Raw genomic sequence first — 96,148 nt, 5'->3', positions numbered from 1 at the left:
GAACTGCTCTGAATACTTACCCATTTGAACACCCCCATGAGGTCGGATTGGTGTCCAACTTCTTGGGGGCAGTTCACCGCGTGGGAATGCCTGGCGTGACGCTCTGCGTCACAAATCATTCAAGACCGGACGCAGAGCGTCCAGAACGTCATGCGACGCGGAGCGACGTACGAGAGTTGAGACGTGCGTGGTCTCACCCCCAACGCTTGAATATCAATGACGTATTCACCCCGCCAAAGGCAAAGTTGTTGTTCATCACATATTCGTTACTCATCCGCCGGGGTTCGCCGACGATGTAGTCCAGTTCGCCGCACTGGGTATCGATGTCGACCAGGTTCAGCGTATGAATGTAGCGGTCGCTGTTGAGCATTTCGATGCTGAACCATGACTCCAGCGCGCCGCAGGCTCCCAGCGTGTGGCCGAGGAAGCTTTTCTGCGAGCTCAGTGGCATGCGTGAGCCGAACAGGCTGCTGGTGGCCAGGGTTTCGGCGATGTCGCCCTGTTCGGTGGCGGTGCCATGGCCATTGACGTAGCCGATGGCTTCGGGAGGCAGGTTGGCATCTTCCAGGGCCAGTTCCATGGCGCGACGCATGGTGGCCTGCTCGGGACGAGTGCTGTGGGCGCCGTCGGCATTGCTGCCGAAGCCGACAATTTCGGCATAGATGTGCGCGCCACGTGCCTGAGCGTGCTCAAGTTCTTCGAGCACCAGCATGCCGCCGCCTTCACCGATCACCAGGCCGTCTCGCCCGCTGTCGTAGGGGCGTGGTGTGCTGTGTGGCGCGTCATTCTTGAGGCTGGTGGCGTACAGCGCGTCGAACACCATGGCCTCGGTCGGGCACAGCTCTTCGGCCCCGCCGGCCAGCATCAGCGGCAGACGGCCGAACTTGATCGCCTCGTAGGCATAGCCGATGCCCTGGCTGCCACTGGTACAGGCGCTGGAGGTCGGAATCAGGCGTCCGGTCAGGCCGAAGAAAATGCTGATGTTGGCAGCGGTGGTGTGCGGCATCATCCGCACGTAGGAGTTGGCGTTCAGGCCCACAGCCACCGAGTTGATCAACATGTTGCCGAAAGCCTTGATCTCGTCGGTGCTGCCGGTGGACGAGCCGCAGGCCGTGCCCATGCGGCCGTCGCGAATGAGCGGATCATTCAGCAGCCCGGCGTCGATCAGCGCTTGCTCCGCAGCAGCCACCGCCAGTCGCGACACGCGGCCCATGCTGCGCAGTTGCTTGCGTGTCCAGTGTGCGGGCACCGCGAAATCGTCGATGGGGCCAGCCAGTCGGGTATTCAGTTCGGCGAAACGGTTCCACTCGTCCATTCTGCGGATGCCGCTGCGATTGGCGGTGAAGCTCGCATCGATTGTCGGCCAGTCGCTGCCCACCGAGGTAATGCCGGACATCCCGGTGACGACCACACGCTTCATCAACACAGCCCTCCGTTGACGGCCAGCACCTGACGGGTGATGTAGCTTGCTTCGGCCGACATCAGGAAATTCACGGCACCCGCCACTTCCTCGGGCGTGCCCATGCGTTGCGCCGGGATCATCTTCATCAGTTCGTCGACTGGCACGTTCTCGTCCAGCATTGCGGTGTCGATCAGCCCCGGCGCGACGCAGTTGACGGTGATCTTGCGTTTGCCCAGTTCGATGGCCAGCGCCTTGGCGGCACCGATAAGCCCTGCCTTGGATGCGCTGTAATTGACCTGGCCGCGATTGCCGATCAGCCCGGAAACCGAGGTGATGCAGACAATACGGCCCGCCGCGCGACGGCGAATCATCGGCATGGTCAGCGGGTGCAGCACGTTATAGAAACCGTCCAGGTTGGTACGCAGCACCTGATCCCAGTCATCATCGCTGAGTGCCGGAAAAGCGCCGTCGCGGGTCAGCCCGGCGTTGAGCACCACGCCGTAATAAGCGCCGTGGGTCTCCACATCAGCTTCCAGAATCGCCTTGCAGGCGGCCCGGTCCGAGACATCGAATTGCAGCACGCGCGCCTGACGGCCCAGCGCAACGATTTCGGCCTGTACGGCTTCGGCCTCGCTGCGACCTGTGCGGCAATGCAGGATCAGGTCGTATCCGGCCTGGGCCAGACGCAGGGCGATGGCGCGGCCGATGCCACGGCTGGAGCCGGTGACCAGTATCGATTCAGTCATGCCGGGGCTCCTTCAGCCAGATAGTCAGCAGTGTTGGGCGGGCAATATACATTGAGTCGGGCAAAAGCCTTGATATCCGGTCCGGTCAGGGTGCATTCGAACACGCCCATGCCGCTGTCGTCCTGCAAGGAGCGCACGGCATGGATATGCAGCTCGCTGCCCAGCGGGAAGCGCGTTACGTTGCATTCGAACTTGCGGCTGCCGAGCAGAAACCCCAGCTTGACCGCTTCACCCTTGGTGCGCGCCTGGCAACCGGCATAGGCCGCGACGCTCTGGGCCATCAGCTCTACGCCAAGCCAGGCGGGCAGGCTGCCGTCCGGCTGGTTGAACAGACCATCGGCGCGCACGGTCAGGCGGGTTTTAATCTGCTCTTGGTCAAAACTCAGCACCTGATCGATGAGAATCATGTCGCCAGCATGGGGGATGAGTTCGGCGAGCGGCCACTCGGTCATGGGGCATCTCCGATAATCAGGCTGATGTTGTTGCCACCGAAGGCAAACGAGTTGCTCATCATGTAACGAGCATTTGCAGGTGCCAGGCGCGAACCTGGCAGTGTCCATTGCAGTGCAGGCAATAGCGGGTCAGCTTCGCCATCCCACAAGTGCGGGGGCAGTGCCTGTTCGCTGTTGTCCGGTGCCAGGCTCAACCAGCAAAACGCGACTTCCAGCGCACCCGCCGCGCCCAGCGTGTGGCCGCTGAGCGGCTTTGTCGACGAGCAGGGCACACCGTTCGGGAATACCGCCTGCACGGCCAGGCTTTCCATCGCATCGTTATGCGGCGTAGCGGTGCCATGCAGGTTCAGATAGCCGATCTGTGCGGCATCGAGTCGGGCATTGCCCAACGCTTGCAGCATGGCATCCCGCGCACCCCGCCCGGTAGGTTCGGGGGCCGAGATGTGGTGGGCGTCGCAACTGGCACCCGCGCCCAGCAGGGCAATCGAGTGGCTGTTGGCAGCTTCGCGGGTCATCAGAAACAGCGCTGCCGCCTCGCCGATGTTTATCCCGTTGCGGTGCGTGGAAAACGGATTGCACAGTTGTGGCGACATGGCTTCAAGCGCCGAGAACCCATTGAGGGTCAACCTGCACAGGCTGTCGACTCCGCCGCACAGCACCGCATCGCACAGGCCCATGTCCAGCGCCCGGCGTGCGCTGAGCAGCGCCCGCGCGCTGGACGTGCAGGCTGTGGAAATCACATAGGCCGGGCCGCTCAATTGCAGCCAGCTGGCCAGGAAGTTCGCCGGTGCGCCCAGTTCCTGTTGGCGATAATCGTAATCGTCGGGGAAGGTCTTATCACGCAGCCAGCTTGCCATGCTCTCGCTTGCTTCATCGATACCCGAGGTGCTGGTGCCGACGATCACGCCAATCCGCCCGGCTCCGTAGCGCGCGATAGCCTGACGAATGTCATCTTCGATCTGCAAGGCCGCGGCCAGCAGCAACTGGTTGTTGCGGCTACGCTGCGATTGCATGGCGGGCGGAATGGGCGGCAATGCGGATTTGACCGCGCCGACCGGCAACGCGCGTTCCGGCACCCAGCCGCTTTCGAACACCATGCCCGAGCTGTCGCCTGCGAACAGTCTGCGCGACACCTCTTCACGGCTGTCGCCCAGCGAGCAGATCAGGCCCAGCGCATTGAGATAGGCAGTCATGGCATGCTCTCGTCGTTCAGCGGTGTAACCCTGTAGCTCAACCCGTCCTTGAGACGGATGGTGTAGGCGTTGGCTGACTGATATTCGACCAGCCAGCGATCATCCAGACGCCGCTGCATACCCTGGCGGTATGCCGTGGGGTAGCGGCCATGCATTTCCAGATCCGAGGTCATGGCGAACATTATTGCCGCAAACAGCTCGCGTGCTTCGGGGTTGGGGGGCAGCAGACCGTCGGCTTGCCATTGTCCGTTGATCAGCAACTGGCGAGCCTGGGGGATACCCAGCGGGTCCATCATCGACCAGCGCAACCCGGCGTTTTCGCGCTGGATGACCAGCATCCAGTCTTGCCGCTGATCAGCCTGTCGGCGTTCGATGTGCAGCTGCATCGGCAATTGCATCGTCGGTGCGGTAGTCGGCAGCGGTGCCTGTGCAGCACAGCCGCCCAGCAGCAGAAAGGCCAGAAATAATACCCGGATCATGATGCGCCACCTTGTAGCGGTTTGCGGGCCACGACATTGACCAGCGTTTCCTCACGTTGCCCGAACGGCCTGGGCTTTTGCAGTTTCAAGACTTCGAGCAGGCCGAAGTCCCTGGCGCGGCTCCACCACAGGTAAGGGTACGAAACATGCTGTGCATCGAACTCGAAACCCTGGTCGCGGATCATCTGCAGATACTGCGCCGCGCTTTTCTGAACGTGCATGGGGTGACGGAACAGCCAGCGAATTACCCAGGTGTCGATGTACGCCTCGGTGGACTCGGCGAACAGCAGGTAACCGCCTGGCTTGAGTACACGATAAAACTCGGCCAGCGCCTGCTCTTGCTCGACCAGATGATGAAAGGTCTGGTGACAGAACAGCAGATCGACGCTGGCGTCCGGCACTTGCAGCGCCGCGCAGTCACTGCCGATCAGCTCGACCTCTATGCCTTTGGCGCGCGCCTCCTGACGGCTCATCTCCAGGCTGTGCAGGTCGGCATCGACACCAATCAGCCTTGAAGGCTGAAAAACCCTGCTCAGGTGCTGAAACGACTTGCCCTGCCCGCAACCGGCGTCGAGTAAAACCGGTGCGGCCGGAAGCGCGCTATCGAACAGGCTGCGCAAGTCGTCTATCGCCACGCGCAGCACGCGGTACTGCCAGATGTTGCTGCGCAGAAACCACAGGCCGAAGCGGGTTTCCTCAACATAGCTGTCACTCAGGAACGGTCGATTCATGAGTCACCGTCCGCGCAGATTTCCGAGAGCGTGCGCAAGCGGCGTTTAGGCTCGCTGACAAACGGGTTGCGCTCATCCCAGGCATAACCGGCCAGAATCGAGCTGATCATGCGGCGGATGTCCGGAGCGCTGCCGGGGTAGAAAATCACGCTCTGGAACGTACCGTCGTACCAGCCCTCGACATAGGCGCGAAAGGTGTCGACGCCACGTTTCAGCGGAACGGCGAACTCGCTTTCCCAGTCCACGCTCTCACCCTGCAATTGTCGATTCAGCACGCCAGCGGCCATGCTCGCCGAACGCATGGCGATGGTCACGCCAGATGAAAACACCGGGTCGAGGAATTCCGCCGCATTGCCCAACAGCGCAAAGCCTTTGCCATGAAGGGTTTTGACGTTGGCCGAGTAACCGCCGATGGTCCTTGCCGGTGTATCCCAGACCGCATTTTTCAGCACGCTGGCCAGTTGCGGTGTTTCATCGATAAAGGCGCGCAGGCAGGCATCCAGATCCTCGGGCTTGTCTTTGAAGCGCTCGGCCGAGGCCACGACGCCTATCGAACAGCGACCTTCGCTGAACGGGATCGACCAGAACCACACATCGCTGTGCTGCGGATGGATGCTGACCAGGATCTTCTGACGGTCGAAGGGCGGGCTTTCGATATGGTCTTCGATATGGGTAAACACCGCCTGACGCACCGGAAAGCCCGACGGCGCTTCCAGGTCCAGCAGGCGCGGCAGTACGCGGCCATAGCCGCTGGCGTCGAGTACGAAGCTGGCCTGCACGCTGTATTCGCTGCCGTCCTCACGCCTCACACGCAAAACCGGCTGCGGGCCATCGAAGTCGGCGCTGATGATCTCTTCCTGATAGCGGATGTCCACGCCTTGCAGCGCAGCCTGATCGGCGAGCAGTTTGTCGAACTCGCTGCGCTGCACCTGAAAGGTCGTCGGCTTGCCGTTGCTGAAGGTATCGCCAAAATCGAAATCGCTGTACTGCTCGCCGCGCGCAAAGGCAGCACCGTTCTTGAGCTGGAAACCGGCGGCCTGCACGGCGTCGAGCATCCCGGCTTCTTCGACGAAGTCCAGGCAATGGCACAGCAGGCTTTCGCCGATGGAGAAGCGCGGGAACAGCTGGCGCTCGATGATCAGCACGTCATGGCCCTGGCGTTTGAGCAGGGCAGCCGCTATTGAACCGGCCGGGCCGGCACCGATGATGACGACCTGACGAATTTCCCTATCAGTGATGGGCACAGGTATTCCTTTTCGGTTGGGCGGTGGCTGGGAGTGACGACAACGCTGCAAGACTCATGCGTGTGGCCCTTCAGCATTGGCTGGCGAATGAAGCCCTTTACGCGGGCTGGCCCAGGGCGCCAGGAGGAAGCTGAACGCCAGCCCCAGACTGACCGACAGGCCGAAGTTGCTGATCGCCGGGGTGCCGGAAACAGCCAGCAGGCCGAACGACAGCCAGGTGGTGACCGCTGCCAGCAGCGTGCCCAGCAGGCTGACCGCCGCGCCGCCTATCTGCTCGCGCATCAGAATGGCGTAATCGACGCTGATCGCCGTGACCAGCAGCAGGCCGAACAGGCTGAACAGAGTCAGCGGCTGACCGAGCCAGCCCAGGCTGGCGAGGCTGCACAGGGCCGCCAGCAGGGGCAGGGCGACAATGCGCAACGCACCGCCGAAGCCAAACGGAGCGATCAGCAGCAGGACGATCAGTACGCACGATGCCAGCTTCAATTCCGCTGCGCTGATCTGCGTGTGGGCGAACACCTCGTTGAGCTCACCCAGACGGTCGACCAGTTGCACGCCCTCCAGGCCGATGGCCTGCACGCGCAGCAACGCCATGCTGTTCATGCCACGCAGGCTGACGATGCTGGCTACCTGAGCGTCGCCTTCGGCATCTTCGCTGGCGCCCAGCCAGAGCGTGCGCCACGGTTCGCTGAGCGGGCCTTGAAGCGCCTGATCAATGTCTTGCGTTGGCAGTGCCTGCAATTGCGCGAGTTCGGTTTTCAGTGCGTTGGCCGGAACGCCAAGCTGTACCAGTGGCGCCCAGTGTTGCGGCAATTTGCCCAGTGCATCACGGGTCAGTTGCTGCTCGGCAGGCGAATCCAGCAACTGGTTGAGCGCCATGTAACCCTGCAGCTTGTCCATGCTGACCAGTTGATCGAGCCGCTGAGTCAGTGCCGACTGCCGATCCAGCAACTGCTGTTGATCCTTGCCGCGCACCAGAAAGAACTGGCTGGTGGGCTGATAACCGGTAATCCGCGCGATAGCCTGGGCTTCGTCGGTCAATGCCTGAGGTGCCGAGACCCATTGGCGAATATCGTTCTTGGTAGCCAGATGCCAGAGCCCGCCACCGCAGAAGGCCAACAGCAGCACCAGCAGAATCGGCGTGCTGATGCGCTGCAACAGCGCAGCGCGGCAATCGAGCATCAGTTGCGCCAGTTTCAGCGGCCATTGCGCGGGGCTGATTTCGACTTTTGCAAGCAGTGCAGGCAGCAGACACACCGCGGTCAGGTAAGCGCCGATCAGGCCAGCGGCGGAGAACACGGCAATTTGTGTCAGTGCCGGGAACGGCGTCCAGGCCAGGGCGAGATAGCCGATACAACTGGTGATCAGGCTCAGCGTCAGGCCCGGCAGGGTCAGGCGCAAGGCGGGCCAGCTGCGCCAGGGTTTCAGGCTCCAGCTCTTGGACAGATAATGCAGCGGGTAATCCACCGCCACACCAATCAGGCTGGAGCCCAGCACCAGCGTCATGACGTGCATGCTGCCAAACAGCGCCACGCAAGCCACTGCGCCGAAGAGCATGCCGACCACCACCGGTACGAACGCCAGCAGCACGCTCCAGCGGCGGAATGCGAGCAACAGCAGCAACAGGATGCCGAGCGTTGCGCCGCCGCCCACCCAGGTGATTTCCCGGCTGGCCTGCTTCTGCCCGTCGGCGGCGTACAGCAGGCCGCTGGCGGCGAGCAATTGACCACCGGCCTGCTGTGCCTGCACCCGCGCTTGCGCCAGCAGGTCCGCGACCTGACCGGGCAGGTGCAGATCGAAAGCATCGGTTCGAGTTCGCGAACGCAGCAGTACCCAGCTTTTGCCCTCGGCGCTGGCAATCAGCGCGCCACTGGCCAGATCCGCCTCGACCGAGCCCTGTTTCGGCAAGCCGTTCTGGATACGCCCGGTCAGCCCCAGCCAGTCATCCTGACCCGGCACCAGGCTGAACCCGGCAAACGGGTCGAAGAGTGTTTGTACGCGCTGCTCGATGAAAGTCTTCGGCTCATCGATCAACAGAGCGCGATCGGCTGCCGGCAACATCGCGATTCGCCCTTGCAGCAACTGGGTGCGCAACGCAGGCAGATCAGCTTGCAGCGACCACTGAACCTTCTCGAACAGGCCGCTCGATTGCCATTGCTCCGCCAGCGTGCGAGCCAGTTCCACAGCCTGCTGGCGGTCGGTGTGTCCCACCAGCACGAGCATTTCGCGATTGAGCGGCTCCTGCATGCGCTTTTCGGCGCTCACCACCAGTTCGTCGTTGTCAGTGCCCGGCACCAGTTCCATGAGGTTGGCCGACAGCGGTGAGCGGTCGTGCCACTGCCAGCCGGCCAGCGCCAGCACGCTTGCCAGAATCAGCAGGAACAGTCGCGGCAATAGCCGCTCAGTCTTTGAAGTCATTGCGCTGCGCATCGGTCAGGGTGGGGGCACTGCTGCTGTCGATCATTTTCAGGACGGTACTGTCGCCCTGGGTTTCCAGCAACTCGATACGCTGGACCAGTTCGCCGCCATCGATGTTGATCTGTTTGAACACTTGTTGCAGCAGCACCGAGCGCGGCGTGAGCGTGAGTCGCCAGGCGTTTGCGTCGCCCTTGAGCTGCAAGTCGAAATCCCGTTGCAGGCCGCTGCTGTCGCCCTGCAGTACAGCAAGGAACAAGCGGTTCTGCTCGGCCCCGGCGTTCTTGTTCGGTACGGGCTTCCAGGTGCTGACGTCGCCCACGCTTTCGCGGCGGGAAATGCCGCTGGCATTGATGCGGTAATCCTGTTTCAGCGGTGTTTCCAGCAGCCAGAGCAGCCCGAAATCCCTGGCGAGCACGAAGCGGCCCTTGCTGAGCAGCGGTTGCGGCAGGGCGCGCAGGTGTTTTTCCTGAATGAAGCGCCCTTGCACCACCGCAGGTTTAGCCAGCTGGTCACTCAGTTGTTGCAGATCGAAAGCCTGCGCCAGTGAAGACAGGCACAGCAACCCCAGTAGCAGCAAGGCGCGAAACGGACGGTTCATGGCAAGGCTCTCTTCACTGCATCGATAAAGACCTGGGGCGAAGCCAGTTGCATTTCCCGGCTCTGGCTGTCGACCGCAACCTGCACGGTGCTGGCGCGGGTCAGGCGTTCGCCGGTGTGTGCGTCGGTGATCAGGTAGTTGATCTTCAGACGGTTCTCCCACTCCACCAGACTGGCGCGTACGTTCAGTGTCTGGCCGAACACCGCGCTGCGCACATAGCGCAATTGCAGGTCGATCACCGGCCAACCATAACCGGATTCGAGCATCTGCATGTAGTTATGACCGATGTGGTCGAGCAATGCGCAGCGGGCGACTTCCAGGTATTTGACGTAATGCCCGTGCCAGACGATGTTCATCATGTCGACGTCGAAAAACGGCACCACGATTTCGGTGTCGACGTGCAGAAAACCCTTACTGCGCATGCAACCTCCAGCGGCGGTTGGCAATATGTTTCAGGCACAGGCGCAGTTCATTCTCCAGCGCCCGGTCTTCGATGACAGGGGCAAAGTCCTCGCCCAGTTGTTGGTGCATGGCCGCCAGTGCCGGTGGCAGCGGGCGCGCATCGGCGGCCTTGCTGCGCAGCCATATACCCTGGTTGGCGGCGATAAGCGTGGCGGCGGCAACCTGCTCGGTCAGCTCCAGCACTCGAATGGCGTCACGCGCAGCGATGGTGCCCATGCTCACCTTGTCCTGATTGTGGCATTCGGTGGAGCGCGAGAACACGCTGGCCGGCATTGTGTTTTTCAATGCTTCGGCGGTCCATGCGCTGGTGCCTATCTGCACCGCCTTGAAACCGTGATTGAGCATGGCCCGCTCGGCGCTGGCCCCCGACAGATTGCTCGGCAAGCCGTGGTTGTAACGTTCGTCGACCAGCAGCGCCAGTTGCCGGTCGAGCAGGTCTGCGACATTGGCCACCAGCGTTTTCAGGCTGTCCATGGCAAACGCAATGTGCCCGCCGTAGAAATGCCCGCCGTGCAACACGCGCTCTGCTTCGGCATCGATGATCGGGTTGTCGTTGGCGCTGTTCAGCTCGATCTCGATGAACGAGCGCAGCCAGTTCAGGCTGTCGGCCAGCACGCCCAGCACATGCGGTGCGCAGCGCAGCGAATAGCGGTCCTGCAAGCGATGCAGCGGTGCGGTTGGCGCGTCGATGGCCAGGTCCTGACGCAACCATGCGGCTACCTGCATCTGACCCGGATGCGGCTTGGCGGCGAACAGGCGCTCGTCGAAGTGCTCCGGGTTGCCTTGCAGCGCCACCACGTTCATGGCGGTGATACGGGTCGCCAGTTGCAGCAGGTAATCGGCGCGGGCGAACGCCAGGCACGCGATGCCGGTCATGACCGCGGTACCGTTCATCAGCGCCAGCGCTTCCTTGGGGCGCAGCACCAGCGGCGTCCAGCCCAGTTCGCGGTGCACATCGCTGGCCGGACGGCGCTCGCCACGGAACATCACGTCGCGCTCGCCGGACAGGGTCGCGGCCACGTAAGACAGCGGGGTCAGATCACCGCTGGCACCCACCGAGCCCTCTTCCGGGATCAGCGGCAGCACGTCGTGATCGATAAACGCCTGCAAACGCTCAAGCAGTTCGACACGCACCCCGGAAACGCGTTGGCACAGTGACTGCAAACGCGCCGCCAGCACTGCCCGGGTGGCCTGGGCGTCCAGCAGCTTGCCCAGCCCGCAGCCGTGAAACGTGTACAAATGTTGCGGCAGCGCCTCGACATGCTCCAGCGGCACGGCCACCACGCAGGAGTCGCCGTAGCCGGTGGTGACGCCGTAGATCACGCCTTCCTTGTTCAGTAACGAATCGAGAAACTGCGCGCCCCTGGCGATGCGTGCGCGAAATTCAGCGTCGCCTTGCAACGCACTCGGCGCCTGACGATTGGCCAGGGCCAGTACGTCTTCGATACACAAGGCGCGCTCACCGAAAATGATCGGGTCAGGAGCTTGAATCATCATCGGACTTCCAGAATGGGTAGAAATTGAACCACTGCTGCGGGGCTTCCAGGCAGTAGTGCCCAAGACGCTCGGCATAACGTGTGGCCCAGTGGGCGATGACCTGGGCGCGGTCGCTGCGCCGCCATTCGATGGCGTCGGCGAACGGTTCGAGAATCACCCGATAGCCCTTCGGGCCTTTAAGGCAGAAAAACAGATTGACCTGGCATTTGAGCAGACCGGCCAGCAGCCACGGGCCTTGCGGGAACGTCGCGGGCTGGCCCAGAAAGTCGACCCGCACATTGCGCCCGCCGTGCAGGGCAACGCGGTCACCGGCGATGGCCAGCCACTCGCCTTCGTCCAGACGCTGGCTGAGTTGCAGCATGATCGCCGGGTCCAGTTCGCTGACCTGAATCAGCCGCAGGTTAGTCGCTCCGGCTTCACCGAGCAGGCGATTGAAGCGTTCGGCGTGCTTGGTGTGCACCAGCACGTTCATGGTGACTTTTTCGCCGAGTTCGGCCAGTGCGCGGCACACCTCAAGGTTGCCCAGATGTGCCCCGACCAGCATTTGTCCGCGCTCGCCGCGCAGGTTGTGACGCAGCAGGGCAGGGTCGATGATCTCGATCTGCTCGATGCCCAGCCTGCCGTTCCACACGTCAAGCTTGTCGAGCAGTGCCTCGGCGAAGGCCATGAACTGGCCAAACACGCTCCGCTGGCTGGGGCGCAGTTCGGGTCTGGCGCTCCAGTCCGCCAGGCGCTGCTGGTATTCCCAGATGCTGTGTCGGGCACGGCGGCCGAAGGCGAAGAAATATAGAACGATGCCATACAGCACCGGGCTGAGCAGGCGACGACCGAGCACGCGCATGCCCCAGGCGGTAAGCTTCATGAGCAGGAAACTGCCACGCTCTTCGTGACTGGCCCAATGTTCCTTGGGCGATTTTTCAATGGTCATGAGCGCCACCGTCGCCAGAGGATCACCGGCAGACGCATCAGCATGCCGAAGAACAGCTTGGCGTGCATTTTCGAGATCAGGGCGTTGTCGTGAAACAGGCGGAAATGCGACAGGCCGTCCTGCGGATAGTGAACGCGGGTCGGCAGCCAGCGCATCGCCTGGCCGCGCCATGACAGGCGCACGAGAATTTCCGAGTCGAAGTCCATGCGCCTGCCGATCTGCACGCTGTCGATCAGCGCCAGAACCGGGGCCAGCGGGTAGAGCCGAAAGCCGCACATGGAATCGCGAATGTGCAGCGACAGGGTGTTGATCCATACCCAGACGTGGGTGAGATAACGGGCGTACAGGCGGCCTTTGGGCACGCTTTCGTCGTACTGCGGATAGCCACAGATCAACGCTTGCGGGTACTGGCGTGACTGCTCCAGAAACACCGGAATATCGCTCAGGTCATGCTGACCGTCGGCATCGACCTGCAGCGCATGGCTGAAACCCAGGCGTGCCGCTTCGCGAAACCCGGCCATGACCGCGCCGCCCTTGCCTTGATTGACCGGCAGGCACAACAGGTAGATATCCTCACCCTGCGCCAGTTGCTGTAACACTGCGGCGCAAGCCGGGCTGCTGGCATCGTCCACCAGTATGCAGGGCAAGCCTGCATTGCGGACGGCCTTGACCACGTTGGGCACGGCCAGCTCGTGGTCGAACACCGGAATGATCACGCAAGGCTTATGCATGGCCGCCCTCCAGCACAATCCGGCCACTGGAGCAGGGTGCGTTTTCGCTGTTGTGAAAGGCGAAATGCAGCTTTGAGCGTGCGGCATCGAAGCGCAGGGTCAATTTCAGGCGGTCGCCGGGGCGCACCAGTTGCTGAAACTTGAGCACTTCCATGCCGGCAAAGTCGGGTGGCAGATTCAACAGGCGCTGCCCCAGACTGATCGCCCATTCGACCTGAACCACGCCGGGCAAGACCGGTGCCTTGGGAAAGTGGCCGCTGAAAAATGCCAGATCTGGCGGGACGCTCAATTGCAGGTGCAGCTCGCCTTCGACGTTCTGTTGCTCAAGCACTTCTGGCTGTTTCGAGCGTGGCGCCAGCAGCAGCGCCTCGACCTCTGCCTGAGGCAGCTTGCCCTGGGCGTTGAGCGGCATCTGCCGCAGCAGACGCCAGCGACGCGGCAGAGCGATGGTTTCGCAATGCGGTTGCAGGTACTGTCGCAAGGCTTCGGTGAGCGCCCGACGGCCCTGATTGCGCAGGGCCAGCAAGCCCGCGTCGCTCAGCACCAGCAGCGCGCCCAGCGAGGCACGGTTTGCCTGCACCACGCCAAGGCGCGCTTCACTCACCCACGAGTGAGCCGCGAGGGCCTGCTCGATCAGCGGCAAGGACACGCGTTTCTCTTCGAGTTTGACGATGCGGTCGAGCCTGCCGAGCAGTTCGAAGCGCCCGTCTGCACCGATCAGCGCCGCATCGGCGGTCTGCTCGACATGACCGGGCGGCAGATAGGGCGAGCTGATGCGCAGCGCACCCTCGTTGTCCTGACTCAGCTCTACGCCATCGAAGGCTTGCCAGCGTTGTTCGCCCTGCCGCCAGGCGATGCCACCGGTTTCCGAACTGCCGAGAATTTCCGTCGGCCACTGGCCAAGACGTTGTTGCAGGCTTTGCGCCGCTTCGGCTGGCAATGCGCCGCCGGATGAAAACACCCGGCGCACGGCGCTGAGGCTGCTCCAGTCGAGGTTGTCGCCCATGCGCTTGAGCAGTGCCGGGCTGGCGACCCAGGCAAAGGACGGGTATTCGCGGCTGGCGCGTTGCAGGTCTTCGGCAAACGGCAACTGGCGGCGCACGAACGGGCGTGCGGCGCACAGCGGCCATAACAAACGGAACAGCAGCCCATAAATATGTTGCGTCGCAACGCTGCCGATCATGCATGCCGAACCAAGCTGCGCGCCCCACAACTGTTCCAGCCCGCAGACTTCGTTGGCCAGCTGGCGCAGGCGTTTTTCAATCAGTTTGGGCTCGCCACTGGAACCCGAGGTGCACAGGCTCAACCGGCACTGGTCAAGGTCGAGCGCTGCTGGAGCCAGTTGCACGGCGTGCAGATCGCTTAAATGCGTGTCGTGCGCCAGATCGGTCAGCCACAGGTCGACCTGATTGGCCCAGCGCTCGCGGGTCTGGCCTTGCAAGTCCGCGGGCAGCAACACATGCACACCGGCGCGCCAGGCGCCGAACAAGGCGACGGCCAGGTCAGCGGCATCTTCCAGGTGTACCGCAAGGTTTTTGATACCGCGGGCTTGCAGTCCTGCGGCCACGCTCAGTGCCTGATCACGAAATTGCGCGTGGTCCAGGGTCGGGGCCAGCGTCAGCAGCCGGTCGGGCAGGGCGTCGAGCAGCAAGTGTTCAAGGTTCAACCAGTTCATGCGATCCATTTCATTTGCCGCCCGCAGCGGGTGGGCGGACTATCCATTCAACAGCGAACAACAGGCCCATCAACCCGTAGGAAACCAGGCCGGTGTACAGCGTCCACCAGGACAACGGTGCCCAGAGCGTCAGTATGGCTGCCGTGAGGCCATTGGCGAGGAAGAACAGGCACCAGATCTGCGTGACTTTACGGGTGTAGCGGATGCCGGACTCGGGCAGTTCAGGGCGGTTTATGCGCGCCATTCTTTCCACGATCGGCGGGCCGTAGACCAGGCTTGAACCGAACAGGCCGAGCATGAACGCGCTGACCAGTACCGGATACCAGCGCAGCATCAGGTGGCTGTCGAGTACGCCCAGCGCCACGCAAAAAACCAGGGCGACAATCGCCATCGCCAGGCTGCCTGGCTTGCGCTCGCCGGTCAGTGCGCGCGCCAGCCACAGGCTGCCCAGCAGCAGCGCGAACTGCCACGGGGCGAAGTGTTCGGTTCCCCAGTAGACGGCAAACGGATACAGCACACCGGCCAGTACCAGAATCAGGCCAATCAGCCGCTTCATTCGGCCGTATTGACCAGTTTGTAGACGGCCTCTACCACGTCGTTCACGGTTCTGACTGATTTGAACTCTTCAGCGGCAATCTTCTTGCCGGTCTTGCGTTTGATGTGGTCGATCAGGTCCACGGCATCGATGCTGTCGATTTCCAGATCCTGATACAGGTTGGCTTCAAGTGTGACCCTCTCAGGCTCCAGTTCGAACAGTTCCACCATTGCGGCGCGCAGGATTTCGAAGATGTCTTCACGGGTTTGCATGTTCAATTCTCAGGCCGGTTGTCTGGCGCTGACGAAGGCCGCAAGGCTGTCGACGCTGGCGAAATGGTTACGGGTGTCCTTTGCATCGGCATCGATCTTGATGCCATAGCGTTTCTGGATGGCCAGGCCCAGTTCGAGCGCATCCACCGAGTCCAGTCCCAGTCCTTCGCCGAATAGCGTCATATCGTTGCCGATATCTTCCGGGGTGATGTCTTCGAGGCCCAGGGCATCGATGATCAACAATTTAATGTCCTGGTGCAGATCGCTCATCTGAGGCGAGCTCCTTGGTGAAATAGTCATGCAGGTAATCGTTGAGCTTGCGGGACGCCACGGGCGGCGGACCCAGCGAACTGAAGGCGGTGGGGTCTATATCGGCACCGACGCGCAAACTGAAGTGCACGCGGCGTTGTGCAATGCGATACCAGGGCTCGGCCTTGGTCAGAGTGGTCGGCTGGACCTTGATGGTCACCGGGGTGATCATGCTCGCGCCACGCAGTGCAATGGCGGCCGCGCCCCGGTGAAAGACCGGCGGCTGACCCGGCTGGGTGCGGGTGCCTTCGGGGAAAATAATCAGTGTCTGGCCGCTTTGCAGGCGCTCCACGGCGGCATCGAGCATGTCCATGCTGCCGTCGTTGCTGATGTAACCGGTGGAGCGCACCGGGCCGCGGGTGAACGGGTTTTCCCACAGGCTGCGCTTGACCACGCAATTGGCGTCACGCACCAGCCCGATCAGGAACACCACGTCGATCAGTGACGGGTGGTTGGCAATGATCATCTGCCCGGGGCGGCCGAGCTTTTCGGCTCCCTGCACCTCGTAGGTCAACACGCCCATGCGCGCCATGATGCGGATGAACAGCCAGAACAGGCGGCTGATGGTCCGCCTGGCGCGGCGCTGATGACTGGCTACACTGCCGGGCAGGCAACTCAGTATCGGAAAAACGAACAAGCGCAGACACAGGCCGCTGAACCCGAACAGGGCAAAGCTGAAGGCGGTTGCCAGCAAACGCCAGTAATAAGCATCCTGACGTTTTTTCAGTTCTTGCGTTGCCAGTTCCATAACCGGTTATTCCAGGGGTGCAGGCAGACGGATTGATCAGTGTGCAAGGCTTGCAGCAGATTCAATGCGTGGGGCCATCGAGTCTGCGGGTTCCCTTGTGTGTCGCTGTGCAAAGACAATTCCCACTCGTTGCCGGGCGTCAGCAGCAAGCCGACCGCGTAGGGAAAGGGCACGTCATCAATCCATTGTGCATAAGCGTGTGGTGGCTGCTCTTCAGTCACCACAAGCAATACTGCTTCTGCACCCTCGGCCAGCAACGCTGCGGCCTCGAACGCTCCATACTCCAGCCCGTCGCCTGCGGCGGCCAGGGCTGTCATCTCACTTGTTTCACCGCGCATGATCGACCACAGACCAATCACTGCGTTATGCACTGAAAGGCTGAACTGGGTCGGTGAAACCGGCTCGTTCGCGGCCAGATCGCGCAGAATTTCAAACGTTCTCGGGGTTTCTCCGTGGCGCGAGACAAACACCAGCGGTACGCGTCCCAAGCCTTCAGTCAATGGCCAGCCGACGGCAAATGCCATTCTGGCCATGCGGCCCAGGCGGCGGCGTTGCATGGCAGGCAGGAAAGACACGTCTGGCGCGGCGTCACTGGTTTCCAGCAACGTCGGATTGCGGCTCCATTGCAACCAGTCGTCAGCGCTCGCCAGGCCCGGAGCCCAGGCATGCCATCGTGCAATGTTGAAGGTGATCAAGACTTCTCTTCCCGCCCCTGCGGGCTTGTTTCTCGCTACATCGATATCAGGTAGATATCAGCCTGGGTGCGGTAATTTGACCGAGTGCGCGCATTATCCCGATGGGGGTCATTACTAGCAAATTTGTTACATAAAAACCGTTTACAGACGTGTATTTTAAAGTTCAAGTCTGGTTTCAGGATGACAGGCAGGTACGTGCCGTTTTGCGATAAGCTCGCTGTTGTCATATGCACTGCCTAGACTCTACACCTCTTAAGGTCGTTATCGGCCACACCTGCTGTTTCTTCATCTTTCAAGGAACCCAAAGCATGCGTCGCGTGGTATTCAATCAGAAGGGCGGTGTAGGCAAATCGAGCATCGCCTGCAATCTGGCTGCAGTCAGCGCTCACGAAGGCTATCGGACGTTGTTGATCGATCTCGATGCCCAGGCCAACTCGACTCAGTACCTCACCGGGCTTACCGGTCAGGATATTCCGATGGGTATTGCCGAGTTCTTCAAGAACACGCTGTCAGCAGCACCGTTCGCCAAGAAAAACCACGTCGATATCTATGAAACACCGTTCGATAACCTGCATGTGGTCACGGCCACTGCCGAGCTTGCCGACTTGCAGCCCAAACTTGAGGCGAAACACAAGATCAACAAGCTGCGCAAACTGCTCGACGAATTGAGTGAGGATTACGAGCGGATTTATCTGGATACGCCGCCAGCACTGAACTTTTATGCGGTTTCGGCGCTTATTGCGTCTGATCGTGTGTTGATCCCGTTCGACTGCGACAGTTTTTCCCGACAAGCTCTGTACGGGCTGATGCGCGAGATCGAGGAGCTGAAAGAGGATCACAACGAAGATCTTCAGGTTGAAGGCATCATCGTCAACCAGTTCCAGCCCCGAGCCAGCCTGCCGCAGCAGATGCTCGACGAGCTGATCGCCGAGGGTCTGCCGGTGTTGCCGGTCTACCTGGGCGCATCGGTGAAAATGCGCGAGTCTCATCAGGCCAACCTGCCGCTGATCCACCTGGACCCACGGCACAAACTGACGCAGCAGTTCATGGAACTGCATCACTTGCTCGAGACCAACGCCCATCCGTGATGGGCATACCTATACGGAGCCTTGGCGCTATAGTTGAAACGCAAGTCATGTGGGAGCGAGCTTGCTCGCGAAGGGGCCGGTACAGACCCCGAAAGCAGGGCGTTTAAACCACCGCATTCGTGAGCAAGCTCACTCCCACAAAGCATGTGTATGCTGACTACGGAGCATGGGCACGAGATTCGCAACTCAACATGGCTGCGAAAGAGGCCTTAGTACTTCGGGCGTATAGCTGCCGTCTCTCAATGAGCGCGCCAGATGTTCGGCATAGAGTCGCGCTGTCGAGGCCAGTTCTCCGGGGATGTCGACGGTCGCGTCCATGTCGGCCCGGACGTGCTCCTGCGAGGTGGTCAGCGTATTGCTGCCGGGTGCGCAGCCACACTGCACCTCATGACCCTGAGTAGCGACCGCCACCAGATCGTCGACATACGTAGGGTTGCCCTGGGCGATGAAGCCAATCTCCCCGCATGCCGGGCACCACACCGGGTCGCCCATGCGGGCCACGCGACGCAGGTCGATGACCTCGCTTGCCGATGCGCTCAGTACAAAACCGCCGGTGGTGGTGAGATCGCCTTCCCTGACTATGAACGACATGGCAGTGCTTCCTTTGAGGTCTGGAAGCCTGAAGGCTAGGCGTAAAACCGCTACTCAGGTGCGCAGAAGTTCTGTTAAAGACCGGTCCTACACAAAGATCAGCAGGGCGTTTCGCGGATGTTACGGGCACCAATAAAGGTGATCAAAAAATGATCACTTTTACTATCGTTACTCCAGCCGTAACGATTCGCCTCGCTGCTTGATTGATGCCTGCCCCTATCGCTCCTAAGGTGGCCCACGACAGCAAAATCGTGGAGCGATCATGACAACAACTTCCCCCGACGCACGCTGGACACGTCGTCGCACCGAGAAGCAGCGGCGTCTGGAGCAGGTGCGGGCGCTGGCCGATGGCGTAGTGCTGCCGACCGACAAGATTGTCTCGGCGCTGGAGGCCTTGCTGGTTTCCGGTGATCGGGTGGTGCTTGAGGGCAACAACCAGAAGCAGGCGGACTTCCTGTCCCGCGCGCTGGCCAAAGTCGATCCGGGCAAGGTGCATGACCTGCACATGATCATGCCAAGCGTTGGCCGCGCCGAGCATCTGGACCTTTTCGAGCAAGGCATCGCACGCAAACTGGACTTCTCGTTTGCCGGCACACAAAGCCTGCGCATCAGCCAACTGCTGGAAGACGGCCTGCTGGAAATCGGTGCGATCCACACCTACATCGAACTGTATTCGCGGCTGGTGGTGGACCTGATTCCCAACGTGGTGCTGGCCGCAGGCTTCATGGCCGACCGGGCAGGCAACATCTACACCGGCCCGAGCACCGAGGACACCCCGGCGCTGATCGAGCCGGCCGCATTCAGCGATGGCATCGTCATCGTTCAGGTCAATCAATTGGTGGATGATGTCAGCGAACTGCCTCGCGTGGACATTCCGGCCTCGTGGGTCGATTTTGTGGTGGTGGCCGACAAGCCGTTCTACATCGAGCCGCTGTTCACCCGCGACCCGCGGCACATCAAGCCAGTGCACGTATTGATGGCGATGATGGCGATTCGCGGCATCTACGAAAAACACAACGTTCAGTCGCTGAACCACGGCATTGGCTTCAATACCGCAGCCATTGAACTGATTCTGCCGACTTACGGCGAGTCGCTGGGCCTCAAGGGCAAGATCTGCCGTAACTGGACGCTTAACCCGCATCCGACGCTGATCCCGGCCATCGAAAGCGGCTGGGTCGAGAGCGTGCATTGTTTCGGCACCGAACTGGGCATGGAAAACTACATCGCTGCGCGCCCGGATGTGTTCTTCACCGGACGCGACGGCTCGCTGCGTTCCAATCGCCAACTCTGTCAGCTGGCTGGCCAATATGCCGTTGACCTGTTCATCGGCGCGACCCTGCAGGTGGATGGCGACGGGCATTCCTCGACCGTCACCCGTGGCAGGCTGGCAGGTTTTGGCGGCGCGCCGAACATGGGCCATGATCCGCGCGGCCGACGTCATGCCACTCCGGCCTGGCTGGACATGCGCCAACAGAACGAGAGCGGCCCGGATGCCTATCTGGAACGCGGCAAAAAGCTCGTGGTGCAGATGGTCGAGACGTTTCAGGAAGGCGGTAAACCCACCTTCGTTGAAACCCTCGATGCGGTCGAGGTGGCAAAGAAAAGCGGCATGCCGCTGGCACCGATCATGATTTACGGCGACGACGTCACCCACTTGTTGACCGAAGAAGGCATCGCCTACCTCTACAAGGCCCGCAGCCTGGAAGAGCGTCAGGCGATGATCGCCGCCGTGGCGGGCGTGACCGTGATCGGCTTGCGCCATAACCCGAAAGACACTGCACGTATGCGTCGTGAAGGGCTGATCGCGCTTCCGGAAGACCTGGGTATCCGGCGTACCGATGCCAGCCGTGAACTGCTGGCGGCCAAGAGCATTGCCGATCTGGTTCAGTGGTCCGGTGGCCTGTACAGCCCGCCTGCCAAATTCAGGAGTTGGTGATGAGCGCACTTCAATTGACACCGCAAGCTGCTTCGCTTGCCGAGCGACTGGCCGATCTGGCCGTCGATGCCCTGATCGCCGAAGCCGACCTGTCGCCCAAGCCTGCACTGGTGGACCGGCGTGGCAGCGGCGCACACACCGACCTGCATCTGGGCCTGATGCATTCCTCGGCGCTGTCACTGTGGCCGACCTTCAAGTTAATGGCTGACGCCGCCGGGCAATTCAACACGGTGGGCCAGCCATTACGTGAGGCGCTCGGTCGTCTCGGTCGCGATGGCGAAGCCACGATGCTGCGCACCACCCAGGGTGTGAATACTCATCGAGGTGCGATCTGGGCACTGGGCCTGCTGGTGACGGCTGCCGCGCTGGACGCCCGCAACTGCGCACCCGAAGCCGTGCTCGCGCGGGCTGCCAGCCTGGCGCAGATCAAGGATCGCCAAGTGCTCGTGCAAGGCAGTCACGGTAATGAAGTGGTTCGCCGTTACGGTGTAATGGGCGCCCGAGAACAGGCGCAGCAAGGTTTCCCGGCAGTCAGGGATTTCGCCTTGCCGCAACTGCAACGCAGTCGCGCGGCGGGCAGTGGCGAGCAGAACGCCCGACTGGATGCGCTGCTGGCGATCATGACCACCCTGTCCGACACCTGCGTGCTGCATCGTGCCGGTATCGAAGGCTTGCACACCATGCAGCGCGGCGCTCAGCACGTGCTGGACGTTGGCGGCAGTGCCAGCCTTGCCGGGCGTCGCGCACTGAACCAACTGGATCAGCAACTGCTGGCGCTGAATGCTTCGCCTGGCGGCGCGGCTGATCTGCTGGCTGCCTGCCTGTTTATCGACGGCCTGGAGCCTGCGCTCGGCCGTGTTTCGAGGAGTGCCTGAAATGGAAACCCTGTCTTTTGAATTTCCTGCCGGACAGCCGCCCAAAGGCCGCGCGCTGGTGGGCGTGGTTGGCTCGGGTGATCTGGAAGTACTGCTGGAGCCCGGTTCGCCCGGCAAGTTGTCGATTCAGGTGGTGACCTCGGTCAACGGTGCCTCGCTGCGCTGGAAGCATCTTTTCGAGCGCATGTTCGACGGCCAGACCCCGCCTGCGCTGAGCATCGACATCCATGACTTCGGGGCAACGCCCGGCGTGGTGCGCTTGCGCCTGGAGCAGGGCTTTGAGGAGATCGGTCATGACTGATAATGCACGCTTGTTGAGCCAGCACAGTTTCATCGAACTCGGTGCCCGACAGCGCGCCCGCGCTCTGCTGGATGCCGACAGCTTCCGCGAATTGCTTGGCCCGTTTGATCGCGTCATGTCGCCCTGGCTTGCCAGGCAAGGCGTTGTCCCTCAAGCCGACGATGGCGTGGTGGTCGCCAAGGGGACTGTTGATGGACGGCCGGTAGTCATTGCGGCCATCGAAGGCTCGTTTCAGGGCGGCAGCATGGGCGAAGTCGGCGGCGCAAAAATGGCCGGTGCGCTTGAGCTGGCCGCCGAAGACAACCGCAACGGTATTCCCACCGCAGCCATCGTGCTGCTGGAAACCGGTGGCGTGCGTTTGCAGGAAGCCAATCTGGGTCTGGCGGCGATTGCCGAGATTCATGCCGCGATGGTCGATTTGCGTCAGTACCAGCCGGTAATCGGCGTAGTGGCGGGCAGCGTCGGCTGTTTTGGCGGGATGTCCATCGCTGCTGGCTTGTGCAGTTATCTGTTGGTGACCCAGGAAGCTCGCCTGGGCCTGAACGGCCCGCAGGTGATCGAGCAGGAAGCCGGCATCGAAGAATACGACTCCCGTGACCGCCCGTTCATCTGGAGCCTGACCGGTGGCGAGCAGCGGTTTGCCAGTGATCTGGTGGACGGTTTTGCCGCAGACGATGTGGCCGATGTCCGGCAGCAGGTCAGCGGCTGGCTCAAGCAGGGCGTACCGGCAGCGCATCGCAGTAGCCAGTACGAACTGTTTCTGCAGCGCCTCACCAGCCTCGACACCGACGCGCAAATCGATCCGCAACGTGTACGCACCCTTTATCAAGGAGCCCGGTCATGAGCTATTCACAACGGGGTTTGCACTGGTTCAACGCGTTGAGCGCAGGTGCTACGCAAGTTGACGGTCTGCCTGCCTCGCTCAAGGTCGCCGATGGCTTGCTGGGCGACCAGCCAGTGCGCTTTGTGGCGGTAGTTGCCGATACCGGCAATCGTTTCCCTCGGGCGCGTCAGGGCGAGGTCGGTCTGCTGGAAGGCTGGGGCCTGGCCAAAGCTGTGGATGATGCCATCGAGCAGGACCGCGACCGCGCCGAAAAACGTGCACTGATTGCGATTGTCGATGTGCCGAGCCAGGCCTATGGCCGCCGCGAAGAAGCGCTGGGCATTCATCAGGCGCTGGCCGGTGCGGTGGACAGCTATGCGCGGGCACGTCTTGCCGGGCATGCGGTGATTGGTCTGCTGGTCGGCAAGGCTATGTCCGGCGCGTTTCTGGCCCACGGGTATCAGGCCAATCGGTTGATCGCACTGCGTGATCCCGGCGTGATGGTGCATGCGATGGGCAAGGCTTCCGCCGCTCGGGTAACGCTGCGCAGTGTCGAAGACCTGGAAAAGCTCGCCGCCAGCATCCCGCCAATGGCCTACGACATCGACAGCTATGCCAGCCTTGGTCTGCTGTGGGAAACCCTTTCGGTCAGCCAGATCGAGCAGCCCACTGCGAACGACCTGACTCAGGTCCGCAATGTTCTGAGCAGCGCGATCAAAGACGTGCAGGCCAGCGGGGTCGACCTGAGCAGCCGTCTGGGCGCGAGCAATCGTGCGGCATCGGCTACCGTGCGCCAGTTGCTGCGGGCGCAATGGTGATCGACAGCGCTTGCGCAGTACTGCCCCATGATTTGCTGTGGGGCATGCCACTGTCTGCCTTGCCGGACGATGCGCCCAAATGGGCGGTTGAAACGGTGCTGGCCGGGCAGCCGGTCGTGGTGCGTCGGCAGGCCATGCCAGCCGGTCAGGTGGCCGTGGGGTTGCGCGGCTACGGTCGTGAGCAGCGCTATGCCGCGAGCATGCTGTTGACGGATGTCTATCGGCGGGTAACCCCCGAACAACTGGTCTTGTGCCCGACCGAGAATACTCAGGGCTGGCCCGCGTTGCGTGCCTTGCGCCAGGTCCGCCCGGTGATGGATGCGCTGGAACTGGTCTGGGGTGTCGGTGGCAGCGCCGGGTTCGAATTGGCCAGTGGTATTGCGGCGTTGAATCAGGACAGCGATCTGGACCTGATTTTGCGTACGCCTGAGCCGTTAAGTCGCAGTTGCGCAGCCGAATTGGTCGAGGCGCTGGAAACATCGGTCTGCCGGGTCGATGTCCAGCTGCAACTCGATCATGGCGCTGTGGCGCTGCGTGAATGGGCGCGGCCAGCGGGGCGGGTGTTGCTCAAGACCGCAGCAGGGGCGCGGCTGGTTGCAGATCCGTGGCATCTGATCGAGGCGTGCGCATGAGCAGCCTGTGGGTGTTCCCCGGTCAGGGCGCGCAGCAGGCCGGCATGCTGCATCAGTTGCCTGACGACCCTGTCGTCCACGATTGCCTGCAGCAAGCTGCCGATGCTCTGGGCGAAGACGTACTGGCGCTGGACAGCACTCAGGCGCTGCAAGCGACCCGCGCCGTCCAGCTTTGCCTGTTGATCGCCGGTGTCGCCTGCGCCCGCCTGTTGCAGGCGCGCGACTGTGTGCCGGACTACGTTGCAGGGCTGTCCATCGGCGCTTATCCGGCAGCGGTGATTTCGGGGGCGTTGGCCTTTGACGATGCCGTGCGCCTGGTCGCGTTGCGCGGCGAGTTGATGCAGAACGCCTGGCCCGAAGGTTATGGCATGACTGCGGTGATCGGTCTGGACCAGACACAGGTCGAGGCGCTGATCAGGCAAGTACACAGCCCGCAAATGCCGGTGTTTCTCGCCAATATCAACGCCGACAACCAGATGGTGATCTCGGGCAGCGCCGAGGCGATGCAGCAGGTCGGTCATTTGGCCAAGGCGTCGGGGGCCGCGGCGGTCAAGCGTCTTGCGGTCAGCGTGCCGTCGCATTGCGCCTTGCTGGAAGCTCCCGCGCAGCAACTGGCAGAAGCCTTTTCAAGGATTGCGTTGCAGGCACCGAAGATACGTTACCTCAGCGGCAGTACGGCGCGTCCGCTGCTGAATGCCGAAAAACTGCGCGACGACCTGGCCTTCAACATGTGCCGGGTCATCGATTGGCGCAGCACCGTGGAAACTGCCTGGGAGCGAGGCGTGCGCCTGCACATCGAATTGCCGCCCGGTGCCGTGTTGACCGGGCTGGCGCGCAAAGTCTTCCAGCAAGGAACAGCGCTGGCCTTTCAGGCTGCGCGTCTGGACAGCCTGATCGCGCTGTCGCGCGAGGAGGGTCGCCGCACTCCATAGAGCCGCCGTGCAGCTGCTACGAAGGACAAAAACAACAACTTCAGCAATGCAAACAGAGGAATAACAACAATGATTATCTATGGTGTTGCACTACTAGCTATCTGCACGCTCGCGGGCGTGATTCTCGGTGACATGCTCGGCGTTCTGCTGGGCGTGAAATCCAATGTGGGCGGGGTCGGGATCGCCATGATCCTGTTGATCTGCGCACGTCTGTGGATGCAGAAACACGGCGGCATGACCAAGGACTGCGAAATGGGCGTGGGTTTCTGGGGCGCGCTGTACATACCGGTCGTGGTGGCGATGGCCGCTCAACAAAACGTTGTGACCGCACTCAAGGGCGGGCCGGTGGCGGTGTTGGCCGCTGTGGGTTCGGTGGTGCTGTGTGCCTGCACCATCGCAGTGATCAGTCGTACCAATCGCGGCGAGCCGTTACCCAAGGAAGAGCCGCTGCTGACGCCTGTGATCAAGCCTGAAATAGCCCCGGCTGGAGGTCGCTGATATGTGGGACCTCATCGAGAAAGGACTTGAACACAACGGGCTGATCACCGCATTTGCCTTCGTCGGTATCATCATGTGGGTCTCGGTGGTGCTTTCAAAGCGCCTGACCTTCGGCCGGGTGCATGGCTCGGCCATCGCGATTGTCATCGGGCTGATTCTGGCCTGGGTCGGCGGCACGTTGACCGGCGGCCAGAAGGGGCTTGCCGATATGGCGCTGTTCTCAGGCATCGGCCTGATGGGCGGGGCGATGTTGCGTGACTTCGCCATCGTGGCGACTGCCTTTGAAGTGCAGGCAACCGAGGCACGCAAGGCCGGGCTGATCGGAGCAATTGCCTTGCTGTTGGGCACGATTCTGCCGTTTATCGTGGGCGCGAGCATTGCCTGGGTGTTTGGCTACCGCGATGCAATCAGCATGACCACCATTGGCGCGGGTGCTGTGACCTACATCGTCGGCCCGGTGACCGGTGCTGCGTTGGGTGCGACCTCCGACGTGATGGCCCTGTCGATTGCCACCGGCCTGATCAAGGCGATTCTGGTGATGGTCGGTACGCCCATGGCGGCGCGCTGGATGGGGCTGGACAACCCGCGTTCGGCGATGGTTTTCGGTGGTCTGGCGGGTACTGTCAGCGGCGTTACCGCAGGGCTGGCGGCAACGGATCGGCGTCTGGTGCCTTATGGCGCGCTGACCGCCACTTTTCATACAGGACTGGGCTGTCTGCTGGGGCCGTCGGTGCTGTATTTCATCGTGCGCGCAATCGTCGGTTAGATCCCTTCGATCAGGTCGCCTGCTCCAGCAGGCGATTCGCATACATCCGACACTCGGCCAGCAGCGCCAGCAGGTTAGGGTCTCGCTCTCTGGACTTGAGAAAGACCATGCCGATGTGTTGCTGCATCCGGTAGCGGCTCTGCAATGGAATCAGCCGCACACGGTTTTCATACACTGCGGCTATGCGCCCCGGCAGCAGCGCATAGCCGACGCCGGAACTGACCATGCTCAGCAGGGTGAAGATGTCATTGACCTGCATCGCCACTTTGGGCTCGAACCCGGCCTGCTGAAACACCCGTATGCCATCGCGATGAGTGGCAAAGCCTTGGGTGAGGGTGATAAATGTCGCTTCACGCAGGTCGCTGAGATCCACCTCGCTGTGCTCGGCAAACGGCGAGTCGGTGGGCACAGCCAGGAAGATATCGTCGGAAAACAACGCCAGCTGCTCGCAGTCCGGGTCATGGGTGCTTTCATCCAGCGACACCAGCATGGCGTCGACTTCCATGTTCTTGAGCTTGTACAGCAGGTCCATGTTCGAACCCAGAATCAGATCGATATTCAGCTCGCTGCGGCGGATTTTAAGGCCCATGATCAGCTGCGGCACCGTCTTGACGGTCAGTGAATACAAAGCCCCAAGGCGGAAGCGTGCCGCCGAAAAGCCTGCCGCCTGACGGGTCAGCTCTACGGTGGCGAGCACATCCTGCACCAGTTTCTGCGCACGCTCTTCCAGCACATACGCGCTTTCCAGCGGCGTAAGGTTGCGGCCTTCGTGTTTGAACAGCGGGCAACGCAGGGCGCTTTCCAGCGAGTGAATGGCGCGGTGCACGCTGACGTTGCTGGTCTGCAACTCCTCCGCCGCCCGCGCCAGATTGCCGGTGCGCATGAAGGCCAGGAATATTTCCAGTTTTTTGAGCGTCAGTTCGTCATCGATCTGCATGTCGTGGCGCTGGTTATTGATGTGCGCTGATTGTGCACAAGTCGTGCGCCGATAGCTGCTTAAAATATCCGTCACTGAAACAGGGTGTTGCGATTTGTTTCAATAACCGCGAGCCTCTCTCCCAGTGTTTTGCCACAAGAGGGTATTGAGCGGATGTATTACGGAGAAAAATTCAACGCCTGGTCCCACCTGGTGGGCGCAGTACTGGCCGGTGTCGGCGCAATCTGGCTATTGGTGATGGCGAGTCTGCACGGCGATGTCTGGAAGGTGGTCAGTATTGCGATCTATGGCGCCTGTCTGGTCACGCTGTACAGCGTTTCGACGATCTACCACAGCGTCAAGGGCCGTTCGAAATCGATCATGCAGAAGGTCGATCACTTTTCGATCTACCTGATGATTGCGGGCAGTTACACGCCGTTCTGTCTGGTGACATTGCGCGGCGCATGGGGCTGGACCCTGTTCGGTATCGTCTGGGGGCTGGCGCTGATCGGCATTCTGCAGGAGATAAAACCCCGTTCCGAAGCGCGAATCATGTCCATCGTGATCTACGCCGTGATGGGCTGGATCGTCCTCGTGGCGGTCAAGCCACTGATTGCTGCGCTCGGCCTGGCGGGGTTCATCTGGCTGGCCGGCGGCGGTGTGCTGTACACCGTCGGCATTCTGTTCTTCGCCTACGACCAGATCCGCCACTTTCACGGCATCTGGCACCTGTTCGTGATCGGCGGCAGTTTGATGCACTTCGTGGCGATTTGTTTTTATGTGCTGTGAGGAGGGGACGATCATCAGTGATCAGAAATCGCCCCACAGCTGCTGCGCCACGCTGAGCGCGACCACTGGGGCGGTTTCAGTGCGCAGAACGCGCGGGCCGAGGCGCGCAGCGTGGAAGCCTGCGGCTTGCGCCTGATCGACTTCCGCATCGTTCAGACCGCCTTCCGGACCAATCAGAAAGGCCAGGCTGGCAGGCTTGTCATGGCTGGTCAGAGGTTCAGCCACCGGGTGCAGGACCAGTTTCAGGTCGGCCTCGGTGTGCTTGATCCACTCGGCCAGCGGCATCGGGGCATGAATCACCGGCACCACCGATCGACCGCACTGCTCGCAGGCGCTGATTGCGATCTGTTGCCAGTGCGCCTGGCGCTTCTCGGCGCGTTCGTCCTTCAGGCGCACCTCGCAGCGTTCGCTGACAATCGGGGTAATTTCGCTGACGCCCAGCTCGGTGGCCTTTTGAATAGCCCAGTCCATGCGTTCGCCACGCGACAAGCCTTGGCCCAAGTGGATGCGCAGGCCTGACTCGACCTGCCCGGCAAAGCTTTCGGTCAGTTGCACATGCACGCGCTTCTTGCCGACTTCCAGCAAGGTGCCGCGAAACTCCTGGCCCGATCCGTCGAACAGTTGCAGCGCGTCACCTTCGGTCATGCGCAGCACGCGGCTGATGTAATGCGCCTGGGCCTCAGGCAGTTCGTGCTCGCCCAGGCTCAGCGGCGCTTCAGTAAAAAAGCGGGACAGTCTCATGGTGTGTCTCGGTTCTGGTGTTCGTTTTGTGAGGGTGCATTCGCGAGCCAGCTAAGGTCGCTCGGACAAGCCCCAGCCAGTGGGAGCGAGCTTGCTCGCGAAGGCGCCAGTCCGGCTGCATTTGGTTTTAGCCCCTAACCCGGATCCCTGAAGTCCGGATGAAAGTTCTCGCGCACAACAACACTGACACTGCTGCGCGTAGCGATATCAATGCCCTCGGTGGCCACCTCGGCCAGAAAGTCGATCTGCTCCGGGGTAATCACATACGGCGGCAGAAAATACACCACACTGCCCAGTGGCCGCAGCAATGCGCCACGTTCCAGCGCATGCTGAAAGACCTTCATGCCACGTCGTTCCTGCCACGGGTAGGCGGTCTTGGTGGCTTTGTCCTGAACCATTTCGATAGCGATGGCCATGCCGGTCTGACGCACTTCCGCGACGTGCGGATGATCGGCCAGATGCGCCGTGGCTGTCGCCATACGCTGCGCCAGGGCCTTGTTGTTCTCGATGACGTTGTCCTGCTCGAAGATATCCAGTGTCGCCAGCGCCGCCGCACAGGCCAGCGGGTTGCCGGTGTAACTGTGTGAGTGCAGAAACGCGCGCAGGGTCGGGTAGTCGTCGTAGAACGCGTCGTACACATCGTCGGTGGTCAGGCAGGCTGCCAGCGGTAGGTAACCACCGGTCAGCGCCTTTGACAGGCAGAGGAAATCCGGGCGGATACCCGCTTGTTCACAGGCGAACATGGTGCCGGTGCGGCCGAAACCCACGGCGATTTCATCGTGGATCAGGTGCACGCCGTAGCGGTCGCAGGCTTCGCGCAGCAGCTTGAGGTAGACGGGGTGATACATGCGCATGCCGCCTGCGCCCTGAATCAGCGGTTCGACGATTACTGCTGCAACGCTGGCGTGGTGTTCGGCGAGGGTCTGTTCCATGGCGGCGAACATGTTGCGCGAATGCTCTTCCCAGCTCATGCCGTCCGGGCGGTGATAGCAGTCGGGGCTCGGTACCTTGATGGTGTCGAGCAGCAGCGCCTTGTAGGTTTCGGTAAACAACGGCACGTCGCCCACCGACATCGCCGCCATGGTCTCGCCGTGGTAGCTGTTGGTCAGGGTGACGAAGCGTTTCTTGTCTGGCTGGCCGCGATTGAGCCAGTAGTGAAAACTCATCTTCAGCGCGACTTCAATGCACGATGAGCCATTGTCGGCGTAGAAGCAGCGGTTCAGGCCCTCGGGCGTCAGTTTGACCAGCCGTTCGGACAGCTCGATGACCGGCTGATGACTGAAGCCGGCAAGAATCACGTGCTCCAGCTGGTCGACCTGATCCTTGATGCGCTGGTTGATGCGCGGGTTGGCGTGCCCGAAAACGTTGACCCACCAGGAACTGACAGCGTCCAGATAACGCTTGCCTTCGAAGTCTTCAAGCCATACGCCTTCACCGCGCCTGATCGGTATCAACGGCAGATTTTCGTGGTCTTTCATCTGGGTGCAGGGGTGCCACAGGACCTTCAGGTCACGTTGCATCCACTGGTCATTGAGGCCCATTTTCAATCTCCGGGTAGCGACTCGCCTGATGCGAGGACGAACAATCGCGCAAGCCTATGCAATGCCCGGCTGCGGAACAACCTTTGATGCAGTTTTAACGGCTGATGGACATTGCTGGCGGCTATTTGATGGCTCGCGTATCCTGCGCAGCAAGTCGATGTGCCGGGCTGACTTGCCCAATCTTCCCTATGTTTTCTGGAGTTCGCCGAATGCTTTCTGGTTGGCTGCGCGCCTGTGCGCTGATAGTGGCAGGGTTGGTCAGCGTTTCGACGCTCGCCGATGAAAAACAACGAACCGCCATTGTCGTCGGTGGTGGTCTGGCAGGTTTGACTGCCGCCTATGAACTGCAGGCCAAAGGCTGGCAGGTGACGGTGCTGGAAGCCAAGCCGAGTCTGGGTGGACGCTCCGGTCTGGCGACCAGCGAGTGGATCGGCAACACCAAGGCTCAGCCTGTGCTGAACCGCTACCTGGACAGCTTCAAGCTGACTACCGTGCCCGCGCCTGAATTCGTACGCACGCCCAGCTACCTGATCGACGGTGTGTACTTCACCCAGGCTGACCTGGCCGTCAAGCAGCCGGCGACCGCCGAAGCCATCAAGCGCTACAACGACACGCTGGATAACCTCGCGCGTTCGGTTGACGACCCGGAAAACCCGGCGTCCAACAGCACGCTGTTTGCGCTGGACCAGATCAACGTCGCCAACTGGCTGGACCGTCTGAACCTGCCTGCTACGGCGCGTCAGTTGATCAATCAGCAGATCCGTACCCGCTACGACGAGCCTTCGCGCCTGTCGTTGCTGTACCTCGCCCAGCAATCGCGGGTTTATCGCTCGGTCGACGAGCGTGACTTGCGTGCTGCGCGCCTGCCCGGAGGCAGTGCGGTGCTGACCCAGGCGTTCGTCAAGCAACTCAAGACCGTCAAGACCAACTCGCCGGTGACGGCAGTCGTCCAAGAGAAGGACAAGGTCACCGTCAAGGCTGGCGCGACCAGCTACACGGCGGATTACGTGGTCATGGCCGTGCCGTTGCGTTCGCTGGGCAAGATCCAGATGACGCCTGCGCTGGACGCTCAGCACATGGGCGCGATCAAGAGCACCAACTACGGCTGGCGCGACCAGATCATGCTCAAGTTCAAGACTCCGGTCTGGGACAGCAAGGCACGCATGTCCGGTGAGGTGTTCAGCAACACCGGTCTGGGCATGCTGTGGGTAGAGCCCGCGCTCAAGGGCGGCGCCAACGTGGTGATCAACCTGTCCGGCGACAACGCACGCATCATGCAAGCCTTCGGCGACAAGCAGATGGTCGATCAGGTGCTGATCCGTCTGCATGCGTTCTACCCTGAAGCACGCGGCGCCTACACCGGCTATGAAATCCGCCGTTACAGCGTCGACCCGTCCACCGGTGGTTCCTACCTGGCATTCGGTCCCGGCCAGATCAGTAAATACTGGCGTCTGTGGGAGCGGCCGATTCTGCGCGTAGCCTTTGCTGGCGAGCACACCGACACCTTGTACCCCGGCACTCTGGAAGGTGCCTTGCGCAGCGGTCAGCGTGCGGCCGGTCAGGTCCAGGATCTGGCGGCTGGCAAGTCGTTCGAACCTGTCAAGGTTGCACCGCCGAAAGCGCCGGCTCCGGCTTCGCAGAAGTCCGAAGGCAATTTCTTCAGCAACATGTTCGGCGGTTCGTCCGACAAACCGGCTGAAGCTGCCAAGCCGCAGGCCGACAAGCCAGGCTTCTTCTCGCGCATGTTTGGTGGTGCTGAAGAACCGGCCCCGGCACCTGCTCCGATAGAGAAGGCTGTAGAGCCTGCTCCAGCGCCTGCACCGGCTGTTGCTCCGGCGCCCGTGGTTGCACCGGTGGTTCAGCCTGCCAAGCCGCCGGTAAAAGCCGAGCCTGCGAAGAAACCGGCGACCAAGGCTGAACCTGCGAAAAAGCCGCAGAGCAAGGAAGCCGCCAAAAAAGAAGCGGCGAAGAAAGAAGCAGCAAAAAAGGAAGCTGCGAAAAAAGAGGCAGCGAAAAAGGCTCAGAGCAAACCGGCTCCTGCCAAAACCCCTGCTGAAACAGCGCCCGCAGACGTTAACAACTGACCGGGCAATAGCTGAGCCAAAGAGGACGCGGTGTATACCGCGTCCTTTTTTTATGCCCGCTGAATTCGTTCTGTCTGTGTGGGCTGGGGATATCTGAGCGGATCATGCCGTTCATCGGTATCGAACGGCCGATGGTCATTGCAAAGTATTACTGACGGCAAATTATCGAGATGCTGCCGCAGCGAGGACAGCCTGAGATGCTGTAAAGCCTGTCAGGTGTTGGTGTCACCAGCAGAACCGGCATACGAAACGTCGAACAGACCTATCGTATTGTTCGATATGTCCGAGCGAAATTTTGCGCTTTCATTCGATAGATAAAAAGCTAGTCTGGTAACACTTCTGACAAGGTACTGGTAATGCAGCTACGTAATTCATCCTCTCGCTACGGTCTGGTCAGCATGGTGCTGCACTGGGGTGTGGCTGCTGTCGTGTTTGGAATGTTCGCGCTGGGGCTGTGGATGGTCGGGCTGGATTACTACGATACGTGGCGCAAGGCAGGCCCTGATCTGCACAAGAGTATTGGTATCACCCTGTTTGCGATCATGTTGATCCGCGTGGTCTGGCGTCTGCTCAGCCCGCCACCGCCGCCGTTGACCAGCTACAGTAAGTTGACGCGCATCGGTGCCGCATTCGGTCACCTGTTTTTGTATGTAGCACTGTTTGCCGTGATGTTTGCCGGTTACCTCATCTCCACCGCTGACGGCGTGGGGATTCCGGTATTCGGCCTGTTCGATGTGCCCGCGCTGGTTTCGGGCCTTCCTGATCAGGCAGAAACGGCGGGCTGGATTCACTTGTATCTGGCCTGGGTCATCGTGATATTCGCGGGGCTCCATGGTCTTGCTGCATTGAAGCACCACTTCATCGATCGCGATGTGACCCTCAAGCGCATGCTGGGTCGTAATTGATTGTTCAACCAAAACGGGAATAAAAGCATGTTGAAGAAGTCTCTCGCCGCTCTGGCTCTGGGTACCGCACTGTTGTCTGCTGGCCAGGCCATGGCCGCCGACTACGTTATCGACAAGGAAGGTCAACACGCATTCGTTGACTTCAAGATCAGCCACTTGGGCTACAGCTTCATTCACGGTACCTTCAAGGACTGGGACGGCACGTTCAGCTTCGACGCTGCCAAGCCTGAAGCCAGCAAAATCAATGTCGAGCTGAAAACCGCCAGCCTGTTCACCAACCACGCCGAGCGCGACAAACACATCGCCAGCAAGGACTTCCTGGACGTTGCCAAATACCCGGAAGCCAAGTTCGTTTCCACCAGCGTCAAATCGACCGGTGAGAAAACTGCTGACGTGACTGGCGACCTGACCATGCACGGCGTGACCAAGCCAATCGTGATCAAGGCAACCTTCAACGGCGAAGGCAAGGATCCGTGGGGCGGCTACCGTGCCGGCTTCAACGGTACTTCGACGCTGAACCTGAACGACTTCGGCATCAAAGGCCCTGGCCCGACGTCGCAGACGCTGGATCTGGACATCACCTTCGAAGGCGTACAGAAGAAGTAATTGCACGCCTGATCGACAAAACGCCGACCCTTGGGTCGGCGTTTTTGTTGGTGCGCTGAAACTTCCTGAGATAACTATCGTGCCAATCCTCCGCATTGGCATGCAGTTCGTGACGCTCTGCGTCACAGGTCTGAGCCGCGCTGCCGTCTCAAGATCGGACGCGGAGCGTCCGGGACTGGGCTAACACGCAGAGCGTGGGAGCGATGAATAAAGCGCTTCTTTGTTACAGTGGCACTGACATCGCAGAACCTGTGTTTGACGCGGAGCGCAACAAAGAGGACGCAGAGCGTCCAGAACTGCATGCCGACGCGGAGCGTCGGCACGATAGTCAATATCAAGGCTGCGCTACCACGCGGAGCGTGGGAGCGATGATCATCATCGACACAACGAACGACACGACAAACAAAAACGCCCCGAGCAAGTCGGGGCGTTTTGGGTGTTGCGTGGCTATCAGCTGTCGCGGTTGCGGGTCAGCAGGGCCGGTTTTTCACCGCGTGGGCGGCTCGGCAACTGGTCCAGCTGCTCGGCAGACGGGAAACGGTCGATCTTGGATTCCTTATGCACGATCTTCGGCTGAGGCTGACCGTCGCGCGGGGCACGCACGGCTGGCTCCTGACCTTCACGCGGCAAGGGCTGATCTTCACGTGCCGGGCGACGACCGCGCGGCTGACCATCACGTGAACGCGGAGCCGACGAACCCGAACCGTTGCGCTTTGGCGCGCCAGTACCGGAACCGTTACGAGCGCCGCCCGCAGGTCGACCCGAGTTGGCTGGGCGAGCTGCGCCGCCAGCAGCCGGTGCTGCACCGGGTGCTGCTGCAGGACGACGACCACGGTTCTGGCCTTTGCCCTGATAAGGACTGACGTAGTCAGCACGATTGCCGAAGTTGTCTACTTCGTCGTCGCGGAATTCGTCCGGCGCACGATCGGCCGCCGGACGCGGTATGGATGGCTGCGATGCACGCTGTTCGCTGCGAGGCGTGCCCTCACGAGGTTTTTTTTCGCGTGGCTGCCTTGCAGGGCGTTCGCCAGTGGCGGCTGCAGCAGCAGGTTTTTCCTTGCCTTTGTCCTTGCCCTTGTCGCGACGACCGCCGTTGTTCTTGTCGCCGGCAGGACGTGCACCACGAGAGTTGCGAACATCCGGACGCTCACGCACTTCCGGTTTTTCAGCCTCGACTGCGGTGATGTCGAAGCCCATCAGGTCGCCATCGGCGATCTTCTGTTTAGTCATGCGCTCAATGCTTTTGAGCAGCTTCTCTTCGTCCGGCGCAACCAGGGAAATAGCTTCACCCGAACGACCGGCACGGCCGGTACGACCGATACGGTGAACGTAGTCTTCGTCGACGTTGGGCAGCTCGAAGTTGACGACATGCGGCAACTGATCGATATCCAGGCCGCGTGCGGCGATATCGGTCGCGACCATGATGCGTACATCACCTGCCTTGAAGTCGGCCAGTGCCTTGGTACGGGCGTTCTGGCTCTTGTTGCCGTGGATCGCGACAGCCGCAAGGCCGTGCTTGTCCAGGTACTCGGCCAGACGGTTGGCACCGTGCTTGGTGCGGGTGAAGACCAGCACCTGTTCCCAGGCACCGACGGTAATCAGGTGCGCCAGCAGCGAACGCTTGTGGTTGGCAGCCAGACGGAAAACCCGTTGCTCGATACGCTCGACCGTGGTGTTCGGCGGCGTGACTTCGATGCGCTCGGGGTTGTGCAGCAGCTTGCCAGCCAACGACGTGATGTCATTGGAGAAGGTCGCCGAGAACAGCAGGTTCTGACGCTTGGCCGGCAGCCGCGCGAGGACCTTCTTGACGTCATGGACGAAGCCCATGTCGAGCATCCGGTCTGCTTCATCGAGCACCAGAATTTCAACGTGGGACAAATCGACACTGCCTTGACCGGCCAGGTCGAGCAGGCGGCCGGGGCAGGCTACCAGTACGTCCACACCACGGGACATGGCCTGAACCTGCGGGTTCATGCCGACGCCGCCGAAGATGCAGGCGCTGACGAACTTCAGGTCGCGGGCATAGAGCTTGAAGCTCTCGTGCACTTGTGCGGCCAGTTCGCGGGTGGGGGTCAGGACCAGAACGCGCGGTTGGCGCGGGCCATGACGCTGGGATTTGTCCGGAACACCATTGGGAAACAGCCGCTCCAGAATAGGGAGGGCGAAACCGCCGGTTTTACCAGTACCGGTCTGTGCCGCAACCATCAGATCGCGACCTTGCAACACGGCGGGAATGGCCCGCTGTTGCACTGGGGTAGGCTGGGTATAGCCCGCTGCCTCGATGGCGCGGACTAAAGCCTCGGAGAGACCGAGGGAAGCAAAGGACATGAGTAATCCTGTTCTGTTGGAGCTTAAGCTCAAGGGATGTCTTGCCTGGCGCGAATGGCGTGTAAAGACAACGCGATCCCGTCCGGTCCTGCCGGGTCTTCAGTGCATTCCGTGACGTCTGCGCTTGATGAAAATTGCGCTGTTGGCGTGAACGGATGACGATTGCAAGACCGGGCCTCCGGGCGTAAGCCTGGCGGGAAGGCTGGAGTATAACAGAGCGAACGCAATACGCCGCTTTCCTGCTGCCCAACGGTGTATGAGGCCGCGATCCCACGGAAATTACCGGTCGGACCGCGGTGCCGCAGCCGTTTTCAGCGTGGCAGTTGCAGGTTGTTCCACACCGCCAGGCTCGGTTCTGCCTGGTTCAGCGTGTAGAAATGCAGACCGGGGGCACCGCCTTGCAGCAGTCGTTCGCACATCTGCGTGATGACTTCTTCGCCAAACGCCTGGATGCTTTGCACGTCATCGCCGTAGGCTTCCAGCTGTTTACGGATCCAGCGCGGGATTTCCGCACCGCAGGCATCCGAGAAACGCGCCAGCTTGCTGTAGTTGGTGATCGGCATGATGCCCGGCACGATCGGAATGCTGACGCCCATCTTCTCGACCCGCTCGACGAAGTTGAAATAGCTGTCGGCGTTGAAGAAGTACTGCGTGATTGCACTGTCGGCGCCGGCGTTGGCCTTGTTGACGAAGTGCTTGAGGTCGTCCTCGAAATTGCGCGCCTGCGGATGCATTTCCGGGTAGGCGGCGACTTCGATGTGGAAATGGCTGCCGCTTTCCTGGCGAATGAAGCTCACCAGGTCATTGGCGTGACGCAACTCACCGCTGGCCATGCCCATGCCGGAAGGCAGGTCGCCGCGCAGGGCCACGATGCGTTTGATACCCGCATCCTTGTACTGAGCCAGCAGGTTGCGCAAATCTTCCTTGCTGTCGCCCACGCACGACAAATGCGGTGCAGCAGGCACTTTTACTTCGTTCTCCAGCTGCAGCACGGTATTAAGCGTGCGGTCGCGGGTAGAACCACCGGCACCGTAAGTGCAGGAGAAAAAATCGGGGTTGTACGTAGCGAGCTGACGAGCAACGGTCAGCAGCTTTTCATGTCCAGCGTCGGTCTTGGTAGGAAAGAACTCGAAGCTGAAGCGGCGTTCTTGAGACATGGAGCCGATCTCGTCGTAGGAGCGAACTTGTTCGCGAAAAGGCCGGAACGGCCTTCAGATACTGAGCATCACCGGGGCAGCGAGTGCTGCCGGTGATGGCTGATCACGCTCGATCCGCTTCTGCGTAAGAAGCGGACCGAGCCTGCTCAATCAGTAGCGATAAGCGTGCGGCTTGAACGGACCTTCGACGGTAACGCCGATGTAATCGGCCTGGGTCTTGGTCAGCTTGGTCACAACGCCGCCGAAGCCGCGGACCATTTCCAGGGCCACTTCTTCGTCAAGCTTCTTGGGCAGTACTTCAACGGTCAGACGCTCGGCCTTTTTGGCGGGAGCCAGGTCAGCGTACTTCTGCTCGAAGAGGAAGATCTGCGCCAGCACCTGATTGGCGAACGAGCCGTCCATGATGCGGCTTGGGTGGCCAGTGGCGTTACCCAAGTTGACCAGACGGCCTTCGGCCAGCAGGATCAGGTAGTCATCGTTCTGGGCGTCGAACGCGCCAGGGCCGGTGCGATGGATCTTGTGAACCTGTGGCTTCACTTCTTCCCATGCCCAGTTCTTGCGCATGAAAGCGGTGTCGATTTCGTTGTCGAAGTGACCGATGTTGCACACCACAGCGCGTTTTTTCAGCGCTTTGAGCATGTTCGAATCACAAACGTTGACGTTACCGGTGGTGGTCACGATCAGGTCGATCTTGCCCAGCAGGGCCTTGTCGATGCTTGCTTCGGTGCCGTCGTTTTCGCCGTCGATGAATGGCGAGACCAGTTCGAAACCGTCCATGCAGGCCTGCATGGCGCAGATCGGGTCGACTTCGGTCACTTTGACGATCATGCCTTCCTGACGCAGCGACTGGGCCGAGCCCTTGCCCACGTCACCGTAGCCGATCACCAGCGCCTGCTTGCCGGACAGCAAGTGGTCGGTGCCGCGCTTGATGGCGTCGTTCAGGCTGTGACGGCAGCCGTACTTGTTGTCGTTCTTGCTCTTGGTCACCGAGTCGTTGACGTTGATGGCCGGGATTTTCAGCTCGCCCTTGGCCAGCATGTCCAGCAGGCGGTGAACGCCAGTGGTGGTTTCTTCGGTGACGCCGTGGATCTTGTCCAGCATCGCCGGGTATTTCTTGTGGATGATCTCGGTCAGGTCGCCGCCGTCGTCGAGAATCATGTTGGCGTCCCATGGCTGGCCATCCTTGAGGATGGTCTGCTCGATGCACCACTCGTATTCTTCTTCGGTTTCGCCTTTCCAGGCGAACACAGGAATGCCGGCAGCAGCGATGGCCGCAGCAGCCTGGTCCTGAGTGGAGAAAATGTTGCACGACGACCAGCGAACTTCGGCACCCAAGGCAACCAGGGTTTCGATCAGCACGGCGGTCTGAATGGTCATGTGGATGCAGCCGAGAATCTTCGCGCCTTTCAGCGGCTGATCACCAGCGTATTTGCGACGCAGACCCATCAGGGCAGGCATTTCGGATTCGGCAATGATGGTTTCGCGACGACCCCAGGCGGCCAGGGAAATGTCGGCAACCTTGTAGTCATTGAATTCTGCGGGCGTGATTACAGCACTCATTGAGAGTCTCCATTCCATAAAAATGCGAATGGGCGCCGTTGTGCGTTTAAGGTTTGCCGGTCGAGGATCGTCCTGGCAAACAACGCCCCATCCGAGCCTGACAGGAAAAACCTGCTGCAGCGCCCCTCGGACAGGTGGCGGGAACGGTATCAAGCGTGGATGACCGTTTTGAAACGTTGGGCAGTATAGCTGCGCTCGCGATTCTTCCCAAGGCTTTCTGTCGGTTTAAAGGCCATGTAATTGCCATCTGCCTGTAATCGGGTCGATGCACAGTTGCTATGACGCAGGCATGGGCGTGGGCCGCCGGCTCTGCCATCATGCGCATCTCTACCGGCCAGACGCTCAGGAGTGAACATGAATTTCCACACCCGCAAGTGGGTCAAGCCCGAAGACCTCAACCCCAACGGCACATTGTTCGGCGGTAGCCTGCTGCGCTGGATCGATGAAGAAGCGGCGATCTACGCGATTGTCCAGTTGGGTAATCAGCGCGTGGTGACCAAGTACATCTCGGAAATCAACTTTGTCAGCGCCTCGCGTCAGGGCGACATCATCGAACTGGGCATCACCGCCACGGAATTCGGCCGCACCTCGATCACCCTCAAATGCCAGGTGCGCAACAAGATCACCCGCAAAAGCATTTTGACTGTCGACAAGATCGTCTTCGTCAACCTCGATGAAGACGGCCAGCCAGCGCCGCACGGCCGGACTGAAATCCGCTATATAAAGGACCAGTTCGACGTAGAGGACTGATACCTCTTCAAGATCGGACGCGGAGCGTCCAGAACGGCATGCGACGCGGAGCGTNGGCACGACAGTTACAGAATGATCGTTCCTCACGCTCCGCGTGGGAATGCCGTTCACGACGCTCCGCGTCGTCTATCCCGCGTGTTTCAGCCCTTGGCTTGTAGCTCGCGCAACCACGCCAGACCCACGCTGGTGTCGCCTTTAGGGCGGTATTCGCAGCCGATCCAGCCGCTGTAGCCCAACTCGTCGATCACGTTGAACAGGTGTTCGTAATTCAGCTCGCCCAGGTTCGGCTCGTTACGATCCGGTACCCCGGCGATCTGAATATGGCCAATACCCGCAAAGTCCCGGCGCAGCTTGCTGGTCAGGTCGCCTTCGACGATCTGGCAGTGGTAGCAGTCGAACTGCACCTTCAGATTGTCAGCGCCCACCAGTCTGCAGATTTCCTGTGCCTGATCCTGACGATTGAGGAAGAAGCCCGGCATGTCGCGGGTGTTGATCGGCTCGATCAGAATCGTGACCCCTGCGCGCTTGGCTTGCTGAGCCGCGAACGCCAGATTCTCCAGATAGACCGCCTGATGACGCTCACGCAAGCTTTCATCGGCCAGCAAGCCAGCCATGACATGCACTCGGTCATTGCCCAGCACCTGCGCATACTCCAGAGCCCGCTCGATGCCGCTGCGAAATTCCGCCTCACGACCCGGCAGCGTGGCAATGCCTCGCTCGCCTGCTTCCCAGTCGCCTGGCGGGGCGTTGAACAGCGCCTGCACCAGACCGTTGTCGCTCAGGCGCTGCTTGAGTTCCTGAGTGCCGTAGGCGTAAGGGAACAGGTACTCGACCGCGCCGAAACCATCGGCAGCGGCTGCGGCGAAGCGCTCAAGAAAGTCATGCTGCGGGTACAGCATGCTGAGGTTGGCGGCAAAACGAGGCATGTTAACTCCAGTCTTCAAAGGGTCAGACGAATGGCCAAAGCAGCAGGGTGATCACGAAGCCCAGTGTGCCGAGCAGCGTGACCAGTACGGTCCAGGTGCGCAAGCCGTCGGCGACGTTGAGGCCCGCCAGCTTGGTGAACATCCAGTAACCGGCATCGTTGATGTGCGACATGGCCAGACCGCCACCGCCCATCGCCAGGCACAGCAGGGCCAGGTGGTTGGCGCTCAGGTCCAGCGTGGCGATCAGCGGGCTGAGAATGCCTGCAGTGGTCACCAGTGCAACGGTGGTGGAGCCCTGAACAGCGCGCAGCAGCAGGGTCAGCAGGAAGCCCAGCGCGAGTACCGGCAGACCGGTGTTGCGCAGCGCCTCGGAGACCACGGCACCAATGCCGGTGTCGACCAGCACCTTGCCGAACACGCCACCGGCACCGGCAATCAGAATAACCATCGCCACACCGGGCAAGGCCGAACCGATCACGTCGGACACCTGAGTACGGCTCCAGCCGCGACGCGAGCCCAACAGCCATGCGCACAGCAGGGTATCGATCAGCAGCGCAACCAAGGGGGCACCCAGTACGGTCAGCACTGCGCGCAGCGTGGACGTGGCTGGCAGCATGGTGGTGGCCAGTGTGCCCATCAGAATCAGCACGATCGGCAGCAGGATCAGCGCGATGATCAGTCCGAAACCCGGTGCGGGCGCAGGCGGCAGCTTGCTCGCCAGGCTGCTGGCGGTCTCTTCTGCGCCCAGGGTTCTGGTTTCAGTGGCCTCACGCACAGCGGAATAATCGTTGCGGGCCCAGGCTTCCAGGTCTTCGTTGGTAACGTGCGGGCCGTAGACTTCGGCGCGGATATCGTCGGTCATCGGGTAGGTCTTGCGGGTCATGCGCCCTGCGACGAAATAACCGATCATGCACAGCACCGCAACGATCGGAATGCCCAGCATCAGCACCCGTCCAAGGTCCGCGCCCAACTGACTGGCAGCGGCGACCGCGCCAGGGTGTGGCGGCAGAAACGCATGCACGGCGAGCAAGGCGGCGCACATCGGCAGCGCGAAAATCAGCAGCGGCTTGCGTGCCGCACGTGCCACGCCGTATGCCAACGGCATGAGGATGATCACGCCGACTTCGAAGAACACCGGAATACCGACCATGAAACCCGCAATGGTCAGCGCCAGAGGCGTGCGCTTGTTGCCGAAGCGGTTGATCAGGGTCTTGGCCAGTGCTTCAGCCCCGCCGGACAGCTCGATGATGCGCCCGATCATCGCGCCCAGGGCGATGATGATCGCGATATGGCCGAGGGTCTTGCCCATGCCGCCTTCGATGGTGGCAACCAGATCGGCCGGTTTAACACCGGCGACCAGCGCCACGATAATGCTGACCAGCATCAGGGCGACAAAGGGCTGGAATTTGTACTTGAGCACCAGAAACAACAGCAGTGCGATGCCCGCACCGGCCACGACCATCAACATGAGCGGCGTCATGCCCGTGCACTCCGGTCGATGGTGGTAAAGACTGACAACGAAACAGCGGGGTAGGGGTGAGTCATGCTCTCGATTCCTGTTGTTATTGTTTTTCGACCGGGAGGCGCAATGCGCTCCCCGATCACCGTGTGCTCGTTACCACCTGGCGCCGAACACCTGACGCAGCTCTTCAAGCGCCGCCGGGTCCAGCGGTGCAGGTTTGGGGTTGCTCATCAGCCACAGACGCGCTGTTTCTTCCAGCTCTTCCAAGGCGTAGCAGGCCTTGGCCACCGAGCTTTCCCAGACCACCGGGCCGAGCCGCTCGAGCATCACGCCGCGCACACTGTTGGCCAGTTCCGCCACGCGCTCGGCGACTTTCGGCGAGCCCGGACGCTGGTAAGGGATCAGCGGGATATGCCCGACCTTCATGACCTGATACGGCGTCAGCGGCGGCAGAATGTCGTCCTCCTGCCACACCCCGGCCAGGGTCAAGGCGACCAGATGCGTCGAGTGGGTGTGCACCACGCCGCCGACTTCAGGGTTGCGGTCGTAGACTTCGCGGTGCAGGGCCAGGGTCTTGGACGGCTTGCTACCCGATACCCATTCACCGGCCAGATTGACCTTGGCGATATCCGCCGGGTCCATGCGGCCCAGGCAGGCGTCGGTCGGGGTGATCAGCCAGCCATCGTCGAGCCGCGCGCTGATGTTGCCGGCGCTGCCCACCGTGTAGCCGCGGCCATACAACAGCCTGCCGACGTCGCAGATTTCCTGACGCAGGGCGTTTTCATCAATCATCAGGCTGCCCCCGCCAGTTGCTTGAGGGCTTTGGCGAAGAAGTCGCGAGCGCCGAAATTACCGGACTTGAGCGCCAGTGCCAGCGGTTGTGCACCGCTGCTGACCGTGGCCGGAACGCCCGGGTCGATCTGTGCGCCGATCTGCAACAGTTGCACGCCCAGCGCCTGAACCACCGCACCGGAGGTTTCGCCACCGGCGACTACAAAACGGCGCACACCAGCGTTCAGCAGCCCCTTGGCGATCTCGCCCAACGCGGCTTCGACCATGGCACCGGAGCGTTCAACACCCAGCTCTTTCTGCACGGCTTTGACTTCATCCGGAGTGCTGGTGGCGTAGATCAACACGGTTTGCCCGGCGTCTCTGGCAAATGCCAGCGCCTGCTCGACCACCGGCTTGCCTGCGGCCAGATCCAGCGGGTTGATGCGCAGCGCAGGGCGATTGTCTTCCAGCCAGGCCGCGACCTGGCCATTGGTGGCAACCGAAGCGCTGCCCGCCAACACCACTTCGCCGCCGCTGATAGCGATCTGTTTGGCTGCATCAATGTCACGCAGCTTGCCCGCTTTGCGGAAATTGCCCGGCAAGCCCAATGCCAGCCCCGAGCCGCCGGTCAGCAGTGGCAGGTCAGCGCAGGCTGCGCCCAGTGTGTACAGGTCCGCGTCCGACAGGGCGTCGGCAATCGCCATGCTCACGCCCTCGGCGCGCAGTTCGGCAATCTTGCTGCGCACGCTATCCACACCGTTGGCGACTGTGTCATAGCGCAGCAAGCCGACTTTGCCGGTGGTCTGCGCTTGCAGCACGCGCACCAGATTGGCATCGGTCATCGGCGTCAGTGGGTGGTTCTGCATGCCTGATTCGCTGAGCAACTGGTCCTGTACGAACAGGTGGCCGCGGAAAATCGTGCGGCCGTTTTCCGGGAAGGCCGGGCAGGCCAGGGTGAAGTCGCTGTCCAGTTGTTTCAGCAGTGCTTCACTCACCTGACCGATATTGCCAGCGGCGGTCGAATCGAAGGTCGAGCAATATTTGAAGAAGATCTGCTCGCAACCGCGCTCGCGCAGCCATTCCAGCGCGGCGAGGGATTCAGCCACCGCGTCGGCGCTTGGCGTGGTGCGCGATTTCAGGGCGATGACAATCGCGTCGGCGTCCAGACCGGCAGCCATTTCGGCGCTGGGGATGCCGATGCTCTGCACGGTGCGCATGCCGCCGCGCACCAGCATGTTGGCAAGGTCGGTGGCGCCGGTGAAGTCATCGGCAATGCAGCCCAGCAGCGGGCGAGCGTTGTTCAGGCTCATCAGTCGCTCCTCAGGCTTTTTCTGGCTTGGCTTTCGGCAATTCGATGCCCGGGAAAATCTTGATCACTGCCGAGTCATCCTCGCGGCCGAAACCGGCGCTGGAGGCCTGCATGAACATCTGGTGTGCGGTGGCCGACAGCGGCAGCGGGAATTTGCTGCTGCGCGCGGTATCCAGCACCAGGCCGAGGTCCTTGACGAAGATATCCACAGCCGACAGCGGCGTGTAATCGGCGTTGAGGATGTGCGGCACGCGGTTCTCGAACATCCACGAGTTACCGGCACTGTTGGTGATCACTTCGTACAGCGCGTCAGCATCGACACCTTCACGCAGACCGAGGGCCATGGCTTCGGCGCTGGCTGCAATGTGTACGCCGGCCAGCAACTGGTTGATGATTTTGACTTTCGAGCCCAGCCCGTGGACGTCGCCCAGGCGGTATACCTTGCCGGCCATGCCATTGAGGATGGCTTCGGCCTTGGCGTAAGACTCGGCCGGGCCGGAAGTCATCATGGTCATCTGGCCAGCGGCAGCCTTGGCGGCGCCGCCGGAGATCGGTGCGTCGAGGTACAGCAGGTTCTGTGCGGCCAGACGCTCGCCAAGTTCGACGGCGAAGGTCGGCGCAACGGTGGCGCAACCGATGACCAGACTGCCCGGACGCAGCGCCGCGACCGCGCCGTTTTCACCAAACAGAACGGTTTCGGTCTGCCCGGCATTGACCACGACGGTAATTATCACATCGCAGGCAGCGGCCATGCTGGCCGGGGATTGGCAGGCAACGCCGCCTTCCTGAGCAAACGCTTCGGTCACGCTACTGCGCACATCGCAGGCATGCACAGTGAAGCCGCTACGCAGCAGTGAACGGGCAATGCCCAGACCCATCGCACCCAGGCCGATAACGCCAACGTTTTTGCTGGTCATGCAGTAATCCTCAAAGTCAGTGCCGATGCCTGTGTCGCTGGCATTCGAGCGTTATTGTTCTGATCTGTGAATCGGATAGTGAATCAATGAGTAAATAATGTGAAGTATTTTTATTTTTCACAAAAATTAACATCGATAGGCTTTTTCCATCGCCCACAAAAAAGCCCCTGACCGGGGCTTGATTGATGTGAGCCGATATTCTGCGCGTTGCGCAGCCCTTCAAGGGGTCAAAACTTCGGCACTGGCGCGCTGGTGGCGTTTCTCAAAGAACCGCTTTCCTGACGCACGACTTCTTTGGGCTTGTAGGCGCAATAACCGGGACGCGGTCCGACTTTCGGGTGGTTGCGGCAAGTGTCCGGGCGCTTGTCATAGATGGTGCACAGGCGGCTTTTACGGTCCAGATACAGGCAGTCGTTGTTGCTCATGCGCTGCAACGTGAAGATTTCCGACTTCTGGTTGTAACGCTCGACGATGCCTTCTTTCTGCAGACGCTTGGCGATGTTCTTGGCCGGGTCGCCGCGTTCGAACTCATCGACGATGCCGATGCGGATCAGGTCCTTGATCTTCACTTCTACCGGCAACGTGCAGCAACTGGATACGCAGCCCCCGCACATGTGGCTGGAGTATTTGGCCCAGGTGTCGATGCGATCGAGTTCTGCGGCGGCGATCAAGGTGGGTTTCATTTTATTTCAGAATTCCGGGTGTATCGGGGCGCGCGATCATACCGGTCCGCGGCCATTTGCAGTAAGTAAAAATTGCCGAGGCGACTGTCGGTCAGTCAGGGCGGGGCGTAATCGGTGGGGATGCGCATGCCTGCCGAGCGCATTCGGTCAGCAGGCATGGCGTAAAAGGCGAACTCAGGACTTGAGCTTGTCGTCGGCCCTGAACATGCTGCGGATGCCGCGCACGGCCTGGCGGATGCGGTCCTGGTTCTCGATCAGGGCGAAGCGCACATGATCGTCGCCGTACTCACCGAAACCGATGCCCGGCGAGACACACACCTTGGCTTCGGCCAGCAGCTTCTTGGCGAACTCCAGCGAGCCCAGATGCGCGTAGGCTTCGGGAATCTTTGCCCAGACGTACATCGACGCCTTGGGGTTTTCGACCATCCAGCCGAGTTCGTGCAAGCCTTTGACCAGCACGTTGCGGCGCTGGCGATACTGCTCGGCAATGTCGAGCACGCACTGCTGATCGCCTTCCAGCGCGGCAATCGCCGCCACCTGCAGTGGCGTGAAGGTACCGTAGTCGTGGTAACTCTTGATCCGCGCCAGTGCATTCACCAGTTCGGGGTTGCCGACCATGAAGCCAATCCGCCAGCCCGCCATGTTGTAGCTCTTGGACAGGGTGAAGAACTCGACTGCAATGTCCTTGGCGCCCGGCACCTGCATGATCGACGGGGCTTTCCAGCCGTCGTAGACGATGTCGGCGTACGCCAGGTCATGCACCACCAGCACGTCATACTGCTTGGCCAGGGCCACCACGCGCTCGAAGAAATCCAGCTCCACACATTGCGCAGTCGGGTTGGACGGGAAGCCCAGAATCATCATCTTCGGCTTGGGAATCGAGCCGCGAATGGCTTTTTCCAGCTCGTCGAAGAAGTCCACGCCTGGCACCAGCGGCACTGATCGCACCTGGGCGCCGGCAATCACGGCACCGTAGATGTGGATCGGGTAGCTGGGGTTGGGCACCAGCACCGTGTCGCCCTGATCCAGCGTGGCGAGCATAAGGTGCGCCAGGCCTTCCTTGGAACCAATGGTCACGATCGCTTCGCTTTCAGGGTCGATGTCGACCTCGTAGCGCTTCTTGTACCAGTTGGATATCGCCCGGCGCAGGCGTGGAATGCCGCGCGAGGTGGAGTAGCCGTGGGTGTCTTCGCGCTGGGCGACGGTGATCAGTTTTTCGACAATGTGCGGCGGTGTGGCCCCGTCGGGGTTGCCCATGCTCAGGTCGATAATGTCCTCACCACGACGACGGGCGGCCATTTTCAGCTCGGCGGTGATGTTGAACACATAAGGGGGGAGTCGATCGATGCGCGCAAAGCGGCGCGGCGAACCTTGGTCTGCCATGAGTATCTCGCGTACGTAAGCGCCCGGAACCGTCCGAGCGACGTGGCCACATGAGGCGGCCTGCCGAGGAAGATAGACGCGCTGACAGCGTTTTGTCCACAAGGATTACAGCGCGAGCTGTACAAATATTGTTCACCCACCAAACGGAGTCGGCGGTGTAGAATCGCGCTATTCATCGCCAGTCATCCCCCGGCGGGTTTATGAGCTCAGGCCGAGTACACGGTGATCCCGTGGTGTTCGGTTTCTTCGCTGCCTGCGGTCACTGCCGCTCGCCTGCGACGTCAATAGAAGCTCACTCCCTTCCTGATCAGCCTTATTTTTGCCGGAGTGCTCCAATGCCTGATTATCGCTCGAAAACGTCCACCCACGGCCGCAACATGGCCGGCGCCCGTGCCCTTTGGCGCGCCACGGGCATGAAGGATGAAGACTTCAAGAAACCGATCATCGCCATCGCCAACTCCTTCACCCAGTTCGTACCGGGCCACGTCCACCTCAAGGACATGGGCCAGCTGGTCGCGCGTGAAGTCGAACGCGCCGGTGGCGTGGCCAAGGAATTCAACACCATTGCGGTCGACGATGGCATCGCCATGGGCCACGACGGTATGCTCTATTCGCTGCCGAGCCGCGAGATCATTGCCGACTCGGTCGAGTACATGGTCAACGCGCATTGCGCCGACGCAATCGTGTGCATTTCCAACTGCGACAAGATCACCCCTGGCATGCTGATGGCGTCGTTGCGCCTGAACATTCCGGTGATCTTCGTCTCCGGCGGGCCAATGGAAGCGGGCAAGACCAAACTGGCCAGCCACGGCCTGGATCTGGTCGATGCGATGGTCATCGCTGCTGACTCGACCGCCAGTGACGAAAAAGTCGCCGAGTACGAGCGCAGCGCCTGTCCGACCTGCGGGTCGTGTTCCGGCATGTTCACCGCCAACTCGATGAACTGCCTGACCGAAGCACTGGGCCTGGCGTTGCCGGGCAATGGCTCGGCTCTCGCCACCCACAGCGACCGCGAGCAACTGTTCCTGCAGGCTGGCCGCACCATCGTTGACCTGTGCCGTCAGTACTACAAGGAAAACGACGATTCGGTGTTGCCGCGCAACATCGCCAACTTCAAGGCGTTCGAAAACGCCATGACGCTGGACATCGCCATGGGCGGCTCGACCAACACCATCCTGCACTTGCTGGCCGCCGCTCAGGAAGCCGAGATCGATTTCGACCTGCGCCACATCGACCGCCTGTCGCGCAAGGTGCCGCAGCTGTGCAAGGTCGCGCCGAACATCCAGAAGTACCACATGGAAGACGTGCACCGCGCTGGCGGGATCTTCAGCATCCTTGGCGAGCTGGCCCGTGGCGGCCTGCTGCACACCGACCTGCCGACCGTGCACAGCAAGACCCTGGCCGAAGGCATCGCCAAATGGGACATCACCCAGACTGACGACGAAGCCGTGCACACCTTCTTCAAGGCGGGCCCGGCAGGCATCCCGACGCAGACCGCGTTCAGCCAGTCGACCCGTTGGGAAAGCCTGGATGCTGACCGTGAAAACGGCTGCATCCGTAGCGTCCAGCACGCCTATTCGCAAGAAGGTGGCCTGGCCGTGTTGTACGGCAACATCGCGCTGGATGGCTGCGTAGTGAAAACTGCCGGTGTCGACGAGTCGATTCACGTCTTCGAAGGCAACGCGAAGATCTTCGAAAGCCAGGACAGCGCGGTGCGCGGGATTCTCGCTGACGAAGTCAAAGCGGGCGACATTGTCATCATCCGCTACGAAGGCCCGAAAGGCGGCCCGGGCATGCAGGAAATGCTTTACCCGACGTCGTACCTGAAGTCCAAAGGGCTGGGTAAGGATTGCGCACTGCTGACTGACGGCCGCTTCTCGGGCGGTACGTCAGGCCTGTCCATCGGTCACGCTTCCCCGGAAGCGGCGGCAGGCGGTGCAATCGGTCTGGTGCGCGATGGCGACAAAGTGCTGATCGACATCCCCAACCGCTCGATCAACCTGCTGATCGACGATGCCGAGATGGCCGAGCGCCGTACCGAACAGGACAAGAAAGGCTGGAAGCCGGTGGAATCGCGTCCACGCAAAGTGACCACCGCCCTCAAGGCCTACGCCCTGCTGGCGACCAGCGCTGACAAGGGCGCGGTACGTGACAAGGCGTTGCTGGACAAACTGGTGCCTTGATCTGCATTGGCAACACTAAAAAGCCCGGCAGAGATGCCGGGCTTTTGTTTACAGCTGGTTTCACACTGTGGGCAGTGAAAGGGAGCGCTCACTTCCTGTCCGCAATCACCCCGATCAGCACCAGCACCACCAGCAGCACCGGCGCCAGGCTGTAGTTGTTGAACTGGCTGAGGCCGCGCACTACCCACGGCGTGGCATAGATCAGCGCCGCGCCGCTGCCGACTGCGCAGAGCAGGGCGATCAGCGGGATGCGCAGGGCACCGGTAATGCCGCTGATTCGCTGTTCCAGCCAGCCTTTGATGTCCGAGCCGAACAGCACCAGCAGGCAGCCCACCAGCGCGAGCGCGATTTCTGAAAGATTGCTGCGACTCCAGCGTGAAACGGTGGCGAGCAGATCGAGTACGAAATCCATGCAGGGTCCTTAGATCAGAAAGTATTGCAGCAGGTCATTGAGGAACAACTGGCCTTGTGGCGTGGCGATCAGGCGTGCCGGGTCCTGGTGCAGCAACCCCTTTTGTTCAGCCTGTCGACGCGCCTCGGTCAGCGAATCGAGGCTTAGACCGGTTCTTTCGCGAAATAACGCAGCGTCCACACCATTTGTCAGTCGCAATGCATTCATCAAGAATTCAAACGGCAATTCATCGAGCGGCAACAGCTTTGCCCCGGCCTGAAACGGCTTGTCCGGGTTCAGGTAATCCTTGGGCAGCCGGGTCTTCCAGGTGCGCATGATGCGTCCGTCCGGATGGCTCAACTTGCCATGTGCGCCTGCGCCGATACCGATGAAATCTCCGAACGCCCAATAGTTGAGGTTATGCCTGGCCGGTTTTCCGGGCTGCGCATAAGCCGACACTTCGTACTGCGCGTAACCATGAGTGGCCAGCAACTGCTGTCCGGTTTCCTGAATATCCCAAAGAATGTCGTCTTCGGGCAGCACCGGTGGCTGATTCCAGAACACCGTGTTGGGCTCCAGGGTCAGTTGATACCAGGACAGGTGGGTCGGCGCGAGGGCAATGGCCTGGCGCAGATCAGCCAGCGCTTCGTCCTGGGACTGATCCGGCAGGCCGTGCATCAGGTCCAGGTTGAAGTTGTCGAAACCGGCCTGACGCGCCATATCGGCGGCACGAATTGCTTCGTCGCCGTTGTGAATGCGGCCCAGCGCCTTGAGTTTGGATTCCTGAAAGCTCTGAATGCCGATCGACAGTCGATTGATGCCCAGGCCGCGATAGGCGCTGAATTTGACCTGTTCGAAGGTGCCGGGGTTGGCTTCCAGGGTAATTTCGATGTCGCTGGCAAAGCGGATGCGTTGTTCCACGCCCTTGAGCAGGCGGCCCAGTGCGTCTGCGCTGAACAGGCTCGGCGTACCGCCGCCAAAGAAGATCGATTGCAGCTCGCGGCCGTAGACGTGCGGCAGGTCCAGGTCCAGGTCGGCGAGCAGGGCGTCGACGTATTCCTGTTCCGGCAGTACGGGGCTTGCGGTGTGCGAGTTGAAGTCGCAGTACGGGCATTTGCGCACGCACCACGGAATATGGATGTACAGCGACAGCGGTGGCAGGTGCGGCAGCGCAGGGCGTGGGCTTTCTGACGAGAAACCGCTCTCGCCGAGAAACAGCGGCTGCGCAGGCGAATCGTGGGTCATTGCAGACCCAGGCGTTGCCGCAACAGGACCATGGCGCGAGCGCGATGGCTGAGCTGGTTCTTCTCGGTCGGGCCCAGTTCGGCACTCGAGCAGTTGCGCTCCGGCACCCAGAACAGCGGGTCATAGCCGAAGCCGTGTTCACCGCTGGCGGCGTGCAGGATGCGCCCGTGCCACAGCCCTTCACAGAGGATCGGCAATGGATCGTCGGCGTGGCGTACCAGCGCCAATACGCAGACGAACTGTGCACCACGCTGGCCGTCCGGCACGTCTTTGAGCGCCTCCAGCAGCTTGGCGTTGTTGGCGGCATCGCCTTGGCCATCGGCGTAGCGAGCGGAATAGATACCCGGCGCACCGCCGAGAAAGTCCACCGCCAACCCCGAGTCGTCGGCCAGCGCCGGCAGCCCGGACAGGCGCGCGGCGTTGCGTGCCTTGAGGATTGCATTCTCGACGAAGGACAGGCCGGTTTCTTCCGGCTCCACCAGGCTGAACTCGCTGACCGAACGCAGCGTTACGCTGCCGCCGAGCATGGCCTGGAGTTCCTTGAGTTTGCCGCCATTGTGGCTGGCCAGTACGAGTTGTGTGAGGTTCATGGTTGGCCTGTCGTGGTGCTTGGAAACGGTCGGTTAAACGGCAATCCTGTGGTCCGTCAGCCCAGGGCTGGTGACGCGGTAGATGCCGATCTCGCCGAGCAGATTGGGCCAGAGTTTACTGGCCCAGCCATGACGGTGCTGCTGATCGACCGCCAGCCTGTCGAGCACCTGCGCATCGCGCTCGCGGCACAGCTCTTCGAAGTCGCCGAAGGTGCAGAAGTGAATGTTCGGCGTGTTGTACCAGGTATACGGCAGGAATTCGGACACCGGCATGCGGCCCTTGCTCGCCAGGTACCAGCGGCAGCGCCAGTGACCGAAGTTCGGGAAGGTGATGATGCACTGGCGACCGACGCGCAGCATCTCGTCGAGGATTCGGTCCGGGTAATGCACCGCTTGCAGGGCCTGGGTCATGACCACGACGTCAAAGCTGTTGCTGGCAAAGTTGCCCAGCCCCTTGTCGAGGTCCTGCTCGATGACGTTGATGCCCTTGGCGACACACTCGGCAATGTTGGCCGCGTCGTTTTCCAGCCCGTAACCGGTGACCTGCTTGTGGTCACGCAGCCAGGTCAGCAATTCGCCGTCGCCACAACCCAGGTCGAGCACGCGGCTGCCTGCGGGAATCCACTCCTGGATGATTTCCAGATCGGCTCTCATGACGTCCTCACAACGAAATTCGGTTCATGTAATTACCGAAAGCCTGCAAGTAGCGCGGAATCGGGATCAGAAAGGCGTCGTGGCCTTGAGGTGCGTCGATTTCCAGATAGCAGACGTCCTTGCGTGCAGCCATCAGTGCGTCCACAAGCTCTCGCGAGCGGGCCGGCGAGAAGCGCCAGTCGGTGGTGAACGACATCACGCAGAATTTGGCAGTGGCGTTGGCGAAGGTCTTGGCCAGATCGTCGTTGAAGTTGGCGGCAGGGTCGAAGTAATCCAGCGCTTTGGTCATCAACAGGTAGGTATTGGCGTCGAAACGCCCCGAAAATTCTTCACCCTGATAACGCAGGTAGCTCTCGACCTGAAACTCGACGCTGTGGAAGTCGTAGTTGAGTTTTTCGCTCTTCAGACCACGGCCGAATTTCTCGCCCATCGAGTCATCCGACAGGTAGGTGATGTGCCCGACCATCCGTGCCAGCATCAGGCCGCGTTTGGGGATCACACCGCGCTCCTGGAACGAGCCACCGTGGAATTCAGGGTCGGTGAGAATGGCCTGACGTGCCACCTCGTTGAACGCGATGTTCTGTGCCGACAGCTTGGGGGCCGAGGCGATTGCCAGGCAATGGCGCACGCGATCCGGGTAGCTGATGGTCCATTGCAGTGCCTGCATGCCACCCAGACTGCCGCCAATGACCGCAGCCCAGGTGTCGATGCCCAGCAGATCCGCCAGTCGGGCCTGACTGTTGACCCAGTCTTCTACGGTCACCACCGGGAAATTGGCACCGAACGGCTTGCCGGTGTCCGGGTCGATACTGCTCGGGCCGGTCGAGCCATTGCAGCCGCCAAGATTGTTAAGGCTGACGACGAAGAACTTGTTGGTGTCGATAGGCTTGCCGGGACCGATACAGCTATCCCACCAGCCCGGTTTGCGGTCATCGGCACTGTGAAAGCCCGCGGCATGGTGATGCCCGGACAGCGCGTGGCAGATCAGCACGGCATTGCTGCGGGCTGCATTGAGCTGACCGTAGGTTTCGTAAATCAGGTCATAGGCTGGCAACGAACGACCGCACGCCAGCGCCAGAGGCTCGCTGAAGTGCGCCGTCTGTGGTGTGACCAGTCCGACAGAATCGTGAGGGAATACCGTGGGCATCGACCCTGCTCTCGCATAAATGAGGCGTAAGTCTAAAGACCGCGGGGTGCAGCGGCAATAAGCGATGTTGTGAGGCACAAATCAGCTGCACCTCGGGACAGGACGCAGAGCGTCCAGAACGACATGCGACGCGGAGCGTCGCACGATAGTTGAGGTTATCGTTCCTCACGCTCCAGCGTGGAACAAGATTGCTTACATCAGCAACCGCAGCACATCCGGCATGTTGCTCATGGCGGCGAGGTTGTTGATGACCAGCATGTCCAGCAACTTGAGCACCAGGAATGCGAGGATCGGCGAGATATCCAGCCCGCCCAGGTTCGGAACGATCTTGCGGAACGGTGCCAGGGCGGGTTCACAGATCTGGTTGACCAGTTCTGCGCCGGGGTTGCTGCTACCCGGTGCTACCCACGACAGAATCACGCTGATGATCAGGGCAAAGAAGAATATCTTCAGAAACAGTGCGGTTACGCCGATGATCGACCAGAGCAGCAGGTGCAGCGGATCGCCCGTGGTGCCGAACATCAGCAGCAGGGTCAGGGCCATCAGCACCATCTGCACGATGATCGCCAGTACCAGCGAAGACATGTCCAGCCCGCCCAGGCTGGGGATGATGCGCCGCAGCGGCTTGAGCAACGGCTGGGTGGCGCGCACGATGAACTGGCACAGCGGGTTGTAGAAATTGGCCCGCACCAGTTGCAGCACAAAGCGCAACAGCACGATCAGCAGGTAAAGACTGCCAAGCGTTTGCAGGACGTAAATTGCAGCGGTGTTCAATCCGATCATCGATCTGCTCCAGGAAACCCGAAAATTATTTGCCCAGTTGCTCAGCCAGCTCGGCTGCACGATGATCTGCGGCAGTCAGTGCCGTTTCCACCAGTGCTTCAAAGCCGCCTGCCTGAAATGCCTTGATGGCCGCCTCGGTGGTCCCGCCCGGCGAGGTGACACGACGACGCAGCTCGCCCGCACCCACATCGCTGCCGGTCGCGATCAGTGCCGAGCCCAGTGCGGTTTGCAGGGTCAGCTTTTTCGCGATGTCTTCCGGCAGGCCCAGTTTTACACCTGCCGCGGTCATCGCTTCCATCATCAAAAAGAAGTACGCAGGGCCACTGCCAGACACGGCCGTTACAGCGTCCATGTGTTTTTCCTGCTCGACCCAGACCGCTACGCCGACGGCAGACAGCAGTTGCTCGGCCTGCCCGCGTTGTTCGGCAGTGACCTTGTCGGTGGCATACAGCCCGCTGGCCCCCTGACGCAGCAGCGACGGGGTATTGGGCATGCAGCGCACCACCGGCTGATCGCCAAACCATTGAGTCAGGCTAGCGCAGGTAATGCCGGCCGCAACCGACACAATCAGCTGATTGGCTTCAAGGCTGGACTTCAAAGCCTGGCAGACGTTTTTCATCATCTGCGGCTTGACCGCCAGCACCACGACATCTGCGCCCTTGATCGCCTCGGCGTTGTCGGCAAATACCTGGATGCCATGATCGTTGGCGATGCGTTCGCGGGTTTCGGCACCCGGCGCGCTGGCACAGATCAGTGCCGCGTCCACGCCTTGGGCGCGCAGGCCGCCGATCAGGCTGGAAGCCATGTTTCCGGCACCGACGAAGGCAATACGAGTCTTGCTCATGAAGGGGTCCTTGTGGGGAAGGTTATGGCTGGCCATAGTCGCGGGCGCCAAAGAGAGCTGTGCCGATACGCACCCAGGTTGCGCCTTGTGCAATGGCGGCTTCCAGGTCGTGGCTCATGCCCATGGAAAGTGTGTCGAGCGCCAGGTTCAATTGCTCCTGCAACGTGCGCACAGCGGCGAACGAGGCATGCTGAGCCGCAGGGTCGTCTGTGGGCTCGGGGATCGCCATGAGGCCGCGCAGCTTCAGTCGCGGCAGGGCGATGATGGCGGCGGCCAGCTCCGGCAGGTCCTGAGGCGTGCAGCCCGACTTGCTGGCTTCGCCACTGACGTTTACCTGAATGCAGATGTTCAGTGGCTCAAGCGCCTCGGGGCGTTGCTCGGACAGGCGTTGGGCGATTTTCAAGCGGTCCACGGAATGTACCCAGGCGAAGTTCTCGGCGATAGCGCGCGTCTTGTTCGATTGAATGGGGCCGATGAAGTGCCAGCACAAGGGCAGGTCGCTCAGTTCGAGTTGTTTGCCCAGTGCTTCCTGTAAATAATTTTCGCCAAAGTTGCGTAAGCCTGCGGTGTAAGCTTCACGCAAGTCGCCGGCGGGCTTGGTTTTGCTCACCGCCAGCAGGCCGACGGACGCCGGTTCGCGGTTGGCGGCGAGGGCTGCGTCGCGAATTCGTTGTTCGAGCGTTGAAATGTTCGCTGCTATCGTGGACATTGATTTGCGCCAGCAGGGCTAAAGTCTGCGGCATTCTATGTGATTGAGGAGCTGTATGGATATTACCGAGCTGCTGGCCTTCAGTGCCAAACAGGGCGCGTCGGACTTGCACCTCTCTGCAGGTCTGCCACCGATGATCCGCGTCGACGGCGATGTGCGGCGTATCAACCTGCCCCCGCTGGACGCCAAAGAGGTCAAGGCGCTGATCTACGACATCATGAACGACAAGCAACGGCAGGATTTCGAGGAGCGTCTGGAAACCGACTTTTCCTTTGAAGTGCCGGGCGTTGCGCGTTTTCGGGTCAACGCATTCAACCAGAATCGCGGCGCAGGCGCGGTGTTTCGTACCATTCCCTCGAAAATCCTGAGCATGGAAGACTTGGGGATGGGCAGTGTGTTTCGGAAGATTACGGATGTGGCGCGCGGCCTGATTCTGGTCACCGGACCGACCGGCTCAGGCAAGTCGACGACGCTGGCGGCGATGATCGACTACCTCAATTGCAATAAGCATCACCACATCCTGACCATCGAGGACCCGATCGAATTCGTTCACGAGTCGAAGAAGTGCTTGGTCAACCAGCGCGAAGTTCATCGCGATACGCTGGGCTTCTCGGAAGCGCTGCGCTCGGCCCTGCGCGAAGACCCGGATGTGATTCTGGTCGGCGAGATGCGCGACCTGGAGACCATTCGCCTGGCGCTGACCGCCGCTGAAACCGGCCACCTGGTGTTCGGCACGCTGCACACCACGTCAGCAGCCAAGACCATTGACCGGATTGTGGACGTGTTCCCGGCTCAGGAAAAGTCGATGATTCGCTCGATGCTCTCCGAATCGCTGCACGCAGTGGTTTCACAGGCGCTGCTCAAGAAGGTCGGCGGCGGACGGGTGGCCGCGCATGAAATCATGATGGGCACGCCCGCGATCCGTAACCTGATTCGCGAGGACAAGGTGGCGCAGATGTATTCGTCGATCCAGACCGGCGGTTCGTTGGGTATGCAGACGCTGGATATGTGCCTGGCTGATCTGGTGAAGAAAGGCCTGATCACCCGCGAAAGCGCTCGTGAGCGGGCCAAGGTGCCAGATAACTTCTGATCGCAGGGATGCTGCAGGAACGAAAAAGGGGTCTTGAACGCGTTCAAGACCCCTTTTTCNATTCACGCCAAAATCAGCGCTGAACCACGCGCATCTGGCCGGGCTGTTTTGGCAGAACGCGCTTGGCGATCTTGTAGTGACTGTTCCAGTACGGCTTGTTCAGCGTATCGACAGTTACGGCCTTGCCACGACGTGGCGCATGCACGAACTTGTTGTCACCCAGGTAAATGGCGACGTGGTTGATGTTGCGGCTCTTGATGTTGAAGAACAGCAAGTCACCCGGTTTCAGATCCTTGCGGTCCACCGTCTGTCCATGACCTTGGGCCATGGCATTGGAGGTGCGTGGCAGGTCGACCTCACGCACATCCGTGTAGGCATATTTGACCAGCCCGCTGCAGTCCAGACCCTTGCCGGGTGTGGTGCCACCCCAGCGGTAAGGCGTACCGACAGCCTGCAAGGCACGTTTCACGACGGCATTGCCCTGTTTGGCAGGGATAGCAGCCGACGCCTGCAAGGTGGCCTTGCTGGCGTTCTTGCGTGAAACCGGCTTGGAAGCGCGGGCATTTTTGGGGTGAACGGATACTGGTGTGGCTTCCTGGGGTGCATTGCGAGTCGCGAGTGCCGGTGAAGAATGACTTTTGGCGGTGTAGCCCGTGAAGCTCGCAGGAAGTTGTTGCTCACGATTGGTGGCGTGGGCGGCCAGTGGCATAAAAAGGCAAATGGTTAGCCATGTCTTGAAAAAAGGACGCATTCGGCAGGGCTCGTAGTGGTCAGCGCGCAACTTTATAACAGCTTTTTCGGAAAATCTGACCCCATTTGTCGAGCGCATCACACTGGTATCGTTGCGTTTTATGCGACAGACTCTTTCTTTTTTCTTGCTAATCCCTTTGACGACAAGGGCTTGGCGGCATAAACCCGCCTCATGTGCCATACGTCGGAAGAGGGAAACCAAGTCACAAATTTGTTATGTATTTTTTTCTATCAGCGCAAAGAGGGTAAAAATGAACGCCTATCGTTCGGACACGCACAGCAAGGTCATGGGCTACCTGATGTGGATTTTCGGGTTCCTGGGGGCGCATCGCTTTTACTACGGCAAGCCGGTCACCGGGACCATCTGGTTCTTCACCTTCGGTCTGTTTGGTATTGGCTGGCTGATCGACCTGTTTCTGATCCCGTCGATGGACCGCGAAGCCGACCTGCGCTTTACCTCGGGTTCCACCGATTACAGCCTGGCGTGGATCCTGCTGACCTTCCTGGGCCTGTTTGGCGTACACCGCATGTACCAGGGCAAGTGGATCACCGGCATTATCTACCTGTGCACGGGCGGGTTGTTTCTATTGGGGATTCTGTATGACTTCTGGACCCTGAATGACCAGATATCGATGAAGAACGCCCGACGCGGGTAAGGCTTGGGGCGAGGGGCTGACGCAGAGGGTGGTCCGGCCCGGTCACCTATCGTTGCTCACGCTCCAGCCCAGACACCTCTCGTTCCTCACGCTCCAGCTTGGGAATGCCTTTCGTGACGCTCCGCGTCACAAATCTGCGCGGCACCACAGACTCGTGATCGAACGCAGAGCGTCCAGCAGGGCATCACCACGCGGAGCGTGGTAACGAGAGTCTGAGGCCTTAAGCTCAACGGCTGTAGCTGATCCGTCCATCCACCAGCGTGTAGCGTATCGAGCCGGGCAGGCAGTGGCCGATGAAGGGGCAGTTTTCGCCTTTTGACAGCCAGGTCTCGCCTGCAACCGTCGAGGCGGCAGGGTCGAACAGCACGATATCCGCTGGCGCACCGGCACTCAGCTTGCCGGCCGGCAGGCGCAGCGCGGCGGCAGGGCCGCTGCTCAGACGAGCGATCAGGGTCGGCATGTCGAGCAGGCCGTCATCCACCAGCGTCATGGCCAGCGGCAACAGCAACTCCACGCTGCTGATGCCCGGTTCCGTAGCGCCAAACGGTGCCAGCTTGGCGTCACGCTCATGCGGCTGGTGATGGCTTGAAATCGCCTGAATGACACCGCTCTTCACCGCTTCACGCAGACCATCGCGGTCGGCGCGAGTGCGCAGTGGCGGCTGGACGTGATAGAGGCTGGAGAAGTCGATCAGCGCCTCGTCAGTCAGAATCAACTGATACAACGCTACATCCGCCGTCACCGGCAGACCGCGTGCCTGGGCCTGGGCAATCAGCGCCGCGCCACGCGCACTGGTCAACTGGCTGAAGTGCGCGCGCACACCGCTTTGCTCGACCAGCAACAGGTCGCGAGCCAGCGCCACTGTCTCGGCCGTCTCGGGAATGCCCGCCAGGCCCAGAAACGCCGCCGTCGCGCCATCGTGCGCCAGACCGCCTTCGGCCAGATCACGATCCTGCGAATTGAAAATCACCGTCAGGTCGAAGGTGGCCGCATATTCCAGCGCCCGGCACAGCGTACGGGTGTTGCTGAAGCTGCTCAGACCGTTGCCGAATGCCACGCAGCCTGCGTCGCGCAGGGCGATCAGCTCCGCCAGTTGTTCGCCTTCCAGGCCCTTGCTCAGTGCGCCGACAGGAAACACCTTGCTGAAACCGGCTTCACGGGCGCGGTCCAGAATCAGTTCGGCCACCGCCGAGGTGTCTAGCACCGGTTTGGTCTGCGGCGGGCAGCACAGGCTGGTCACGCCGCCTGCCACCGCCGCGCGGGTTTCGCTGGCGATGCTGCCTTTGCGGCTGTAGCCCGGCTCGCGCAGGGACACGTTGAGGTCGACCAGACCGGGCGCTGCGACCAGTCCGGTAGCATCGATGGTCTGGGTGGGCTCGAAACCCTCCGGAGCGGCACCGATAGCGGTGAGCTTGCCTGCTTCAACGTGCAGGTCGGTAATCTGATCCATCCCGCTGACCGGGTCGATGACGCGAGCGCCGAGGATGCTGAGCTTCACTGGGCGTTCTCCTGTTCGAATTGGCGTTGTGCGTTTTGCCCGCTCATGGCCATGGACAGCACTGCCATGCGGATTGCGATGCCGTAGGTCACTTGATTGAGAATCACCGAATGCGCGCCGTCGGCCACTGCCGATTCGATCTCCACGCCGCGGTTGATCGGGCCGGGGTGCATGACAATCGCATCCGGCTTCGCGGCCGCAAGGCGCGCTGTGGTCAGGCCGAACAGGCGGTAGAACTCGCCTTCGCTGGGCAGCAGCCCACCGGTCATGCGTTCGCGTTGCAGGCGCAGCATGATCACCACGTCCACGTCCTTCAAGCCTTCGTTGAGGTCGGTGTAGACCTTCACCCCATATTGTTCGACGCCGACCGGCAGCAGGGTTTTCGGCCCTATCACGCGGATGTCCGGGCAGCCGAGCGCCTGGAGCGCGAGCATGTTGGAGCGCGCTACCCGTGAATGCAGGATGTCGCCAACGATAGCCACCGACAGGTTTTCAAAGCCGCCCTTGTGCCGACGAATCGTCAGCATGTCGAGCATGCCCTGGGTCGGGTGTGCGTGACGGCCATCGCCGCCGTTGATGATCGCGACATCCGGGCATACGTGTTCGGCGATGAAGTGCGCAGCGCCCGAATCTGCGTGACGCACAACGAACATGTCGGCGGCCATCGCCTCAAGGTTGCGCAAGGTATCGAACAGCGTTTCGCCCTTGCTGGTGGACGAGGTCGAGACGTTCAGCGTGATCACGTCTGCCGACAGCCGCTGCGCAGCCAGTTCAAAGGTGGTGCGGGTACGGGTGGAGTTCTCGAAGAACACGTTGCACACCGTCTTGCCGCGCAACAGCGGGACTTTTTTCACCGCCCGCGCGCCGACTTCAAGGAACGAGTCAGCGGTGTCGAGAATTTCGGTAAGCAGCTCGCGGGGCAAGCCGTCCAGAGACAGAAAATGGCGCAGCTGGCCCTGGTGGTTGAGCTGCAGCGGGCGCTTGGCGTCGAGAGGCGTCATCGCAATGGACTCTTAAAGGGCGGTGGAGAGGTCTTGAAGCTCGAGCGCCAGCGGCTCGGGGCCGGACAGCTTGATGCGTTCATCGGGTGCCAGCGACAGAGTCGCGCCAACCACATTCGGGCGGATCGGCAGTTCACCGGCGTCCAGGTCCAGCAGGCAGACCAGCGTGACGCTGGCCGGGCGGCCGTAGTCGAACAGCTCATTGAGGGCGGCGCGGACAGTACGACCACTCATCAGCACGTCATCGATCAGCACCAGATGCTGCCCTTCTATTTCGAACGGCAGGTCCGAAGGTCGCACTTGAGGGTGCAGGCCGTTCTGGCTGAAGTCATCGCGATAGAACGAAACGTCCAGGGTGCCGAGCGGAGCGGGGTTGTTCAGTGCCTTGAGCAGCGCCTGGGCAACCCATACACCGCCAGTGCGGATACCAATGAAACGAGGGTCGCTGATGCCGCGCTTGCTCAGGTGAGCGTTCAGGTCAGTGGCCATCTGACGAATCAGTTCGGCGGGATCGGGCAGGCTCATGGTTGCTCCTTAGAGGCTCGGGCAGCGTCGGTCCGTGGCGCGATGCTCAAGCGATAACGTGGAATCCGGGTATCTCGAAGCGATAAAGGCAGAAAAAGTCACACATTCAACAGCTCGGGGTGCTCGTCCAGCCAGCCTTGCAGAAGCAGCGCAGCGGCAATGGCATCCACCGGGTTGTCGCGATAGCTGCCTTTCTGGCCGCCGCGAGCCATGCGCTCGCCTTTGGCTTCGAAGGTCGTCAGGCGTTCATCATGGGTGTAGACGGTTACACCAAAGCGTCCGTTGAGCTTGCGCGAAAACTTTTCCGCGCGCGCGCTCATGTCGCTGGGCGTACCGTCCATGTTCAACGGCAGACCCACCACGATCGCATCAGGTTTCCACTCGTTGATCAGCGCCTGAACCTTGTCCCAGTCCGGCACGCCATTCTGCGCCTTGAGCGTACAGAGTTCACGTGCCTGACCGGTAATGGCCTGACCGACCGCAACGCCGATCTGTTTGGTGCCGTAATCAATCCCCAGCAGCAGCCGTAAAGCGGCCATCAAGCGTGCCCTGCCTGGGTCGATATGAGGTTGAGATTGATGCCCAGGCGTCTGGCTGCTGCATCGAGGCGCAGCTCACTGTCGACATCGAACAGGATGGCCGGGTCAAACGAGCAGGTCAGCCAGGCGTTGTCAGCCATTTCCGCATCCAGTTGGCCGGCGTCCCACCCCGCGTAGCCGAGGGTGATCACATTTTGATCAGGCCCGTAGCCATCGGCGATTGAAAACAGCACGTCCTGCGAGGTCGACAGCGAAATCCCGCCGGGAAGATTGACTGTGGCCTGAAACGTCTGGCCACTGGGATGCAGGACAAAGCCGCGATCGGTTTGCACCGGGCCGCCCGAATGTATGGCGATTTCCTGGCAGCGTTTGGGCGCAGGAAGCTCCGGTCGCAGTTGCTCGAGTACATCTGCCAGGGTCAGGCTTTGCGGGCGGTTGATCACCAGCCCCATTGCGCCATTGGCGTTGTGCTCGACAACGTAGGTCAAGGTCTGAGCAAAGTTCTCGTCGTGCATGTGGGGCATGGCGATCAGGAACTGGTGCTTTAGATAACTCGGGGAGACTTTTTTCATGAGTCCTAGTTTGGCGTTGCCTTGCGTGCCTGACAACTGACACTTGTACGTGTCGGGTGTCAGTTGGCAAAAAATTCAATTGCTTGACAGCTTGTCGCCGCGTGCAAATTTCCAGGTGCGGATGATCTCCAGCCGGTCGATGTCTGCCAGATCGCCGGTGAACGGCGCAAAAGGTGCTGCCAGACGCACGATTCGTTGTGCAGCCTGATCCAGCAAAGGTTGCCCTGATGATTCAAGCACCAGCACTTCATACAGCGAGCCGTCCCGATTTATTGACACAAGAAGTCGCAAATTGCCATAGATCTGCTTGCGTCGTGCTTCCTCAGGATAGTTCAGGTTTCCGACCCGCTCGACCTTCTTGCGCCAGTCGTCCTTGTACCAGGCACCTTTGTCGCGCATGGTCGAGGCCGCATTGAGGCGGTGGATCTTCGGGCGCTTGGCGTAAAGCTGCTGCTCGGTCGACAGTTCGGCTTCCAGGCTGGCAATTTCGTTGCTCAGCTCCGCGCTGTCAAAGGTCGGTGCGGCCTTGGTGGTTGGCTCGGGCTTGACCTCATCGCGTTTGGCCACGGTTTTCTGCTGGCTGGGCGCAGTGGTCGCGACCGCGGTCTTGGGCGCTTCCTGCTTGACCACCGGCTTGCTGGCCGGAGGCGGGGTGACCTTGTTGACCTTGGTGTCCTGATACGGCGCCAGCTCGGTGGTCTTGAGCGTTTCGGCCTTGTCCAGAGTGCCGCTGCCCTGTTGATCGTCCTGTGCCAGAAAATCCGCCTGTTTAGGCTTTTCTTCGCTTTTGAACGTGGCGAGGGTGATTTCCAGGGTCTGCGAGATCTGCTCCGGCTTTACATAGGTGAAACCCACGCCAAGGATCACCGCGAGGTGGATCAGCGCCGCGATCATCATGGTAAAGCCCAGGCGATCGGCAGGACGCACACCCACATTGGCGAGCTCGAGGGGGAGGTCGTTTCTGGCCATGGATGTCATTGGCGGTTCAGCATCTCGTCAGCCTGCATGTCAAAATCCGTGTCGTGTTACAGGTGGCGCATGATAACGCAATGTACGGCGAAGCTCTGTTGCGGATCGGACGAAGGGACGCCGTGGCGCACGGTTTGATCCGTGGCCCGCGGCGTCAGCCGTTGATCAGCCCTTGCGCGCCTGCAGCTTCTTGTCGATTGCATCCATCAACAGGCCGCCGATGTTGGTGCCGAAGGCATTGTCGATTTCGCGGATGCAGGTCGGGCTGGTGACGTTGATTTCGGTCAGGTGCTCACCGATCACGTCGAGGCCGACGAACAACAGGCCTTTTTCGCGCAGGGTCGGGCCGATCTGTTCGGCGATCCAGCGGTCCTTGTCGCTTAGCGGACGGGCTTCGCCACGCCCGCCTGCGGCCAGGTTGCCACGTGTTTCACCGGCGGCAGGGATGCGCGCCAGGCAATACGGGACCGGTTCGCCATCGACCATCAGAATGCGCTTGTCGCCGTCCTTGATGGCGGGCAGGTAGCCCTGCGCCATGATTTGCTGCGTGCCGTGAGCGGTCAGGGTTTCGAGGATTACTGACAGGTTCGGATCGCCCGCCCGATGGCGGAAGATCGACGCGCCGCCCATGCCGTCCAGCGGCTTGAGGATGACGTCGCCATGTCTTTCGGCAAATTCGCGAATGATGTCGGCGCGGCGGCTGACCAGGGTCGGCGGCGTGCATTGGGGGAACAGCGTGGCGAACAGCTTCTCGTTGCAGTCACGCAGGCTCTGCGGCTTGTTGACGACCAGCACGCCTGCGCGCTCGGCCTGCTCAAGCAGGTAGGTGGCGTAGACGAATTCCATGTCGAACGGCGGGTCCTTGCGCATCAGGATCACGTCCAGGTCATCGAGACCTGCGTCCACTTCTGCTTCGAACTCGAACCATTTGGCCGGGTCGGCAAACACCTTGAGCGGCTTCATGCGCGCGCGGGCCTGGCCAGCGTCCTGATACAGGTCTTTCTGTTCCATATAGAACAGCGACCAGCCGCGTTCCTGTGCGGCAAGGAGCATGGCCAGCGAGCTGTCCTTTTTATAGGAAATGCGCTCAATGGGGTCCATGACAATCCCTAGGCGAACGCTCATGGGCAATATCCTCTGATCGGTAAGGGTCGTAACGACCGTAAAATTGGCATCAGGGTGGCGTTCCGTTTGCTCCCGGTCAAGGGGCAGGCCCGCCACGGTGCGCTTTATGGATTGAGTCTGGAGAGTATGCTAAAAAGGCTCGGCATCCGGTTTTCGATCCTTGTGGATCAATGAAGCGATACCGTCAGGCTCCCAGTGCCTCGCAGAATGCGCAAAAATTCGCTGCGGCGATGGAAGAGCAGCTATGGAACAACACGCCTCCGCCTTGAAAGTCATGGTCATCGATGACTCGAAGACCATTCGCCGCACCGCCGAAACGCTGCTTAAAAACGCAGGTTGTGAAGTCATCACTGCGATAGACGGTTTCGACGCGCTGGCCAAGATTGCCGATAACCACCCACGAATCATATTCGTAGATATCATGATGCCGCGTCTGGACGGTTATCAGACGTGTGCGCTGATCAAGAACAACCGCGCATTCAAGTCCACGCCGGTCATCATGCTGTCCTCCAAGGACGGTCTGTTCGACAAGGCCAAGGGGCGGATTGTCGGTTCCGATCAGTTTTTGACAAAGCCTTTCAGCAAGGAAGAACTGCTCAGCGCGATCAAGGCTCATGTGCCGGGCTTCGTTGCAGCAGAACAACACATATCATGACGCCCGCGCCCGATGTGGCACGCTCGTAACCTGACGGGGAACACCCATGGCTCGAATATTGATCGTCGATGACTCGCCGACTGAAATGTACAAACTCACCGGCATGCTGGAAAAGCACGGTCATGAAGTGCTCAAGGCCGAAAATGGCGCTGATGGCGTGGCCTTGGCCCGTCAGGAAAAACCCGATGCAGTGCTGATGGACATCGTTATGCCCGGGCTCAACGGCTTTCAGGCCACGCGTCAGCTGACCAAGGATGCCGACACCAGCATGATCCCGGTGATCATGATCACCACCAAAGATCAGGAGACCGACAAGGTCTGGGGCAAACGCCAGGGCGCGCGGGATTACCTGACCAAACCGGTGGATGAAGAAACCCTGATGAAAACCCTGAATGCGGTGCTGGCCGGCTGATTGCCGGAATCGCCATGGCCGAGCCACGTACTGCCTTTGAACTGCTTCTTGATATGGATCGACGCTGTCGTTCGCTGGCGGCGGGCCTGCCGCTGCAGGAAGCTCATCAGCAGGATTGGGTCGGCATCGGTTTCCGGATGGGTGAGCAGCGCTTCGTGGCACCTATCGGCGAAATCGCCGAAATCCTTCACGAGCCTCATCATGCAGTGATGCCGGGCGTGAAGTTCTGGGTGGCGGGTATCGCCAATCTGCGCGGCCGATTGTTACCACTCATGGATTTATGCGGGTTTTTCGGCCACGAACTGACCCCCGCGCGCAAACAGCGCCGGGTGCTGGTTGTCGAACACAACGATGTGTTCGCCGGTCTGCTGGTCGATGAGGTGTTCGGCATGCAACGTTTCAGTCAGTTGAGCCTCATACCCCAGACATCACAAGACATCGATCAAGGTATCGCGCCGTTCTTGCGCGGGCAGTTCATTCGCGAGCAGGCGTGGCAGATATTCAGTCCGTGGGCGCTGGTGCAGTCTGCAGACTTCATGGACCTGGCATCTTAGGCTCTGGTTTGTTTTGTTTCACAATTGATCCAGGCGGGGGCCTGATTAATGAGTAATACAGGCAGATCAAGGGAAGGCGCGCGCAGCCGGACGCAGATTATTCTGCTGTTTGTCGCGCTTATCGTTTTCATCATGTTGCTGTTCGCCAACTTCGCCTATCTCAACACTCAATCGAACTACGACAAACAGTACATCGGGCATGCTGGTGAGCTACGCGTGTTATCCCAGCGCATCGCGAAAAACGCCACCGAAGCGGCCGCCGGTAAAACCCAGGCGTTCAAGCTGCTGGCCGATGCGCGCAACGATTTCGACGTGCGCTGGGGCTACCTGAGAAAAGGCGATCCGGCCACCGGGCTGCCTGCGGCTCCTGATCTGATACGCGACGAATTGCGCACCGTTCAGCGCGACTGGGAAGGGCTGCGCAAAAGTACCGATGTGATTCTGGCCAGCGAACAGACGGTTTTGTCGCTGCATCAGGTGGCTGCGACACTGGCCGAAACCATCCCGCAATTGCAGGCCGAATACGAAAAAGTCGTGGAAAGCCTTCTGCAAAGCCGTGCGCCGGCTGCGCAGGTGGTGGTTGCGCAGCGTCAGGCGCTGCTCGCAGAACGAATCCTCGGCTCGGTCAATACCGTGCTGGCCGGTGACGAAACAGCGGTGCAGGCAGCCGATGCGTTTGGCCGCGACGCCAGCCAGTTTGGTCGTGTGCTCAACGGCATGCTGGAGGGCAACGCCACGCTGCGAATCTCCCAGGTTGAAGACCGCGATGCCCGTGCACGTTTGGCGGAAATTGCCGAGCTGTTCGAGTTTGTGTCCGGCTCGGTAGACGAGATTCTTGAAACCTCGCCCGAGCTGTATCAGGTGCGTGAGGCGTCCGGAAACATTTTCAACACCTCACAGACCCTGCTGGATGAAACCTCGGTACTCACCAACAGCCTGGAAAACATGGCCAAGCGCCGTACTGTGAATACCATCGGTGGCTATGTACTGGGCTTGCTGGCGCTGATGTCGATCATCCTTATCGGTCTGGTCATGGTCCGCGAGACCAACCGCCAGTTGCGCGAAACCGCACAGAAGAGCGAGCGTAACCAGACGGCGATCATGCGTTTGCTGGACGAGATCGAGAACCTCGCTGACGGTGATCTGACGGTGACGGCCTCGGTGACCGAAGATTTCACCGGCGCGATTGCCGATTCCATCAATTATTCCATCGACCAGTTGCGCGAGCTGGTGGTGACCATCAACCTGACGGCCGAACAGGTTGCTGCTGCCGTTACCGAAACTCAGGCCACGGCCATGCAGTTGTCTGCCGCCTCCGAGCATCAGGCGCTGCAGATCAGCGCGGCTTCGACGGCAATCAACGACATGGCAGCGTCCATCGATCAGGTGTCGACCAATGCATCGGAGTCCTCGGCGGTGGCAGAGCGCTCCGTGGCGATTGCCAACAAGGGCAACGAGGTCGTACACAACACTATTCACGGCATGGATAACATTCGCGAACAGATTCAGGACACTTCCAAGCGTATTAAGCGCTTGGGTGAGTCTTCTCAGGAAATCGGCGATATTGTCAGCCTGATCGACGACATTGCCGATCAGACCAATATTCTGGCCCTCAACGCGGCCATTCAGGCTTCGATGGCCGGTGACGCAGGACGTGGCTTTGCCGTGGTGGCTGACGAAGTACAGCGGCTGGCCGAGCGCTCGTCGTCTGCCACCAAGCAGATCGAAACGCTGGTGCGGGCCATTCAGAACGACACCAACGAGGCGGTCATCTCCATGGAGCAGACCACCAGCGAAGTGGTACGCGGCGCACGACTGGCGCAGGACGCCGGGGTAGCGCTGGGTGAAATCGAAGGGGTTTCCCGAGTGCTGGCCGAACTGATCGAAAGCATCACCGATGCGGCTCACCAGCAGGCCGAGTCGGCCGGACAGATTTCACAGATCATGACCGTCATTCAGCAGACCACCTCGCAGACCACCTCGGGCACCTCGGCCACGGCCGAAAGCATCGGCAATCTGGCAAAAATGGCCAGCGAAATGCGTCGTTCGGTATCGGGTTTTGCCCTGCCGTCATCGAAGAAAGCCGGATGATGTACAACCAATGAACAACCTTGATTGGGTAACAGGCGGTACTCGTCATGGCTGATCGTCACGATTACGTGGCCCTTGAATGGCTTAAGGGCGAAATCGCCGAAACGCTGCGCCAGGCCCGCAACGAGCTGGATGCCTTCATAGAAGACCCGGCCAACAGCGCGGCGATGGCCGAGTGTCTGAACCTGGTGCATCAGGTTCACGGCAGTCTGCAGATGATCGAGTTTTACGGCGCGGCGTTGCTGGCCGAGGAAATCGAGCAACTGGCGCTGGCGGTCCAGCAGAACCGTGTCAGCCATCCGGTGGAGTCCGAGCAACTGCTGATTCAGGCCATGAGTCAGTTGCCGGTTTATCTGGAGCGTATCCACTCCGCGCGCCGCGACCTGCCGCTGGTGGTGTTGCCGCTGCTCAATGACCTGCGCAGTGCGCGGGGCGAAAGTCTGCTCTCGGAAACCAGCTTGTTCGCCCCGCAACTGGTCGTCGTTCCTGCGCTCGATGACCAGGAACTGGCGCGGCGCAATACCCCGGAATTGCCCAACCTGCTGCGCAAGCTGCGTCAGACCTTGCAGGCGGCGCTGGCGGGCCTGATGCGCGAGCAGGGTGTTCAGACCCAGCTCGGTTACATGGCCAAGGTGTTTGCCCGGCTGGAGCAGTTATGTGAGGACGCGCCGCTCGGGCCGCTCTGGCGAATCGCCTCGGCGCTGGTCGAAACCATGCTCAACGGCAACTTCACCAACAGCCCGGCCCTGCGCAGCCTGCTGAAAGATGCCGACAAGGAACTCAAGCGGCTGGCCGAGCAGGGCGTGACCGGCATCAATCAGCCGGCTCCCGAAGAGCTGCTGAAAAGCCTGCTGTTCTACATCGCCAAGTCCGACAGCCTGGCACCGAAGATGCTCGATCTCAAAGACCAGTACGCGCTGGCCGATGCCTTGCCCGGCAACGATGTGGTCAACGAAGAGCGCGCACGTATGGCCGGGCCGGACCGCGACGCCATGCGCTCGGTAATCGTAGCCTTGTGCGAAGGGCTGGTCCGGGTCAAGGAACGGCTTGACGTGTTCGTGCGCGGTGACCGCCAGCATGTCAGTGAGCTCAACGCGCTGCTGCCGCCGTTGCGGCAGATCGCCGATACCCTGGCGGTGCTTGGCTTCGGTCAGCCGCGCAAGGTGATCATCGATCAGCTTTCTGTCGTTCTGGGGCTGGCGCAGGGGCAGCGCGAGCCCAGCGACGGCGCGCTGATGGATGTTGCAGGCGCCTTGCTCTACGTCGAATCTACCCTGGCTGGCATGGCCGGGAGCAACGAACAGACCAGCCGCGAAGAAAGCCGCCTGCCGACCACTGACCTGACGCAGATTCATCAGCTGGTGATTCGCGAAGCCCGCACGGTGTTGCAGCAGGCCAAGGACGTGATCCTCGATTACATCGACGGCGAGTGGGATCGCCAGCGGCTCGACCCGCTGTGCGCGCTGATCGTGCAGGTACGGGGTGCGCTGGCGATGATCCCGCTGGCCCGTGCTGCCAGCCTGCTGGCCGCCTGCAACGAATACATTCAGGAACACCTGCTGGTGGACGAAACCCGTCCCAGCTGGGTTCAGCTCGATTGCCTGGCCGATACAATTACTGGCATTGAGTATTACCTGGAGCGCATGCTCGAAGACCATGAAGCGCCGGGTGATCAGGTCCTCGACATGGCTCAGCAAAGCCTGGCGCGGCTGGGCTATACACCCGCTGCCGACACCCTTGAAGTGCCGTTGCTGGAAGAAATCATCACCCAGGATGAGTTGCTGGAACTGGATGATCGCAAGGCGCTGGTCAGCCCTGCGCAAACCATTGCTCAGGTCCTTGCCAGCCCGGTGTCGGCAGTCAATCCGCCTGCACGCAACGTACCCACCAGCCTGTTGCCGCCTTCGGCAGATGAAGAGGCAGTGGACGACGAGTTGCGCGAAGTCTTTCTGGAAGAGGCAGACGAGGTCCTCGACGCATTGCGCGAGTATCTGCCACGCTGGTTTGCCTCGCTGGGCAGCGGGGGGCATTGGGACAGCACCGCACTGACCGAAGTGCGCCGGGCGTTTCATACCCTCAAGGGCAGCGGCCGGATGGTGCGTGCGCTGATCCTCAGTGAACTGGCCTGGTCGGTGGAGAACCTGCTCAACCGGGTGCTGGAAGGCGATGTGCTGCCGGGCCTTGAAGTTCAGCAATTGATGAGCGAAGTGCTGACGCTGCTGCCGTCGGTGATTCGCGATTTCGCCGAGGATGCGCAGCGCCAGCGTAACGATGTCGACCTGCTGGCGGCCCGTGCCCATGCGCTGGCCAATGGGCTTGAGCTGCCGGTACTGCCTGCAGCCCCTGACCCAGTGCCAGGCGAAGCGCTTGATCCACAATTGCTGGAAATTTTCCGTCAGGAAGCGCTCGGGCATCTGAATACCCTGGGTCGTTTCCTCGACAATGCGGAACAATCGGCATCGCCTTCGATCAGCGACGCTGTGCTGCGTGCACTGCACACGCTCAAAGGTAGCGCGCACATGGCCGGCGTGTTGCCGATTGCCGAGCTGGCCAGCCCGCTCGACCAGTTGGTGCGTGAATACAAAGCCAACCTTATCGACATCGGCGCGCCCGAACTCGCCCTGCTGCGCAGCGCAGAACCGTTGTTGCACAGCGGGCTCAAGCAACTCGACACAACCCCGCTGGCAGCCATTGCGGGTGCTGCGGAGCTGATCGAAGCGGCTCTGGCGCTGCTCAACGAGCGCCTCACCGTGGTGCTGCGCGAGTCGGACAGTGGCCTGCGGATCAAGCGCAATCCCACGCTGCTTGCCGGCTTTCTGGCCGAAGGCATGGACATCGTCCTGGATGCGGAAAACCTGTTGCGGCGCTGGCGTCAGCACCCCGGCGAACGTCAGGAGCTGAGCGCGTTGCTCGATGAACTGACCACGCTGGGGCATGGCGCGCATCTGGCCGATCTGCCGCAGGTCGATGAACTCTGCGAAGCCTTGCTCGACCTTTACGGCGCGGTCGAGGAAAGCAGCCTGGCGGTCAGCGAACGCTTTTTCGATGCGGCAGAGAATGCCCACGAAGCGTTGATCAATATGCTTGATCAGGTGGCTGCCGGTCAGGATGTCGAACCGCGTCCCGAATGCGTGCGTGCCTTGAACCAGTTGCTGGATCAGGCGCTGGACCCTTCGGCGACCGGTCTGGTCAAGAGCGACGGCCACCGGACCCTGAGCGTCACCGAACTCAACGCGGCCACCGAGCAATTGGCCAGTGAGGCCGAGCACACTGAAACTGCCGGCCCGGACGACGAGATCGTCGAGATATTTCTGGAAGAGGCCGTCGATATCCTCGACAGCGCCGGTCAGGCCTTACAGCGCTGGCTGGCTGATCCGGAAAACTCCGCGCCGCTGGCCTCACTGCAGCGCGACCTGCACACCCTCAAGGGCGGCGCGCGGATGGCCGAGGTGGCCGAGGTGGGCGACCTTGCCCACGAACTGGAAAACCTCTACGAAGGCTTGATTGACCGGCGCTTCAACCATTCGCCAGCGCTGGCCGAACTGCTGCATGAGAGTCACGACCATCTGGCGATTCTGCTGGAGCAGTTGTATCGGCAGGAAGCGCTCAGTGACCCCTCGGCCTTGATCGAAGCGCTGGGCCGCTGCCGCACGCTCGAGAGCTCAGGGTCTGATGTGCAGGCGCCGCCAGCGGCCAGCGAAGATCTTCCCGAACATGACACTGAGCTGCGTGAAGTCTTCCTTGAGGAGGGTTTCGATATCATCGAAAGCTCGGGCGCTGCGCTGGCCCGCTGGCAGGCCGATCCGCACAACCTGCTGGAAGTCGAAAACCTGTTGCGTGACCTGCACACCCTCAAGGGCGGCGCGCGGATGGTCGAAATCGCCCCGATAGGCGATCTGGCCCACGAGCTGGAAACGCTTTATGAAGGGCTTTCTGCCGGCAACCTGCAACCTGCGCCATTGACGATCAGCCTGTTGCAGAGCGGTCACGATGTACTGGCCGATATGCTCGACGCAGTGCGTAACGAAAAGCCGCTGCCTGATGCCTCGCTGCTGATTGAAAGCATCCGCAGACTGGCCAGCGATGAACCGGTGGGCGAGCCGGTGGTTGCGCAAGCTTTTGAAACCGGTCCTGAATCGGTGGTGGCCGTCGCGCCTGCTGCTGACGGCGAGGTCGAGCGCAGCGGGCCGGAAATGGTCAAGGTGCCCGCCGAGCAACTGGAAGACCTGGTCAACCTGGCCGGTGAAACGTCCATTTTCCGTGGGCGGATCGAACAGCAGATTCTTGATTCACAGGTCGCGCTGCTGGAAGTGGAAACCACTATCGAGCGGATGCGCGATCAATTGCGTCGCCTGGATATGGAAACCCAGGGCCGCATTCTCAGTCGTGAACAGGTTCAGGCCGAGCGGCTGGGTTATGAGGAATTCGACCCGCTGGAAATGGACCGTCACTCGCAGTTGCAACAGTTGTCGCGTGCACTTTTCGAGTCTGCCTCCGACCTGATGGACCTCAAGGAAACCCTAGGTGCGCGAGCCCGCGACGCTGAAACGCTGCTGTCGCAACAGGCCAGGGTCAACACCCAGTTGCAGGAAGGCCTGATGCGTACGCGCATGGTGCCGTTCGAGCGCCTGGTGCCGCGTTTGCGTCGCGTGGTACGCCAGGTTGCCTCGGAGCTGCACAAGAAGGTCCATTTCGAGGTCGGTAATGCCGACGGTGAAATGGACCGCAATGTGTTGGAAAGGATGGTCGCGCCGCTGGAACACATGCTGCGCAACGCGGTTGATCATGGCTTGGAAAGCACCGAGAAACGCATCGCTGCCGGTAAGCCGGAGCAGGGCCATATCAGCCTTGAGCTGATGTACGAAGGCGGCGATATGGTGATCGAGTTGAGCGATGACGGCTCGGGTGTCGACCTGGCAGCCGTGCGCCGCAAGGCCATCAAACGCGGCATGATCCATCCGGATGCCGATCTGTCCGACCATGAGGTTTTGCCGTTCATTCTGCAGGCGGGGTTTTCCACCAGCGAGATCATCACCCAGATTTCCGGACGTGGCGTCGGCATGGATGTGGTGCATGCCGAGGTCAAACAACTGGGCGGCTCGATGGTCATCGACTCGGTGCCTGGCAAGGGCACGCGCTTCCGTATTCGCCTGCCTATTTCGGTGTCGGTCAACCGTGCGCTGATGGTGACCTGCGGCGAAGAGCAATACGCCGTGCCGCTCAATACCGTTGATGGCATCGTGCGCGTCATGGCCAATGAGCTGGACGGCTACTACCAGACCAGCCCGCCGCGCTATCAATATGGCGGACGCAGTTACGAGCTGCGTTATCTGGGCGAGTTGCTGGGCAGCAGTCCACCCAGGCTCGCCGGGCAATTGCAGCCGCTGCCGGTGTTGCTGGTGCATTTGCAGGATCAGTGGGTGGCGGTGCAGGTCGATGCGCTGGCAGGTTCACGCGAAATTGTGGTCAAGAGCCTTGGCGCGCAGTTCTCAAGGGTGCAGGGCATTTCCGGTGCGACCATTCTGGGTGATGGGCGTGTGGTGCTGATTCTCGACTTGATGGCGCAGATTCGTACCTTGCAGGGCTTGCCTTTCAGAGGGTTGGCGCCTGTCTACCACGAAGCCGAGCACGCCAGACCGTTGCTGGTGATGGTGGTGGACGATTCGGTGACGGTACGCAAAGTCACCAGCCGGTTGCTTGAGCGCCACGGCATGCATGTGCTGACCGCCAAGGACGGGATTGACGCCATGACCCTGTTGCAGGAGCACACGCCTGACATCATGCTGCTGGATATCGAAATGCCACGCATGGACGGCTTTGAAGTAGCCAGCCAGATCCGCCAGGACGAACAGCTCAAGGAACTGCCGATCATCATGATCACTTCCCGCTCGGGCCAGAAGCACCGCGATCGGGCCATGGCGGTGGGCGTCAATGAGTACCTGAGCAAGCCTTATCAGGAAACCGTGTTGCTGGAGAGTATTGCTTACTGGAGTCAGGTGCATGTCTGAAGGTACGTTCCAGACCAGTCGCCTGACCAGCCTGACCGGCCTGCTGTTGCCGTTGAGTGACCGGCATTTGCTGCTGCCCAACGTCGCGGTCGCCGAGTTGATCGACTATCAGGACTGCAGCGCAGAGCCGGGCGCTCCCGAGTGGTATCTGGGGCCGATCAGCTGGCGTGAGCTGACATTACCGCTGCTCAGTTTCGAAGCCGCCTGCGGAGGCCGCACCCGCGTGGGTGGCCGGGCCCGGATTGTAGTGCTCAACGCACTGGGCGGACGCAACGATGTCAGGTTCATCGCCCTGCTGACCCAGGGCATCCCGCGCTCGTGCAAGGTCGACAGCCAGTTGAGCTACGTCGACGTTCCGCTGGCCGAACTGGAGCTGGCCGCCGTACAGATCGGCGAAACCGTAGCCCGCATTCCCGACCTCGAAGGCCTGGAGCAATGGCTGGTGGATGCAGGGCTGTCATAGGTAAAGAGGACGCGGAGCGTCCAGAACGGCATGCGACGCGGAGCGTCGCATGATAGTTACAGGATTATCGTTCCTCACGCTCCAGCGTGGGAATGCCGTGCGTGACGCTCCGCGTCACAGATCTGTGCCGCGCCGCACATTCCGGATAGGACGCGGAGCGTCCAGAACGGCATGCGACGCGGAGCGCCGCACGATAGTTACAGGATTATCGTTCCTCACGCTCCAGCGTGGGAATGCCGTGTGTGATGCTCCGCGTCACAAATCTGCGCCGCACCGCACAGTCAGGATCGGACGCAGAGCGTCCAGAACGGCATGCGACGCGGAGCGCCGCACGATAGTTACAGGATTATCGTTCCTCACGCTCCAGCGTGGGAATGCCGTGCGTGACGCTCCGCGTCACAGATCTGTGCCGCGCCGCACATTCCGGATAGGACGCGGAGCGTCCAGAACTGCATGCGACGCGGAGCGCCGCACGATAGTTACAGGATTATCGTTCCTCACGCTCCAGCGTGGGAATGCCGTGTGTGATGCTCCGCGTCACAAATCTGCGCCGCACCGCACAGTCAGGATCGGACGCAGAGCGTCCAGAACGGCATGCGACGCGGAGCGCCGCACGATAGTTACAGGATTATCGTTCCTCACGCTCCAGCGTGGGAATGCCGTGCGTGACGCTCCGCGTCACAGATCTATGCCGCGCCGCACACTCAAGGCAGGACGCAGAGCACGGTGAGCATGGGCACGATAGGGGACCAAAAGCCTCACGACGAACAGCTGATTTCCAGATGCTTGCCCCAGTCCGGTGGTCGCTGGGCGTAGCCTTCCATTCCGGGTTGTTCGGTGAAGGGCGTGCAGAGCACCTGATGCAGACGGCGGACTTCTGCATAGTCACCTTTTTCCGCTGCGGCGATAGCGTTCTGGGCCAGGTAGTTGCGCAGTATGTATAGCGGATTGACCGCGTGCATGCGGGTTTGACGCTCCTGCTCGGTGCCGTTGTCCTCGAGGGCAATACGCGCCAGATACGCTTCTGCCCAGCCATCGAAACCCTTGATGTCGACAAAGTCGTCGCGCAATGTGCGCAGCGCTTCTGCGGCGGGCTGATCGCCCAGGCGGCGGAAAAACAGGGTGTAGTCCACGCCACTGTTCTGCATCAGCTTCAACAATTGGCTGACCAGTTGTTCGTCCTGCTCTTGGGCAATGGTCAGGCCCAGTCGACGACGCATCAGGTCCAGGTAGTGCGCTTGATAAAGCGGCAGGAACAAGCCGATGGTCTCGCGTAACGCTTCCACGCTGATGAACGGTGTCAGCGCCTGCGCCAGTGCGCTCAGGTTCCATTGCGCGATAGGCACCTGATTGCTGAAGGAGTAGCGACCTTCGTGATCGGAATGGTTGCAGATGAAGTGCTCATCGAAATCGTCCAGAAACGCGAACGGTCCGAAATCGAAGGTAATGCCCAGAATCGACATGTTGTCGGTGTTCATCACGCCATGACAGAAGCCGTAGGCCTGCCACTTGGCAATCAGCTCGGCGTTACGCTCGACGATTTCGCGGAACATCGCCAGATACGGCTCGGGCTGTTCCTGGCAATGCGGGTAATGCATCGTCAGCACATGTTCGGCCAGCGTCTTCAGCTGCTCTGGCTGTTTGGTGTAGAAGAAGTACTCCAGACTGCCGAAGCGCACATGGCTCTGCGCCAGACGCAGCACCATGGCTGCATGTTCCTGGGTTTCGCGCCACACCGGCGTGCTGGAGCTGACCACACACCCCGCGCGGCTGCTGGGGATGCCCAGCGCGTGCAGGGCTTCGGAGGCCAGAAACTCGCGGATCGACGAGCGCAGTACGGCGCGCCCGTCACCCATCCGTGAATACGGTGTGCGGCCTGCGCCTTTGAGGTGCAGGTCCCAGTGCTCGCCGGCGTCGTTATACACCTCGCCTAGCAACAGCCCGCGACCGTCGCCCAGGCGCGGGTTGTAGGAGCCAAACTGATGGCCGGAATAAACCATCGCTCGCGGCTCGGCTTCGGACCACAGCTTGTGGCCGCTGAATATCTCCGCGAACAGTGGCAGATCGGCTTGTTCAGGGGCCAGGTCCAGCAGTGCCAGTGCTGACTGGCTTGCAACCACAAGCCGCGGCGTTTCGATGGGCTCAGGCAGCACGGAGGTGGAGAACGCATCGCCCAGACGGGCAAAGCGGTTGTCGAAAATGAGTTCGTCGAGTGCTTTCAAAACGTAGCGCCTCCAGAGGGGGATTTCAGGCTTTCAACGAAGCGGCGGCCTGCCTGGCTCGTCGGGCGTGTTGCAACGGTCAGAACCCGTAGACCGGGTCCCGGGGTGGTAGTTCTGGCGATCAGGTAGACGCCCGGACTACCGGGCCCGGGTTCGCTCGTAGGCGGCTAGAATCGTGCGCTCCGATTGCACCAGATATTCTTCGAGCATATGGGTCGCTTCATCGGTCTTGCCAGCGTCGAGGCGGCCGAGCACGGCAGCATTCATGTCCAGGTAGGGCGAGTGGAGCAATTCCGGATTGTTGAGCAGCCCGAAAGCCAAGCGCAATTCTGCCGAGATCTGCGCATAAAACGCTACCAGTCGCGGGCTGTCGGACAGTTCGACGATGGCCTTGTGAAACTTCATGTTGGCGGTGCCCACGGCCATCCAGTCATTGGCTTCACGGGCGCGCACGCCTGCCTCGACCGCATTGCGCATGTTCTGCACGCCAGGATGCTGCGGATATGCCTGGGCAATCGCCCTGCATTCGATGAAGCGCCGGATGCGATAAATATCGATGATCGAGGCCATATCAGGCTTGGCCACGGTCACGCCGCGGTTGGGTTCATGAGTGAGCAAACCCTCGCGGGTCAGAATTCTGAAGGCTTCTCTCAAGGTATTGCGGGAAATCTGCAGGCTTTCGGCCAGCGCCGCTTCCGAAAGACGTTGACCGGGAACCAGCTCACCCTCGACCAGCATTCTGCGAAGCTCTGTGGTTATTGATTCTCCAAGCGTACGAGGGAGGAGAGAAGCAGCGTCGTTCATAAAGGGTCCGGATAAGGAAAAGCCGAGTCGATATTCCACGACAGCTCATTGGCTGGCAAGGACGAAGGCCATCCGATGCTTCATCAGGTAGCACACTTGAGTTCAAGCGTAACAATATGGTGCGTATTGTTGATCCATAAGATATGGATTGTTCAACAATATTATCTTTATGTATCTACAACTTGGCGCTGTTTAATGCCCTTTGGCATGCTCATTGCTCTGGCAGGTTACCTCTCATCTCAGGAATGCCGCCGTGACACAGACTGCCAATGAGTTCACCAAGGCGCGTCGCGCCTCATTGATCGCCGCGATCTTCATGATGGCGACCTCTGCCATCGGCCCAGGCTTTCTGACCCAGACAGCCACCTTCACCGCGACCCTGGGGGCGGCGTTTGCCTTCGGCATTCTGGCGTCGATCCTGATCGACTTCGTGGTGCAGTTGAATGTCTGGCGCATTGTCACGCTGACCAGAATGCGCGCATCGGATCTGGCCAACGCGGCGATCCCCGGCAGTGGTTACCTGCTGGCGGTGCTGGTCATTTTCGGCGGGCTGGTATTCAGTCTGGGCAACATTGCCGGTGCAGGGCTGGGGTTGAATGCCTTGATCGGCCTTGACCCCAAATGGGGTGGCGCCTTGAGCGCGCTGATCGCCATTGCGATCTTCTCGTCGCACCGTGCGGGTATTGCGATGGATCGCATCATGATGGTGCTGGGTACCTTGAAAGTCTGCCTGATCCTGTTCGCTGCCTTCGCCTCGCATCCGCCGCTGGGCGAGGCGCTGCGTCAGACGGTATTGCCGGACATGGTCGATTTCGCCGCCATCACCACCATCGTCGGCGGCACGGTCGGCGGCTATATCACTTATGCCGGTGCTCACCGCTTGCTGGATCGCGGCACCGTCGGGGTCGAGAACATCGATGTAGTGTCCAAGGCGGCGTTGACCGGTATTCTGGTCACCGGGGTTGTCCGTTACATACTGTTTCTGGCAATCCTCGGCGTGGTCGCCAGCGGCGTTGTCATCGATGTATCCGGCCAGGGCGCAAACCCTGCGGCCCAGGCGTTCACCGCTGCCGCTGGCAACTTCGGCCTGATCATGTTCGGCCTGGTGCTCTGGGCGGCCGGCATCAGCAGCGTGATCGGCGCGTCCTATACTTCGATGTCGTTCATCACGGTATTTTCCAAACGCATCACCGAGCGCGTGCGCAACCTGGCAACTGTCGGCTTTATCCTGATCACCGTGGTCGTATACGTCATGTGGGGCAAACCACCGGCCGCGCTGCTGGTCTTTGCCGGGGGCTTCAACGGTTTGATCCTGCCACTGGGCCTGAGCATTTTCATGTACGTCGGCTGGCGCCGGTCCGACATGATGGACGGCTACCACTACCCGCGCTGGCTATTGGTGCTGGGCGTGCTGACCTGTCTGCTGTCGTGGTACATGGCGTTCAAATCGGCGGGAGCCATCTTTGCCTTCATCAATGCAGCCTGATTTCGGAGAATAAAAATGCCTGCAATAGACCTCAACAGTGACCTTGGTGAAAGCTTCGGCGCCTGGAGCATGGGCGACGACGAGGCGATTCTCGATGTGGTCAGCAGTGCCAACGTGGCCTGCGGTTTTCATGCTGGCGATCCGGCCGGCATCCTCCGTACCCTCGAGGCCGCTGCGGCCCGCGGCGTTGCCATTGGTGCGCATGTGGCTTACCCGGACCTCGTCGGGTTTGGCCGTCGCAACATGGACATCCCGAGCGACCAGTTGACGGCCGACGTCATTTATCAGATCGGCGCGCTTCAGGGCCTGGCGCGCAGCGCCGGTACCAGCGTGACATACGTCAAACCTCACGGCGCGCTGTACAACACCATCGCTGGCGATCAGCGCCAGGCGGCGGCGGTCATTCAGGCGCTGTTGCGCATCGACCCTGCGCTGAAGCTGGTGTGTCTGGCCAATTCGCCACTGCTCGGCTGGGCGCGGGAAGCTGGACTCGCGTGCGTTGCCGAAGCGTTCGCCGACCGGGCCTACACCGCTGAAGGCACGCTGGTCTCCCGTTCGCGGCCCGGTGCCGTGCTGCACGATGCCGAACTGATCGCCGAACGCATGCTGCGTCTGGTGCGCGACGGGGTTATCGAGGCTGAAGACGGCCGCGAAATCAGTCTGCAAGCCGATTCTATCTGCGTACACGGCGACAGTCCGGGCGCGGTGAACATCGCCCGCATTCTGAAAGACCGTTTGCACGACGCAGGCGTTACCGTCCGCGCATTCAACCGGGGCTGACCATGAACAACACCTTGCAACACGCCCGTCAGGCGGCTATCGAGGCACGTACCCGCTATCGACAAGGGTTTGTTTCGCCGACCGCGGGTCAGGCCCCCGGTCTGACCCAGTGCAACATGATCACGCTGCCGCGCGACTGGGCCTATGACTTTCTGCTGTTCGCCCAGCGCAATCCGCAAGCCTGCCCGGTGCTGGATGTGACCGAGCCTGGCAGCTACACCACGCTACTGGCCGAACAGGCCGACCTGCGCACCGACCTGCCGTTGTATCGGGTCTGGCGTGATGGGCAACTGGCTGAAGAAGTCAGCGACGCCAGCGAAATCTGGGCGCAGCACGGCGATCTGGTCAGTTTTCTGATCGGTTGCAGCTTCACCTTCGAGACCGACCTGATGAACGCCGGGATCGATGTGCGTCACATCAGCGAAGGCTGCAACGTACCGATGTACCGCAGCAATCGTGTCTGTCGACCTGCCGGGCGCTTGCAGGGAAACATGGTGGTGTCGATGCGGCCCATCGCTGCCGACCGGGTTGCCGAGGCAGCAAGGATCACCGGGCGCTACCCCGGCGTGCACGGCGCCCCGGTGCATGTCGGCGAACCTGAGCTGCTTGGCATCAAGGACCTCGCGCATCCGGACTTCGGCGATGCCGTGAGCATCAAGCCCGGCGAGATTCCGGTGTTCTGGGCCTGCGGCGTGACCCCGCAGGCGGTGGTCATGGCGTCCCGTGTGCCGTTTGCGATTTCCCACGCACCGGGGCACATGTTCATTACCGATATTCCGGACAGCTACTACCACGTATAGGAGAGGCTCATGCGTTTCTACCCGGCCAACCTGGACGCGCTCCTGGTTGAACTGTCGAACCTGGACGAGACTCTGGCCCTGTTCGAATCGTTACAGCAGAGGCCCATCGCAGGCGTGGAGGAAATCGTTCCGGCGGCCCGGACGTTGCTGGTGCATTTTCGCCCGTCCGCCATCGGTTTCGAGGCGCTTGCGGCGCAGATTGCCTCGCGTGACATTCGCGGCAGCGCTCGCGAGCCCGGCAAGCTGATTGAAATACCCGTGCATTACAACGGTGAAGACTTGGCTGATGTGGCCCGCGAGCTGGACATCAGCGTTGACGAAGTGATCAAGCGCCACACCGGCAGCGACTACAACGTTGCCTTCTGCGGCTTTGCGCCCGGTTTTGCCTACCTCAGTGGCGGTGCCGGCTTTGTGGTGCCGCGGCGCAGCACGCCGCGCACGCGCATTCCGGCTGGCGCAGTGGCGTTGGCCGGTGGCTTCAGCGGTGTTTATCCACAGGCCAGCCCCGGAGGCTGGCAGATCATCGGCGTGACTCACTCAAAAATGTGGGACCTGGGCCGCGACGAGCCAGCCTTGCTTCAGCCTGGCTATCGCGTGCGCTTTCAAGACGCGGGTCCGCTGCCCGTGACCAGCGTTTCGGTGGCTGCGCCCGTTCGTCAGCAGGCGTCGACAATCACCGAAGACTATCTGCAAGTCGTTACGCCGGGTCTGCAGACCCTGTTTCAGGACCTGGGGCGTCCCGGTCGGGCAGGGCAGGGTGTTTCCGCATCGGGTGCGCTGGATCGCGGCGCATTGCGTGCGGCCAATCGCGCAGTAGGCAACGAGCCAGGCACTGCTTGTCTGGAAATTCTCATGGGTGGCCTGACGTTTACCTGTCAGGGCCAGGCGGTGGTAGCGGTTACCGGTGCTCAGGCGCCTGTCGAGGTGCTGACGGCTGATGGCCAACGCATGCAGCCGCCGCTTTACGCGCCGTTTTCGTTGCAGAGCGGCGATCAGGTGAGCATCGGTTCGCCCATCGCAGGCTTGCGCAGTTATCTGGCCGTTCGCGGTGGTTTTGTCCACGAGCCGGTGCTGGGCAGTCTGTCCACTGACACGCTGGCCCAGGTCGGACCCGCAGCGCTGGCGGCTGGCGACCGGCTGGGCTTCAAGTGCAGAACCGGCGGCGCTGCGGTGTCGACTGGCGAACAACCGGCCTTCGACATGCCGCGCAATGATCAGGTCATTACCCTGGATGTGGTCATGGGGCCGCGCAGCGACTGGTTCACCGCCGAGGCGCAGGCGTTGCTTGCGCAGCAAACCTGGCTGGTTACGCCGCAATCCAACCGTATCGGTATCCGCCTGGCGGGCGAGCAGTCGCTTGCGCGCGCCGTCAGTGGCGAACTGCCCAGCGAGGGCACCACGGTCGGTGCCATTCAGGTACCGCCCAGTGGCCAGCCGGTACTGTTTCTGGCGGACCACCCGTTGACCGGCGGTTACCCGGTCATCGGCGCAGTCGCTACCTATCACCTGGACAAGGCCGGGCAGATTCCGGTCAATGCCCGCATTCGTTTCAACCCGCTGAGCGCCTTCGAGCCAGTGCGCCCCGCCACTTCAGACGAGACCAATAACAGATGAAAAAGGTTCTGATTGCCAACCGTGGCGAAATTGCCGTGCGCATTGCCCGCGCCTGCCGTGACTATGGGGTTGCCTCGGTGGCCGTGTATGCCGATGCCGATATCGACGCGCTGCATGTGCTTCAAGCCGATGAAGCCTATGGGCTGCAAGGTGAGCGCCCGACCGACACCTATCTGAACATCGAAAAACTGCTGGCAGTGGCTGCTCGTGCCGGTGCCGACGCGGTTCACCCGGGGTATGGCTTCCTCTCGGAGCGCGCCGACTTTGCCCGCGCCGTGATCGACGCCGGCCTGACCTGGATCGGCCCGGACCCTGCAACCATCGACGCATTGGGTGACAAGGTGCAGGCCCGGCGCATCGCCTTGAAAGTCGGTGCGCCGCTGGTAGCCGGTACTGAAAACCCGGTGAAAGATGCCTCTGAGGTGCTTGCGTTCGCCGAGCAGCACGGCCTGCCGATTGCCATCAAGGCCGCCTTTGGCGGCGGTGGTCGAGGCTTAAAGGTGGCCTGGAAGCTGGATGAAGTCAGCGAACTGTACGAGTCTGCCGTACGCGAGGCAGTAACCGCGTTTGGCCGTGGCGAATGCTTTGTCGAACGCTTTCTGGACCGTCCTCGTCATATCGAAGCGCAGATCATCGCCGACCGCCACGGCCGCGTAATCGTCGTCGGCACCCGCGACTGCTCGCTGCAACGCCGCAACCAGAAGCTGATCGAAGAAGCCCCAGCGCCTTACCTGAATGATGAACTGCGCCAGCGCATCCACGATTCTGCCCGTGCGGTTTGTGCCGAGGCAGGTTATGTCGGTGCCGGTACGGTGGAATTCCTGCTCAGTGGCGACGGCACCCTGTCATTTCTGGAGGTCAATACGCGCTTGCAGGTCGAACACCCGGTGACTGAAGAAACCAGCGGTGTGGATCTGGTCATCGAGCAACTGCGCGTGGCCGACGGCCTGCCGCTGTCGTTCGATGGTACGCCTGTACCACGCGGGCACAGCTTCGAATTCCGCATCAACGCCGAAGATGCAGGCAACGGCTTTTTGCCGACCCCGGGCACCATCGACGTGTTTCAGCCACCGTCCGGACCGGGCGTGCGCCTGGACACCGGCGTGACAGAAGGCTCGCGAGTGTCAGCGAACTTCGATTCGATGATCGCCAAACTGATCGTCACCGGCGCGACCCGCGAACAGGCTATCAGCCGCGCCCGCCGCGCCCTGGCCGAGTTCAAAGTGGAAGGCGTCGCCACCGTGCTGCCGTTCCATCGAGCCGTCATGGCCCACGACGACTTCACCGCCGCCAATACCTTCGCCGTCCACACCCGCTGGATCGAAACCGACTTCGCCGAGCACGTCACCATCGCACCGCGCAACGCTGCGCCAGTCGATGCAGGCGTGCTGCGCACCTTCGTTGAAATCGACGGCAAACGCCACGAACTGGGCCTGCCCGCCGCGCTGCTGGCCGGCATGAGCCTGAACGCTGCCGCACCGGCTGACGCCAGCCAGCCAGCTGCCGACGCCCCTGACCCGCACGCAGTACTGACGCCGGTCGCGGGCAACCTGCATGCCTGGGCGGTTGAAGACGGTGCGACAGTAGAGAAGGGACAGGTGATCGCCATTATGGAGGCGATGAAGATGGAAACATCGATACTGGCGCCGTGTGCCGGAACCGTGCAGATCAGCAAGGAGCCTGGCGGGTATCTGGAGGCGAAGGTGGTGATTGGTCGGGTTGAGGCCTGATTTGATTGCAATCGCGCGTCAACCGGGCGGTTACCCGATTGACGCGTGCTGTTGCAGAAAGTAATCGCCTTAGTCCAGCCGCAACTCAGGCGGCTCCGGTGCATCCTTGGTCGCCGGGGCCACTTTGGTGTTTACCGGTTGCAGCGTTGTTTGCCCGGTCGGGGCTCCGGTTTTGTCGCTCGGCTCGGCGGGCACCAGTTTGTATTCCAGGCCTTGGGTGTTCTTGAGGTAGATCTCCATCTGGCGGAACGAGATGTTGATGTGCTGCTTCTTGAACTCGCGATTGATGAAGCGGTTGATCTCGTCCAGCACCGGGTTGCGGTCGCCCAGGTCGCGGACGTGCATGCGCAGTTCGTGGTCGAGGGTGCTTTCGCCGAAGTTCAGGAAGTAAACGATCGGCTCTGGTTCCTTCAGCACCCGAGGGTTTTCCCGGGCGGCTTGCAGCAGCAGGGAGCGCACCAGATCCAGGTCCGAGCCGTAATCGACGCCCAGCTTGAGCGTTACGCGGGTGACAGTGTCGGTCAGCGACCAGTTGATGAGCTGGCCGGTGATGAAGGTCTTGTTCGGGACGATGATGTCCTTGCGATCGAAGTCAGTGATGGTCGTTGCGCGGATGCGGATCTTGCTGACCGTCCCCGACAGGGCGCCGATGGTGATGGTGTCACCGATCCGCACCGGACGTTCGAAGAGGATCATGATGCCGGATATGAAGTTGGCGAAGATCTCCTGCATGCCGAACCCGAGCCCTACCGACAGCGCCGCGACCAGCCACTGCAATTTGTCCCAGCTCACGCCCAGCGTTGACAGCGTTGTCACGAAGCCGACACCGGCGATGGTGTACGACAGCAGCGTGGTCGTCGCGTAGGCACTGCCTTGCGCGAGGTTCATGCGTGACAGCACCAGCACTTCCAGCAGGCCGGGCAGGTTGCCGGCGAGCACGAAGGTGATGACGATGATCACCCCTGCACCGAGGAAGTCGCTCAGGCTGATCGGCACCATACTCATGTTGGCACCGGTACCGCTGGTGTATTCGTAGAGGATGATGTTGTCCAGGTAGGCGAACACGGTGATCAGCTCGGCCCAGACCAGGTACAGCGCACCGACGAAACCGGCCAGCAGGGCCAGACGAATCAGGCGCAGCGACTGCTGGTTGACCTGTTCGATGTCCAGTTTCGGCTCTTCGACCGGAATGTCGCTGTCGCCGTTTTCCCGGGCTGCCTGACGTTTGGCCAGTGCACGCTGGTAGGCTAGGCGGCGGGCGGCGACGCTCAGGCCGCGGACGAACGTCGCCTCGACCATCAGCCAGATCATCATCAGGTACAGGGTGTCGATCAGGCGGTCGCTGAGCTTGAGCGCCGTGTAGTAGTAGCCAAAGCACACGGCCAGAAAGAGTGCGACGGGCAGTGCCGTGAACACCACACCGACAGTCTTGCGGAACAGCGAAGCGTTATGATGCGTGGGGCTTGAGATCAGCAGGCGAGCGAGCAGCCAGGTCATCAGAGCGTAACAGGTCAGCACCACGCCGATCCCCAGCACATCGTCGGCCAGCGCGGCAGGCTGGTGCTCGGCTACGGCCACCACCGCCACCAGGGCGAGAACGACCAGCCCGAGGCGACGCACCCAGCCACGCAGGAACTCGACCTGCGCCGTTTCCCAGCGGAAATGCAGCTGGGCAACGCCAGATGGGGCGAGTACGCGGTAGGCGGTGTAGAACACCAGCCAGGCGAGGGCGATCTGCAGCAATGCCTCACCCAGGTTGGCGTTCTGCCCGCGTGCATCGATTTGCAGTGCATAGCCGCACAGCGCCAGGCCCAGCGCCACGGGCATGGCCAGCAGCACGTTGATCAGCAGCGCCAGTGGCGTTTTCCATTGGCTGTCACGTTTGAAGTGGCCGATGTCGGCATGCAGGCGATTCAGCTTCTGATACAGCGCCTTGCGCCGCCAGGTCAGTACGCCGATCAACAGCAGCAGGGGCAGGAACAGCAGCGGTCGCTGAGTCAGACCGTCTGACAGCTCGCTCAGGCTGGATGTCCAGGGCAGGGTGGCGATCTGCTTTTGCAGGCGCGGCCAGATATTCTGAAACCATTCCAGGTCCAGCGGCTTGTTGCTGGGGATCCAGAACATCTGCTCGTCGAGTGTCGCGCGCAGTCCCTGAGCGGTGCTGGTCAGCTGCTTCTGGTTCAGTTGCAGCGTGATGGACTCGTTGAGCAACGCGCTCAGCTCGCGATTGAGGCGTTCCAGCAAGTCGCTGCGGGTGATGGCCAGGTCCAGCAGCGTGCGGCGCAGTTGCGGGGTAATGTTTTCAGGCGGTTGAGTGGCGAGCAGCTTCTCGACATAGGCGGTCGGCGTGCTCATCTGTTCGCGTTGCTGGTTGATGTCGAACTGATACAGACGAATGTTGGCGATTTCGTCGGCCAGGCCCTTGTCCAGCTCCAGATGTGGCAACGCCTGCTTCTGCTTGTAGAGAATCTTGGACAGCAGCAGGCTGCCGCTCAGCACGTTGATCTGCTCGCTGAGGGCTTGATCGGTCTGGGTCAGGTTGTCCAGTTGCTGTTTGGTCTTGAGGTTTTGCTGGGTCAGCTCGTTGAGGCGGTCGGTGCCGCGCAACAGGTAGTCAGACAGCTTGAGGTTGGCGGCGCTTTCGGTCGCCAGCAGGCTGCTGCCACCGGACTTTTGCGCTTCCAGGGACAGGTCGGCGACCGTTTTCTGCGACTGGGCGCGACGCTTGTCGTTGATCAGGGTTTGCAGGTCCTGAATTTCCTGTTCCTGGCGCGCGACCTTTTCGGTCAGCAAGTCATGCTGGCTATTGCCCAGGTCCTGCAACTGGCTGTTGCCGGCCAGTTCCTGACGGCGCAGCAGGTTGAGGGCGTTGATCGAGGCCAGTTCTGAATTGAGCAGGTTGCGCTGGTCGGCGCTCAGGGTTTTGCCGTTGTCCTTGCCGCTCTTGAGGATGGCGTTGATCTGCTGGATACGCGTCTGATTGGCGCTGATTTCAGTCTGCGCCCGCTCAGGCCGGGTCTGCGCGGTGATGGCCAGGCTGTTGGCGTCGTTGAGTTCGCTTTGCAGGTCGCTTTGCTGGGTACTGCGCTGGCTGAGAAGCTGCTCCAGTTGTGGCACATCAAGGCCGCCGTAGCGCTGGGCGACGGGTACCACTTTGCTTTCTTTCAGGCGGGCCAGCTCGCGCTGGTTTTCCGAGGTCTGTTTTGGCGCCTGGGCCAGTTGTTGCTTGAGCGCTTCGAGTTTCTGCTCGCTGTCCTTCTTGCTGGCGAGAAAAGCCAACGTTTGCTCGAGTACCTGTTGCAGCGCTTTCTGCTCGGCATCAGGCAGCTTGCGATCAGCAATCTTGTCGAGGCTTTGCTGCACGGCATCGCTGCTGGGCGGGTCGGCGGCGAGCGCCGGGAAGGTGGACAGGCAAAGCGCAAACAGTGCGGCAGCACAAATGGAACGCAGGGAAAACATAGACACCGGTCGCATGATGATACGTGTGGATTGGCAGTTTAAAGGAACAGTCCGGGGCCCGGGCGGGTTCCTTCGGGGAATTTGACGCCCACTTTCTGGATCTTGTTCCCGTCCATGACGGCAACTGTCCAAATAGTTCCATTCCATTCAATCTGGTCGCCCACCACTGGCTCGCCGCGGTTCTTCTGCACGATGAACTGGCTGAGTGGCATTCCGGGGTCAATGCCATCGAGTTTCAGGCCATACAGGGCCGCGACTTCACCCAGCCGTGCATCGCCTTCAAGAACGAAGTCGCCGAAGAAGCGCAGGTCCAGGCCACGTTGCGGTGCCTGGCTGAACAGTTTGCCCAGTGCCGGAAGATCATGTTCGTGACCGATCACACAGAGCAGGTCGCCCACTTCCAGCGTCGTACTGCCGGACGGGTGAAGCAACTGCTGGCCCCGGAACAGCGCGGCAATACGCGTGCCTTCAGGCATTTTCAGCTCACGCAGCGCCGCACCGATGCACCACTTTTCAGCGCCCAGACGGTAGACGAACAGCTCCCATTCACTGGTGACGTGCACCTCCAGTGCGGCCCGGGAAATAGGCGCAGGGTCAGGCGGAACCGTCACTTTCAACAGTTTGGCCACCCACGGCAGGCTGGTGCCTTGCAGCAACAGCGAGACCAGTACGATAAAGAACGCCAGGTTGAAGTACAGCTGCGCATTGGGCAGCCCGGCCATCAGCGGGAACACGGCGAGGATGATCGGCACCGCGCCGCGCAGGCCGACCCAGGCGATAAAGGCTTTTTCGCGGCCATGGAAGGCCTTGAACGGCAGCAGGCCGACCATCACCGACAGCGGGCGTGCCACCAGAATCATCCACAGCGCCAGGCCCAGTGCCGGTATTGCAATCGGCAGCAGGTCGTGGGGCGTGACCAGCAGGCCCAGCACCAGAAACATGCCGATCTGTGCCAGCCAGGCCATGCCGTCAAGCATGTGCAGGATGCCGTGGCGGCTGCGGATCGGTCGGTTACCCAGCACCAGCCCGCACAGGTAGACCGCGAGAAAACCGCTGCCGTGGATAGCGTTGGTCAGGGCGAAGATCGCCAGGCCGCCGGCAATCACCAGAATCGGGTACAGGCCGGCCGCCAGATTGATGCGGTTGACCAGCTGCAGCAGGATCCAGCCGCCGCCCAGGCCGATGAAACTGCCGATACCGAATTCCTGGATCAGGTGCCCTAGCAGCCCCCAGTGCAAGCCGGTCTGACCGCTGGCCAGCATGCCGATCAGGGTGACGGTCAGGAACACCGCCATGGGGTCGTTGCTGCCCGACTCGATCTCGAGGCTGGCGGTAACGCGCTCGTTCAAGCCTTTGCCGCCCAGCAGGGAGAACACCGCAGCAGCGTCTGTGGAGCCGACGATCGCGCCGATCAACAGGCCCTGAATGACGCTGAGATTGAACAGCCAGGCAGCCACCATGCCGGTCAGTACCGTGGTGATAAGCACGCCCACCGTCGCCAGCGACAAGGCAGGCCACAGCGCTACCCGGAAACTGGCCACCCGGGTGCGCAGCCCGCCGTCAAGCAGAATGACGGCCAGCGCAAGGTTGCCGACCAGGTACGCGGTAGCGTAGTTATCGAAGATGATCCCGCCGCCATCCACGCCCGCTACCATACCCACGGCCAGGATGATGACCAGGATCGGAATGCCCAGACGTGATGAAAGAGAACTGACCAGGATGCTTGCGGCTACCAGCAACGCGCCGACCAGGAACAGGCTGTTGATGGTGGTGGCGTCCAAGGGCGGTACTCCGTAGAAAACTGAATTGAAGCGAGAGGGGCGAAAACTGACCATGCAGTCCGCATGCCAAGCGATTTAACCTGTTGAATTGCTTGGCTGTCAAAGATCAATTTCCGGCGGATCACGCAGCTTCGGCGTTCCAGAGCACGTGACTCGTTGCAATCTGGCGGTCGACACAGACGTATATGCCACAAGCCAAGCCTTCTTGCGGCCTTTTGTCGAGCTCCAGCTATAGAAGGTTTTCATCATGGACGATGAAAGTGCAGCAAGTCAGAAGGGCGGAAATTCATTTAGCGATTACCTGAATCCGCATGCAGAGTTCTGGGCGCGGGCGAGTCAGTACTTACGGCTGAACCCGATCAATCTGCAGTCACCCGCTGCCTTTGCTGTCGGGCCTCTGACTGAATCAGTTCACGCGCCTGCCTGCGCAGGGTCGCGTTATAAATAGTTAGTGCCACGTATGCCGTAAGGGGTGATTACGTGCATGACTTCTCTCATACAGGAAGAAGTCATGACGACCCAATCTCTGAAAATACCTGAAACCGATCAGCAACTGCTGCGTGAACGCGCGAAGCAATTTGTTTTCGACTACCCCGATCTGCACGATCTGGCCTATAGCGTAGTCAGCAAGATCATGCTTCAGCACACGAAAAAGGTGTTCAACCCCGACAAGGTCTATTGGCATCGTTTCGGCAGCGCAAGCAGCAGCCCGCGTACATTTACCGGCTGGCGGCATTCCGGCAAACCGCTGCAATCGATGACGTTGATCGAACTGCTCATGCAGAACTTCAACGCCCACGACCAAGAGGCCAGTGATGAGCTTTCCCTCTACGGCGGCTTTTATACCGACGGTCCGGATCATGAGGTGTTCGACGAGCGCAACGAGGTGCCCATGCTACCGCAGACTTTGCTGGCAGAAATGTGGACGCTGGATTTCAGCTCGCTGTACACCCGCCGCATGGAGCGTTTCTGGAGTTCGCACAGTGAGAATTTTTGCATTCTGGCCAAAGCGCACTATTTGGTTGCAGCCGGTAATTGCCTGCGCAAAGGTCAGCTTTCGCCAGACGACTTCAAGCACGTCACTCGATTCGTCGTCACTGATCCCTCGCAGCCAGCGACGCTGAAGGCCTTGCGGGACTCGCCCTTGGGAACGCCTGGCCTTTCGGTGCATACGCTGGATATCAACGGCGTCAAGACTTACGACATGCTGCGTATCGTTATCGCTGATGGCCGGGAAGTGATTTACCGGCCTGATGCCGAGCAGCCTTTTCAGGTGTTCGAAAACGAACGCGCGCTGTACAACTGGCTCAAGGTGCAGTTCGCGAGCGAGCAGGTGGGTAAGGCACTGACAGGCAATTTCCTGCGCGGCGAAGCGGCACGAACACAAGACGGCGTCAGGTTTGCGCGCGGGGTCAGTGAATTGCTCGCACATGACTGGCGTGCCGATGTTCGACTTATCAATCAATCCCGGGCACCCATCGTGGGTGATCCCTTTATTCATATGCGTGATATCGCGCGTCAGGTCATGACCGCCGACGCGCATCAGTTGCTGACGTCCAATGCCGATCTGCGCAAGCAGATGTGGATCGGTTATCTAAGTGCCTTCATGCAGGCTTTTGGCGGGCTAGCCGCGTTGGGGTGGCCCATTGCTCTGACGCTGGTTGGCGCAGGCCTCGCCAATACCGGGTTGAACATTGATCAGGCGATCAATGGCAAGACCCCGGCGCAACGTCGCGCTGGTGCATTGGGTGCCATTATCAACACCCTTTACCTGCTTTTTAATCTGCCGCTACTGATGTCCATTCGTACCATGCCTGAGCCTGTGCCATTAGTGCGGGCGGATGTCGTGTCGCTCCCCAGTGAAGTTGTGGAGAGTGGCGTGATTGTCGATCCGCTGGAAAACATGGAAGGCAACCTGCTGCTGGACAGCCTCACGCCCTCAGCCGAGGAAGGCAGGTTTCGTGGCGTTTACTCGTTGGGCAATGGCGAAACCTGGATCAAGCTTGCGCGGTTGCCGTATCGCGTGATGTTCAGTGAGCAACAGCAGTGCTGGCTTATCGTTGACCCTGACAATCCTTTTGCGTTCGTTGGCAGTAAGCCGGTTCGCTTGGGGCTCGACGGAGAATGGACGCTGATTCAATCACCTGGCTTGCAGGGTGGCTCGCCTATGGATCCGCAGGTGCCGTCTACCAGCTCATCAGTCCCGCCAGGAAAACCTTATGCAACAGTGCATTCAACGTTCTGGGACAGGTACCTGCAAACGGACATATTCAATGAGCAATATTATGCAGAAAGAGCCCTGACTCGTCAGAAAGAGGTCATGGATATCTGGGAGCCAACCACGGACGATGTTCTGGAGTCTGACTCTTCACCCGAAGGCGATGAAGTGTACCGGGACCCGTGGCACGGTAAACACAGGGTATTCAAGCTGGGCGAGGATGACTATTACGGCGCTAACATCATGCTCTATACCCAGGAGGATACGGTGTTCAATCGATTCCTGCGTACAGGCGAACGTAGGGGCTCCAACCAGGTAAGGTTCATTGAGCGTCTTGCCGATGACATCCAGGTAGTGGGCTATAGCAATGATGTCGAGTTGTATCGGGGTGGCAGCGGTGATCGGGGTACCTCGGGTGCCGTGTTCCGCAGCGGGCAGATCAAGATCGGCGATGTGCTGGTCAATACCGATATAACTTCGTTCAGTGAAAACCCCTACGTGGTCAGCGCGTTTGCCAGCAGTCGAGCCGGCGCTCCTACTAACGCGGTGATTGGGCCGATAACGTTCGATGATACTTCGGTGGTCTTTGTGTTGCCCAAAGGACGGTATTTGAGGGCCACGCCGATCGCGCCATTTTCAGCCTCGCCCGATGAGGCCGAATCGATCTTTTTGCCTGGTTGTTATTTTCAAATCGAGAGTATCGAAGAAGTGGTCGGCGAGTTTTACCGCATCATGAAAGTCCAGATGCAGGAGGTCGATCGCCCGGTTCAGGGAAGAGCGCTTTACGATATGCGCACGGGCGAGCCATTCAGTCGAGAGCAATACGCGCTCAAGTTGGGGGCAGATGCCAAGGCATTGGTCGACCGGTTCTTTCCACAGAACCCGATGACTGACCTGTTCAGCCCTCACTGATCAAGCGCCGCCCGGTTTTATTTAAAACCAGCCATCGCGCATGGCAAGGCAAGTGTCATCGCGGTTTTCCAGAATGCTCAGTTCGTGATGGCAGCCCGGTACTTCCCAGGTCAGGAAGTACCGGGCTGCTTGAAGCTTGCCCTTGTAGAAGTCGCTGTCGGCCGAATGACCTTTGCCCAGACCTTCCTCAGCGCGAATCGCCTGTTCCAGCCAGCGCCAGCCAATAATGGTATGGCCGAATACCTTGAGGTACAGCGCCGAATTGGCCAGCGTACTGGTGATTCTGCCTTGCGCCAGATCGGTCAGCAGACCGAGGGTGACAGCCTGCACATGAGTGACCAATTGCTCCAGAGGTTGGCGCAGCTCATGAAGTGAGTCGTAAACCTGCGCCCGCTCGCATGTGTCGGATATCAGGCGCAGCAGTTGCTTGAGGCCGGTGCCGCCATTTTGCGCCAGCTTGCGACCAAGCAGGTCCAGCGACTGAATGCCGTGAGTGCCTTCATGAATCGGATTAAGCCGGTTATCGCGGTAGTACTGCTCAACGGGGTATTCGCGGGTATAGCCGTGACCACCGAGAACCTGAATCGCCAGCTCGTTGGCCTTCAGGCAGAACTCCGAAGGCCAGGACTTGACCACCGGAGTCAGTAAGTCCAACAGTTCATGGGCATGCTTGCGGGCGTCGTCGGTTTCGCCGGTCTGTGTGTCGTCGAACAGTCGCGAGGCATACAGGCACAGGTCGAACGCGCCTTCTACATACGCTTTCTGGGTCAGCAGCATACGCCGCACGTCGGCGTGCTGAATGATCGGAACAGGCGTGCTCTCGGGGCTTTTGCTGTCAGGCAGCCGACCTTGAGGTCTATCGCGGGCATAATCCAGAGAGTACAGATACCCCGAATAGCCGAGCATGACCGCGCCCAGGCCGACGCCGATGCGTGCTTCGTTCATCATCTGGAACATGTAACTCAAACCATGATGAGGCTTGCCGACCAGATAGCCGACACACTCACCGTTATCGCCGAAATTCAGCGCGGTGGAGGTCGTGCCTTTCCAGCCCATCTTGTGAAACAGGCCAGCCAGCAGCACATCGTTGCGCTTGCCGAGGCTGCCGTCGTCGTTGACCAGAAACTTGGGCACGATGAACAGCGAGATACCTTTGACCCCGCCAGGGGCATCCGGCAGTTTTGCCAATACCATGTGCACGATATTTTCCGAAAGCGCGTGATCACCACCCGAGATGAAAATCTTGTTGCCACGCAGCCGGTAGGTGCCGTCGTCTGCCGGTTCGGCGCGGGTGCGGATGTCTGACAGCGACGAACCTGCGTGTGGCTCGGTCAGGGCCATGGTGCCGAAGAAGCGCCCCTCGATCATCGGTTGCAGAAAGCGCTGTTTTTGTTCGTCGTTGCCAAAACTCTCAATCAGATTCGCCGCGCCCATGCTCAGGAACGGGTAGGCCGTGGTTCCGACATTGGCTGCCTGAAAGTGGGCAAAGCAGGCCTGTGACAGTAGGGTCGGCAACTGCATGCCGCCCGCTTCAAAATCACGCGATGCATTGAGAAAACCAGCGGCGAGAAACGCATCCACAGCAGGCTTGACCTCGGGGATCAGAATCGCTTCGCCATTTTCATAGCGCGGCTCGTTTTCGTCAGCCTTGCGGTTGTGCGGCGCAAAATACTTTTCCGCGATAGTACGCGCCGTCCCCAGCGCTGCATCAAAGGTTTCCCGCGAATGCTCGGCAAACCGCTCACGCCGCGTCAGCCCTTCGGCGTCCAGCACTTCATACAGCTCGAAAGCCAGGTTTCGGGAACTGAGCAGCGACTCGGACATGATGGCGTACCTATTCTTGGAATGGCTCAAGTCTAGGTCGGGTTGAGGAGGGAGGGTAGCAAGATTGATTCGGGTGATGGTCGAGCGTGTGCGGGGGGTATCGAGAGCGGACGCGGAGCGTCCAGAGCATGGGAACGGTCGGTGTCTTTCCGACACCTCTCGTTCCGCACGCTCCAGCATGGGAATGCCTTTCTTGACGCTCTGCGTCATCTGTTACCGAGCGGCATCAGCCGATCGTCATCAGGCTCGCATTGCCACCCGCCGCCGCGGTGTTGACGCTCAATGCCCGCTCTATCACCAGGCGTTCCAGCGGCACGTTGGTTTCGCCGTGGGACAGGCCATTGACGCCGACGATTGCACCGCTGCGCTGGGCGATCTGCTGGCAGATGGCGCGTAGCTGGTCGGAGTCGCCGTGGTGCAGGACTGCGTCGATGGCGACTTCGTCCTTGGTCCAGTCAGGGATCAGCTTGATGCGTGCCTGCACATCCTTTGGCAGACGAGCGCGCAATGGCTTGCTGATGTCTGTTTCCGGCCACACGGCAGAACTGCCGACAGCCAGCACGGCCGCCAGTTGAATCAGCAGGTCGTTCTCGTCATCCGCCAGGCAAAGCACGTGTTCACGCGGCAGAATCGCATAGCTGTTGCGCTCGCCGGTCGGGCCCGCCAGCTGGCGAGTGATGCCGCTTTGCGATTGCTCGGCGTATTGGCTGCACAGGGCATCCAGTTCGGCTTGCTGGTTACTGGCTGCCCAGGTCTTCAAGGCTTGCAACGGTTTGTTGAGGATGTCACGCAGGCGGGTGTCCGGAGCAGACAGTGCATCACTGCGCACGAACGATTTCTCGATGGCATCCTGCGGACGCGTCGACAGCAGGCGGTACAGGTACAGCGGGCCACCGGCTTTAGGGCCGGTACCGGACAGGCCTTCGCCACCAAATGGCTGGACGCCCACCACCGCACCGACGATGTTACGGTTTACATAGACGTTGCCTGCGTTGACGTTGTCGATGACCTTGGCGATGGTTTCGTCGATGCGCGTGTGCACGCCGAGGGTCAGGCCGTAGCCGGATGCGTTGATCTGGTCGATCAGCAGGCCGAGTTCCTTGCGCTTGTAGCGCACCACGTGCAGTACCGGGCCGAAGATTTCGCGTTGCAGCTCATCGAAGCTTTCCAGCTCGATCAGGGTCGGCATCACGTAGGTGCCGCGCTTGAGCTCTGTGCTGTCGGCAATGGCCACCTGATAAACCGTACGGCCTTTGTCGCGCATGGCCTGGATGTGTTTCTCGATACCCGCTTTGGCCTCGGCATCGATCACCGGGCCGATGTCTACAGACAGACGCTCCGGGTTGCCGAGACGGCTCTCGGCCATCGCCCCCTTGAGCATTTCGATGACGCGGTCGGCAGAGTCTTCCTGCAGGCACAGCACGCGCAGTGCCGAGCAGCGTTGCCCGGCGCTGTCGAACGCAGAAGAGACTACGTCAATGACAACCTGTTCGGTCAGCGCCGAAGAGTCGACGATCATCGCGTTCTGACCGCCGGTTTCGGCGATCAGCGGGATAGGGCGGCCCTGCGAATCCAGGCGTCCGGCTACATTGCGTTGCAGCAGGCGGGCGACTTCAGTGGAACCGGTGAACATCACGCCTTTGACGCGTTCGTCGCCGACCAGCCCGGCACCTACGGTTTCACCGCGCCCCGGCAGCAATTGCACGACGCCTTCCGGGATGCCGGCTTCAAGCAGCAGGCGCACGGCCTGGGCGGCAATCAACGGTGTTTGCTCGGCCGGTTTGGCCAGCACCGGGTTGCCCGCAGCCAGTGCAGCAGCGACCTGACCGCTGAAAATTGCCAGCGGGAAGTTCCAAGGGCT

At 60.9% G+C, this 96,148-nt stretch carries 85 protein-coding genes and 1 riboswitch (1 of these 86 running past the window's edge); of the genes, 30 read left to right on the top strand and 55 right to left on the bottom strand.

Annotated elements, in window-relative coordinates; all coding sequences use genetic code 11:
- Positions 1 to 193: 193 nt before the first annotated feature.
- The 19 genes from AO068_RS04490 to AO068_RS04400 are packed head-to-tail and all read right to left on the bottom strand — an operon-like array spanning position 194 to position 17,115.
- On the bottom strand, positions 194 to 1,420 hold the full coding sequence (locus AO068_RS04490; protein WP_058407758.1) for a beta-ketoacyl-ACP synthase: 1,227 nt from the start codon (positions 1,418 to 1,420) through the stop codon (positions 194 to 196).
- Entirely contained in the window at positions 1,420 to 2,148 is a 729-nt protein-coding gene (gene fabG / locus AO068_RS04485) for a 3-oxoacyl-ACP reductase FabG (RefSeq protein WP_058399814.1), read from the bottom strand. The genes AO068_RS04490 and fabG overlap by 1 nt, the downstream gene beginning before the upstream one ends.
- On the bottom strand, positions 2,145 to 2,600 hold the full coding sequence (locus tag AO068_RS04480) for an ApeP family dehydratase (RefSeq protein ID WP_058407757.1): 456 nt from the start codon (positions 2,598 to 2,600) through the stop codon (positions 2,145 to 2,147). The genes fabG and AO068_RS04480 overlap by 4 nt, the downstream gene beginning before the upstream one ends.
- Positions 2,597 to 3,793, bottom strand: coding sequence for a beta-ketoacyl-[acyl-carrier-protein] synthase family protein (locus tag AO068_RS04475; protein ID WP_058407756.1), 1,197 nt, complete (start codon positions 3,791 to 3,793; stop codon positions 2,597 to 2,599). Before AO068_RS04475 ends, AO068_RS04480 begins: the two co-directional genes overlap by 4 nt.
- Positions 3,790 to 4,272, bottom strand: a complete 483-nt coding sequence (locus AO068_RS04470) for a hypothetical protein (RefSeq protein WP_002551675.1) — start codon at positions 4,270 to 4,272, stop codon at positions 3,790 to 3,792. The genes AO068_RS04475 and AO068_RS04470 overlap by 4 nt, the downstream gene beginning before the upstream one ends.
- Positions 4,269 to 5,003, bottom strand: coding sequence for a class I SAM-dependent methyltransferase (locus AO068_RS04465; RefSeq protein ID WP_058407755.1), 735 nt, complete (start codon positions 5,001 to 5,003; stop codon positions 4,269 to 4,271). Before AO068_RS04465 ends, AO068_RS04470 begins: the two co-directional genes overlap by 4 nt.
- Positions 5,000 to 6,247: an NAD(P)/FAD-dependent oxidoreductase gene (locus tag AO068_RS04460; RefSeq protein WP_058407754.1), complete on the bottom strand. Its 1,248-nt coding sequence runs from the start codon at positions 6,245 to 6,247 to the stop codon at positions 5,000 to 5,002. The genes AO068_RS04465 and AO068_RS04460 overlap by 4 nt, the downstream gene beginning before the upstream one ends.
- Before the next feature lie 54 nt (positions 6,248 to 6,301).
- Positions 6,302 to 8,665: an MMPL family transporter gene (locus AO068_RS04455; protein WP_058407760.1), complete on the bottom strand. Its 2,364-nt coding sequence runs from the start codon at positions 8,663 to 8,665 to the stop codon at positions 6,302 to 6,304.
- Positions 8,649 to 9,263 (bottom strand): outer membrane lipoprotein carrier protein LolA, encoded by a 615-nt coding sequence (locus AO068_RS04450; protein WP_058407753.1) that lies wholly within the window; start codon positions 9,261 to 9,263, stop codon positions 8,649 to 8,651. The genes AO068_RS04455 and AO068_RS04450 overlap by 17 nt, the downstream gene beginning before the upstream one ends.
- Positions 9,260 to 9,685: an acyl-CoA thioesterase gene (locus AO068_RS04445; protein WP_002551680.1), complete on the bottom strand. Its 426-nt coding sequence runs from the start codon at positions 9,683 to 9,685 to the stop codon at positions 9,260 to 9,262. Before AO068_RS04445 ends, AO068_RS04450 begins: the two co-directional genes overlap by 4 nt.
- A complete protein-coding gene (locus AO068_RS04440) occupies positions 9,675 to 11,222 on the bottom strand; it encodes an HAL/PAL/TAL family ammonia-lyase (protein ID WP_058407752.1) in 1,548 nt (515 codons plus the stop codon). Before AO068_RS04440 ends, AO068_RS04445 begins: the two co-directional genes overlap by 11 nt.
- On the bottom strand, positions 11,203 to 12,150 hold the full coding sequence (locus tag AO068_RS04435; RefSeq protein ID WP_058407751.1) for an LpxL/LpxP family acyltransferase: 948 nt from the start codon (positions 12,148 to 12,150) through the stop codon (positions 11,203 to 11,205). Before AO068_RS04435 ends, AO068_RS04440 begins: the two co-directional genes overlap by 20 nt.
- Entirely contained in the window at positions 12,147 to 12,881 is a 735-nt protein-coding gene (locus AO068_RS04430) for a glycosyltransferase family 2 protein (RefSeq protein ID WP_058399822.1), read from the bottom strand. The genes AO068_RS04435 and AO068_RS04430 overlap by 4 nt, the downstream gene beginning before the upstream one ends.
- Entirely contained in the window at positions 12,874 to 14,556 is a 1,683-nt protein-coding gene (locus AO068_RS04425) for an acyl-CoA synthetase family protein (RefSeq protein ID WP_058407759.1), read from the bottom strand. The genes AO068_RS04430 and AO068_RS04425 overlap by 8 nt, the downstream gene beginning before the upstream one ends.
- 10 nt (positions 14,557 to 14,566) lie before the next feature.
- On the bottom strand, positions 14,567 to 15,112 hold the full coding sequence (locus tag AO068_RS04420; protein WP_058399823.1) for a hypothetical protein: 546 nt from the start codon (positions 15,110 to 15,112) through the stop codon (positions 14,567 to 14,569).
- Positions 15,109 to 15,363 (bottom strand): acyl carrier protein, encoded by a 255-nt coding sequence (locus AO068_RS04415; RefSeq protein WP_002551686.1) that lies wholly within the window; start codon positions 15,361 to 15,363, stop codon positions 15,109 to 15,111. The genes AO068_RS04420 and AO068_RS04415 overlap by 4 nt, the downstream gene beginning before the upstream one ends.
- Positions 15,364 to 15,372: 9 nt before the next feature.
- On the bottom strand, positions 15,373 to 15,633 hold the full coding sequence (locus AO068_RS04410) for a phosphopantetheine-binding protein (protein ID WP_002551687.1): 261 nt from the start codon (positions 15,631 to 15,633) through the stop codon (positions 15,373 to 15,375).
- Positions 15,608 to 16,420 (bottom strand): lysophospholipid acyltransferase family protein, encoded by an 813-nt coding sequence (locus AO068_RS04405; RefSeq protein ID WP_058399824.1) that lies wholly within the window; start codon positions 16,418 to 16,420, stop codon positions 15,608 to 15,610. Before AO068_RS04405 ends, AO068_RS04410 begins: the two co-directional genes overlap by 26 nt.
- Complete coding sequence (locus AO068_RS04400; RefSeq protein WP_002551689.1) at positions 16,396 to 17,115, bottom strand: beta-ketoacyl synthase chain length factor; 720 nt, start codon at positions 17,113 to 17,115, stop codon at positions 16,396 to 16,398. The genes AO068_RS04405 and AO068_RS04400 overlap by 25 nt, the downstream gene beginning before the upstream one ends.
- A 308-nt stretch (positions 17,116 to 17,423) precedes the next feature.
- On the opposite strand from AO068_RS04400, the gene AO068_RS04395 reads away from it, so the two are divergent.
- Positions 17,424 to 18,203 carry a ParA family protein gene (locus tag AO068_RS04395; RefSeq protein ID WP_058399825.1) on the top strand — a complete coding sequence of 260 codons (780 nt, stop codon included), beginning with the start codon at positions 17,424 to 17,426 and terminating at the stop codon, positions 18,201 to 18,203.
- Between the two features lie 186 nt (positions 18,204 to 18,389).
- Here the strand turns inward: AO068_RS04395 and AO068_RS04390 are convergent, their stop codons facing one another.
- Positions 18,390 to 18,794: a PAAR domain-containing protein gene (locus tag AO068_RS04390; RefSeq protein WP_058407750.1), complete on the bottom strand. Its 405-nt coding sequence runs from the start codon at positions 18,792 to 18,794 to the stop codon at positions 18,390 to 18,392.
- A 262-nt stretch (positions 18,795 to 19,056) separates the two neighbouring features.
- On the opposite strand from AO068_RS04390, the gene mdcA reads away from it, so the two are divergent.
- The 9 genes from mdcA to madM all read left to right on the top strand — a co-directional run bounded on the left by mdcA (position 19,057) and on the right by madM (position 26,375).
- Positions 19,057 to 20,730 carry a malonate decarboxylase subunit alpha gene (gene mdcA, locus AO068_RS04385; protein WP_404944459.1) on the top strand — a complete coding sequence of 558 codons (1,674 nt, stop codon included), beginning with the start codon at positions 19,057 to 19,059 and terminating at the stop codon, positions 20,728 to 20,730.
- Positions 20,730 to 21,605 carry a triphosphoribosyl-dephospho-CoA synthase gene (locus AO068_RS04380; RefSeq protein ID WP_058407748.1) on the top strand — a complete coding sequence of 292 codons (876 nt, stop codon included), beginning with the start codon at positions 20,730 to 20,732 and terminating at the stop codon, positions 21,603 to 21,605. Before mdcA ends, AO068_RS04380 begins: the two co-directional genes overlap by 1 nt.
- 1 nt (position 21,606) lies before the next feature.
- Positions 21,607 to 21,906, top strand: coding sequence for a malonate decarboxylase subunit delta (locus tag AO068_RS04375; RefSeq protein WP_004654333.1), 300 nt, complete (start codon positions 21,607 to 21,609; stop codon positions 21,904 to 21,906).
- Entirely contained in the window at positions 21,899 to 22,750 is an 852-nt protein-coding gene (locus tag AO068_RS04370; protein WP_058407747.1) for a biotin-independent malonate decarboxylase subunit beta, read from the top strand. Before AO068_RS04375 ends, AO068_RS04370 begins: the two co-directional genes overlap by 8 nt.
- Positions 22,747 to 23,547, top strand: coding sequence for a biotin-independent malonate decarboxylase subunit gamma (gene mdcE / locus AO068_RS04365; protein WP_057402743.1), 801 nt, complete (start codon positions 22,747 to 22,749; stop codon positions 23,545 to 23,547). The genes AO068_RS04370 and mdcE overlap by 4 nt, the downstream gene beginning before the upstream one ends.
- Positions 23,541 to 24,179, top strand: coding sequence for a malonate decarboxylase holo-ACP synthase (locus AO068_RS04360; RefSeq protein ID WP_058407746.1), 639 nt, complete (start codon positions 23,541 to 23,543; stop codon positions 24,177 to 24,179). The genes mdcE and AO068_RS04360 overlap by 7 nt, the downstream gene beginning before the upstream one ends.
- A complete protein-coding gene (gene mdcH / locus AO068_RS04355) occupies positions 24,176 to 25,111 on the top strand; it encodes a malonate decarboxylase subunit epsilon (RefSeq protein ID WP_058407745.1) in 936 nt (311 codons plus the stop codon). The genes AO068_RS04360 and mdcH overlap by 4 nt, the downstream gene beginning before the upstream one ends.
- Positions 25,112 to 25,180: 69 nt before the next feature.
- Positions 25,181 to 25,609 (top strand): malonate transporter subunit MadL, encoded by a 429-nt coding sequence (gene madL / locus AO068_RS04350; protein ID WP_002551699.1) that lies wholly within the window; start codon positions 25,181 to 25,183, stop codon positions 25,607 to 25,609.
- Position 25,610: 1 nt separating this feature from the next.
- Positions 25,611 to 26,375, top strand: coding sequence for a malonate transporter subunit MadM (gene madM, locus AO068_RS04345; RefSeq protein WP_004666470.1), 765 nt, complete (start codon positions 25,611 to 25,613; stop codon positions 26,373 to 26,375).
- Between the two features lie 10 nt (positions 26,376 to 26,385).
- Here the strand turns inward: madM and AO068_RS04340 are convergent, their stop codons facing one another.
- Positions 26,386 to 27,312, bottom strand: coding sequence for a LysR family transcriptional regulator (locus AO068_RS04340; RefSeq protein WP_005731031.1), 927 nt, complete (start codon positions 27,310 to 27,312; stop codon positions 26,386 to 26,388).
- A 153-nt stretch (positions 27,313 to 27,465) separates the two neighbouring features.
- Between AO068_RS04340 and trhA the strand changes: the two genes are divergently transcribed.
- The gene (gene trhA, locus AO068_RS04335) at positions 27,466 to 28,080 is read left to right on the top strand and encodes a PAQR family membrane homeostasis protein TrhA (protein WP_044317446.1); all 615 of its coding nucleotides are present in this window, start codon (positions 27,466 to 27,468) and stop codon (positions 28,078 to 28,080) included.
- 21 nt (positions 28,081 to 28,101) lie between these two features.
- On the opposite strand, the gene AO068_RS04330 is transcribed toward trhA, so the two are convergent.
- Together AO068_RS04330 and AO068_RS04325 are read right to left on the bottom strand one after the other, a co-directional pair.
- The gene (locus AO068_RS04330) at positions 28,102 to 28,821 is read right to left on the bottom strand and encodes a 16S rRNA (uracil(1498)-N(3))-methyltransferase (protein WP_005743076.1); all 720 of its coding nucleotides are present in this window, start codon (positions 28,819 to 28,821) and stop codon (positions 28,102 to 28,104) included.
- A 134-nt stretch (positions 28,822 to 28,955) separates the two neighbouring features.
- Positions 28,956 to 30,362 (bottom strand): adenosylmethionine--8-amino-7-oxononanoate transaminase, encoded by a 1,407-nt coding sequence (locus AO068_RS04325; RefSeq protein WP_058407744.1) that lies wholly within the window; start codon positions 30,360 to 30,362, stop codon positions 28,956 to 28,958.
- 209 nt (positions 30,363 to 30,571) lie between these two features.
- Between AO068_RS04325 and AO068_RS04320 the strand changes: the two genes are divergently transcribed.
- The 3 genes from AO068_RS04320 to AO068_RS04310 all read left to right on the top strand — a co-directional run bounded on the left by AO068_RS04320 (position 30,572) and on the right by AO068_RS04310 (position 33,957).
- The gene (locus AO068_RS04320; protein WP_058407743.1) at positions 30,572 to 32,446 is read left to right on the top strand and encodes a flavin monoamine oxidase family protein; all 1,875 of its coding nucleotides are present in this window, start codon (positions 30,572 to 30,574) and stop codon (positions 32,444 to 32,446) included.
- Between the two features lie 356 nt (positions 32,447 to 32,802).
- Positions 32,803 to 33,351, top strand: coding sequence for a cytochrome b (locus AO068_RS04315; protein ID WP_002551706.1), 549 nt, complete (start codon positions 32,803 to 32,805; stop codon positions 33,349 to 33,351).
- A 27-nt stretch (positions 33,352 to 33,378) separates the two neighbouring features.
- Positions 33,379 to 33,957 (top strand): YceI family protein, encoded by a 579-nt coding sequence (locus AO068_RS04310; protein ID WP_058407742.1) that lies wholly within the window; start codon positions 33,379 to 33,381, stop codon positions 33,955 to 33,957.
- Positions 33,958 to 34,407: 450 nt separating this feature from the next.
- Here AO068_RS04310 and AO068_RS04305 read toward each other — a convergent pair whose 3' ends face one another.
- The 3 genes from AO068_RS04305 to ahcY form a co-directional block, all read right to left on the bottom strand.
- Positions 34,408 to 36,285 (bottom strand): DEAD/DEAH box helicase, encoded by a 1,878-nt coding sequence (locus AO068_RS04305; RefSeq protein ID WP_058399837.1) that lies wholly within the window; start codon positions 36,283 to 36,285, stop codon positions 34,408 to 34,410.
- Between the two features lie 311 nt (positions 36,286 to 36,596).
- Positions 36,597 to 37,442, bottom strand: coding sequence for a methylenetetrahydrofolate reductase [NAD(P)H] (gene metF, locus AO068_RS04300; RefSeq protein ID WP_058407741.1), 846 nt, complete (start codon positions 37,440 to 37,442; stop codon positions 36,597 to 36,599).
- A 150-nt stretch (positions 37,443 to 37,592) separates the two neighbouring features.
- Positions 37,593 to 39,002, bottom strand: coding sequence for an adenosylhomocysteinase (gene ahcY, locus AO068_RS04295; protein WP_058407740.1), 1,410 nt, complete (start codon positions 39,000 to 39,002; stop codon positions 37,593 to 37,595).
- A gap of 23 nt (positions 39,003 to 39,025) precedes the next feature.
- Positions 39,026 to 39,136, bottom strand: a riboswitch (S-adenosyl-L-homocysteine riboswitch).
- Positions 39,137 to 39,356: 220 nt separating this feature from the next.
- On the opposite strand from ahcY, the gene AO068_RS04290 reads away from it, so the two are divergent.
- The gene (locus AO068_RS04290; RefSeq protein ID WP_004409331.1) at positions 39,357 to 39,752 is read left to right on the top strand and encodes an acyl-CoA thioesterase; all 396 of its coding nucleotides are present in this window, start codon (positions 39,357 to 39,359) and stop codon (positions 39,750 to 39,752) included.
- A 140-nt stretch (positions 39,753 to 39,892) separates the two neighbouring features.
- On the opposite strand, the gene otnI is transcribed toward AO068_RS04290, so the two are convergent.
- From otnI to alaC, 7 genes are all read right to left on the bottom strand, one after another.
- Positions 39,893 to 40,678, bottom strand: coding sequence for a 2-oxo-tetronate isomerase (otnI, locus tag AO068_RS04285; RefSeq protein ID WP_058407739.1), 786 nt, complete (start codon positions 40,676 to 40,678; stop codon positions 39,893 to 39,895).
- Between the two features lie 22 nt (positions 40,679 to 40,700).
- Positions 40,701 to 42,158 (bottom strand): GntT/GntP/DsdX family permease, encoded by a 1,458-nt coding sequence (locus AO068_RS04280; RefSeq protein WP_058407738.1) that lies wholly within the window; start codon positions 42,156 to 42,158, stop codon positions 40,701 to 40,703.
- Positions 42,159 to 42,293: 135 nt separating this feature from the next.
- Entirely contained in the window at positions 42,294 to 42,932 is a 639-nt protein-coding gene (otnC, locus tag AO068_RS04275) for a 3-oxo-tetronate 4-phosphate decarboxylase (RefSeq protein WP_058399840.1), read from the bottom strand.
- Positions 42,932 to 44,221 carry a 3-oxo-tetronate kinase gene (gene otnK, locus AO068_RS04270; RefSeq protein ID WP_058399841.1) on the bottom strand — a complete coding sequence of 430 codons (1,290 nt, stop codon included), beginning with the start codon at positions 44,219 to 44,221 and terminating at the stop codon, positions 42,932 to 42,934. The genes otnC and otnK overlap by 1 nt, the downstream gene beginning before the upstream one ends.
- A 10-nt stretch (positions 44,222 to 44,231) precedes the next feature.
- Positions 44,232 to 45,137, bottom strand: coding sequence for an L-threonate dehydrogenase (gene ltnD / locus AO068_RS04265; protein ID WP_058407737.1), 906 nt, complete (start codon positions 45,135 to 45,137; stop codon positions 44,232 to 44,234).
- 227 nt (positions 45,138 to 45,364) lie between these two features.
- Positions 45,365 to 45,820, bottom strand: a complete 456-nt coding sequence (locus tag AO068_RS04260; protein ID WP_002551717.1) for a YkgJ family cysteine cluster protein — start codon at positions 45,818 to 45,820, stop codon at positions 45,365 to 45,367.
- Positions 45,821 to 45,994: 174 nt separating this feature from the next.
- Positions 45,995 to 47,203, bottom strand: a complete 1,209-nt coding sequence (gene alaC / locus AO068_RS04255) for an alanine transaminase (RefSeq protein ID WP_002551718.1) — start codon at positions 47,201 to 47,203, stop codon at positions 45,995 to 45,997.
- Positions 47,204 to 47,538: 335 nt separating this feature from the next.
- Here alaC and ilvD point away from each other — a divergent pair, with 335 nt between their 5' ends.
- On the top strand, positions 47,539 to 49,386 hold the full coding sequence (gene ilvD / locus AO068_RS04250; RefSeq protein ID WP_058407736.1) for a dihydroxy-acid dehydratase: 1,848 nt from the start codon (positions 47,539 to 47,541) through the stop codon (positions 49,384 to 49,386).
- An 88-nt stretch (positions 49,387 to 49,474) separates the two neighbouring features.
- Here ilvD and AO068_RS04245 read toward each other — a convergent pair whose 3' ends face one another.
- The 8 genes from AO068_RS04245 to AO068_RS04210 form a co-directional block, all read right to left on the bottom strand.
- Complete coding sequence (locus AO068_RS04245) at positions 49,475 to 49,798, bottom strand: DUF3392 domain-containing protein (RefSeq protein ID WP_002551720.1); 324 nt, start codon at positions 49,796 to 49,798, stop codon at positions 49,475 to 49,477.
- Between the two features lie 9 nt (positions 49,799 to 49,807).
- Complete coding sequence (gene hemW, locus AO068_RS04240; protein ID WP_058407735.1) at positions 49,808 to 51,022, bottom strand: radical SAM family heme chaperone HemW; 1,215 nt, start codon at positions 51,020 to 51,022, stop codon at positions 49,808 to 49,810.
- On the bottom strand, positions 51,019 to 51,612 hold the full coding sequence (gene rdgB, locus AO068_RS04235) for an RdgB/HAM1 family non-canonical purine NTP pyrophosphatase (RefSeq protein WP_058407734.1): 594 nt from the start codon (positions 51,610 to 51,612) through the stop codon (positions 51,019 to 51,021). The genes hemW and rdgB overlap by 4 nt, the downstream gene beginning before the upstream one ends.
- Positions 51,613 to 51,645: 33 nt before the next feature.
- On the bottom strand, positions 51,646 to 52,266 hold the full coding sequence (gene metW / locus AO068_RS04230; protein WP_003316724.1) for a methionine biosynthesis protein MetW: 621 nt from the start codon (positions 52,264 to 52,266) through the stop codon (positions 51,646 to 51,648).
- A gap of 7 nt (positions 52,267 to 52,273) precedes the next feature.
- Positions 52,274 to 53,413 (bottom strand): homoserine O-succinyltransferase MetX, encoded by a 1,140-nt coding sequence (gene metX / locus AO068_RS04225; RefSeq protein ID WP_003432070.1) that lies wholly within the window; start codon positions 53,411 to 53,413, stop codon positions 52,274 to 52,276.
- A 192-nt stretch (positions 53,414 to 53,605) separates the two neighbouring features.
- Entirely contained in the window at positions 53,606 to 54,196 is a 591-nt protein-coding gene (locus tag AO068_RS04220) for a YggT family protein (RefSeq protein ID WP_002551725.1), read from the bottom strand.
- A gap of 25 nt (positions 54,197 to 54,221) precedes the next feature.
- Entirely contained in the window at positions 54,222 to 55,040 is an 819-nt protein-coding gene (gene proC / locus AO068_RS04215) for a pyrroline-5-carboxylate reductase (protein WP_058407733.1), read from the bottom strand.
- Positions 55,041 to 55,062: 22 nt separating this feature from the next.
- The gene (locus tag AO068_RS04210; protein WP_002551727.1) at positions 55,063 to 55,749 is read right to left on the bottom strand and encodes a YggS family pyridoxal phosphate-dependent enzyme; all 687 of its coding nucleotides are present in this window, start codon (positions 55,747 to 55,749) and stop codon (positions 55,063 to 55,065) included.
- Positions 55,750 to 55,804: 55 nt separating this feature from the next.
- Here AO068_RS04210 and AO068_RS04205 point away from each other — a divergent pair, with 55 nt between their 5' ends.
- The gene (locus tag AO068_RS04205; RefSeq protein WP_002551728.1) at positions 55,805 to 56,839 is read left to right on the top strand and encodes a type IV pilus twitching motility protein PilT; all 1,035 of its coding nucleotides are present in this window, start codon (positions 55,805 to 55,807) and stop codon (positions 56,837 to 56,839) included.
- 73 nt (positions 56,840 to 56,912) lie between these two features.
- Here the strand turns inward: AO068_RS04205 and AO068_RS04200 are convergent, their stop codons facing one another.
- Complete coding sequence (locus AO068_RS04200; RefSeq protein WP_058407732.1) at positions 56,913 to 57,590, bottom strand: C40 family peptidase; 678 nt, start codon at positions 57,588 to 57,590, stop codon at positions 56,913 to 56,915.
- Between the two features lie 250 nt (positions 57,591 to 57,840).
- Between AO068_RS04200 and AO068_RS04195 the strand changes: the two genes are divergently transcribed.
- Positions 57,841 to 58,245 (top strand): NINE protein, encoded by a 405-nt coding sequence (locus tag AO068_RS04195; RefSeq protein WP_057459276.1) that lies wholly within the window; start codon positions 57,841 to 57,843, stop codon positions 58,243 to 58,245.
- Between the two features lie 226 nt (positions 58,246 to 58,471).
- Here AO068_RS04195 and AO068_RS04190 read toward each other — a convergent pair whose 3' ends face one another.
- The 7 genes from AO068_RS04190 to gshB all read right to left on the bottom strand — a co-directional run bounded on the left by AO068_RS04190 (position 58,472) and on the right by gshB (position 64,474).
- Positions 58,472 to 59,743, bottom strand: coding sequence for a dihydroorotase (locus AO068_RS04190; RefSeq protein ID WP_058407731.1), 1,272 nt, complete (start codon positions 59,741 to 59,743; stop codon positions 58,472 to 58,474).
- Positions 59,740 to 60,744, bottom strand: coding sequence for an aspartate carbamoyltransferase catalytic subunit (locus AO068_RS04185; protein WP_004666454.1), 1,005 nt, complete (start codon positions 60,742 to 60,744; stop codon positions 59,740 to 59,742). The genes AO068_RS04190 and AO068_RS04185 overlap by 4 nt, the downstream gene beginning before the upstream one ends.
- 12 nt (positions 60,745 to 60,756) lie before the next feature.
- Positions 60,757 to 61,269 (bottom strand): bifunctional pyr operon transcriptional regulator/uracil phosphoribosyltransferase PyrR, encoded by a 513-nt coding sequence (gene pyrR, locus AO068_RS04180; protein ID WP_002551733.1) that lies wholly within the window; start codon positions 61,267 to 61,269, stop codon positions 60,757 to 60,759.
- A 98-nt stretch (positions 61,270 to 61,367) separates the two neighbouring features.
- On the bottom strand, positions 61,368 to 61,808 hold the full coding sequence (gene ruvX / locus AO068_RS04175) for a Holliday junction resolvase RuvX (protein ID WP_002551734.1): 441 nt from the start codon (positions 61,806 to 61,808) through the stop codon (positions 61,368 to 61,370).
- Positions 61,808 to 62,380 (bottom strand): YqgE/AlgH family protein, encoded by a 573-nt coding sequence (locus tag AO068_RS04170; protein WP_057422023.1) that lies wholly within the window; start codon positions 62,378 to 62,380, stop codon positions 61,808 to 61,810. Before AO068_RS04170 ends, ruvX begins: the two co-directional genes overlap by 1 nt.
- A gap of 75 nt (positions 62,381 to 62,455) precedes the next feature.
- A complete protein-coding gene (locus tag AO068_RS04165; protein ID WP_058399849.1) occupies positions 62,456 to 63,358 on the bottom strand; it encodes an energy transducer TonB in 903 nt (300 codons plus the stop codon).
- 156 nt (positions 63,359 to 63,514) lie between these two features.
- Positions 63,515 to 64,474, bottom strand: coding sequence for a glutathione synthase (gene gshB / locus AO068_RS04160; protein ID WP_058407730.1), 960 nt, complete (start codon positions 64,472 to 64,474; stop codon positions 63,515 to 63,517).
- A gap of 244 nt (positions 64,475 to 64,718) precedes the next feature.
- Here gshB and pilG point away from each other — a divergent pair, with 244 nt between their 5' ends.
- From pilG to AO068_RS04130, 6 genes are read left to right on the top strand one after another with little or no spacing between them, the layout of a single operon-like run.
- Positions 64,719 to 65,129: a twitching motility response regulator PilG gene (pilG, locus tag AO068_RS04155; protein ID WP_002551738.1), complete on the top strand. Its 411-nt coding sequence runs from the start codon at positions 64,719 to 64,721 to the stop codon at positions 65,127 to 65,129.
- 46 nt (positions 65,130 to 65,175) lie between these two features.
- Complete coding sequence (pilH, locus tag AO068_RS04150; protein ID WP_003316741.1) at positions 65,176 to 65,541, top strand: twitching motility response regulator PilH; 366 nt, start codon at positions 65,176 to 65,178, stop codon at positions 65,539 to 65,541.
- A 14-nt stretch (positions 65,542 to 65,555) separates the two neighbouring features.
- Complete coding sequence (locus AO068_RS04145; protein ID WP_002551740.1) at positions 65,556 to 66,095, top strand: chemotaxis protein CheW; 540 nt, start codon at positions 65,556 to 65,558, stop codon at positions 66,093 to 66,095.
- 48 nt (positions 66,096 to 66,143) lie between these two features.
- A complete protein-coding gene (locus AO068_RS04140) occupies positions 66,144 to 68,186 on the top strand; it encodes a methyl-accepting chemotaxis protein (protein WP_002551741.1) in 2,043 nt (680 codons plus the stop codon).
- 47 nt (positions 68,187 to 68,233) lie between these two features.
- Positions 68,234 to 74,194 carry an Hpt domain-containing protein gene (locus tag AO068_RS04135; RefSeq protein WP_058407729.1) on the top strand — a complete coding sequence of 1,987 codons (5,961 nt, stop codon included), beginning with the start codon at positions 68,234 to 68,236 and terminating at the stop codon, positions 74,192 to 74,194.
- On the top strand, positions 74,187 to 74,657 hold the full coding sequence (locus AO068_RS04130; RefSeq protein WP_002551743.1) for a chemotaxis protein CheW: 471 nt from the start codon (positions 74,187 to 74,189) through the stop codon (positions 74,655 to 74,657). Before AO068_RS04135 ends, AO068_RS04130 begins: the two co-directional genes overlap by 8 nt.
- A gap of 758 nt (positions 74,658 to 75,415) precedes the next feature.
- On the opposite strand, the gene selO is transcribed toward AO068_RS04130, so the two are convergent.
- Both selO and AO068_RS04120 read right to left on the bottom strand, forming a co-directional pair.
- Positions 75,416 to 76,879, bottom strand: coding sequence for a protein adenylyltransferase SelO (selO, locus tag AO068_RS04125; RefSeq protein ID WP_058407728.1), 1,464 nt, complete (start codon positions 76,877 to 76,879; stop codon positions 75,416 to 75,418).
- Positions 76,880 to 77,017: 138 nt separating this feature from the next.
- Entirely contained in the window at positions 77,018 to 77,683 is a 666-nt protein-coding gene (locus AO068_RS04120) for a GntR family transcriptional regulator (RefSeq protein WP_080395112.1), read from the bottom strand.
- A gap of 253 nt (positions 77,684 to 77,936) precedes the next feature.
- Here AO068_RS04120 and AO068_RS04115 point away from each other — a divergent pair, with 253 nt between their 5' ends.
- From AO068_RS04115 to AO068_RS04095, 5 genes are read left to right on the top strand one after another with little or no spacing between them, the layout of a single operon-like run.
- The gene (locus tag AO068_RS04115) at positions 77,937 to 79,169 is read left to right on the top strand and encodes an NRAMP family divalent metal transporter (protein ID WP_058399854.1); all 1,233 of its coding nucleotides are present in this window, start codon (positions 77,937 to 77,939) and stop codon (positions 79,167 to 79,169) included.
- 15 nt (positions 79,170 to 79,184) lie between these two features.
- The gene (locus AO068_RS04110; protein ID WP_002551748.1) at positions 79,185 to 79,949 is read left to right on the top strand and encodes a LamB/YcsF family protein; all 765 of its coding nucleotides are present in this window, start codon (positions 79,185 to 79,187) and stop codon (positions 79,947 to 79,949) included.
- 2 nt (positions 79,950 to 79,951) lie between these two features.
- A complete protein-coding gene (locus AO068_RS04105; RefSeq protein ID WP_058399855.1) occupies positions 79,952 to 80,749 on the top strand; it encodes a putative hydro-lyase in 798 nt (265 codons plus the stop codon).
- A 9-nt stretch (positions 80,750 to 80,758) separates the two neighbouring features.
- A complete protein-coding gene (locus tag AO068_RS04100; RefSeq protein ID WP_058407727.1) occupies positions 80,759 to 82,363 on the top strand; it encodes a 5-oxoprolinase/urea amidolyase family protein in 1,605 nt (534 codons plus the stop codon).
- Positions 82,360 to 84,093 (top strand): acetyl/propionyl/methylcrotonyl-CoA carboxylase subunit alpha, encoded by a 1,734-nt coding sequence (locus AO068_RS04095; RefSeq protein WP_058407726.1) that lies wholly within the window; start codon positions 82,360 to 82,362, stop codon positions 84,091 to 84,093. The genes AO068_RS04100 and AO068_RS04095 overlap by 4 nt, the downstream gene beginning before the upstream one ends.
- A gap of 69 nt (positions 84,094 to 84,162) precedes the next feature.
- Here AO068_RS04095 and mscK read toward each other — a convergent pair whose 3' ends face one another.
- Positions 84,163 to 87,552 (bottom strand): mechanosensitive channel MscK, encoded by a 3,390-nt coding sequence (gene mscK, locus AO068_RS04090; RefSeq protein ID WP_058407725.1) that lies wholly within the window; start codon positions 87,550 to 87,552, stop codon positions 84,163 to 84,165.
- A 38-nt stretch (positions 87,553 to 87,590) separates the two neighbouring features.
- Positions 87,591 to 89,333: a potassium/proton antiporter gene (locus AO068_RS04085; protein WP_004666441.1), complete on the bottom strand. Its 1,743-nt coding sequence runs from the start codon at positions 89,331 to 89,333 to the stop codon at positions 87,591 to 87,593.
- Between the two features lie 484 nt (positions 89,334 to 89,817).
- Between AO068_RS04085 and AO068_RS04080 the strand changes: the two genes are divergently transcribed.
- Complete coding sequence (locus AO068_RS04080; RefSeq protein WP_058407724.1) at positions 89,818 to 92,463, top strand: dermonecrotic toxin domain-containing protein; 2,646 nt, start codon at positions 89,818 to 89,820, stop codon at positions 92,461 to 92,463.
- Between the two features lie 21 nt (positions 92,464 to 92,484).
- On the opposite strand, the gene AO068_RS04075 is transcribed toward AO068_RS04080, so the two are convergent.
- Together AO068_RS04075 and putA are read right to left on the bottom strand one after the other, a co-directional pair.
- Positions 92,485 to 94,287, bottom strand: coding sequence for an acyl-CoA dehydrogenase (locus AO068_RS04075; protein WP_058407723.1), 1,803 nt, complete (start codon positions 94,285 to 94,287; stop codon positions 92,485 to 92,487).
- 226 nt (positions 94,288 to 94,513) lie between these two features.
- Positions 94,514 to 96,148: the end of a trifunctional transcriptional regulator/proline dehydrogenase/L-glutamate gamma-semialdehyde dehydrogenase gene (putA, locus tag AO068_RS04070; protein WP_058407722.1), read on the bottom strand. The gene runs 2,319 nt beyond the window's last position; only the last 1,635 of its 3,954 coding nucleotides appear in the window; its start codon lies off the right edge, out of view — the gene reads right to left on this strand; its stop codon occupies positions 94,514 to 94,516.

It is taken from the genome of Pseudomonas sp. ICMP 3272 (assembly GCF_001466905.1).
In the GTDB taxonomy this organism is placed as follows: Bacteria; Pseudomonadota; Gammaproteobacteria; order Pseudomonadales; family Pseudomonadaceae; genus Aquipseudomonas; species Aquipseudomonas amygdali.
Note: the sequence above shows the minus strand (reverse complement) of the source record. Positions and strands in the feature narration are given on the sequence as shown.

What these genes read in the sequence shown, in the direction of transcription:
- AO068_RS04490 (WP_058407758.1), bottom strand. Translation starts at nt 1,420, where the DNA reads ATGAAGCGTGTGGTCGTCACCGGGATGTCCGGCATTACCTCGGTGGGC.
- fabG (WP_058399814.1), bottom strand. Translation starts at nt 2,148, where the DNA reads ATGACTGAATCGATACTGGTCACCGGCTCCAGCCGTGGCATCGGCCGC.
- AO068_RS04480 (WP_058407757.1), bottom strand. Translation starts at nt 2,600, where the DNA reads ATGACCGAGTGGCCGCTCGCCGAACTCATCCCCCATGCTGGCGACATG.
- AO068_RS04475 (WP_058407756.1), bottom strand. Translation starts at nt 3,793, where the DNA reads ATGACTGCCTATCTCAATGCGCTGGGCCTGATCTGCTCGCTGGGCGAC.
- AO068_RS04470 (WP_002551675.1), bottom strand. Translation starts at nt 4,272, where the DNA reads ATGATCCGGGTATTATTTCTGGCCTTTCTGCTGCTGGGCGGCTGTGCT.
- AO068_RS04465 (WP_058407755.1), bottom strand. Translation starts at nt 5,003, where the DNA reads ATGAATCGACCGTTCCTGAGTGACAGCTATGTTGAGGAAACCCGCTTC.
- AO068_RS04455 (WP_058407760.1), bottom strand. Translation starts at nt 8,665, where the DNA reads ATGACTTCAAAGACTGAGCGGCTATTGCCGCGACTGTTCCTGCTGATT.
- AO068_RS04450 (WP_058407753.1), bottom strand. Translation starts at nt 9,263, where the DNA reads ATGAACCGTCCGTTTCGCGCCTTGCTGCTACTGGGGTTGCTGTGCCTG.
- AO068_RS04445 (WP_002551680.1), bottom strand. Translation starts at nt 9,685, where the DNA reads ATGCGCAGTAAGGGTTTTCTGCACGTCGACACCGAAATCGTGGTGCCG.
- AO068_RS04440 (WP_058407752.1), bottom strand. Translation starts at nt 11,222, where the DNA reads ATGATGATTCAAGCTCCTGACCCGATCATTTTCGGTGAGCGCGCCTTG.
- AO068_RS04435 (WP_058407751.1), bottom strand. Translation starts at nt 12,150, where the DNA reads ATGACCATTGAAAAATCGCCCAAGGAACATTGGGCCAGTCACGAAGAG.
- AO068_RS04430 (WP_058399822.1), bottom strand. Translation starts at nt 12,881, where the DNA reads ATGCATAAGCCTTGCGTGATCATTCCGGTGTTCGACCACGAGCTGGCC.
- AO068_RS04425 (WP_058407759.1), bottom strand. Translation starts at nt 14,556, where the DNA reads ATGAACTGGTTGAACCTTGAACACTTGCTGCTCGACGCCCTGCCCGAC.
- AO068_RS04420 (WP_058399823.1), bottom strand. Translation starts at nt 15,112, where the DNA reads ATGAAGCGGCTGATTGGCCTGATTCTGGTACTGGCCGGTGTGCTGTAT.
- AO068_RS04415 (WP_002551686.1), bottom strand. Translation starts at nt 15,363, where the DNA reads ATGCAAACCCGTGAAGACATCTTCGAAATCCTGCGCGCCGCAATGGTG.
- AO068_RS04410 (WP_002551687.1), bottom strand. Translation starts at nt 15,633, where the DNA reads ATGAGCGATCTGCACCAGGACATTAAATTGTTGATCATCGATGCCCTG.
- AO068_RS04405 (WP_058399824.1), bottom strand. Translation starts at nt 16,420, where the DNA reads ATGGAACTGGCAACGCAAGAACTGAAAAAACGTCAGGATGCTTATTAC.
- AO068_RS04395 (WP_058399825.1), top strand. Translation starts at nt 17,424, where the DNA reads ATGCGTCGCGTGGTATTCAATCAGAAGGGCGGTGTAGGCAAATCGAGC.
- AO068_RS04390 (WP_058407750.1), bottom strand. Translation starts at nt 18,794, where the DNA reads ATGTCGTTCATAGTCAGGGAAGGCGATCTCACCACCACCGGCGGTTTT.
- mdcA (WP_404944459.1), top strand. Translation starts at nt 19,057, where the DNA reads ATGACAACAACTTCCCCCGACGCACGCTGGACACGTCGTCGCACCGAG.
- AO068_RS04380 (WP_058407748.1), top strand. Translation starts at nt 20,730, where the DNA reads ATGAGCGCACTTCAATTGACACCGCAAGCTGCTTCGCTTGCCGAGCGA.
- AO068_RS04375 (WP_004654333.1), top strand. Translation starts at nt 21,607, where the DNA reads ATGGAAACCCTGTCTTTTGAATTTCCTGCCGGACAGCCGCCCAAAGGC.
- AO068_RS04370 (WP_058407747.1), top strand. Translation starts at nt 21,899, where the DNA reads ATGACTGATAATGCACGCTTGTTGAGCCAGCACAGTTTCATCGAACTC.
- mdcE (WP_057402743.1), top strand. Translation starts at nt 22,747, where the DNA reads ATGAGCTATTCACAACGGGGTTTGCACTGGTTCAACGCGTTGAGCGCA.
- AO068_RS04360 (WP_058407746.1), top strand. Translation starts at nt 23,541, where the DNA reads ATGGTGATCGACAGCGCTTGCGCAGTACTGCCCCATGATTTGCTGTGG.
- mdcH (WP_058407745.1), top strand. Translation starts at nt 24,176, where the DNA reads ATGAGCAGCCTGTGGGTGTTCCCCGGTCAGGGCGCGCAGCAGGCCGGC.
- madL (WP_002551699.1), top strand. Translation starts at nt 25,181, where the DNA reads ATGATTATCTATGGTGTTGCACTACTAGCTATCTGCACGCTCGCGGGC.
- madM (WP_004666470.1), top strand. Translation starts at nt 25,611, where the DNA reads ATGTGGGACCTCATCGAGAAAGGACTTGAACACAACGGGCTGATCACC.
- AO068_RS04340 (WP_005731031.1), bottom strand. Translation starts at nt 27,312, where the DNA reads ATGCAGATCGATGACGAACTGACGCTCAAAAAACTGGAAATATTCCTG.
- trhA (WP_044317446.1), top strand. Translation starts at nt 27,466, where the DNA reads ATGTATTACGGAGAAAAATTCAACGCCTGGTCCCACCTGGTGGGCGCA.
- AO068_RS04330 (WP_005743076.1), bottom strand. Translation starts at nt 28,821, where the DNA reads ATGAGACTGTCCCGCTTTTTTACTGAAGCGCCGCTGAGCCTGGGCGAG.
- AO068_RS04325 (WP_058407744.1), bottom strand. Translation starts at nt 30,362, where the DNA reads ATGGGCCTCAATGACCAGTGGATGCAACGTGACCTGAAGGTCCTGTGG.
- AO068_RS04320 (WP_058407743.1), top strand. Translation starts at nt 30,572, where the DNA reads ATGCTTTCTGGTTGGCTGCGCGCCTGTGCGCTGATAGTGGCAGGGTTG.
- AO068_RS04315 (WP_002551706.1), top strand. Translation starts at nt 32,803, where the DNA reads ATGCAGCTACGTAATTCATCCTCTCGCTACGGTCTGGTCAGCATGGTG.
- AO068_RS04310 (WP_058407742.1), top strand. Translation starts at nt 33,379, where the DNA reads ATGTTGAAGAAGTCTCTCGCCGCTCTGGCTCTGGGTACCGCACTGTTG.
- AO068_RS04305 (WP_058399837.1), bottom strand. Translation starts at nt 36,285, where the DNA reads ATGTCCTTTGCTTCCCTCGGTCTCTCCGAGGCTTTAGTCCGCGCCATC.
- metF (WP_058407741.1), bottom strand. Translation starts at nt 37,442, where the DNA reads ATGTCTCAAGAACGCCGCTTCAGCTTCGAGTTCTTTCCTACCAAGACC.
- ahcY (WP_058407740.1), bottom strand. Translation starts at nt 39,002, where the DNA reads ATGAGTGCTGTAATCACGCCCGCAGAATTCAATGACTACAAGGTTGCC.
- AO068_RS04290 (WP_004409331.1), top strand. Translation starts at nt 39,357, where the DNA reads ATGAATTTCCACACCCGCAAGTGGGTCAAGCCCGAAGACCTCAACCCC.
- otnI (WP_058407739.1), bottom strand. Translation starts at nt 40,678, where the DNA reads ATGCCTCGTTTTGCCGCCAACCTCAGCATGCTGTACCCGCAGCATGAC.
- AO068_RS04280 (WP_058407738.1), bottom strand. Translation starts at nt 42,158, where the DNA reads ATGACGCCGCTCATGTTGATGGTCGTGGCCGGTGCGGGCATCGCACTG.
- otnC (WP_058399840.1), bottom strand. Translation starts at nt 42,932, where the DNA reads ATGATTGATGAAAACGCCCTGCGTCAGGAAATCTGCGACGTCGGCAGG.
- otnK (WP_058399841.1), bottom strand. Translation starts at nt 44,221, where the DNA reads ATGAGCCTGAACAACGCTCGCCCGCTGCTGGGCTGCATTGCCGATGAC.
- ltnD (WP_058407737.1), bottom strand. Translation starts at nt 45,137, where the DNA reads ATGACCAGCAAAAACGTTGGCGTTATCGGCCTGGGTGCGATGGGTCTG.
- AO068_RS04260 (WP_002551717.1), bottom strand. Translation starts at nt 45,820, where the DNA reads ATGAAACCCACCTTGATCGCCGCCGCAGAACTCGATCGCATCGACACC.
- alaC (WP_002551718.1), bottom strand. Translation starts at nt 47,203, where the DNA reads ATGGCAGACCAAGGTTCGCCGCGCCGCTTTGCGCGCATCGATCGACTC.
- ilvD (WP_058407736.1), top strand. Translation starts at nt 47,539, where the DNA reads ATGCCTGATTATCGCTCGAAAACGTCCACCCACGGCCGCAACATGGCC.
- AO068_RS04245 (WP_002551720.1), bottom strand. Translation starts at nt 49,798, where the DNA reads ATGGATTTCGTACTCGATCTGCTCGCCACCGTTTCACGCTGGAGTCGC.
- hemW (WP_058407735.1), bottom strand. Translation starts at nt 51,022, where the DNA reads ATGACCCACGATTCGCCTGCGCAGCCGCTGTTTCTCGGCGAGAGCGGT.
- rdgB (WP_058407734.1), bottom strand. Translation starts at nt 51,612, where the DNA reads ATGAACCTCACACAACTCGTACTGGCCAGCCACAATGGCGGCAAACTC.
- metW (WP_003316724.1), bottom strand. Translation starts at nt 52,266, where the DNA reads ATGAGAGCCGATCTGGAAATCATCCAGGAGTGGATTCCCGCAGGCAGC.
- metX (WP_003432070.1), bottom strand. Translation starts at nt 53,413, where the DNA reads ATGCCCACGGTATTCCCTCACGATTCTGTCGGACTGGTCACACCACAG.
- AO068_RS04220 (WP_002551725.1), bottom strand. Translation starts at nt 54,196, where the DNA reads ATGATCGGATTGAACACCGCTGCAATTTACGTCCTGCAAACGCTTGGC.
- proC (WP_058407733.1), bottom strand. Translation starts at nt 55,040, where the DNA reads ATGAGCAAGACTCGTATTGCCTTCGTCGGTGCCGGAAACATGGCTTCC.
- AO068_RS04210 (WP_002551727.1), bottom strand. Translation starts at nt 55,749, where the DNA reads ATGTCCACGATAGCAGCGAACATTTCAACGCTCGAACAACGAATTCGC.
- AO068_RS04205 (WP_002551728.1), top strand. Translation starts at nt 55,805, where the DNA reads ATGGATATTACCGAGCTGCTGGCCTTCAGTGCCAAACAGGGCGCGTCG.
- AO068_RS04200 (WP_058407732.1), bottom strand. Translation starts at nt 57,590, where the DNA reads ATGCGTCCTTTTTTCAAGACATGGCTAACCATTTGCCTTTTTATGCCA.
- AO068_RS04195 (WP_057459276.1), top strand. Translation starts at nt 57,841, where the DNA reads ATGAACGCCTATCGTTCGGACACGCACAGCAAGGTCATGGGCTACCTG.
- AO068_RS04185 (WP_004666454.1), bottom strand. Translation starts at nt 60,744, where the DNA reads ATGACGCCTCTCGACGCCAAGCGCCCGCTGCAGCTCAACCACCAGGGC.
- pyrR (WP_002551733.1), bottom strand. Translation starts at nt 61,269, where the DNA reads ATGAGCCTGCCCGATCCCGCCGAACTGATTCGTCAGATGGCCACTGAC.
- ruvX (WP_002551734.1), bottom strand. Translation starts at nt 61,808, where the DNA reads ATGGCCGCTTTACGGCTGCTGCTGGGGATTGATTACGGCACCAAACAG.
- AO068_RS04170 (WP_057422023.1), bottom strand. Translation starts at nt 62,380, where the DNA reads ATGAAAAAAGTCTCCCCGAGTTATCTAAAGCACCAGTTCCTGATCGCC.
- AO068_RS04165 (WP_058399849.1), bottom strand. Translation starts at nt 63,358, where the DNA reads ATGACATCCATGGCCAGAAACGACCTCCCCCTCGAGCTCGCCAATGTG.
- gshB (WP_058407730.1), bottom strand. Translation starts at nt 64,474, where the DNA reads ATGAGCGTTCGCCTAGGGATTGTCATGGACCCCATTGAGCGCATTTCC.
- pilG (WP_002551738.1), top strand. Translation starts at nt 64,719, where the DNA reads ATGGAACAACACGCCTCCGCCTTGAAAGTCATGGTCATCGATGACTCG.
- pilH (WP_003316741.1), top strand. Translation starts at nt 65,176, where the DNA reads ATGGCTCGAATATTGATCGTCGATGACTCGCCGACTGAAATGTACAAA.
- AO068_RS04145 (WP_002551740.1), top strand. Translation starts at nt 65,556, where the DNA reads ATGGCCGAGCCACGTACTGCCTTTGAACTGCTTCTTGATATGGATCGA.
- AO068_RS04140 (WP_002551741.1), top strand. Translation starts at nt 66,144, where the DNA reads ATGAGTAATACAGGCAGATCAAGGGAAGGCGCGCGCAGCCGGACGCAG.
- AO068_RS04135 (WP_058407729.1), top strand. Translation starts at nt 68,234, where the DNA reads ATGGCTGATCGTCACGATTACGTGGCCCTTGAATGGCTTAAGGGCGAA.
- AO068_RS04130 (WP_002551743.1), top strand. Translation starts at nt 74,187, where the DNA reads ATGTCTGAAGGTACGTTCCAGACCAGTCGCCTGACCAGCCTGACCGGC.
- AO068_RS04120 (WP_080395112.1), bottom strand. Translation starts at nt 77,683, where the DNA reads ATGAACGACGCTGCTTCTCTCCTCCCTCGTACGCTTGGAGAATCAATA.
- AO068_RS04110 (WP_002551748.1), top strand. Translation starts at nt 79,185, where the DNA reads ATGCCTGCAATAGACCTCAACAGTGACCTTGGTGAAAGCTTCGGCGCC.
- AO068_RS04105 (WP_058399855.1), top strand. Translation starts at nt 79,952, where the DNA reads ATGAACAACACCTTGCAACACGCCCGTCAGGCGGCTATCGAGGCACGT.
- AO068_RS04100 (WP_058407727.1), top strand. Translation starts at nt 80,759, where the DNA reads ATGCGTTTCTACCCGGCCAACCTGGACGCGCTCCTGGTTGAACTGTCG.
- AO068_RS04095 (WP_058407726.1), top strand. Translation starts at nt 82,360, where the DNA reads ATGAAAAAGGTTCTGATTGCCAACCGTGGCGAAATTGCCGTGCGCATT.
- mscK (WP_058407725.1), bottom strand. Translation starts at nt 87,552, where the DNA reads ATGTTTTCCCTGCGTTCCATTTGTGCTGCCGCACTGTTTGCGCTTTGC.
- AO068_RS04080 (WP_058407724.1), top strand. Translation starts at nt 89,818, where the DNA reads ATGACTTCTCTCATACAGGAAGAAGTCATGACGACCCAATCTCTGAAA.
- AO068_RS04075 (WP_058407723.1), bottom strand. Translation starts at nt 94,287, where the DNA reads ATGTCCGAGTCGCTGCTCAGTTCCCGAAACCTGGCTTTCGAGCTGTAT.